The organism is Streptomyces sp. NPDC001868 (assembly GCF_040297125.1).
GTDB lineage: Bacteria > Actinomycetota > Actinomycetes > Streptomycetales > Streptomycetaceae > Streptomyces.
Window position 1 is genome coordinate 1 of record NZ_JBEOYO010000025.1, and the last position, 115,343, is coordinate 115,343.

At 71.6% G+C, this 115,343-nt stretch carries 97 protein-coding genes and 1 tRNA gene (1 of these 98 running past the window's edge); 55 read left to right on the top strand and 43 right to left on the bottom strand.

Annotated features, from left to right (window positions below; translation table 11 throughout):
* Positions 1 to 161: 161 nt before the first annotated feature.
* Complete coding sequence (locus tag ABT147_RS26570) at positions 162 to 647, bottom strand: ribose-5-phosphate isomerase (protein ID WP_351410471.1); 486 nt, start codon at positions 645 to 647, stop codon at positions 162 to 164.
* A 277-nt stretch (positions 648 to 924) separates the two neighbouring features.
* Here ABT147_RS26570 and ABT147_RS26575 point away from each other — a divergent pair, with 277 nt between their 5' ends.
* Complete coding sequence (locus ABT147_RS26575) at positions 925 to 2,382, top strand: amino acid permease (protein ID WP_351410473.1); 1,458 nt, start codon at positions 925 to 927, stop codon at positions 2,380 to 2,382.
* An 81-nt stretch (positions 2,383 to 2,463) separates the two neighbouring features.
* Here ABT147_RS26575 and ABT147_RS26580 read toward each other — a convergent pair whose 3' ends face one another.
* Entirely contained in the window at positions 2,464 to 4,263 is a 1,800-nt protein-coding gene (locus tag ABT147_RS26580) for a serine/threonine-protein kinase (protein WP_351410475.1), read from the bottom strand.
* A gap of 250 nt (positions 4,264 to 4,513) precedes the next feature.
* On the opposite strand from ABT147_RS26580, the gene ABT147_RS26585 reads away from it, so the two are divergent.
* The gene (locus tag ABT147_RS26585; RefSeq protein WP_351410477.1) at positions 4,514 to 5,299 is read left to right on the top strand and encodes a cell wall protein; all 786 of its coding nucleotides are present in this window, start codon (positions 4,514 to 4,516) and stop codon (positions 5,297 to 5,299) included.
* A 182-nt stretch (positions 5,300 to 5,481) separates the two neighbouring features.
* On the opposite strand, the gene ABT147_RS26590 is transcribed toward ABT147_RS26585, so the two are convergent.
* Entirely contained in the window at positions 5,482 to 6,066 is a 585-nt protein-coding gene (locus tag ABT147_RS26590) for a biotin transporter BioY (RefSeq protein WP_351410479.1), read from the bottom strand.
* Positions 6,067 to 6,519: 453 nt separating this feature from the next.
* Between ABT147_RS26590 and ABT147_RS26595 the strand changes: the two genes are divergently transcribed.
* From ABT147_RS26595 to ABT147_RS26635, 9 genes are all read left to right on the top strand, one after another.
* Positions 6,520 to 7,782, top strand: a complete 1,263-nt coding sequence (locus ABT147_RS26595) for an ROK family protein (RefSeq protein WP_502983164.1) — start codon at positions 6,520 to 6,522, stop codon at positions 7,780 to 7,782.
* A gap of 252 nt (positions 7,783 to 8,034) precedes the next feature.
* Entirely contained in the window at positions 8,035 to 9,099 is a 1,065-nt protein-coding gene (locus ABT147_RS26600; protein ID WP_351410483.1) for an ABC transporter substrate-binding protein, read from the top strand.
* Positions 9,100 to 9,185: 86 nt separating this feature from the next.
* Positions 9,186 to 10,031, top strand: a complete 846-nt coding sequence (locus ABT147_RS26605) for an ABC transporter permease (RefSeq protein ID WP_351410679.1) — start codon at positions 9,186 to 9,188, stop codon at positions 10,029 to 10,031.
* Positions 10,007 to 10,807, top strand: a complete 801-nt coding sequence (locus ABT147_RS26610) for an ABC transporter ATP-binding protein (RefSeq protein ID WP_351410485.1) — start codon at positions 10,007 to 10,009, stop codon at positions 10,805 to 10,807. The genes ABT147_RS26605 and ABT147_RS26610 overlap by 25 nt, the downstream gene beginning before the upstream one ends.
* A 41-nt stretch (positions 10,808 to 10,848) precedes the next feature.
* The gene (locus tag ABT147_RS26615; RefSeq protein ID WP_351410487.1) at positions 10,849 to 12,213 is read left to right on the top strand and encodes an LLM class flavin-dependent oxidoreductase; all 1,365 of its coding nucleotides are present in this window, start codon (positions 10,849 to 10,851) and stop codon (positions 12,211 to 12,213) included.
* Between the two features lie 11 nt (positions 12,214 to 12,224).
* Complete coding sequence (locus tag ABT147_RS26620) at positions 12,225 to 13,163, top strand: TauD/TfdA dioxygenase family protein (RefSeq protein WP_351410489.1); 939 nt, start codon at positions 12,225 to 12,227, stop codon at positions 13,161 to 13,163.
* 113 nt (positions 13,164 to 13,276) lie between these two features.
* Positions 13,277 to 14,671, top strand: coding sequence for an amino acid permease (locus ABT147_RS26625; RefSeq protein ID WP_351410491.1), 1,395 nt, complete (start codon positions 13,277 to 13,279; stop codon positions 14,669 to 14,671).
* Between the two features lie 150 nt (positions 14,672 to 14,821).
* A complete protein-coding gene (locus tag ABT147_RS26630; protein ID WP_351410681.1) occupies positions 14,822 to 15,463 on the top strand; it encodes a superoxide dismutase in 642 nt (213 codons plus the stop codon).
* A 254-nt stretch (positions 15,464 to 15,717) separates the two neighbouring features.
* The gene (locus ABT147_RS26635) at positions 15,718 to 15,936 is read left to right on the top strand and encodes an SH3 domain-containing protein (protein ID WP_351410493.1); all 219 of its coding nucleotides are present in this window, start codon (positions 15,718 to 15,720) and stop codon (positions 15,934 to 15,936) included.
* A 9-nt stretch (positions 15,937 to 15,945) separates the two neighbouring features.
* Here ABT147_RS26635 and ABT147_RS26640 read toward each other — a convergent pair whose 3' ends face one another.
* Positions 15,946 to 16,599 (bottom strand): mycothiol-dependent nitroreductase Rv2466c family protein, encoded by a 654-nt coding sequence (locus ABT147_RS26640; RefSeq protein ID WP_351410495.1) that lies wholly within the window; start codon positions 16,597 to 16,599, stop codon positions 15,946 to 15,948.
* Between the two features lie 161 nt (positions 16,600 to 16,760).
* On the opposite strand from ABT147_RS26640, the gene pepN (ABT147_RS26645) reads away from it, so the two are divergent.
* From pepN (ABT147_RS26645) to ABT147_RS26655, 3 genes are all read left to right on the top strand, one after another.
* Positions 16,761 to 19,346 carry an aminopeptidase N gene (gene pepN / locus ABT147_RS26645; RefSeq protein WP_351410497.1) on the top strand — a complete coding sequence of 862 codons (2,586 nt, stop codon included), beginning with the start codon at positions 16,761 to 16,763 and terminating at the stop codon, positions 19,344 to 19,346.
* 426 nt (positions 19,347 to 19,772) lie between these two features.
* Positions 19,773 to 20,834, top strand: coding sequence for a hypothetical protein (locus ABT147_RS26650; RefSeq protein ID WP_351410499.1), 1,062 nt, complete (start codon positions 19,773 to 19,775; stop codon positions 20,832 to 20,834).
* Positions 20,835 to 21,017: 183 nt separating this feature from the next.
* Positions 21,018 to 21,473: a hypothetical protein gene (locus ABT147_RS26655; protein WP_351410501.1), complete on the top strand. Its 456-nt coding sequence runs from the start codon at positions 21,018 to 21,020 to the stop codon at positions 21,471 to 21,473.
* A gap of 85 nt (positions 21,474 to 21,558) precedes the next feature.
* Here the strand turns inward: ABT147_RS26655 and ABT147_RS26660 are convergent, their stop codons facing one another.
* From ABT147_RS26660 to ABT147_RS26670, 3 genes are all read right to left on the bottom strand, one after another.
* On the bottom strand, positions 21,559 to 22,734 hold the full coding sequence (locus ABT147_RS26660) for a serine hydrolase domain-containing protein (protein ID WP_351410503.1): 1,176 nt from the start codon (positions 22,732 to 22,734) through the stop codon (positions 21,559 to 21,561).
* A 113-nt stretch (positions 22,735 to 22,847) separates the two neighbouring features.
* Positions 22,848 to 24,629, bottom strand: coding sequence for a TIGR03767 family metallophosphoesterase (locus ABT147_RS26665; RefSeq protein ID WP_351410505.1), 1,782 nt, complete (start codon positions 24,627 to 24,629; stop codon positions 22,848 to 22,850).
* Positions 24,630 to 24,957: 328 nt separating this feature from the next.
* Positions 24,958 to 25,419 (bottom strand): NUDIX hydrolase, encoded by a 462-nt coding sequence (locus ABT147_RS26670; protein WP_351410507.1) that lies wholly within the window; start codon positions 25,417 to 25,419, stop codon positions 24,958 to 24,960.
* Between the two features lie 230 nt (positions 25,420 to 25,649).
* Here ABT147_RS26670 and ABT147_RS26675 point away from each other — a divergent pair, with 230 nt between their 5' ends.
* On the top strand, positions 25,650 to 28,958 hold the full coding sequence (locus tag ABT147_RS26675) for a S8 family serine peptidase (protein ID WP_351410509.1): 3,309 nt from the start codon (positions 25,650 to 25,652) through the stop codon (positions 28,956 to 28,958).
* Between the two features lie 84 nt (positions 28,959 to 29,042).
* Here the strand turns inward: ABT147_RS26675 and ABT147_RS26680 are convergent, their stop codons facing one another.
* Both ABT147_RS26680 and ABT147_RS26685 read right to left on the bottom strand, forming a co-directional pair.
* Complete coding sequence (locus tag ABT147_RS26680; protein WP_351410511.1) at positions 29,043 to 30,383, bottom strand: hypothetical protein; 1,341 nt, start codon at positions 30,381 to 30,383, stop codon at positions 29,043 to 29,045.
* Position 30,384: 1 nt separating this feature from the next.
* The gene (locus ABT147_RS26685; RefSeq protein ID WP_351410513.1) at positions 30,385 to 30,918 is read right to left on the bottom strand and encodes a sigma-70 family RNA polymerase sigma factor; all 534 of its coding nucleotides are present in this window, start codon (positions 30,916 to 30,918) and stop codon (positions 30,385 to 30,387) included.
* Between the two features lie 357 nt (positions 30,919 to 31,275).
* Here ABT147_RS26685 and ABT147_RS26690 point away from each other — a divergent pair, with 357 nt between their 5' ends.
* Positions 31,276 to 32,295: an aspartate-semialdehyde dehydrogenase gene (locus ABT147_RS26690; protein ID WP_351410515.1), complete on the top strand. Its 1,020-nt coding sequence runs from the start codon at positions 31,276 to 31,278 to the stop codon at positions 32,293 to 32,295.
* A gap of 58 nt (positions 32,296 to 32,353) precedes the next feature.
* Here the strand turns inward: ABT147_RS26690 and ABT147_RS26695 are convergent, their stop codons facing one another.
* Positions 32,354 to 32,854: a DUF1203 domain-containing protein gene (locus ABT147_RS26695; protein ID WP_351410517.1), complete on the bottom strand. Its 501-nt coding sequence runs from the start codon at positions 32,852 to 32,854 to the stop codon at positions 32,354 to 32,356.
* A gap of 113 nt (positions 32,855 to 32,967) precedes the next feature.
* On the opposite strand from ABT147_RS26695, the gene pepN (ABT147_RS26700) reads away from it, so the two are divergent.
* Positions 32,968 to 35,547, top strand: a complete 2,580-nt coding sequence (gene pepN / locus ABT147_RS26700; protein ID WP_351410519.1) for an aminopeptidase N — start codon at positions 32,968 to 32,970, stop codon at positions 35,545 to 35,547.
* A gap of 88 nt (positions 35,548 to 35,635) precedes the next feature.
* Positions 35,636 to 36,523 (top strand): DUF1963 domain-containing protein, encoded by an 888-nt coding sequence (locus ABT147_RS26705; protein WP_351410521.1) that lies wholly within the window; start codon positions 35,636 to 35,638, stop codon positions 36,521 to 36,523.
* Here ABT147_RS26705 and ABT147_RS26710 read toward each other — a convergent pair.
* Positions 36,428 to 37,447: an EamA family transporter gene (locus tag ABT147_RS26710; protein ID WP_351410523.1), complete on the bottom strand. Its 1,020-nt coding sequence runs from the start codon at positions 37,445 to 37,447 to the stop codon at positions 36,428 to 36,430. The genes ABT147_RS26705 and ABT147_RS26710 overlap by 96 nt on opposite strands.
* A gap of 137 nt (positions 37,448 to 37,584) precedes the next feature.
* Between ABT147_RS26710 and ABT147_RS26715 the strand changes: the two genes are divergently transcribed.
* Positions 37,585 to 38,103 (top strand): MarR family winged helix-turn-helix transcriptional regulator, encoded by a 519-nt coding sequence (locus ABT147_RS26715; RefSeq protein ID WP_351410525.1) that lies wholly within the window; start codon positions 37,585 to 37,587, stop codon positions 38,101 to 38,103.
* Positions 38,104 to 38,188: 85 nt separating this feature from the next.
* Here the strand turns inward: ABT147_RS26715 and ABT147_RS26720 are convergent, their stop codons facing one another.
* The 3 genes from ABT147_RS26720 to ABT147_RS26730 all read right to left on the bottom strand — a co-directional run bounded on the left by ABT147_RS26720 (position 38,189) and on the right by ABT147_RS26730 (position 41,073).
* A complete protein-coding gene (locus tag ABT147_RS26720) occupies positions 38,189 to 38,446 on the bottom strand; it encodes a hypothetical protein (RefSeq protein ID WP_351410527.1) in 258 nt (85 codons plus the stop codon).
* Positions 38,447 to 38,736: 290 nt separating this feature from the next.
* Entirely contained in the window at positions 38,737 to 40,806 is a 2,070-nt protein-coding gene (gene malQ / locus ABT147_RS26725; protein WP_351410529.1) for a 4-alpha-glucanotransferase, read from the bottom strand.
* Positions 40,807 to 40,836: 30 nt separating this feature from the next.
* The gene (locus ABT147_RS26730) at positions 40,837 to 41,073 is read right to left on the bottom strand and encodes a hypothetical protein (protein ID WP_351410531.1); all 237 of its coding nucleotides are present in this window, start codon (positions 41,071 to 41,073) and stop codon (positions 40,837 to 40,839) included.
* A gap of 269 nt (positions 41,074 to 41,342) precedes the next feature.
* On the opposite strand from ABT147_RS26730, the gene ABT147_RS26735 reads away from it, so the two are divergent.
* From ABT147_RS26735 to ABT147_RS26745, 3 genes are read left to right on the top strand one after another with little or no spacing between them, the layout of a single operon-like run.
* The gene (locus ABT147_RS26735) at positions 41,343 to 41,876 is read left to right on the top strand and encodes a PadR family transcriptional regulator (RefSeq protein WP_351410533.1); all 534 of its coding nucleotides are present in this window, start codon (positions 41,343 to 41,345) and stop codon (positions 41,874 to 41,876) included.
* Complete coding sequence (locus ABT147_RS26740; RefSeq protein ID WP_351410535.1) at positions 41,873 to 42,586, top strand: ABC transporter ATP-binding protein; 714 nt, start codon at positions 41,873 to 41,875, stop codon at positions 42,584 to 42,586. Before ABT147_RS26735 ends, ABT147_RS26740 begins: the two co-directional genes overlap by 4 nt.
* A complete protein-coding gene (locus ABT147_RS26745) occupies positions 42,583 to 43,944 on the top strand; it encodes an ABC transporter permease (RefSeq protein WP_351410536.1) in 1,362 nt (453 codons plus the stop codon). Before ABT147_RS26740 ends, ABT147_RS26745 begins: the two co-directional genes overlap by 4 nt.
* Before the next feature lie 116 nt (positions 43,945 to 44,060).
* On the opposite strand, the gene ABT147_RS26750 is transcribed toward ABT147_RS26745, so the two are convergent.
* Positions 44,061 to 45,164, bottom strand: a complete 1,104-nt coding sequence (locus ABT147_RS26750) for a mechanosensitive ion channel family protein (RefSeq protein WP_351410538.1) — start codon at positions 45,162 to 45,164, stop codon at positions 44,061 to 44,063.
* Between the two features lie 315 nt (positions 45,165 to 45,479).
* Between ABT147_RS26750 and ABT147_RS26755 the strand changes: the two genes are divergently transcribed.
* The 15 genes from ABT147_RS26755 to ABT147_RS26825 all read left to right on the top strand — a co-directional run bounded on the left by ABT147_RS26755 (position 45,480) and on the right by ABT147_RS26825 (position 65,806).
* The gene (locus tag ABT147_RS26755; protein ID WP_086753161.1) at positions 45,480 to 46,016 is read left to right on the top strand and encodes an HNH endonuclease; all 537 of its coding nucleotides are present in this window, start codon (positions 45,480 to 45,482) and stop codon (positions 46,014 to 46,016) included.
* A 198-nt stretch (positions 46,017 to 46,214) separates the two neighbouring features.
* Complete coding sequence (locus tag ABT147_RS26760; RefSeq protein WP_351410540.1) at positions 46,215 to 47,051, top strand: hypothetical protein; 837 nt, start codon at positions 46,215 to 46,217, stop codon at positions 47,049 to 47,051.
* 180 nt (positions 47,052 to 47,231) lie between these two features.
* Positions 47,232 to 48,464: an ROK family transcriptional regulator gene (locus tag ABT147_RS26765; RefSeq protein WP_351410542.1), complete on the top strand. Its 1,233-nt coding sequence runs from the start codon at positions 47,232 to 47,234 to the stop codon at positions 48,462 to 48,464.
* 122 nt (positions 48,465 to 48,586) lie between these two features.
* Positions 48,587 to 49,924 carry an ABC transporter substrate-binding protein gene (locus tag ABT147_RS26770; RefSeq protein ID WP_351410544.1) on the top strand — a complete coding sequence of 446 codons (1,338 nt, stop codon included), beginning with the start codon at positions 48,587 to 48,589 and terminating at the stop codon, positions 49,922 to 49,924.
* A 34-nt stretch (positions 49,925 to 49,958) separates the two neighbouring features.
* Positions 49,959 to 50,900, top strand: a complete 942-nt coding sequence (locus tag ABT147_RS26775; protein ID WP_502983166.1) for a carbohydrate ABC transporter permease — start codon at positions 49,959 to 49,961, stop codon at positions 50,898 to 50,900.
* Entirely contained in the window at positions 50,900 to 51,799 is a 900-nt protein-coding gene (locus ABT147_RS26780; protein ID WP_351410548.1) for a carbohydrate ABC transporter permease, read from the top strand. The genes ABT147_RS26775 and ABT147_RS26780 overlap by 1 nt, the downstream gene beginning before the upstream one ends.
* Before the next feature lie 7 nt (positions 51,800 to 51,806).
* Positions 51,807 to 53,072, top strand: coding sequence for a 6-phospho-beta-glucosidase (locus ABT147_RS26785; protein WP_351410550.1), 1,266 nt, complete (start codon positions 51,807 to 51,809; stop codon positions 53,070 to 53,072).
* 74 nt (positions 53,073 to 53,146) lie between these two features.
* A complete protein-coding gene (locus ABT147_RS26790; protein ID WP_351410683.1) occupies positions 53,147 to 54,103 on the top strand; it encodes an N-acetylglucosamine kinase in 957 nt (318 codons plus the stop codon).
* Positions 54,104 to 54,380: 277 nt separating this feature from the next.
* The gene (locus ABT147_RS26795) at positions 54,381 to 55,862 is read left to right on the top strand and encodes a GlnX family signal transduction membrane protein (protein ID WP_351410552.1); all 1,482 of its coding nucleotides are present in this window, start codon (positions 54,381 to 54,383) and stop codon (positions 55,860 to 55,862) included.
* 35 nt (positions 55,863 to 55,897) lie between these two features.
* Complete coding sequence (locus ABT147_RS26800; protein WP_351410554.1) at positions 55,898 to 56,935, top strand: glutamate ABC transporter substrate-binding protein; 1,038 nt, start codon at positions 55,898 to 55,900, stop codon at positions 56,933 to 56,935.
* A 66-nt stretch (positions 56,936 to 57,001) separates the two neighbouring features.
* Positions 57,002 to 58,327 (top strand): hypothetical protein, encoded by a 1,326-nt coding sequence (locus tag ABT147_RS26805; RefSeq protein WP_351410556.1) that lies wholly within the window; start codon positions 57,002 to 57,004, stop codon positions 58,325 to 58,327.
* On the top strand, positions 58,324 to 60,990 hold the full coding sequence (locus ABT147_RS26810; protein ID WP_351410557.1) for a serine/threonine-protein kinase: 2,667 nt from the start codon (positions 58,324 to 58,326) through the stop codon (positions 60,988 to 60,990). The genes ABT147_RS26805 and ABT147_RS26810 overlap by 4 nt, the downstream gene beginning before the upstream one ends.
* Entirely contained in the window at positions 60,991 to 62,310 is a 1,320-nt protein-coding gene (locus ABT147_RS26815) for a protein phosphatase 2C domain-containing protein (protein ID WP_351410559.1), read from the top strand.
* Between the two features lie 154 nt (positions 62,311 to 62,464).
* Positions 62,465 to 63,811: a vWA domain-containing protein gene (locus tag ABT147_RS26820; protein ID WP_351410561.1), complete on the top strand. Its 1,347-nt coding sequence runs from the start codon at positions 62,465 to 62,467 to the stop codon at positions 63,809 to 63,811.
* 147 nt (positions 63,812 to 63,958) lie between these two features.
* A complete protein-coding gene (locus ABT147_RS26825) occupies positions 63,959 to 65,806 on the top strand; it encodes an FHA domain-containing protein (protein WP_351410563.1) in 1,848 nt (615 codons plus the stop codon).
* Positions 65,807 to 65,983: 177 nt separating this feature from the next.
* Here the strand turns inward: ABT147_RS26825 and ABT147_RS26830 are convergent, their stop codons facing one another.
* On the bottom strand, positions 65,984 to 66,964 hold the full coding sequence (locus ABT147_RS26830) for a methyltransferase domain-containing protein (RefSeq protein ID WP_351410565.1): 981 nt from the start codon (positions 66,962 to 66,964) through the stop codon (positions 65,984 to 65,986).
* An 86-nt stretch (positions 66,965 to 67,050) separates the two neighbouring features.
* Here ABT147_RS26830 and ABT147_RS26835 point away from each other — a divergent pair, with 86 nt between their 5' ends.
* Entirely contained in the window at positions 67,051 to 67,464 is a 414-nt protein-coding gene (locus tag ABT147_RS26835; protein WP_351410567.1) for a globin, read from the top strand.
* Between the two features lie 88 nt (positions 67,465 to 67,552).
* On the opposite strand, the gene ABT147_RS26840 is transcribed toward ABT147_RS26835, so the two are convergent.
* The 7 genes from ABT147_RS26840 to ABT147_RS26870 form a co-directional block, all read right to left on the bottom strand.
* Positions 67,553 to 68,248: a DUF8185 domain-containing protein gene (locus ABT147_RS26840; RefSeq protein ID WP_351410569.1), complete on the bottom strand. Its 696-nt coding sequence runs from the start codon at positions 68,246 to 68,248 to the stop codon at positions 67,553 to 67,555.
* The gene (locus ABT147_RS26845; protein ID WP_351410571.1) at positions 68,245 to 68,655 is read right to left on the bottom strand and encodes an acyl-CoA thioesterase; all 411 of its coding nucleotides are present in this window, start codon (positions 68,653 to 68,655) and stop codon (positions 68,245 to 68,247) included. Before ABT147_RS26845 ends, ABT147_RS26840 begins: the two co-directional genes overlap by 4 nt.
* Positions 68,656 to 68,661: 6 nt before the next feature.
* Positions 68,662 to 70,326, bottom strand: coding sequence for an energy-dependent translational throttle protein EttA (gene ettA, locus ABT147_RS26850; protein WP_351410573.1), 1,665 nt, complete (start codon positions 70,324 to 70,326; stop codon positions 68,662 to 68,664).
* Positions 70,327 to 70,609: 283 nt separating this feature from the next.
* Positions 70,610 to 72,043: a Cys-Gln thioester bond-forming surface protein gene (locus ABT147_RS26855; RefSeq protein ID WP_351410575.1), complete on the bottom strand. Its 1,434-nt coding sequence runs from the start codon at positions 72,041 to 72,043 to the stop codon at positions 70,610 to 70,612.
* 282 nt (positions 72,044 to 72,325) lie between these two features.
* Positions 72,326 to 72,817, bottom strand: a complete 492-nt coding sequence (locus ABT147_RS26860) for a single-stranded DNA-binding protein (RefSeq protein ID WP_351410577.1) — start codon at positions 72,815 to 72,817, stop codon at positions 72,326 to 72,328.
* Between the two features lie 307 nt (positions 72,818 to 73,124).
* The gene (locus tag ABT147_RS26865) at positions 73,125 to 75,260 is read right to left on the bottom strand and encodes a YfjP family GTPase (protein WP_502983165.1); all 2,136 of its coding nucleotides are present in this window, start codon (positions 75,258 to 75,260) and stop codon (positions 73,125 to 73,127) included.
* Positions 75,257 to 76,888: a dynamin family protein gene (locus ABT147_RS26870; RefSeq protein WP_351410582.1), complete on the bottom strand. Its 1,632-nt coding sequence runs from the start codon at positions 76,886 to 76,888 to the stop codon at positions 75,257 to 75,259. Before ABT147_RS26870 ends, ABT147_RS26865 begins: the two co-directional genes overlap by 4 nt.
* Before the next feature lie 310 nt (positions 76,889 to 77,198).
* Here ABT147_RS26870 and ABT147_RS26875 point away from each other — a divergent pair.
* Positions 77,199 to 77,271, top strand: a tRNA-Arg gene (locus ABT147_RS26875).
* Between the two features lie 216 nt (positions 77,272 to 77,487).
* Here the strand turns inward: ABT147_RS26875 and ABT147_RS26880 are convergent.
* The gene (locus ABT147_RS26880; RefSeq protein ID WP_351410584.1) at positions 77,488 to 78,339 is read right to left on the bottom strand and encodes an aquaporin; all 852 of its coding nucleotides are present in this window, start codon (positions 78,337 to 78,339) and stop codon (positions 77,488 to 77,490) included.
* Between the two features lie 52 nt (positions 78,340 to 78,391).
* On the bottom strand, positions 78,392 to 78,706 hold the full coding sequence (locus ABT147_RS26885; protein WP_351410586.1) for an ArsR/SmtB family transcription factor: 315 nt from the start codon (positions 78,704 to 78,706) through the stop codon (positions 78,392 to 78,394).
* 82 nt (positions 78,707 to 78,788) lie between these two features.
* Here ABT147_RS26885 and ABT147_RS26890 point away from each other — a divergent pair, with 82 nt between their 5' ends.
* From ABT147_RS26890 to ABT147_RS26900, 3 genes are all read left to right on the top strand, one after another.
* A complete protein-coding gene (locus ABT147_RS26890; protein WP_351410589.1) occupies positions 78,789 to 79,202 on the top strand; it encodes an arsenate reductase ArsC in 414 nt (137 codons plus the stop codon).
* Between the two features lie 217 nt (positions 79,203 to 79,419).
* Positions 79,420 to 80,388, top strand: coding sequence for a D-2-hydroxyacid dehydrogenase family protein (locus ABT147_RS26895; RefSeq protein WP_351410591.1), 969 nt, complete (start codon positions 79,420 to 79,422; stop codon positions 80,386 to 80,388).
* Between the two features lie 198 nt (positions 80,389 to 80,586).
* Positions 80,587 to 80,883: a chaplin gene (locus ABT147_RS26900; RefSeq protein ID WP_351410593.1), complete on the top strand. Its 297-nt coding sequence runs from the start codon at positions 80,587 to 80,589 to the stop codon at positions 80,881 to 80,883.
* 123 nt (positions 80,884 to 81,006) lie between these two features.
* Here the strand turns inward: ABT147_RS26900 and ABT147_RS26905 are convergent, their stop codons facing one another.
* The 8 genes from ABT147_RS26905 to chpG form a co-directional block, all read right to left on the bottom strand.
* Entirely contained in the window at positions 81,007 to 81,873 is an 867-nt protein-coding gene (locus ABT147_RS26905; protein WP_351410595.1) for a tyrosinase family protein, read from the bottom strand.
* Positions 81,857 to 82,315, bottom strand: coding sequence for a tyrosinase family oxidase copper chaperone (locus ABT147_RS26910; RefSeq protein WP_351410597.1), 459 nt, complete (start codon positions 82,313 to 82,315; stop codon positions 81,857 to 81,859). Before ABT147_RS26910 ends, ABT147_RS26905 begins: the two co-directional genes overlap by 17 nt.
* Before the next feature lie 90 nt (positions 82,316 to 82,405).
* On the bottom strand, positions 82,406 to 82,912 hold the full coding sequence (locus tag ABT147_RS26915; protein WP_351410599.1) for a hypothetical protein: 507 nt from the start codon (positions 82,910 to 82,912) through the stop codon (positions 82,406 to 82,408).
* Positions 82,913 to 83,157: 245 nt separating this feature from the next.
* Entirely contained in the window at positions 83,158 to 83,763 is a 606-nt protein-coding gene (locus tag ABT147_RS26920) for a vitamin K epoxide reductase family protein (RefSeq protein ID WP_351410600.1), read from the bottom strand.
* Complete coding sequence (locus ABT147_RS26925) at positions 83,763 to 84,260, bottom strand: DUF5949 family protein (protein WP_351410602.1); 498 nt, start codon at positions 84,258 to 84,260, stop codon at positions 83,763 to 83,765. Before ABT147_RS26925 ends, ABT147_RS26920 begins: the two co-directional genes overlap by 1 nt.
* A 242-nt stretch (positions 84,261 to 84,502) precedes the next feature.
* Positions 84,503 to 84,793, bottom strand: a complete 291-nt coding sequence (locus ABT147_RS26930) for a hypothetical protein (RefSeq protein WP_351410605.1) — start codon at positions 84,791 to 84,793, stop codon at positions 84,503 to 84,505.
* A 168-nt stretch (positions 84,794 to 84,961) separates the two neighbouring features.
* A complete protein-coding gene (locus tag ABT147_RS26935) occupies positions 84,962 to 85,897 on the bottom strand; it encodes a hypothetical protein (RefSeq protein ID WP_351410607.1) in 936 nt (311 codons plus the stop codon).
* Positions 85,898 to 86,076: 179 nt separating this feature from the next.
* Complete coding sequence (gene chpG / locus ABT147_RS26940) at positions 86,077 to 86,316, bottom strand: chaplin ChpG (protein ID WP_351410609.1); 240 nt, start codon at positions 86,314 to 86,316, stop codon at positions 86,077 to 86,079.
* A 299-nt stretch (positions 86,317 to 86,615) separates the two neighbouring features.
* On the opposite strand from chpG, the gene ABT147_RS26945 reads away from it, so the two are divergent.
* The 9 genes from ABT147_RS26945 to ABT147_RS26985 are packed head-to-tail and all read left to right on the top strand — an operon-like array spanning position 86,616 to position 97,175.
* A complete protein-coding gene (locus ABT147_RS26945; RefSeq protein ID WP_351410611.1) occupies positions 86,616 to 87,743 on the top strand; it encodes a DUF3344 domain-containing protein in 1,128 nt (375 codons plus the stop codon).
* A 39-nt stretch (positions 87,744 to 87,782) separates the two neighbouring features.
* On the top strand, positions 87,783 to 88,955 hold the full coding sequence (locus ABT147_RS26950; RefSeq protein WP_351410614.1) for a glycosyltransferase: 1,173 nt from the start codon (positions 87,783 to 87,785) through the stop codon (positions 88,953 to 88,955).
* Positions 88,952 to 90,424 (top strand): exopolysaccharide biosynthesis polyprenyl glycosylphosphotransferase, encoded by a 1,473-nt coding sequence (locus ABT147_RS26955; protein WP_351410616.1) that lies wholly within the window; start codon positions 88,952 to 88,954, stop codon positions 90,422 to 90,424. The genes ABT147_RS26950 and ABT147_RS26955 overlap by 4 nt, the downstream gene beginning before the upstream one ends.
* The gene (locus tag ABT147_RS26960; protein ID WP_502983167.1) at positions 90,421 to 91,773 is read left to right on the top strand and encodes an O-antigen ligase family protein; all 1,353 of its coding nucleotides are present in this window, start codon (positions 90,421 to 90,423) and stop codon (positions 91,771 to 91,773) included. The genes ABT147_RS26955 and ABT147_RS26960 overlap by 4 nt, the downstream gene beginning before the upstream one ends.
* A complete protein-coding gene (gene murJ, locus ABT147_RS26965) occupies positions 91,770 to 93,482 on the top strand; it encodes a murein biosynthesis integral membrane protein MurJ (protein ID WP_351410619.1) in 1,713 nt (570 codons plus the stop codon). Before ABT147_RS26960 ends, murJ begins: the two co-directional genes overlap by 4 nt.
* 40 nt (positions 93,483 to 93,522) lie before the next feature.
* Positions 93,523 to 94,215 (top strand): polysaccharide deacetylase family protein, encoded by a 693-nt coding sequence (locus tag ABT147_RS26970; protein WP_351410685.1) that lies wholly within the window; start codon positions 93,523 to 93,525, stop codon positions 94,213 to 94,215.
* Positions 94,216 to 94,222: 7 nt separating this feature from the next.
* Positions 94,223 to 95,371 (top strand): glycosyltransferase, encoded by a 1,149-nt coding sequence (locus tag ABT147_RS26975; RefSeq protein WP_351410621.1) that lies wholly within the window; start codon positions 94,223 to 94,225, stop codon positions 95,369 to 95,371.
* 20 nt (positions 95,372 to 95,391) lie between these two features.
* Positions 95,392 to 96,039, top strand: a complete 648-nt coding sequence (locus tag ABT147_RS26980; RefSeq protein WP_351410623.1) for a YveK family protein — start codon at positions 95,392 to 95,394, stop codon at positions 96,037 to 96,039.
* 14 nt (positions 96,040 to 96,053) lie between these two features.
* The gene (locus ABT147_RS26985; RefSeq protein ID WP_351410687.1) at positions 96,054 to 97,175 is read left to right on the top strand and encodes a GNAT family N-acetyltransferase; all 1,122 of its coding nucleotides are present in this window, start codon (positions 96,054 to 96,056) and stop codon (positions 97,173 to 97,175) included.
* A gap of 22 nt (positions 97,176 to 97,197) precedes the next feature.
* Here the strand turns inward: ABT147_RS26985 and ABT147_RS26990 are convergent, their stop codons facing one another.
* On the bottom strand, positions 97,198 to 98,616 hold the full coding sequence (locus ABT147_RS26990; RefSeq protein ID WP_351410626.1) for a glycoside hydrolase family 26 protein: 1,419 nt from the start codon (positions 98,614 to 98,616) through the stop codon (positions 97,198 to 97,200).
* A gap of 179 nt (positions 98,617 to 98,795) precedes the next feature.
* On the opposite strand from ABT147_RS26990, the gene ABT147_RS26995 reads away from it, so the two are divergent.
* Both ABT147_RS26995 and ABT147_RS27000 read left to right on the top strand, forming a co-directional pair.
* On the top strand, positions 98,796 to 100,109 hold the full coding sequence (locus ABT147_RS26995; RefSeq protein ID WP_502983168.1) for a carboxylate--amine ligase: 1,314 nt from the start codon (positions 98,796 to 98,798) through the stop codon (positions 100,107 to 100,109).
* On the top strand, positions 100,109 to 101,368 hold the full coding sequence (locus tag ABT147_RS27000; protein ID WP_351410630.1) for an NAD(P)-binding domain-containing protein: 1,260 nt from the start codon (positions 100,109 to 100,111) through the stop codon (positions 101,366 to 101,368). The genes ABT147_RS26995 and ABT147_RS27000 overlap by 1 nt, the downstream gene beginning before the upstream one ends.
* Before the next feature lie 49 nt (positions 101,369 to 101,417).
* On the opposite strand, the gene ABT147_RS27005 is transcribed toward ABT147_RS27000, so the two are convergent.
* From ABT147_RS27005 to ABT147_RS27015, 3 genes are all read right to left on the bottom strand, one after another.
* Positions 101,418 to 102,452: a chaplin gene (locus ABT147_RS27005; RefSeq protein ID WP_351410633.1), complete on the bottom strand. Its 1,035-nt coding sequence runs from the start codon at positions 102,450 to 102,452 to the stop codon at positions 101,418 to 101,420.
* A gap of 110 nt (positions 102,453 to 102,562) precedes the next feature.
* On the bottom strand, positions 102,563 to 102,820 hold the full coding sequence (locus ABT147_RS27010) for a chaplin (RefSeq protein WP_351410635.1): 258 nt from the start codon (positions 102,818 to 102,820) through the stop codon (positions 102,563 to 102,565).
* 255 nt (positions 102,821 to 103,075) lie between these two features.
* On the bottom strand, positions 103,076 to 103,495 hold the full coding sequence (locus ABT147_RS27015) for a rodlin (RefSeq protein ID WP_351410637.1): 420 nt from the start codon (positions 103,493 to 103,495) through the stop codon (positions 103,076 to 103,078).
* Between the two features lie 255 nt (positions 103,496 to 103,750).
* On the opposite strand from ABT147_RS27015, the gene ABT147_RS27020 reads away from it, so the two are divergent.
* Together ABT147_RS27020 and ABT147_RS27025 are read left to right on the top strand one after the other, a co-directional pair.
* On the top strand, positions 103,751 to 104,152 hold the full coding sequence (locus ABT147_RS27020) for a rodlin (RefSeq protein ID WP_351410640.1): 402 nt from the start codon (positions 103,751 to 103,753) through the stop codon (positions 104,150 to 104,152).
* Between the two features lie 177 nt (positions 104,153 to 104,329).
* The gene (locus ABT147_RS27025) at positions 104,330 to 104,740 is read left to right on the top strand and encodes a rodlin (protein ID WP_351410642.1); all 411 of its coding nucleotides are present in this window, start codon (positions 104,330 to 104,332) and stop codon (positions 104,738 to 104,740) included.
* An 84-nt stretch (positions 104,741 to 104,824) separates the two neighbouring features.
* Here the strand turns inward: ABT147_RS27025 and ABT147_RS27030 are convergent, their stop codons facing one another.
* The 6 genes from ABT147_RS27030 to iolD form a co-directional block, all read right to left on the bottom strand.
* The gene (locus ABT147_RS27030; RefSeq protein WP_351410644.1) at positions 104,825 to 106,750 is read right to left on the bottom strand and encodes an AMP-dependent synthetase/ligase; all 1,926 of its coding nucleotides are present in this window, start codon (positions 106,748 to 106,750) and stop codon (positions 104,825 to 104,827) included.
* Between the two features lie 130 nt (positions 106,751 to 106,880).
* Positions 106,881 to 108,479 carry a vWA domain-containing protein gene (locus tag ABT147_RS27035; protein WP_351410646.1) on the bottom strand — a complete coding sequence of 533 codons (1,599 nt, stop codon included), beginning with the start codon at positions 108,477 to 108,479 and terminating at the stop codon, positions 106,881 to 106,883.
* Positions 108,480 to 108,638: 159 nt separating this feature from the next.
* Complete coding sequence (locus ABT147_RS27040; protein ID WP_351410647.1) at positions 108,639 to 109,544, bottom strand: ABC transporter permease; 906 nt, start codon at positions 109,542 to 109,544, stop codon at positions 108,639 to 108,641.
* The gene (locus tag ABT147_RS27045; protein ID WP_351410649.1) at positions 109,541 to 112,198 is read right to left on the bottom strand and encodes an alpha/beta fold hydrolase; all 2,658 of its coding nucleotides are present in this window, start codon (positions 112,196 to 112,198) and stop codon (positions 109,541 to 109,543) included. Before ABT147_RS27045 ends, ABT147_RS27040 begins: the two co-directional genes overlap by 4 nt.
* Positions 112,199 to 112,622: 424 nt before the next feature.
* Positions 112,623 to 114,125 carry a CoA-acylating methylmalonate-semialdehyde dehydrogenase gene (mmsA, locus tag ABT147_RS27050; protein ID WP_351410651.1) on the bottom strand — a complete coding sequence of 501 codons (1,503 nt, stop codon included), beginning with the start codon at positions 114,123 to 114,125 and terminating at the stop codon, positions 112,623 to 112,625.
* 16 nt (positions 114,126 to 114,141) lie between these two features.
* Positions 114,142 to 115,343, bottom strand: the 3' portion of a protein-coding gene (gene iolD, locus ABT147_RS27055) for a 3D-(3,5/4)-trihydroxycyclohexane-1,2-dione acylhydrolase (decyclizing) (protein WP_351410652.1). Its footprint extends 709 nt past the window's final position; only the last 1,202 of its 1,911 coding nucleotides appear in the window; the start codon falls outside the window, past its right edge — the gene reads right to left on this strand; the stop codon is at positions 114,142 to 114,144.

Below are 115,343 nucleotides of genomic sequence, written 5' to 3' on the forward strand. Positions count from 1 at the left end.
AGTTCCCCGCGCCCCTAAAGGCAACGGCCCCTGCGGGCCGTTGAAAAAGCACGGGGCGCAGCCCCTGCTTTTTCAGGGGCGCGGGGAACTGCGCGAGCAACCCCACCGGACCCGCACTCGCCCTCCGAGCCCAGTGTCCCGAGCTCGTGGGCGGCCCGTACCTACGGCTGGGGGTGGTGGGCCGGGATGGGCGGGAGGTCGCCGGTGGTCTCGTAGGACGCCAGCATCTCGATGCGGCGGATGTGGCGGTCGTCGCCGGAGAACGGGGTGTTGAGGAAGGTCTCGACGAACTTGGTCGCGTCTTCCTGGGAGTGCATGCGCGCGCCGACGGCGACGACGTTGGCGTCGTTGTGCTCGCGCCCCAGCGCGGCGGTCTCGGCGCTCCACGCGAGGGCGGCACGAACGCCGGCCACCTTGTTCGCGGCGATCTGCTCCCCGTTGCCCGAACCGCCGATGACGACGCCGAGGGACCCGGGGTCCCCGGCCGTGCGCTCCGCCGCGCGGAGGCAGAACGGCGGGTAGTCGTCCTGGGCGTCGTAGATGTGGGGCCCGCAGTCGACGGGCTCGTGGCCGGCGGCCGTCAGCCACTCCACGAGGTGGTTTTTGAGTTCGTATCCGGCGTGATCCGAGCCGAGGTAGACGCGCATGGTCCGAGTGTGACACGCGCGTTTCGGCGCGGCACGACGGGGTGCGGGCCCATGAAACCGTGAGCTACACCACGGAACCTCAAGTAAACCTCAAGTAACGATCTGGATTCAAAGGTTCAGGAATCCTTTCGCCTCCGATTCACTGGACCGATCTTTACAGCGGCCCACACCGCCCTCGGCTGTCGACTCTCGTTTCCCGCTCTTACGAGAGTCGATCGGGGGATCGCTGGGCAGACGCACGAAAGTCCCCATCACGGCGCAAAGGAAACCTCCCCCCATGACCTCGCAGCCGACTCTGCCGCCCCAGGCAGACCCCCAAGGCTCCTCCTCACCCCCCTCCCCCGGTCTGCACGCCGGCCTCAAGAACCGTCATCTGTCGATGATCGCGATCGGCGGTGTGATCGGGGCCGGTCTGTTCGTCGGATCCAGCTCCGGCATCCGGACCGCCGGTCCCGGCATCCTCCTGTCGTACGCGCTCGTCGGCACGATGGTGGTGCTGGTGATGCGGATGCTCGGTGAGATGTCCGCCGCCAATCCGACGTCGGGTTCGTTCTCGGCCCATGCCGACCGCGCGCTCGGGCGCTGGGCCGGGTTCTCGATCGGCTGGCTGTACTGGTTCTTCTGGGTCGTCGTGCTCGCGGTCGAGGCCACCGCGGGCGCGGTGATCCTGGAGGGCTGGATCCCGGCCGTACCGCAGTGGGGCTGGGCGCTGATCGTGATGGTCGTCCTGACCGCCACGAACCTGGTGTCGGTCGGCTCCTACGGTGAGTTCGAGTTCTGGTTCGCCGGGATCAAGGTCGTCGCCATCGCCGCGTTCATCGTGGTGGGCGGCTTGGCCGTCTTCGGGCTGCTGCCTGGGGCCGACACCGAGAAGGCCGGGCTGGCGAATCTCACCGACCACGGCGGCTTCCTGCCCAACGGGGCCGGCGCGATCCTCATCGGTGTGCTCCTGGTCGTCTTCTCCTTCATGGGCAGCGAGATCGCCACGCTGGCCGCCGGCGAGACGGAGGACCCGCAGAAGGCCGTCACCAAGTCCACCAACAGCATCATCTGGCGGATCGGCGTCTTCTACCTCGGCTCGATCTTCGTCGTCGTCACGCTGCTGCCGTGGAACGACCCGTCGATCAAGGAGAAGGGCTCCTACGTCGCCGCCCTGGACTCCCTCGGGATCGCGCACGCCGGGCAGATCATGAACTTCATCGTGCTGACCTCGGTGCTGTCCTGTCTGAACTCCGGTCTGTACACGGCCTCCCGGATGGCGTTCTCGCTGGGTGAGCGCGGGGACGCGCCGCGCGCGTTCGGCCGTACGAACAGCCGGGGTGTGCCGATGACCGCGATCCTCGCGTCGGTCGTCTTCGGGTTCGTCGCCGTCATCTTCAACTACTTCTTCCCCGAGGGTGTCTTCCTCTTCCTGGTCAACTCCTCCGGCGCGGTCGCCCTGTTCGTGTGGCTCGTCATCTGCTTCTCGCAGCTGCGCATGCGGCGGATCATCGAGCGGGAGTCGCCGGAGAAGCTCGTCGTGAAGATGTGGCTGTACCCGTATCTGACGTGGGCGACCATCGGGTTGATCCTCTTCGTCCTCGGCTACATGCTCACCGACACCGAGCACGGCAACCGCCAGATCCTGCTGCTGTCGCTGCTGGTCGCGGCGGTCGTCGTCGGTATCGCGATCGTCAAGGAGAAGGTCAGCGGACGGCGGGCCGCCGCTGCCGAGGTCTCCGACAAGGTGGGCTGAGCAGAGGTCCGGGAATCCGGGGTCCGGTGGCGGTTCGTCCGCCGCCGGGCCCCGTTTCGTCGTTCGGGGGCGTGCGGGGGCTCACAGGGGGGTGAAGGTCTTTTCGACCTTCTCGTAGATCGGCAGGGCCCGGTCCTCGATGTCGGGGTGGTACCAGGTGGTGAGCTGGTAGGACTTGCCTCCGCTGTCGAAGCCCAGGGAGCGGACGTGCCAGGGCAGTTCCTGGGCGATGACGGTGTACTCCCACACGACGGCGGGCCCGCCCCGGAACTCGGTCTCCTCCAGACGGATCCGTTCGTATCCCGGTCCCTCGCTGGTGCTCTCCTCCTTCTTCCGCCACTGGGCCAGGAGGTCGCCGCGTGCGAGGGAGGCCTTGCCGACGATCTCCTGCCGGGCGTCGGGCGAGGTGTAGTGCACCTCGGCGCCCGCGTGCACCTCGCGCGAGAACCCCTCCGGCGGCACCCACGCGAACACACCGGCCTCGGTACGGGCGCCGGGCGGCAGCTCGGGCGGGCGGGAGGTGCCTGCGACGGTGGGGGTCGGGGTGGGGGTGGGGGAGGTTGCGGAGGATCCCTTGTCGTTCTTCGCGGACTTGTCGTCGGGCGAGCCGTCCATCGTCGGTACGACGACTGCGGCGACGGCGGCGGTTACGGCGACGGTGGCGGCCGCGATGAGGGCGAGGCGGCGCTTGTGGGGATGGGGGGTCTTGGGGAGCTTGGGGGGCTCGGAGCTGGGGCCGAGCCTGGGCCGGGTGGGTAGTTCGCTGCTGTCGGGGAGCGCCGCCGGGCGTTGCGAGGCGTCGGGAGGAGAGGGCTGGGCGGGTTCGCGATCGAGGGGATTGAGGGGATCGAGGGGGTCGGGGGCCCGTTCCGGCTCGGGCTTCAGCTGCGGCGCCGGGTCCGGCCCCGGGTCCGGTCGGTTCCGTACCGTCGGTGTCGGTGTCGGTGTCGGTGTCGGTGTCGGCCTCAGTATCGGCGTCGGCGTCGGTCGTGCCGGAGCGATGTCCTCGGCGGGCTTCCCGGGCCGTTCGGGCTCCGGGGGTGCTTCCTCGGGTTTCGGGGTGGTCCCGGGCGGTGCCTCGTCCGACCCGGGCTCCTCGTCCTCGCCCGAAGGCCTCGGCTCCGCCGTACCCGTGGCGATGGCGTGGAGCGCTTCGGCGAGTTGCGGCAGGCCGGGGCGGGATTCGGGCTGTTTCCTCAGGAGGGCGGCGAGGACGTCCTGGAGGGCGCCCGCGGCTGCGGGGAGTTCGGGTTCCTCGTAGAGGACGGCGTGGAGGGTGGCGAGGGTGGTGGAGCGGGAGAAGGGGGAGCGACCGCCGAGGGCGGCGCAGAGGGTGGCGCCCAGGGACCAGAGGTCGGAGGGCGGGCCCTGGGGGCGGCCGGAGACGCGCTCGGGGGCCATGTAGTCGGGGGAGCCGACGAGCATGCCGGCCATGGTGAGAGCCTCGGCGTCCTGGATGGCGGCGATACCGAAGTCGGTGAGGACGGCGCGGTGGGCGCCCGTGCGCTTGACGAGGACGTTGGCCGGTTTGATGTCGCGGTGCAGAACGCCTTGCGCGTGCACCTGGCCGAGCGCGTCGACGAGTTCGAGGCCGATCCGGGCCGTGGCGCGCACGTCGAGGGGGCCGTCCTCCGCCACGAGGCGTTCCAGGGAGCGGCCGTCGACGAGTTCCATGACGATCCAGAGGCGTTCGCCCGCGTCGACCACGTCATAGATGCGGACGACGTTGGGGTGGTCGATACGGGCCGTGGCCCGGGCCTCCCGCAGGGTTCGCTCGCGTCGGGTGCGGCTGTCCTCCGGGTCGAGGCCGTCGATACGCATTTCCTTGACGGCGACCTGCCGGTCGAGCATTTCGTCGGCGGCCCGCCACACCCGGCCCATTCCGCCTTGGCCGATGCTTTCGACCAGTCGATATCGGTCGGCCACCATAAGACCCGGAACACCGCCCCGCGTTATTTCCGGCACCCCCGTGCCCCCTTTCAACAACTGACCGCACATGCCACAGAAGAACCAAAAAGTCGCGCATTGGTCACACTTCGTGCCGCACCAGCATAGTGCTGAGAAATCTTGTGGTACCTCTTCATAAGCCGTGAATTCAGGCACGGCCAGGGGGACGCAAGGGGGATGGAACATGAGTTCTCATCGTAGGGCTGTCATCGCCGGATCGCTGCTCACCGCGTCGTTCACGTCGGTGATGATCCTCGGCTTCACGGCGTCGGCGGACGACGAGGGGCGATTGAGCAATCATGGCGGAAAGACCGTGGACGCGGCACCGGCGGGGGTGAAGCTCTCGACGTTGCTGTCCAAGGAGATCAAAGTCGACAACAAGTCCGGGGAAACGGATATCACCGGTGTCGTGAAGAACGAGGGCGACAAGGCGAGCGGCGAAATTCGATTGCTCGTGGTCGGTTTCGACGGCATGACGGTCAAGAACGTCGAGGGCTGTTCGGCGATCCCCGAAGGGGATCTTCCCGACGGCGCGAACAGCGGTTTCGCGTGCGCGATCGACGATCTGGCGGCCGGGAAGTCGAAGACCTTCGCGATCGACGCCATGTACGACCTGAGCGAGCGGGGCAGGATCTGTCTGCCGGTGCAGAACGCCGACGGGTCGAAGACCTACTGGCAGCAGGGGCCGGTTCCGTTCGGTACGACCAACCAGTCGCCCAACGAGCCCGCCACGCCCCTGCTGCTCGGCACCGACAACAGCCCGGTCACCCCCGGCGGCGGTGACGGCGACAGCGGTGACGGTGGCAGCAGCGGTGGCAATGGCGGCGGGAAGGGCGAGGCGCCGGACGAGCTGCCCCAGACCGGCCCGGCCGACCGTGTCCTGCCGCTCGGCGCGGCCGGCGCCGCGCTCATCTCGGCCGGTGCGGCGGGCCTTTGGTGGAACCAGCGGCGGGCCCGGCAGGAGTCCTGACCCGGCGCGTCGACCTCGCGTTCGGCACCCGGGGTCCTGGCGAGGGGTCGGGGCGAGGGGCCGTACGACGCCGGAACGCGGAAGAGGTTCGCCGTGGTGCGGTCGGAGCCGACCCGGCGAACCTCTTCTCAGGGGGCGCTACTTCCGCAGCGGCGCCCGCTCAGCGGGGCTGAGCCGTGGTGTCACTTGTCCAGCAGCTTCCATGCCGTCGGCAGCAGGCCCATGGCCAGGGCGGCCTTGATGGCGTCGCCGATCAGGAAGGGGGTGAGGCCGAGCGCGACGGCGGAGGTGAGGCTGATGCCGGCGGTGGCCGCGAGGTAGGGGACGCCGACGGCGTAGATGATGGCCTCGCCGACGAGCATCGTGCCCGCCATGCGCAGCGTGGAGCGGTCGCCGCCGCGGCGGGCCAGGGCGCCCACGGCGGCGACGGCCAGGATCATGCCGAGGATGTAGCCGAAGGAGACACCGAATCCGGAGGTGCCGTTGGCGAACCACGGCAGACCGGCGACACCGGCCAGCGCGTACAGGGCGAGCGAGGCGACGCCGCGGCTCGCGCCGAGGGTGGTGCCGACGAGCAGCGCGGCGAAGGTCTGGCCGGTGACCGGGACCGGGGAGCCCGGCACGGGCACTGCGATCTGGGCGGCGAGCCCGGTCAGCGCGGCGCCGCCGACCACGAGCGCGAGGTCGCGGACGCGGGCGCCGGAGAAGGGCAGGAGGTCGGCGAGGACCTCGCCGGGGCGGGCTGACGTGGCGGCGGCGGTGCTCATGTTCGGGCTCACTCCGGCGGGTGACGGCGGCGGGGACACGGTGACGCTATCCCAGGCCCCGGACGCCGGACACCGTCAGCGCTCGACAAAGGGGGTCGCAACGACTTGGTGGGCTTCATACAAAGGATGCGGGTTACACGCGGTGCGGCGTGACACCGGTCACTGAGGTGGCGTGGCTTAGGTCATGACGGGGCGTCGGATCGGATCTGTAGGGTTTCACCAATCGGGTCGGTGCGGTGGACAGGTGCCGTCTCGCCCGTCGGTCGCCGTCTGGGCAGCGGTGGACCGTTTTGCTAGCTTCGAGCGCATGGTTGCTCAGGCCCGGAACTTCTCGTCGCGTCGCTACGTCGACCTGCGACGCGTGGGCACGGCCACCTGTCGCCGTCCCGGGTGAGGCGGCTCCGGCACGCCTCGCCTCGTCGAGACGGCGCAGTGTCGGACCCGTTCCCGAGGATGATCGCCATGCCCCATGCCCCGGCAGCACCCACCCTTTACACCCCTGCCCCCGCCCCTCCCCCTTCTCTCTCCCCCGTGCCCCGCGTCGCCGACAGCGACCGGCGGCGGACCAGCGCCAGTGTGGTGCTGCGGTCCGTGCTGGAGCACGGGCCCGTGGCGCGCAGCATCATCGCCCGGGTGACCGGGCTGTCGCCGGCGTCGGTGACCGACTACTGCGCCCGGTTCGCGGGACTGGGTCTCATCCGTGAGGCCGAACCGCCCCGGCGGTCCAAGGGGGCGGGCCGCCCGCATGTGCCCCTCGACCTGGACGACTCGCGGTTCGTGGTGGGCGGGGTGCATGTGGCCGTGCCGTACACCACGGTCGCGCTGCTCGATCTGCGGGGACGGGTCGTCGTGGAGCGGCGGTTGAAGCACGGCTCCACCGACCCGGAGCCGGTCCTGACGCGGGCCGCCGACGAACTTCTGGCCCTGCTGGACGCGGCGCCGGACTGCCGTCCCCTGGCCGTCGGCTTCGCGGCCGGCGGCTGGGTGGACCGGGAGACCGGCACCGTCGTCGAGCATCCCCTGCTGGGCTGGCGCGAGGTGCCGGTGCGGGAGATCCTCGGTGCCCGGACCGGGCTGCCGGTCCATGTGGACGGGCACGCGCGGGCGTTGGTGGGCGCCGAGCAGCTGTTCGGGCGGGCCCGGGGCAGCCGGAGTGTGCTGCATCTGTTCGTCGGCAATGTGGTCGACGCGGCCTTCGCGACCAACGACGAGGTGCACCACGGGCCCCGCTCACAGGCCGGAGCCATCGCCCATCTGCCGTTGCCCGGCGGTACGGAGCCCTGCGCGTGCGGGCGGATCGGCTGCCTCCAGGCCGAGTTGAGCGAGCGGACGCTGTGCCGACGAGCGCGGGCGGCCGGGGTCATCGACGGGGTGAACCCGATGCGGGTGCTGGACGCGGCGGCGGGCGGCGACGCGAGGGCCGTACGGCTGCTGGTGGAGCGGGCGCGGATGGTGGGGCGGGCGGCGGAGTTGCTGCTCGATGTGCTGAACCCGGAGACCGTGGTCGTCACCGAGATCGGGGTCATCGGCCGGGAGGACTGCCTCGCCGCGTTGCACGAGGCCGTCGGGGCGGAGCGGGCGGCGGCCGTGGGGCCGACGAGCTTCCCCGACTCCGTGCTGGCCACGGCCGGCGGGGCGGTGGCCCTGGACGTGCTCTACCGGGATCCGCTGGGGGCCGTGGAGCGACTCGGCCTCGTCTCGGCCGAGGCGAGTTAATTCAGAAACTCCGAATGTTGACAGGCATTACCGAAGACCGGGAACATCGTATTCATGCTGCTCACGAGTTGTCGCACCCTCTGTTGCTGACACGTTGACGTTCCGGAGCCCCTCTCGCGCTCCGGCCGACGCGGCACTTCTTCCTGCGTTAACACTCACGCAGGACACACGCATTCTGCTTTCGCGGATTTCCGCGGCGCGCTCCTCCGTGCGTCTTCTCACCGTTTTCGTCATTCCTCTGGGGGCTCTCCCATGTCTTCTTCCGCCGCGCCCGGTTTCGACCGGCGACTCTTCCTCACCTCTCTCCTCGGCGTCACGGCCGCGGCGGCCGGTCTGAGCGGCTGCGCCGACAGCAGCGCGGCGACCGCCCGCACGGCCGCGGACGCGCCGCTGCCCACCAAGGTCTCCCCCGGTGCGAGCCTGAAGATCGCCTCCTTCCAGAATCAGCAGGAGTTGCAGCTCAAGCTCGCGAAACTCGACGATCTGCCTTTCAAGGTGAGCAGTTGGGCGAACATCGGCGCCGGACCCGATGTCATCAACGCCTTCCGGGCGGGTTCCCTGGACGTCGCCAACAACGCGGGAATCCCGCCGATCCAGGCGCATTACCAGGGATACGACGCGAGGATCGTCGCGATCAACGTCACCCGCAAGCCGAACTATCTCTTCGCCACGAAACCCGGCAGCGACATCGCCTCGGTCGAGGATTTCCGGGGCAAGAAGCTCGCCTTCTCCCAGGGGCAGGCGCAGGGCGTCGTCCTGCTGCGGGCGTTGAAGGAGGCGGGGCTCGCGTACGACGACGCGGAGCTGGTGCCGCTGACCAGCAACCAGTTCCTGACGGCCCTGCAGTCGGGCCAGGTGGACGTGGCTCCGCTCGCCAACCAGCAGGCGCCCGCCTATCTGCAGCAGTACGAGGCCAAGGGCGCCCGCACGATCCCCACCGACGTGGTGGACCTGCTCAACCTGCTGTGGGCGCCGGCCTCCGTGCTGGGCGACTCGAAGAAGGTGGCCGCCGTCGCCGCGTACATCCCGCACTGGGCGAAGGGCGCGGTCTGGCAGTACGAGAACCCGGACATCTGGAACGAGGAGTTCTACGTGAAGACCCAGAACCTGACGCTCGCCCAGGCCGAGTCGATCACCGAGCTCGCCAACAAGCCGCTGTTCCCGCCGAGCTGGGACGAGGCGATCAAGTGGGAGCAGGAGACCGCGGATCTGCTGGCGGAAGGCGGCTTCGTGAAGAAGTTCGACGTCGACACGCTGTTCGACCGGCGGTTCGAGGGGATCGCGGCGAAGGCCGTGCCCGCGGAGTACCGGAAGTGAGCGCCGTGACCACGAGCGCCGCGACCACGGGTGCCGGGACCAAGGATGCCTCCACCACGAGTGCCACCCCGGCCGCCACGACCGACATCGGCACCGCCGGCGATGCCACCACCGGCGCTGTAGGCACGGTCGAGGAGACCGCCCAGGTCCGCAGGCGCCGGCGCCTCTCCCCCGGCAAGCGGCTGCCCGCCTCCCGGCTCGTCGGGCCCGTGCTGTTCCTCGCCCTGTGGGCCGGTGCCTCCGCCGCCGGGCAGCTCGACCCGGCGGCGATCCCGGCGCCGTGGACGGTGCTGGACGCGGGGGTGCGGCTGTGGACCGCGGGGACACTGCCGACGGACATCGTCACCTCGTTGCAGCGGGCCGGACTCGGGTTCGCGATCGGGCTGACCGCCGGTATCACGCTCGCCCTGGCCTCCGGGCTCAGCCGGGTCGGCGAGGCGCTGATCGACGGGACCGTGCAGCTCAACCGGGCGATCCCGACGCTGGGTCTGATCCCGCTGTTCATCCTCTGGCTGGGCATCGGCGAGACCTTCAAGATCGCGATCATCGCCATCGTCGTCTACATCCCGATCTACCTCAACACGCATGCCGCGCTGGCCGGCATCGACAGCCGTTTCGTCGAACTCGCCGAGGTCCAGGGCCTGTCGAGGTTCCAGTTCGTCCGGCAGATCGTCGTTCCCGGCGCGCTGCCCGGCTTCTTCGTGGGCCTGCGGCTCGGGGTCACCGGCTCCTGGCTGGGCCTCGTCGTGCTGGAGCAGATCAACGCCACCAACGGACTCGGCTACATGATGTTCCAGGCCACGAACTACGGCCAGAGCGACGTCATCCTCGTCGGACTGGTTGTGTACGGCATCTTCGGCCTGGTCTCCGACAGCGCGGTCCGTCTCATCGAACGGAGGGTGCTGTCATGGCGACGCACACTGAGCAGCTGATCCACGCCGAGGTGCCGTCCACCACCGAGGGGCCGACCACCGCCGGGCAGCCGTCGGCCACGGACTCCCGGCCCGCCGTACAACTGCGGGATCTCACCCGGTCGTTCGACGGGCGCAAGGTCCTCGACGGCATCGACCTCGACATCCCCGCCGGGCAGTTCGTCGCCCTGCTCGGGCACAGCGGCTCCGGCAAGAGCACGCTGCTGCGGGCAGTCGCCGGGCTCGACCACGAGGTGGTGGGCAGCGGCCGGCTCACCGCCCCGGCCCGGGTGTCCGTCGTCTTCCAGGACTCCCGACTGCTGCCCTGGCGCCGGGTCCTCGACAACGTACTGCTCGGCACCGAGGGCAGGGAGGCCGCAGAGAGGGGCCGCGAGGCGCTCGCCGAGGTGGGCCTGAAGGGCCGGGAGCGCGCCTGGCCGAACGAGCTGTCCGGCGGCGAGGCCCAGCGCGCGGCCCTGGCCCGCTCCCTCGTCCGCGACCCCGAACTGCTGCTGGCCGACGAGCCGTTCGGCGCCCTGGACGCGCTCACCCGGATCAGGATGCACACCCTGCTCCGGCAGCTGTGGGAGCGCCACCGGCCCTCCGTCCTGCTCGTCACCCACGACGTCGACGAGGCGATCGTGCTCGCCGACCGGGTCCTCGTGCTCGAAGAGGGGCGCATCGGTCTCGACCTGACCATCGACCGCCCGCATCCGCGCTCGTACCGGGACCCTCTGCTGGGCGAGTACCGCGAACGGCTGCTGGCCGCGCTCGGCGTGACGGAGGACCACCAGTGACCAGCCACGGAGAACCCCCAGTGACCCGGGAGAACAGACACGTGCCCGCTCGACAGCTCCACCTCAACGCCTTCCTGATGAACACCGGTCACCACGAGGCCTCGTGGCGGCTGCCGGAGTCCGACCCGTACGCGCACGTCGAGCTGGACCACTACGTGCGGCTGGCCCGGATCGCGGAACGCGGCACCTTCGACTCGCTGTTCCTGGCCGACGGGCCGCAGCTGTGGGGCAGTGTGGGCCAGCGCCCGGCGGGCGCCCTGGAGCCGCTCACCCTGCTGACCGCGCTGGCGACGGCCACCGAGCACATCGGTCTGATCGCCACCGCCTCCACGTCCTACAACTCCCCCTACAACCTGGCCCGCAAGTTCGCCTCGCTCGACATCATCAGCGGCGGCCGGGCCGGCTGGAACATCGTCACCACCGCCGGGGCCGAGGCCGCCCGCAACTTCGGCCTGGACGCCGAGCCCGCGCACGCCCAGCGGTACGCGCGGGCCGCCGAGTTCCTCGACGTGGCCCTGAAGCTCTGGGACAGCTGGGAGGACGACGCGATCGTCGCCGACAAGGAGTCCGGTGTCTGGGGCGACGACAGGAAGATCCACCCGCCCCGGCACAAGGGGACGTACTTCAGCGTCGAGGGTCCCCTCAACGTCCCGCGTACGCCCCAGGGTTACCCGTTGCTCGTGCAGGCGGGGTCCAGCGAGGACGGCAAGACGTTCGCGGCCCGGTACGCGGAGGCCGTGTTCACCGCGCAGCAGACCATCGAGGACGCGCAGGCCTTCTACGCCGACCTCAAGGCCCGTACAGTCGCGGCCGGCCGGGACCCCGAGCACATCAAGGTGCTGCCCGGAATCGTGCCCGTACTCGGGTCGACGGAGGCCGAGGCGCGGGCCGCCGAGCGGGTCCTGGAGGACCACATCGTGTACACGCACGGGGTGGGCAATCTGGAGCGGCTGCTGCAACTGGATCCGGGCAGCCTGGAGTTGGATGCCCAGCTGCCAGCCGACCTCCCGCCCGAGAGTGCCATCGAGGGCGCCAAGAGCCGCTACACGCTCGTCGTCGAGCTGGCCCGGCGCGACCGGCTCACCGTGCGCGAGCTGATCGGGCGGCTGGGCGGCGGGCGCGGGCATCTGACCTTCGCCGGTACGCCCGAGCAGGTCGCCGACAAGATCGAGGCCTGGTTCACACGGGGTGCCGCCGACGGCTTCAACATCATGCCCGCGGTGCTGCCGTCCGGCCTCGACGCCTTCGTCGACCATGTCGTCCCGATCCTGCGCGCCCGCGGTCTGCTCCGCGAGGAGTACGGCCCGCGCCGGACCCTGCGGGAGCGGTACGGCCTGCCGCGCCCCGCGAACCAGCACGTCGGCCCGGCCACCCCCGCGGCCTCACCCGCACCCGCCCTCGTCTGAAAGGACCGCCCATGTCCATCGAGATCCAGAAGGTCACCGCCAACATCGGCGCCCGAGTCTCCGGCGTCGACGTCTCCAGGCCCCTCGACGAGGAGACGGTCGCCGCGCTCCGTGAGGCGCTCAACGTCCACAAGGCGCTCGTCCTCGACGACGTGAACCTCGACGACGCGTCCCACCAGGCCTTCGTCCGTCACTTCGGCGACATCACCACCGCCCATCCGACGGTGGCCGCCGTCGAGGGCGCCGCGAACATCCTGCCCGTGGACAGCGAGCGGGGGCGGGCCAACCACTGGCACACCGACGTCACGTTCGTCCTCAACCCGCCGCAGGCCACCACGCTGCGCAGCATCACGATCCCGCCGTACGGCGGCGAGACCCTGATCGCCAACTCGGCGGCGGCCTACCGGGACCTGCCCGAGCCGCTGCGGCGGCTGGCCGACGGTCTGTGGGCCGAGCACACCAACGACTACGACTACGCGGTGCCCGACGAGGAGATCGACGCGGAGAAGGCCGAACAGCGCGCCCGGTTCACCTCGATCAAGTACCGCACGGTCCACCCGGTGGTCCGCGTCCACCCGCTGACCGGTGAACGCGGGCTGTTCATCGGCGGGTTCGCGCAGCGGATCGTGGGCCTGTCGCTCGGCGAGTCCCGCAAGATCCTCGATCTGCTCCAGTCGTACGTGACCCGGCCGGAGAACGTGCTGCGCCACCGCTGGTCGGAGAACCAGCTCGTCGTCTTCGACAACCGCATCACCCAGCACTACGCCATCGACAACTACGACGGGCTGCCTCGCCGGCTGCACCGGGTCACCGTCGCCGGTGACGTGCCGGTGGGCATCGAGGGCAAGGAGAGCCACTCCATCGAGGGGGACGCCTCGCACTACACGTCCGTGGCCGCACAGCCCGCGCCCGTGGCCGGGCGGGAGGAGCTCGCCTCCGTAGCCGCGTAGGCACAATCGGTGCCGGGCGTGTCCGGATAGCGGACAGCCCCTCCACTCGCGTGGAGGGGCTGTCCAGACTGGCGGCGTTTTTGCCCATCTCACGCATTGGACGAGCCGCGCCCATGCCCCGCACCACCGTCAAGGCTCCCGAGGCTCCACAGGAGCCCGACGCCTCCCTGTCCCACGGCCTCAAGCAGCGCCACCTGTCGATGATCGCGCTCGGCGGGGTGATCGGCGCGGGCCTCTTCGTCGGGTCCGGGGCGGGTATCGCCGCCGCCGGGCCGTCGATCGTCGTCGCGTACGCCCTCTCCGGGCTCCTCGTCATGCTGGTGATGCGGATGCTCGGCGAGATGTCCGCCGCGTACCCCTCCTCGGGCTCCTTCTCCGCGCACGCCGAGCGCGCGATCGGCCCCTGGGCCGGGTTCGCGGCCGGCTGGTCGTTCTGGGTGCTGCTCTGCACGGCCGTGGGACTGGAGGGCATCGGTGCCGCGAAGATCGTGACGGGGTGGCTGCCCGGGACGCCCGAGTGGCTCTGGGTGGCGCTCTTCATGCTGGTGTTCCTCGGCACGAACCTCGCCGCCGTGCAGAACTTCGGCGAGTTCGAGTTCTGGTTCGCCGCGCTGAAGGTCGGCGCGATCTCCCTGTTCCTGGTGCTGGGCGTCCTGGCCGTCGCCGGTCTCCTGCCCGGCACGGACGCGCCCGGCCTCGCGAACCTCACCGGCGAGGGCGGCTTTCTGCCCCACGGCACGGACGGCCTGGTCATCGGCCTCCTGGCCTCGGTCTTCGCATACGGCGGTCTGGAGACGGTGACGATCGCGGCGGCCGAGTCCGAGAACCCCGTCAAGGGGGTCGCCACGGCCGTCCGTACGGCGATGTGGCGTATCGCCGTCTTCTACATCGGCTCCATGGCGGTCATCGTCACCCTCGTCCCCTGGGACGCGAAGGCGGTCGTCGAGAAGGGCCCGTACGTCGCCGCCCTCGACCAGTTGGGCATCCCGGGCGCCGGGCAGCTGATGAACGTGGTCGTGCTGGTGGCCCTGCTGAGCGCGATGAACGCCAACGTCTACGGTGCCTCGCGTATCGCCTACTCCCTGGTGGAGCGCGGCCAGGGCCCGAAGGTGATCGGCCGGGTGTCGGGCGGGGTGCCCCGGATCGCGGTCCTGGCCTCCAGCGTCTTCGGCTTCCTCTGTGTGCTGCTCAGCTACTGGCGCCCCGACGACGTCTTCCCCTGGCTCCTGAACATGATCGGCGCGGTCATCCTCGTCGTCTGGGCCTTCATCGCCGTCTCCCAGCTCGTCCTGCGCCGCCGTATCGAACGCGAGGCGCCGGAGAGGCTCGTGATCCGGATGTGGGCGTTCCCGTGGCTGACCTGGGTGGCGCTCGCGGGGATGGCCGCCGTCCTGGTCCTGATGGCCCGGGAGCCGGGCACGCGCACGCAGTTGTACTGGACGGGCGGGATGACGCTGTTCCTGGCGGCGGTCGGCTACGCCCGGCAGCGGGTGCGCGCTCCACGCTGACACCCTTTGACCACTACAGGGCCCTCGCGCGGAGGACGGACGGTCGGTTCGCGCGAGGGCCCTTTCGCGTGCCCAGGCACGCCCCTACAGTCTCTTGCTGCTAGCGTGCACTTGCAAGTACTTTGCAATAAGAGGTCGGAGGGGACCCCCATACCCATCTACACGCTTCCCGAACTGCCGTACGACTACGCCGCGCTCGCGCCCGTGATCAGCCCCGAGATCATCGAGCTGCACCACGACAAGCACCACGCGGCCTACGTCAAAGGCGCCAACGACACGCTCGACCAGCTCGCGGAGGCGCGCGACAAGGAGACATGGGGCGCGATCAACGGCCTGGAGAAGAACCTGGCCTTCCATCTCTCCGGCCACATCCTGCACTCGATCTACTGGCAGAACATGACCGGTGACGGCGGCGGCGAGCCGCTGGCCGCGGACGGTGTGGGCGACCTGGCGGACGCGATCACCGAGTCGTTCGGCTCGTTCGCCGCGTTCAAGGCCCAGCTGACCAAGGCGTCGGCGACGACACAGGGCTCCGGCTGGGGCGTGCTGGCGTACGAGCCGCTGAGCGGGCGCCTGATCGTCGAGCAGGTCTACGACCACCAGGGCAACGTCGGCCAGGGCTCCACCCCGATCCTCGTGTTCGACGCCTGGGAGCACGCCTTCTACCTCCAGTACAAGAACCAGAAGGTCGACTTCATCGACGCCATGTGGGCCGTCGTCAACTGGCAGGACGTGGCCCGCCGTTACGAGGCCGCCCGGTCCCGCGCGGACGTGCTGCTGCTCACCCCCTGAGCCAGGCCCCCACCGAGATGCCCTGCTCGTGATCGTCTTCTCAACCTTCACCGGGCAGGCGGAAAAAGGGAGAACCCCCGCGAGGACGTGACTCGCGGGGGTTCTCGCCGTGCCGGGCCGCCTCCCGCTCTCCGGGGCTGCCGGAAAACGCCACCGGCGGGACGCGTTCCGGTCTGTCGGTTTCCCGGGCTTTCGCCCTATGCTCCCGTTTTCCGACCGGATCGCCGATCCGGCCGACCGGCCCGGGAGGTCGTATGTCGACGAGCTACAAGCACTGCCCGCCCTGCGGAGGAAGCAAGCCCCTGCCGTTCCACGAGGCCGACAAGGAGGTGCGGCGGCATCTCGAGTCCCTGGGTAAGAACCCCGCCGGCTGGTGGCGTTGCGCCAACCACGGTGAGAAGGGCCGCTGCCTGTTCGTCCAGCCGTGGGGCAACCAGAGCGAGGGGTTCAGCCTCCCCGAGTCCTTCCGGTGACCCCGGCGATCAGACCAGGTTGCTGAAGTCCGGTCCCTGGGTACGGGTGCGCTTGATCTCGTAGAAGCCGGGGACCGAGGCGACGAGGAGGGTGCCGTCCCAGAGCTTCGCGGCCTCCTCGCCCTGGGGGGCGGGGGTGACGACGGGGCCGAAGAAGGCGATCTGCTCGCCGTCGGCGCCGGGGACGGCGATGACGGGGGTGCCGACGTCCTGGCCGACCTTGTCGATGCCCTCCTTGTGGGAGGCGCGCAGCTCGGCCTCGTACGGGGTGGAGTCCCAGTGGTCCATGAGGGACTCGGGCAGACCGACGTCCTTCAGGGAGGCGGCGACGACGTCCTTCTCGATGCCCTGGCCCTGGTTGTGCACGCGCGTGCCCATCGCGGTGTAGAGGTCGCCGAGCACCTCGGCGCCGTGCTCCTGCTGCGCGGCTATGACGACCCGGACCGGGCCCCAGGCCTTGGTCTCCAGCAGCTCGCGGTACTCCTCGGGCAGCTCGTCGATCTTGGGCTCGTTCAGTACCGCGAGGCTCATCACATGCCAGCGGACCTCGATGTCCCGGACCTTCTCCACTTCCAGGACCCAGCGCGAGGTCATCCACGCCCAGGGGCACAGCGGGTCGAACCAGAAGTCGACCGGGGTCTTGCCGGAGGTCTGCTCGGACATGGTTCTCCTCGGAAAACAGGCGTTGGGGCAGTCGTCTCAGCTGGCAACACCGACGGCCCGGCGTCGCATTCCCGACTGCCCGCCGTCGGGCGCGCATGGCAGGATCGGGCCTGTCCGCATACTGAACACCGCCTGAACATCGCCCCGAGGGAGTGCCGCCCGTGCCCGGTGAGAATCTGTCCCGTGACGAGGCCCAGGAGCGGGCCGCACTGCTGTCCGTCGACGGCTACGAGGTCTCCCTCGACCTGCGGTCCGCCGTCGGCGACTTCGGTGGCCCCGGCGGCGAGCCGCGCACCTTCCGGTCGGTGACGACGATCCGCTTCCGCTGCGCCGACCCGGGCGCCGGCAGCTTCGCCGATCTGATCGCGCCGAGTGTGACGGCCGTCTCCCTCAACGGCAAGGACCTCGACCCGAGCGAGGTCTTCGACGGCTCCCGGATCGCCCTCGACGACCTGGCCGCCGACAACGAGCTGGTGGTCGACGCCCAGTGCGCCTACTCCCGGACCGGCGAGGGCATGCACCGCTTCGTCGACCCCGAGGACGGCGAGGTCTACCTCTACACCCAGTACGAGCCGGCCGACTCCCGGCGGGTCTTCGCCAACTTCGAGCAGCCGGACCTCAAGGCCCCCTTCCGCTTCGAGGTGCGGGCGCCGGAGGGGTGGGTCGTGTGGAGCAACGGGGTTGGTGAACACACGGACGGGGTGTGGCGGTTCGCCGAGACGAAGCCGATCTCGACGTACATCACGGCGGTCGTCGCGGGCCCGTACCACTATGTGACGGACTCCTACGAGCGGACCTTCGAGGACGGTACGCGGCTGGAGATCCCCCTCGGCGCGATGTGCCGCAAGGGTCTCGCCCCCTACTTCGACTCCGACGACGTCTTCGAGATCACCAAGCAGGGCCTGGACTTCTTCCACGACCATTTCGACTACCCGTACCCGTTCGGGAAGTACGACCAGGCGTTCGTGCCCGAGTACAACCTCGGCGCGATGGAGAACCCGGGGCTGGTCACCTTCCGTGAGGAGTTCATCTTCCGGGGCAGGGTCACGCGGGCGTCGTACGAGCGGCGGGCGAACGTCGTCCTGCACGAGATGGCACACATGTGGTTCGGCGACCTGGTGACCATGGTGTGGTGGGACGACCTGTGGCTGAAGGAGTCCTTCGCCGACTTCATGGGCACCTTCTCGATGGTGGAGGCCACCCGCTTCGACAGCGGCTGGGTCACCTTCGCCAACAACCGCAAGTCCTGGGCGTACCGCGCCGACCAGCTGCCCTCCACCCATCCCGTCACGGCCGACATCCGTGACCTGGAGGACGCGAAGCTCAACTTCGACGGCATCACCTACGCCAAGGGCGCCTCGGTGCTCAAGCAGCTGATGGCGTACGTGGGGCGCGAGGCCTTCCTGGAGGGCGCCCGGCGCTACTTCAAGCGGAACGCGTACGGCAACACGCGGCTCGGCGATCTGCTGTCGGTCCTGGAGGAGACCAGCGGGCGGGACATGGCTTCCTGGTCGCGGGCGTGGCTCCAGACGGCGGGGGTCAACTCCCTTACTCCACAGGTGCTTCTGGACCCCGAGGGCCGGATCGACGAGCTGGCGGTGGTGCAGGAGGCCGCCGAGTCGCACCCCGAGCTGCGGCCGCACCGGGTGGCGATCGGCCTGTACCGGAGGGCGGACGGGGGCGCGTTGGAGCGGTACGCGCGGGCCGAGGTGGATGTCGACGGGCCGCGTACGGTCGTGGGTGAGCTGGCCGGGGCCGAGGCGCCCGAGCTGGTGCTGGTCAACGACGACGACCTGACGTACTGCAAGATCCGGTTCGACGCGGGGTCCCTGGACACGCTGCGGGCCGGGCTCGGGGATGTCACCGACCCGCTGGCGCGGGCGCTGTGCTGGTCGGCGCTGTGGAACCTGACCCGGGACGCGCTGCTGCCGGCGCGGGACTTCGTCGGCCTCGTGCTGCGGTTCGCGGGGCGGGAGTCCGACATCGGGGTGCTCCAGATGCTGCACGCGTGGGCCAACTCCGCGCTCACGCACTACGCGGCGCCCGAGTGGCGGGCGACCGGGGGCCGGCTGCTGGCGGAGGGGGCCCTGCGGGAGCTGCGGGCGGCCGAGGCGGGCAGCCAGCACCAGCTGACGTGGGCCCGGTTCTTCGCCTCGGTGGCGTCCGGTGAGGGTGATCTGGCGGTGCTGCGGGGGCTGTTGGACGGGACCGAGAAGGTCGACGGGCTGGAGGTCGACCAGGAGCTGCGGTGGGCCCTCCTGGAGCCGCTGGCGACGTACGGGGCCGCCGACGAGGGAGTGCTGGCCGCCGAGTTGGCGCGGGACGACACGGCTTCCGGGAAGCGGCATCAGGTGCGGTGCCTGGCGGCGCGGCCCTCGGCCGCGGTCAAGGCGCAGGCGTGGGCGTCGGTGGTGGAGTCGGACACGCTGTCCAACGCGCTGGTCGAGGCGACCATCGCGGGGTTCGCGCGGCCGTCCCAGCGGGAGTTGACGGCGCCGTACGCCATCAAGTACTTCGAGGTGATCGAGCGGGTGTGGGCCGAGCGGTCCATCCAGATCGGGATGGATGTGGTGCGGGGGCTGTTCCCGTCGCTGCAGGATTCGCCGGGGACGCTGGAGGCGACGGACGCGTGGCTGGCCGCGCACGAGTCGGCGGCGCCGGCGTTGCGGAGGCTGGTGGTCGAGGCCCGGGACGATCTGGCTCGGGGGTTGCGGGGGCAGGAGTGTGACCTCGCCGCGCAGAGGTAAGTGCCGCTGAACTCTTGTGGGTTGCGCACCCGGCGGCTGCCGCTTGGCTGGGGCCGGGTGCGCTCACCGGCGCTTGCCGGGTGCCGCCTGCGCCCACCCTCCCCCACTCTCGGCTTCGCTCGAGCGGGAGGTGCCCCCATCGCCCCAGCGGCACGACTGCCCGCAGCCAAGGGGGAGGTGGGGATCCAACCACGGCCGACCCGCAGGCGCCGTACGACGCACGCCCCCCGAGCTCCTGGGCGAAGCCCCACCCCGGTTCGGGGTTACCGAATTCGGGTAATCGGAACCGTAACCTTTTTCGGACCCCGTGCGGACCAGCGGGTATCGGCAGTCGAACGCACGTACTTTAGTGTGGTCTTGTCCGGATTTGTCGACGGGCTTGTAACAGCGGTTCATGGACGGCCCCGGAGCGGGAACCTCCGGGTCATGACCCACAACACCCCGCTCTCCCCCCGCCCCCTCCGTCGCCTCTCGGACGTCACGCGCCGGGTGCTGACGGCCGCGCAGCTGCGCGCGCAGGGTGTCACCACCGCCGAGACGAACGAGCAGTGCCGGCCCGGTGGCCCCTGGCAGCAGATCCTGCCGGGTGTGTTCCTGCTGCACCCAGGCCCGCCCACCTCCGAGGAGCGGCTGCACGCGGTGCTGTCGTACGCGGCCCGCTCCCCGTTCCGCGAGACGGCAGCCGGGGCGGCAGGCGTGCCGGCCCAGCCGAACGCGGACGAGCCCCGCCCGGCGCCCCGCTACCCGGACGCGGTGATCACGGGCCTGGCCGCCCTGACGCTGCACGGCTTCTCGTCCGCTCCCCCGCTCCCCTCACTGGACACGATCGACGTCCTGGTCCCGCGCATGCGCCGGCTGCGGACCGTGGGCTGCGCGCGGATCGTCCGCACCCCGGCCCTGCCGACCCCGTCGTATGTGACCGGTCTGCCCGTCGCCCCCGTGCCGCGCGCCCTCGCCGACGCGGTCGCGGAACTCTCCGACGCGGCCGTCGTACGCCGGCTGCTGACGGAGGCGGTACGCGGCGGCCACACCGAACCGGCCGCCGTCGTACGGGAGTTGACGCAGGCCCGGCTGCTGAACCGGCCGCATGTCGTCGACGCGGTGGAGTCGCTGCTCGCCGAGGGGCGGGCCATCGCGGAGGACCACCTGTACCGGATGGTCCGCGAGCACGCCCTGCCCGACCCGGTGTGGAACGTCGACCTCCGCCTCCCCGGCGGCCCGCACCTCGGCGGTCTCGACGCGTACTGGCCGGAGCAGGCCGTCGCGGTCGAGCTGGACACCCGGGCCCCGCGCCAGGAGGACGACGCGCTGTGGTCCGAGTACGCCCGTAAGCGGGAGATGCTGGAGCGGCTCGGCATCACCGTCGTCCACATCACCCCCAGGAAGCTGCGCGACTCCCTGGAGCAGCAGGCGACCGTGGTCCGCACCGCCCTGATGGCGTCGTGCGACCGGGATCCGGCGGCGTACGTGGTGGTACTTCCCCGGTAATCCGGGTAACTCGGGGCCATCAGGAGGGGAGAGGAAGGGCCGCCGCCCGTTCGGCGGCCCTTCCTCATGCGTACAGGAGGAATTCATCTACCAGGGTGCCGGGTGGGCCGGGTAGAGTCCCCGATCACCCGCCGGTCGATCATGTGCGCGGTGGGACTGTTGTCCGAGTCATCAGGGGGAAGCATGAAGAGGCAGGCGTTCGGATCCGTCGTCAGAGGCGGGCTCGCGGTGGGGGCGGCCTTCGGGATGGTGCTGCTGGCCGACGGGACGGCGATGGCGGCCGACCGGTGGGTGTACTGGACCGAGGGCAACGACGACATCGAGATCGACCTCCACCGCGACGGCACCTTCCGCGGCTACGGCGTCTTCAACGCCGACCCGCACGGTCTCGTCAACCCGGTCCCCGGGGACGCGTTCCAGGCGTGCGACAAGTACGCCGACGGCAAGGGGATCGAGATCCAGCGGAAGTTCGAGGGCGGCTCCTGGCAGACCATGGCCACCACTCGGGGCATGAACGCGCCCCACTGCTCCCTCTGGGAGACCGACAACATGCCGGAGGAGACCTTCCTGGGCGTCCGCGTCTGCATCGTCGAGGGCACGCACCGGACGTGCTCGGACGACAGGTGGACCTGGGCCTGAGCCACCGCCGGGGCCCGGCCCACCTGTGGCCGGGCCCCTCCCGCCGTCGCCCGTCACCTCCTCGGTCGGCCGCGGCCGGTTCTGCCTACTTCGCGCAGAACTCCGCTTCCATGATCGGCAGGCTGTCGCCGTTCCAGTCGCTGTTGAAGTTGTAGGTGAAGGTGTGGCGGCCGTCGGCGGTGGTGGCGGTCTCGGAGGAGGAGCCGTGGATGCCGCCGCTGTGGCCCCAGAGCCGGACGCCGCAGGAGAGCTCGTAGGTGATGAGGCCGAGGCCGTAGCCGCCGCGTTCGCCGTCGAGGGGGATGACGTCCTTCATCTCCGCGAGCTGCTTCTTCGGGAGGAGCTTGCCGCGCAGGAGGGCCGAGTAGAAGCGGTTGAGGTCGTCGGGGTCGGAGACCATCGCGCCCGCCGCGCCGGCCGCCGAGGGGTTGAACTCCGTGACGTCGTACGTCCTGCCGTCCGTGGTCTCCGCGAGCTTGGAGTAGGCGCGGCTGTGCGGCTTCGGGAGGGTGGGGTCGGTGCCGGGGACCCTGGTGTCGGTCAGGCCGAGGGGCTTGATGACGCGGGCGCGGATCTCGTGGGCGTACGAGTTGCCGGTGGCCTTCTCAATCACCAGGCCGGCGAGCACGTAGTTGGTGTTGGAGTAGCTCCAGTCGGTGCCCGGGGCGAAGGCGGGTTCGTGCTTCATGGCGATGCCGACCAGTTCGCGCGGGCTCCAGGTGCGGTAGCGGTTCTTGTGGAAGCCGTCGGCGAGGAAGACGTCCTTCACGAACCGCTCGTCCGAGGTGTACTCGGCGATTCCGCTGGTGTGGTTGAGGAGCTGGCGGAGTGTCACCTCGCGGCCGTCGTGACCCTTGCCGCGCACCACGCCCGGCAGCCACTTCTCCACCTTGTCGTCCAGCGACAGCCGGCCCTCCGCCTCCAGTTGCAGCAGCACGGTGGAGACGAAGGTCTTGGTGATGCTGCCGACGCGGAAGTGGTCGCGGGCGGAGCGCGGTGCGCCCGTCCTCAGGTCGCCGACGCCCGAGGTCGCCTTCCAGACGCCGTGTTCGTCCTTGGCCTGGGCGGCGATGCCGATGACACCGTCCCGCACATTGGCGTCCATAGCCTTCTGGGTGGCGCGATGGTCGTCTCTCGCCGGGGCCCCGGCCGGTACGGCCGCCACCGCCGGGGCGGCCAGCGCCACCGCGGCGGCCACGGCGGTCGCCGCCAGCAGAGCGGTACGGGTCGGGCGGATCGTGCGGGTCGTGCGTGCTGACATGTCGGTCTCCCCCTTCGCCCGACATTCTCGGCGACTCCGAGAACGGCCGGTCGGGGAAGGGGACACCGGCGGTACGCGCCAGGGTTGAGCGGTGTACGGCAGTTGAGCTGTTTTCAGCCCTTTCGAAGGACGAGTTCCGTGTTGCGGTCGCCGGGGGTGCCGGTGAGTGTGTCGCGGCGGCCGGGGGCGTTGTAGGAGAGCTCGCGGTACAGGGCGGCGAGGCCGGTCTGCGAGAGGTCCGTGAAGTTCGTGGCGTGCGGGGCGGCGGATTCGATCAGAGTGGTGAAGAGGGAGATCGTGCCGTCCTTGTTGTCCACCAGCTCGATGACCCGGGCGAGTTGGGGGAAGTCGATGTGGGAGGCGGTCGAGATCTCCCAGAACGAGCCGCCGCCCGACGACGAGTGCGGGGTGATGCGGTTGCGGTGGCTGTGGCCGTTCACCCAGGCCAGCACGTTCCGGTGGCGGCCGAGCAGGGACAGCACCTCGTCGCCGCCGTGGCGGGCCTCGGTGGGGCGGGCGGGGTCCTTGCGGAGGTTCCGCATCGACTTGCTGGTGTGGTGGCTGAAGACGACCGCGTACGAACCGTCCTTGGCCGCCTCCTTCAGCGTACGGTCCAGCCACTTGAGCTGGGCCGTGCCGAGCGAGCCCTCGTAGTGGCCGCCGGGGTCGGTGGAGTCGAGGCTGATACCGATGACGTCGTCGGCGATACGGAAGGCGTAGTACTGGGTGCGGGCGTCCAGGTTGGCCTTCGAGTAGCCGTGACCGACCGGGCCGGGGCCCGTGTGGGCCGGGTCCAGGTGGGCCTTCAGGTACTCCTGCGGGGTGAAGGGGGCGCGGTTCTCGTCCGGGGTGACCGAGCGCATCTTCTTCGCCTGGGCCTTGAGGATGGCCTTCCACTCGGCGCCCCGGGGGTCGCCGCCGCTCTTGACGTTGTCCCAGATGGCCTTCCCGACCTTCTCGTCCAGCGTCATCAGCTTCTTACCGCCGACCGCGAAGTCGGCGAAGTAGGAGTCGCCGGGGGCGTAGCAGCCGCCGGGGAGGGAGTCGTGGTTGCCGACCGTGGAGTACCAGGGGACGTTCAGGCCGGGGCTGTTGACCTCGCGGATGGCGGCGGCCAGGAAGCCGTTCAGGTGCGGGAAGCCGAGCTGCTTGTCGGCGTCGCGGAGGGCGGCGTCCGGCTGCCAGTAGAGCTTGAGGCCGCTGTTCTGGACGCCCTCGTAGCGGCGCGGGTCACCGGAGTTGGGGGTGACGCGGCCACCGCTCATCACCTTCAGGAACCAGTCCAGTTCCGTCTTGGAGTTGTTGTCGGTGTTGTCGCCGGTCGTCATGACGAAGTGGAGCGGGGAGCCGGTCACCGGGGCGCCACGCAGCGCGTTCACCCGCTCGACGAGCGAGACCGCGCCGGCCACGGACAGCGCCTCCTGCGGGCGCCAGGCGCTGGCGGTCTGGGCGCGCAGGTACTCGTAGCGCAGCGGGTGCTGGACGTCCACGACGTGCAGGTCGGTGAACTGCACGAACGACGCCAGTGCCGTACGGCGCTTCTCCCGGCCGGACTTGGGGGTCGCCAGGTCACCGCGGACGACCCGCGCCCAGGCCGGGCCGGCGCCGAGACGGCGGTAGCCGGAGGAGTTGCGGGGGGCGGCGACCGAGGAGAGGGTCGTGCCCCGGGTGTAGGGCGCGAGGGGCGCGGCCGGGGCCTCTCTGTTGGAGAGGTTGGCGAGGGGGACCTCGGTGGCCGCGGCCCGGTCGGCGGCGGAGGCTGCCGCGTGGGCGTCGGCCTCCGGCCGCAGGGCGAAGCCGGCCCCCGCGGCGAGGCCGACCGCGCCGGTGGCGGCGAGGAAGGCCCGGCGGTCAGGGTTGGTGGCGGCGGCAGCGACTGAGCGTATGCGCGACATGGCGCGGTCTCCCCGAGTGCGAACGCGTCGGAAGTGGTCGCGGGGGCCTCCGGCCGGGTTGCGGCCGATGGTGTTTCCCGCTCGTACTTGATGCTTGGCAGCCGGGGTGGCCTGGACGTTAACGAGGCGGCAACGGGCGGCGCCGATCACCGTACGTGGATCTTCGGGCACGGTGTGCGTCCACTGGGGGTTCCCGAATGTGAGCGAGAGCGAGGGGAAGCGGTCACTCCTTGTTCATCTGCGGGGGTAGGGCACCTATTCGCCGTGGGGTGGGGAGAGTTGGGTGAGCGCGGGTGCGTCGTGGCTTGTCGCGCAGTTCCCCGCGTCCCTAGTGGGGCGCCGGCGGTTTCAGGTGGCCGTTCTCGGGGCGTTCCCGCCACAGGCGTAGGGCCGCGTCCACCAGGTCCACCCGCTCCAGGGTCGGGATCTCCTCCAGGGGGTGCCAGGCGGCCAGGTCCGTGGAGCCGTCCGTTTCGGGGCGGAGGTCGCCGCCGGTGATGCGGGCCTCGTAGACGATGCGGAGCGCCTGGAAGTCGAGGCGGGTGCCGAGGCGGCGAGGGTGGTGGCGGCGCTTGGTGTCGATGCCGAGGAGGACGGTGGGGTCGACGGTGTAGCCGGTCTCCTCGGCGGCCTCGCGGACGACCGTGTCGTACGGGTCCTCGCCGTGCTCCATGCCGCCGCCGGGCAGGGTCCACTTCCTGTCGCCCTCGGGCGAGACCCAGCGGGCCAGCAGCAGATGTCCCTCGCGGACGCACACGGCGTAGGCCGCCACCCTCAACTCCTCGCGCATGACCAGACGTTAGCCAAAATGTCCGCTCCTGCGCGGTCGGCGGCGACAGCATCGGTGGCGGGTTTACGCCATGACACAATTCCGCCTCGGTCAACACTCCCCAAACATGTGTCACTTCGGTAAGGCTGAGCGATCATCCGGGACCGCATAACGGACCGGACCGATCCGAACCCGCCGCTCGGATCATCAATGCTCGTTCTCACCTGAATTCCTCACCTACAGGGACGCTGATGACCCTCACCCCCCATCCCGGCCCCCGGCCGGGTGCGAGACGCGTGGCGCGCATAGCCGTGGCCGCGGGACTCGTCGCCGCGCTCTCCGCGGCCGGACCGATACCCATGGCCTTCTCGGCGGACGATCCGTCCAGCGCCGTCCCGGCCGACGGCGGCGTCAAGTCCGCGCACGACAAGCTCGGTTCGAGCGACGCCGATCTGCTTGCCGAGGCCAAGGCCGACGGCGACAAGAACGTCACGATGATGATCGCCACCACGCCCGGCAAGACCGAACAGGTCGCCGAGCAGCTGGACGCGGTCAAGGGCGGCTCCGTGGGCCGTACCTACGACAAGCTCGGCTACGTCCGCGCCACGGTCCCGACCAAGAGCGCCGACTCCGCCATCTCGGCCGCCGCGAAGCTCTCCTCCGTGCAGGGCATCGACCTGCGCCAGGAGATCGTCCTCGACGACCCGTCGCCGGTCTCGGCCAAGGACACGAAGTCGCAGGCCACGACGGCGAAGACGTACCCGGCGCCGGGCAAGAACACCCCCGCCGAGAACCCGTACAACCCGTCCTTCGAGACGGGCGCCGTCGACTTCGTGAAGCAGAACCCGAAGGCGGACGGCCGGGGCATCACCATCGGCGTCCTGGACTCCGGAGTCGACCTCGGGCACCCCGCGCTGCAGAAGACCTCCACCGGCGAGCGCAAGATCGTCGACTGGGTGACGTCCACCGACCCGATCGTCGACGGCGACGGCAGCTGGCGCCCGATGACGAACTCGGTCGCCGGGCCCACCTTCACCTACGGCGGCCGGACCTGGACCGCGCCCGCGGGCTCGTACTCCGTCAACCTCTTCCGTGAGTCGATCACGGCGGCCGGTGACGCGGCGGGCGACGTGAACCGCGACGGCGACACCACCGACGCGTGGGGCGTGCTCTACGACGCGGCGGCCGGCACGGTCACCGTCGACGTGAACCAGAACTTCGACTTCACCGACGACCAGCCGATGAAGCCGTACAAGGACGGGTACCAGATCGGCTACTTCGGTACCGACGACCCGTCGACCGAGGTCGCCGAGCGCCAGCCGTTCGTCGTCGAGTACCGCAAGGACGTCCCGATGGACCCCTACGGGGGCGACTGGGTCGGCAAGAAGGCCGACTTCGTCAACATCGGTCTCATCTCCAGCGAGCACGGCACCCACGTCGCCGGCATCACCGCCGCGAAGGGCCTGTTCGGCGGGAAGATGAACGGCGCCGCGCCCGGTGCGCAGATCGTCTCCTCCCGCGCCTGCGAGTTCGGCCCCGGCTGCACCAACGTGGCGCTCACCGAGGGCATGATCGACCTCGTCGTCAACCGTGGCGTCGACATCGTCAACATGTCCATCGGCGGCCTCCCGGCGCTGAACGACGGCAACAACGCGCGCGCCGAGCTCTACACGCGCCTCATCGACACCTACGGTGTCCAGCTGGTCATCTCGGCCGGCAACTCCGGCCCGGGTGCCAACACGATCGGCGACCCCGGCCTGGCCGACAAGGTGATCTCGGTCGGCGCGTCCATCTCCAAGGAGACCTGGGCGTCCAACTACGGCTCGCAGGTCGCCAAGGACTACCAGCTGTTCAACTTCTCCTCGCGCGGCCCGCGTGAGGACGGCGGCTTCACGCCGACCCTGGTGGCGCCGGGTGCCGCGGTCAACACCGCGCAGACCTGGCTGCCGGGCTTCATCGCCCCCGAGGCGGGCTACACGCTCCCGGCCGGCTACCAGATGCTCAACGGCACCTCGATGGCCTCCCCGCAGGCGGCCGGCGCCTCCGCGCTGCTGCTCAGCGCCGCGAAGCAGAAGGGCATCGACCTGACGCCCCTGAAGCTGCGCACCGCGCTGAACTCGACCGCCGACCACATCAGCGGCGTCCAGGCGTACGCCGAGGGCGCGGGCCTGATGAACATCGTCGACGCGTGGAAGTCGATCAAGAAGGGCGCGACCGCGCACGAGTACTCGGTCAAGGCCCCCGTCGACACGGCGATCGACTTCGCGCTGAAGACGCCGGGCTTCGGCACCGGCATCTACGACCGTGAGGGCGGCCTCAAGGTCGGTCAGAAGAAGACGTACGAGGTGACCATCACCCGTACCTCCGGCGCGGACAAGGCCATCCGCCACGAGCTGCACCTGGAGAACAACCGGGACGACACGTTCCGGATCGTCGGCGACGACGAGATCTCCCTGCCGCTGAACAAGCCAGTCACCGTGAAGATCGCCGCCAAGCCGGAGAACTCCGGCATCAGCAGCGCGATCCTGGAGATCGACGACCCGAAGACCGTCGGCATCGACCGGCAGGTCCTCAACACGGTGGTCGCGTCCACGCCGCTGAAGTACACCCACTCGGCGTCGGGCACGGTCCAGCGCAACTCCTTCAAGTCGTACTTCATCACCGTCCCCGAGGGCGCCAAGACCCTCGAGGTCGCGATCAGCGGGCTGAAGGACAAGAGCCAGACCCGGTTCATCGCCAACCACCCGTACGGCCTGGCGGTCGAGAGCACCAGCTCGCTGACCTGCTACAGCAACTATCAGGACGGCGGGGGCTGCAAGCCGGACGTGCGCTCGTACGCCAACCCGCAGCCCGGTGTCTGGGAGATCGAGGTCGAGTCGCGCCGTACGTCGCCGCTGCTCGACAACCCCTACAAGCTGAACTTCGCGGTCTACGGCGCCAGCTTCGACCCGGAGGTCGTCACCGTCCCCGAGGCCAAGGTCGGCACCCCGACCGCCGCCACCTGGAAGGTGACCAACGCTCTCGCCCCCGTCGACGGCAAGCTGGCGGGCGGCCCGCTGGGCTCGGCCAAGACCGACCGGCCGACCATCGCCACCGGTGTCACCCAGACCACCACGGTCGAGGTGCCCGCGGGCGCCGAGTCCCTGGACGTCACCATCGGCAACACGGCGGACACGGGCGCCGACCTGGACCTGTACGTCTACGACGCCGCGGGCACCGAGGTCGGCAGCTCCGCGGACGGCGACTCCGAGGAGTCCGTCTCCGTCCCGAAGCCGGCCGCCGGTACGTACACCATCGAGGTCGTGGGCTACGCGGTTCCGGCCGGGTCGACCGCGTACGACTACCGCGACGTGTTCTTCTCCTCCGCCCTCGGCGAGGTGAAGGTCGCGGACACCGCCGTCAAGCTCGGCACGGGCGGCTCGACGACCGTCTCCGGTGATGTCGTCGCCGCCGCCGAGGCGCCGGCCGGCCGGGAGTTCTTCGGCCAGGTCCAGCTGGTGAACGCGCGCGGCACGGTCGCGGGCACCGGCAGCGTGCGGATCGAGAAGGTCACGCCGTAGTGCGCCAGTAGGTGCGCGTGAGGCGTGTGTGAGGGGCGGGTGTCCGGGTGGGCACCCGCCCCTTCGGCGTTCGGCCGGAGGGGGTCAGTCGCACCCCAGCCGCTCGGAGTCCGGCAGCGCCTCCTCGATCCAGGCCCGGTCGCGGGCGATCTCGGCCTCCTTCGTGGTCCAGATGTCCGGCTCCGCGCTGTCGTGCGGGATGCCGACGAGGACGTGGTCGCCCTTCTTCAGCCGGGGGTCGACGTCGTGGTCCATGGGGAACACGATCCGCTTCTCTCCCTGGTCCGGCTTGATCCAGCGGTCCACGTCGACCGTGATCCGGTCCCGCCCGGCACCGGTCACGGGTGCGACCTCGGTGACCGTCCCCTCGACGATGAGGCGGGAGCAGGCGACGTATCCCTCCCGGCTGAGCGAGCCGGAGTCGTCGCCCCCGCCGCCGACCTCCTTGTCGGCCGCCCCGTCGGAGGCGGCACCCGAGTCGGACTTCGTCGCGCTCGCCCCGCCGTCGGCCTGGACGACGACCCAGCCCACGCCGAGGACCACGGAGGCGGCCGCCGCGGCGGCGAGGGTGCCGAAGGTGATCCTCAGGGCGCGCCGGGCTCGGGAGGGCCGCGGCAGCAGGGGCCTCACCGACGCGACGGGGGCCGGCGCGGGCCCGGGCAGGTGCCCGGAATCCGTCTCGGCACCGGCCGCGTCCCCCGGCCGCGCGGCCACGGGTCGCCCCGGCGGAGCCCCGGCCACGGCGTCCCCGTCGGGCACCGCCAGCGCCTCACCGATCAGCCCCAGCTGCTCCCTCAACAACGCGACATCGGCGACCGCCGCGTCCCGCGAGGCCATGAACTCGGCATCCCGCAGAGCCTCTTCGGGCAACGGCTCGTCGAGCAGGGCGGCCATCAGCGCGTCCATGCCGGCGTAGGTGGGACCGTCGTGCGCGTGGTCGTCGTGCGGGTGGTCGTCGTGCGGGTGGTCGTCGTAGGCGGGGCCTGCGTTCCGGCCGCCCCCGTGGGCGAGGCCGTCGCGCTCGGAGCCGTCGACACCGAGACGAAGACGATCGGACGCGGCCTCGCCACGCCCGGCGCCCCCACGTCGTACGACACCACTGCGCCCGGCGTCCCCGCGACCGGCACCGCCGTGCTCGGCGTCCCGGTGCCCGGCACCGCCGTGCTCGGCGTCCCCATGCGCGCCGTCCCCATGCTCGGCGCCACTACGCGCGGCGTCCTCGCGCTCGGCGCTACTACGCGCGCCGTCCCCATGCGCACCACCTCCGCGCGCGCCGTCCCCGTGCGGGGCACCGCTGGGTTCGGTGTCCCCGAGCGCACCGTCCCCGCGCTCGGCGCCCCCGTGCGGGGCACCACTGTGCTCGGCGCCCCCGTCCGCGATGTCCTCGTGCTCGGCGTCGCGCCTGCTGTCGTCCCGGGCGGTCATGTCACACCACCTCGTCCTCGTGCAGGCGGGTGCGCAGAGCGCGGACCGCCGAGTGGAGCCTGCTCTTGACCGTGCCCTCGGGGATGCCGAGCTCGTCGGCGATCCCGCGGACCGGCAGGTCGGCGTAGAAGCGCAGGACGAGGACCTGGCGCAGGGCGTCGGGCAGCTCGTCCAGGCCTCGGGCGACGGCGAGCGAGAGCACGCTGGATTCCTCGCCGGAGGGGTGCGCGACCGGCTGGCGCAGTGAGGCCAGGCGCTCGCCGAGGCGCTCCTGGCGGCGCTTGGCGCGGTGCCAGTCCATCGCCAGGTTGGAGGCGACCACCGCCGCCCACGCGGACACGTCCCGCGGTGCCTCACGGCCGCTCGCGGCCCGCTCCAGCAGCCGCAGCCGTACCTGCTGTACCCCGTCCAGCAGGTCCGACTGCGGCACACCGCCGAGCGCGAGCACGGCCCGCACCCGCCGCTCCTGGGCCTCGTCCAGTGGGTCGTCCGCCTCCTGGACGTCCTCGACGTGGCGCGCCTTTCTGCGCAGCACAGTCCCCCCTCCCCTCCCGCGTTTCCCCTACGACGCCGACACGGGCCGAAACGTTCGAAGGGTTCGGCACGACTTTCCCGGCGACACGCAGAGGCGTACGTCACACCTTCGCGTGCACCCGGGTGCCGTGGGCAGGGTCGAGGCAGCACAGCTTGCGGTACGGGGCCGCCACAGGACGAATTTCTCCAGCTCAGCCGGGGTGACGGCCAAAGAAGCGGCTCCGGTGCCGGGGGCGGTCGCGTCTCGCCGTCCGGGCGTTCCGGTCAAAGGATTGGACAGGCGGACCCGGCCTGACCGCATGATGGAAACGCCTCGGCCATGCCGCAGACACACACAAGCCACGTAAAGGGAGTCGCCGTGAGGGTCGGAATCGTCGGAGCCACCGGTCAGGTCGGCACGGTCATGCGCAGGATCCTCAAGGACCGAGACTTCCCGACGCGCGAGCTGCGCCTGTTCGCGTCCGCGCGCTCGGCCGGTTCGGTCATCGACGGGGTGACGGTCGAGGACGCGGCGACCGCCGACTACTCCGGCCTGGACATCGTCCTGTTCTCGGCGGGCGGCGCGACCTCCCGGGCGCTGGCCGAGAAGGTGGCGTCCCAGGGCGCGGTCGTGATCGACAACTCCTCCGCGTGGCGCCGTGACCCCGAGGTACCGCTCGTGGTCTCCGAGGTGAACCCGCACGCGATCACCGACCGCCCCAAGGGCATCATCGCCAACCCGAACTGCACGACGATGGCCGCGATGCCGGTCCTGCGTCCGCTGCACGACGAGGCGGGCCTCGAAGCGCTGGTCGTCGCCACCTACCAGGCGGTCTCCGGCTCCGGTCTCGCGGGCGTCGCGGAGCTGCACGGCCAGGTCCAGAAGGTCGGGGGCGACGCGGACAAGCTGACGCACGACGGCTCGGCGGTCGACTTCCCCGAGCCCGGCGTCTACAAGCGGCCCATCGCCTTCAACGTGATCCCGCTCGCCGGTTCGATCGTCGACGACGGCCTGCACGAGACGGACGAGGAGCAGAAGCTCCGCCACGAGTCCCGCAAGATCCTGGAGATCCCCGGGCTCAAGGTCTCCGGCACCTGTGTCCGCGTCCCGGTCTTCTCCGGCCACTCCCTCCAGGTCAACGCCCGCTTCGCGCGTCCGATCTCGGTGGAGCGCGCAACGGAGCTGCTGGCCGGCGCCCCGGGTGTCGCCCTCTCCGACATCCCGACCCCCCTCCAGGCCGCCGGCCAGGACCCCTCCTTCGTCGGCCGCATCCGCGCCGACGAGACCGTGGACAACGGCCTCGCCCTCTTCGTCTCCAACGACAACCTCCGCAAGGGCGCCGCGCTGAACGCGGTGCAGATCGCGGAGCTGGTGGCGGCGGAGCTGAGCGAGAAGTAGGCACGGGGTACGGACGGACGGGGCGGTCACTCCGCGAGGGGTGGCCGCCCCGTCGGCGTCACGGCCGTCGCACCTCGTACAGGAAACAGCCGTACTCGACGGCCCGGACATGCACGAGCGCGACGTCGGGGTCCGCGAAGGCCTCGGCGAAGGCGGCGTCGAAGCCCTCGGGTCCCTCGGGCTCCTCGACCAGCCGTCCGCCGAGAATGCGTCCGTCGGCGGAGTAGCGGCGAACCGTCCGGTGGGCGTTGCCGAACGGGTGACCGTCACCGACCGGACCCGGGCACGTCTCGGCATGGACGAAGACGGGCCCCTGCTCGTCGTACGCCCCCGGATCGGCGCCCGCCCGCGCCGCCCAGCGCCGGAGGGGCGCGTAGGACACCAGGACGATCCGCTCCCCGGGTTCACCGTGCCGCAGACAACAGCGCAGCGGCGCGCCGCCCTCGTCGTCCGTGAACGGCTCGCGCGAGCGCCCCGAGTCGTCGGCCGAGCGGAGTTCCGTCAGCGCCTGCGGGTCGATGGGGCGCGGGATGTACGTGGTTGTCGTGAGCGTGGTCATGTGCCCCAGGCTCGCGCGCGCACGGCCTGGTCACCGGCGGGAAACGGACATCGCGTTCCCCGCCGGTCCCGTGGAAGGATGGCGCAACCCACACATACCGAGGAGATGACCGCGTGCCTGGCACAAACCTGACCCGCGACGAGGCTCAGCAGCGGGCGGCGCTGCTCAGCGTCGACTCGTACGAGATCGATCTCGACCTCTCCGGCGCGCAGGAGGGCGGCACCTACCGGTCCGTGACCACGGTGCGCTTCGACGTCGCGGAGAACGGCGCCGCGTCCTTCATCGACCTGGTGGCCCCGGCCGTCCACGAGGTGACCCTCAACGGCGACGCGCTGGACCCGGCGGAGGTCTTCAAGGACTCCCGGATCTCGCTGCCCGGCCTGCTGGAGGGCCGCAACATCCTGCGGGTCGTCGCCGACGCCGCGTACACCAACACCGGTGAGGGCCTGCACCGGTTCGTCGACCCGGTCGACGACCAGGCGTATCTGTACACCCAGTTCGAGGTCCCGGACGCCCGTCGCGTCTTCGCGAGCTTCGAGCAGCCGGACCTGAAGGCCACCTTCCAGTTCACCGTGAAGGCGCCGACCGGCTGGACCGTCATCTCCAACTCGCCGACGCCGGAGCCCAAGGACGACGTCTGGGTCTTCGAGCCGACGCCCCGGATCTCGACGTACATCACGGCGCTCATCGTCGGCCCGTACCACTCCGTGCACAGCGTGTACGAGAAGGACGGGCAGAGCGTGCCGCTCGGCATCTACTGCAGGCCCTCCCTCGCCGAACACCTGGACTCCGACGCGATCTTCGAGGTCACCCGGCAGGGCTTCGACTGGTTCCAGGAGAAGTTCGACTACGCGTACCCGTTCAAGAAGTACGACCAGCTGTTCGTACCGGAGTTCAACGCGGGCGCGATGGAGAACGCGGGCGCGGTGACCATCCGCGACCAGTACGTGTTCCGCTCGAAGGTGACGGACGCCGCGTACGAGGTCCGGGCCGAGACCATCCTCCACGAGCTGGCCCACATGTGGTTCGGCGACCTGGTGACGATGGAGTGGTGGAACGACCTGTGGCTGAACGAGTCGTTCGCCACCTACACGTCCATCGCCTGCCAGGCCGACGCGCCCGGTTCCCGGTGGCCGCACTCCTGGACCACGTTCGCCAACTCCATGAAGACCTGGGCGTACCGGCAGGACCAGCTGCCGTCCACGCACCCGATCATGGCGGAGATCAACGACCTGGACGACGTGCTCGTCAACTTCGACGGCATCACGTACGCGAAGGGGGCGAGCGTGTTGAAGCAGCTCGTCGCGTACGTCGGCCAGGACGAGTTCTTCCGGGGCGTGCAGGCGTACTTCAAGGCGCACGCGTACGGCAACACGCGTCTGTCCGATCTGCTGGGCTCCCTGGAGGAGACCTCGGGCCGCGATCTGAAGTCGTGGTCGAAGGCGTGGCTGGAGACCGCGGGCATCAACGTCCTGCGCCCGGAGATCGAGACGGACGGGGAGGGCGTCATCACGGCCTTCGCGATCCGTCAGGAGGCCCCGGCGCTGCCCACGGGCGCGAAGGGCGAGCCGACGCTCCGTCCGCACCGCATCGCGGTCGGCCTGTACGAGCTGGACGAGGCCGGCGGCAAGCTGGTCCGTGACGAGCGGATCGAGCTGGACGTCGACGGCGAACTGACCGCCGTACCGCAGCTGGTGGGCAGGCGCCGCCCGGCCGTGGTCCTCCTCAACGACGACGACCTGTCGTACGCGAAGGTCCGCCTGGACGAGCAGTCCCTCGCGTTCGTCACCGAGCACCTCGGCGACTTCGAGGCCTCCCTCCCCCGCGCGCTGTGCTGGGCCTCGGCCTGGGACATGACGCGTGACGCGGAGCTCGCGACCCGCGACTACCTGTCCCTCGTCCTGTCGGGCATCGGCAAGGAGTCGGACATCGGTGTCGTGCAGTCCCTGCACCGCCAGGTGAAGCTGGCGATCGAGCTGTACGCCGACCCGACGGCCCGTGAGGCGCTGCTGACCCGCTGGACGGACGCCACGCTCGCGCATCTGCGCGCGGCGGAGGCCGCCTCCGACCACCAGCTGGCCTGGGCGCGCGCGTTCGCCGCGACCGCCCGCACCCCCGAGCAGCTGGACCTCCTGGAGGCCCTGCTGGAGGGCACGCAGACGATCGAGGGCCTGGCCGTCGACACCGAGCTGCGCTGGTCCTTCGTCCAGCGGCTCGCGGCGGTGGGCCGTTACGACGAGGCGGAGATCGCCGGCGAGTACGAGCGGGACAAGACGGCCGCCGGTGAGCGGCACGCGGCCACGGCCCGTGCCTCCCGCCCGACCGCCGAGGCCAAGGCGGAGGCCTGGTCCCAGGTCATCGAGTCGGACAAGCTGCCCAACGCCCTTCAGGAAGCGGTCATCGGCGGTTTCGTCCAGACCGGCCAGCGTGACCTCCTCGCCCCGTACACCGACAAGTACTTCGAGGTGGTCAAGGGCATCTGGGAGGCCCGTTCCCACGAGATCGCCCAGCAGATCGCGATCGGCCTCTACCCGACGGTCCAGGTCTCGGCCGAGACCCTGCACAAGACGGACACCTGGCTGGCGACCGCCGAGCCCAACGCGGCCCTCCGCCGCCTGGTCTCGGAGTCCCGCTCGGGCGTGGAACGCGCCCTCAAGGCACAGGCCGCGGACGCGGCGGCGACCTCGGCGTAGCCGGGAGCGGTGGTACGACGACGGGGGCGCCCGGTGACATCACCGGGCGCCCCCGTCGTTGTCAGTGGCAGGCCTGATCATGTCCGGTATGACCGACGACCGACACGCCCCGTATGTCCGAGACCTCTACTCCCGGCTTGCCGTCGATCTGCTCCCCGCCGAACTCGCCGAGCGCTGGACCGCCCTGGTACGCCCGTGCGCCAGGCTCCGCCGGGCGGCGGAGGGCGAGCCGGTCGCGGCCACGCTCGGCGGGGAGCCGGAGCTGCCGGCCGGGGCCGACTGGCCCGAGCATCCGGGGCACGGCCCCCTGTCCTTCGTCGCGTCGGTGCGGTGCGCGGCGCTTCCGCGCGAGGGGCTGGGGGAGGGGTTCCCTCCCGACGGGACGCTGCTCTTCTTCGCCGTCGACTTCTCCGTCGACTCGTCCGTCGACTCGTCCGTCGGCTCCTCCTTCGAGGGGCGAGGCGGGGCCCACGTGTTGTACGTCCCGGCCGGCACTCCGACCTTCCCGGTGGCCGCACCCCAGGAGTTGACGCCGTCCCCGCGCACGGACCTCACCGCGCCCCCGGAAGAGAGCGCGCCCGATCTGTGGCTGCCCCGGGCCAGGCAAGCCCTGCTCGGGGAGGGCGAGCTGTGGCCGCACCCCCGCCGGATCCCCAGTGAACTCCGACCGTTCCACCGGGCCTTCGGACGCCTGCGTACCCGGGTCGGCCATCAGATAGGCGGCCACGCCCTCCCCGTCCAGGGGCCGGTGGAGTACGAGATCGCGGGAGCGGAGCTCGGTGAGGGCCTCCCCTGGGGCGATCCGCTCCTCGACCGCGAAGCCGAACGGTGGGTGCTGCTGGCCCAGTTCGACGGGGCCGGTGACGGTGCCGGGGAGCTGTCATGGGGTGGCGCGGGCACGCTGTACTGGTTCATCAGGCCCGAGGACCTCACCGCCCACCGCTTCGGCGGGGCGCGGCTCGTCGTGCAGTGCTAGCCGGCCGGGCGTCGGCCCGGTCGGGCGCGGCCGGAGCTGGCCCAGGATCGTCGCGCCGAAGGCGATGGTCATGCCGAGGAGTTGGAGGGGGGTGAGGGCCTGGCCGAGGGCCGCCCAGCCGACGATCGCCGCCGTGAGGGGGGAGAGGGGGCCGAGGAAGGTGACCTGGGTGGCGGAGAGGCGGCCGATACCTCGGATCCAGAGCCAGTAGGAGACGGCCGTGTTGGCGAGGGCGAGGTAGAGGTAGCCGCCGATCGCTCGGGTGTCCAGGGGCGGGGGTGCGCCCTCGACGAGGAGGGCGAGCGGGGCGATCAGGAGGCCGCCCGCGGTCAGTTGCCATCCGGCGAGGGCGAGCGGGCCGACACCGGCCGGGCGGCCCCAGCGCTTGGTGAGGACCGTGCCGGTGGACATGGAGGCGGTGGAGGCGAGCGCCGCGAACAGGCCGACCGGGTCCAGCGCGCCCGCCGCCTTCAGGACGACCAGGCTGACGCCGAGGGCCGCGGCGATTCCGGTGAGCAGGGTGCGTACGGTCGGCCGCTCCCCCAGCAGCACGGTCGCCAGGCCCGCGACGAACAGCGGGCCGACCGAGCCGACCACCGCCGCCATACCGCCCGGCAGCCGGTACGCGGAGAGGAAGAGGAGCGGGAAGAAGGCGCCGATGTTCAGCGCGCCCAGCGCCGCGGCCTTCCACCACCAGACCCCGCGCGGCAGCCTGCGCGAGATCGCCAGAAGCAGCAGCCCCGCCGGGAGCGCGCGCACCAGGCCCGTGAACAGGGGGCGGTCGGCCGGCAGGAACTCCGTCGTGACGGCGTAGGTGGTGCCCCAGGAGATGGGGGCGATCGCGGTCAGGGCTATGAGGGAGAGACGGCTCGCTGTGTGCATGGTGTTCGCGGTGTTCGGGGCGGGCGCGGTGTGCGCGGTCATGGGACGCGTCCTTCGCGGCGGGAGGGTCTGCTCGATCAGCGTGATTCATTAGCTTGCTTGTAATTAGCTTAGCGCTAAGCAACTTTCCGTCAAGCCACTTTCTTGCGGCCGACCCATCGGCGTCCGATACTCGGCGTATGAACGCGCGCCCCGAGCCCGACCAGCCCCTCCGCGACCCCGTCGACGCGATCATCGAGCAGTGGGCGGTCGCACGGCCCGACCTCGACACCACCGCGATGGAGGTGTTCGGCCGCGTCAACCGGCTCTCACGGGCGCTCGGCGACCGGATGGAGAAGACGTACGCGCGGTTCGGTGTCTCGCGCGGCGAGTTCGACGTGCTCGCGACCCTGCGGCGGTCCGGCGAGCCGTACACCCTCTCTCCCCGTCAGCTCTCCGCCACCCTGATGCTCACCACCGGCGGTATGACCGGCCGCCTCGACAAGCTCGAACGCGCGAACCTCCTGCGGCGCTCCCCCGACCCGCACGACCGCCGGGGCCTCCAGGTCACCCTCACCGACGAGGGCCTGCGCCTGATCGACGACGCCCTCGTCGCGGGGCTCGCCGTCCAGACCGAGGCGCTCTCCCATCTGAACGACGAACAGGCCGGCCAACTGGCCGGCCTGCTGAGGATGCTGGTGGTGGGAACGGGGTCATGAGGACGCGTCGAGGGCACCCTCCGCACTGGTGTGCGGAGGGTGCCCTCGTCGGAAAGCGTCGGGAAGGGTGGGGCGGCCGGGGCCGTCAGGCCTTCGCCTTGGCCCTGGCCTTCGGCTGACGGTCCGTCGACCTGTCCAGGACCATCACCAGGCCGGCGATCACCGCGAACAGCGCGAGCGGTGCCACGACGAAGAGGCCGAGCGTCTCGATCACGCTGAGGCCGGGGCCCGGGTCGTCGCCGTCGTCGGGCGTCACCGCGAGCGCGGGGGACGACATGAGCAGCATCATCAGCGTCGTACCGGCAGCCAGGGCGCCGGCGCGCAGGGCGTTCTTCTTGTCCACGCGCTAAAGGTAACGAACGTGGGTGAGCTGCGCGCGACCGGGGGCGCCTAATAGCTCGGGGGCGCGGTTCGTCGGCGAGCGCGGGCCCGGTGGGGCTTCTCGCGCAGTTCCCCGCGCCCCTCAAGATTCAGGCCCCTGCGGGCCTGAAAGACCAAGGCCCCGCCGGCCTGAAAAGCGACGGGGCTGCGGGTTGGAAAAGCACGGGGCGCAGCCCCTGCTTTTCAGGGGCGCGGGGAACTGCGCGACCAGCCACAACCCACCCGCACCCGCCAACGAACCGCACCCCCCCCTCACGCGCCCCGAAGCACATCCACCAGCGCATGCAGCCGAGGTGACGCCGCCAAGTCCTCCAGCGTCGCCGGGCGCCCCGCCGCGTCGGCGATCGGCAGGCGCCAGTTCGGATACTGATCCCACGTGCCGGGAAGGTTCTGCGGCCGCCGGTCACCGAGCGCGTCGGGAAGCCACAGGCCGACCATCCGCGCCGGCGTGCGGAGCAGAAAGCGGTGGAGGGCCTGGATCCGGTCCTCCTCGGAGGTGGTGGAGATCCCCCCGCCGGCCCCGTTCAGCAGCCCCAGCCGGGCGAGCAGGGCCAGCCACTCCCCCGCGTCGGCCGCGGCCTCGGCCCGCTCCTCCTCCAGGGAGCGGGTGAGCAGCCCCAGCCCGTGCCGGAGGTCGACGTGGTCGCAGGTCAGCCGGGAGGCGGTCGGCGGCAGGTCGTGGGTGGTGGCGGTGGCGAGACAGTTCGCGCGCCAGCGTTCGGGCGGGAGGGGGCGGCCCGTGCCCTCCCAGTCGCGCTCGAACCAGAGGACGGACGTGCCCAGCACACCGCGCGCGTCGAGGGCCTCACGGACGCCGGGTTCGACGGTCCCCAGGTCCTCACCGATCACCAGGGCGCCCGCCCGGGACGCCTCCAGGACCAGGATCGCGAGCATGGCGTCGGCGTCGTAGCGGACGTACGTGCCCTCCGTCGGGGCCTGCCCCTGCGGGACCCACCAGAGGCGGAACAGACCCATGACGTGGTCGATGCGGAGGGCGCCCGCGTGGCGCAGGAGGGCGCGCAGGAGGCGGCGGTAGGGGGCGTATCCGGACTCGGCGAGGCGGTCGGGGCGCCAGGGCGGCAGGCCCCAGTCCTGGCCCCGGGAGTTGAAGGCGTCGGGGGGCGCCCCGATCGACATGCCGGCCGCGAAGTACTCCTGTTGCGCCCAGGCGTCGGCCCCGTCGGGGTGGACGCCGACCGCCAGGTCGTGCACCAGGCCGATCGGCATGCCCGCGTCGCGTGCGGAGCGCTGCGCGGTGCCGAGCTGGGCGTCGGTCAGCCAGGCCAGGCGGGTGTGGAAGTCGACGCGGTCCATCAGCTCGCCCCGGGCGCGGGCCGTCGCGGCGGAGCGGGGGTCGCGCAGGCCCGTCGGCCAGCGCCGCCAGTCGGAGCCGTAGACCTCGGCGAGCGCGCACCAGGTGGCGTGGTCCTCCAGCGCCTCGCCCTCCTCGGCGAGGTAGTCCCAGTACGCGGCCCGTCGCCCGGGGCCGAGCGGCACGGCACGCACCAGCTCCAGGGCCTCGCGCTTGAGGTCCCACACCGCGTCCCGGTCGATCAGCTCGCCCTTGGCCAGGACGGACTCCCGCAGGCGCGCGGACCGTTCCAGCAGGGCGCCCAGGCGGTCGCGGTCGTCGGGGGACGAGGAGGCGTACGCGTACTCCTGGATGTCCTCGACGCGCAGATGGACCGGGTCGGGGTAGCGGCGGGAGGACGGGCGGTACGGGGAGGGGTCGGTGGGGGCGCCGGGGACCGACGCGTGCAGCGGGTTGACCTGGACGAATCCGGCGCCGAGGGCGCGGCCCGCCCAGGCGGTGAGTTCGGCGAGGTCACCGAGGTCGCCCATGCCCCAGCTGCGGCGCGAGAGGAGGGAGTAGAGCTGGACGAGGAGGCCGTAGGTGCGGCCGGGCGGGGCGGGGAGCCGGGCCGGGGCCACGACGAGGTGGGCCTCGGCGGTGCGGCCGTCGGGGGCGGTGGCGCGCAGGGCGTGCACGCCCGGAGGGAGTTGCTCGACGCCGGCGCGGAGTTCGCCCTGTTCGGTCTCGACGCGCAGCCGGGTGCCGTCCGGCAGGGCGGCCAGCGCGGCGGGGGGCTCGCCGTCGGCCCAGTGGACCACGGTCGGCGGCAACAGCCGTTCGCTCAGCTGCCGTTCACGTGCCGTGAGGGCGGCGGTCACGGCCTCGGGGGTGCTCGCGTCGACGTCCAGCGCGGCGAGGGCGGCCACGACCGCGCCGTCCGAGGCCGCGACCGTACGGTCCGGGGAGGGGCTGTAGGAGGTGGCGACGCCGTGCAGTGCGGCGAGCCGGGCCAGCGGGGTGCCCGGCATCGGGCTCGTACCCCCTGGATCTTCGTGCATCTAGACCCCCGCTGCGGCGCCGTGGGACGTGGGTTCGCTGGTCAGAGGGGCCGCGTCGGTGAGGGGCGGCTCGCTGGTGAGGGGTTCGGCGTCGGGGAGCGGGGGCTCGCTGGTGAGGGGGACGTCGGCGCAGGGGCCCTCGGCGCTGAAGACGCAGTAGGCGGGTTCGTGGAGCTCGTAGGGCTCCGCGGTGCGTTTGGAGCGGGCCGGGGTCGGAAGGTGAGCCGGTGCGGCCACGGGGGCCTCCTTGTCGTCGTACGGCGATGGGGTGCGGGTCCGGGGTACTCCAGCCCTACCCCGTGGGCGCCGTGGCAGACGTGAGTGGGCGGACATCGTGGTGTTGCTCACTCCTGTGTCCACGGCGGGACGGCCGTTTCGAAGGCCGATTCGAAGGCCGATTCGACGGCGGCTCCGAAGGCGGCTCCGAGGGTGGCTTCACGGAAGGTTCCAAAGCTGTCCCGCGCTCTCTATTCACTCAGTACATATACTCAGTGCATACTGAGGGCATGAGCACCCGTCACATCCTGTTGGGGCTGCTCGCCGGTGGGCCGAGCCATGGCTACGACCTCAAGCGACGGCACGACGAACGCTTCCCGCAGGCCCGCCCGCTGGCCTACGGGCAGGTCTACACGACCCTGCAGCGGCTGGTCCGCGACGGGCTCGCCGAGGTCGACGGCACCGAGGCGGACAGCGGTCCGGAGCGGACGATGTACCGCTCGACGGACGAGGGGGCGAGCGAACTGGCCAAGTGGGCCGGGGAGATCACGCCACCCGCGCCGTTCGTGACGAACGAGATCTTCGCCAAGCTCGTCGTCTCCATCCTCGCCGGCGGCGACCCGGCCGCCTACCTGCGGGCGCAGCGCACCGCGCACATGACCCGGATGCGGGAGCTGACGGCCGTGAAGACCACGCCGGGAGCCGATCTGGCGACCGTGCTCGCGGCGGACTACGCCCTCAACCACCTCGACGCCGATCTCCGCTGGATGAACACCACCGCGGCCCGGCTGACCACCCTGACCGCGGAGGTCGACGCAGTATGAACAACACGAACGCCGGCTCCCTGCCGCTGCTCGCGGCCCGAGGGCTCGTCAAGGAGCACGGCAGGACGTGGGCGCTGCGCGGCGCCTCGGTGGAGCTGCGGGAGGGGGAGATCCTCGCCGTCACGGGGCCCAGCGGCAGCGGCAAGTCCACGTTGCTGCACTGTCTCGCGGGGATCGTCCGGCCGGACGAGGGCTCGGTGTCGTACGCAGGGAAGCGGCTCGACCAGCTGCCCGAGAAGGAGCTGAGCGAGCTGCGCCGCACGGACTTCGGGATCGTCTTCCAGTTCGGACAGCTGATACCCGAGCTGACGGCCGTCGACAATGTCGCGCTGCCGCTGCTGCTCGCCGGCATGGCCCGCAAGGAGGCCCGGGAGCGGGCCGGTGAGTGGCTGGAGCGGTTCGGCGTACGGGGGCAGGAGGAGCAGCGGCCCGGTGAGATGAGCGGCGGCCAGGCGCAGCGGGTGTCGCTGGCGCGGGCGCTGGTGACCGCGCCGAAGGCGGTGTTCGCGGACGAGCCGACCGGGGCGCTGGACTCGCTGGCGAGCGAGCAGGTGATGGCGGCGCTGACGCACGCGGCCCGGGAGTCCGGTACGGCGGTGCTGCTGATCACGCACGACGCGCAGACCGCGGCGTACGCGGACCGCGAGGTCATGCTCAAGGACGGGGTCGTGGTGTCCGGGGCCGACGCCACGCTGGAGGTGTCCCGGTGAGGACGCTGACCAACGATCTCCGCCTCGCCCTCCTGCTGACCCGGGGCTCCGACCGGCGGGAGTGGTGGCGGATCGCGCTGACGGGGCTCGGGGCCGCCCTGGCGACGGCGTTCGGCCTGGCGGCGGGCGTACTGGCCTCGCTGTCGGGCCGCTACCAGGTGGACATGGCCGCCGGTCTGCTGGACAGCCCCGGTCAACGCTCCGGGGTGATCGTCACCCTGCTGCTCCTGCTGGTCCCGGTGCTCGGGTTCCTCGGCCAGTGCACCCGGGTCGGCGCCGTCCACCGGGACCGGCGCCTGGCCGGGCTGCGGCTGGCCGGCGCGTCGGCGGGCCAGGTGCGCAGGATCGCGGCGCTGGAGACGGGGCTCGCCTGTCTGGCCGGCTCGCTGGTCACGGCGGTCGCCTTCGTGGTGTTCCTGCTGAGCGAGTGGCAGCGTCCCACCGCGGTGGCCTGGATCGTGATCGCGCTGGTGGCGCTGGGCGTGCCGGTGCTGGGCGCGGTGACGAGCGTGCTGGCGCTGCGCCGCGTGGTGGCCTCACCGCTGGGCTGGGTGCGCCGGGTGACGCCGGGCACGGGCCGGGGGCCGGCGTGGGTGTTCCTGGGGGCGGTGGCGCTGCTGATGCTCGTGGCGCTCCTGGCCGTCGCCAACACCACTCGGGACATGCCCGACTACGCGTCCGGCCAGGCTCCGCTCACCTTCTGCGGCGCGCTGCTCGCGGTGGGGGCGGGCGCGGTGCTGCTGTCCGGCGCGGTCTCGAAGCTCACCGGGCGACTGCTCGCCGCGCGGGCCCAGAGCCCGGCGGTCCTGATCGCCGCCGAGCGGCTGCGCGACGACCCGTGGGCGGCGGCCCGCACCCACGCGGCCGTCATCATGGGGGCCGTGGTCGGCAGCGGTTACATCGGCGTACGGCAGGCGCTGCTCGCGGTGATCAACGGTCCGGAGCACCTGGCCGAGAAGGACGACTTCTACATCACCGGTCTGAACTTCACCGCCGCCGCCATCCTCGTCGGCTTCGCCGTCACCCTGTTCGCGCTGGCCGTCGGCACCGCCGAGTCGCTCGCCACCCGTCGCCGGGGGCTGGCCGCGCAGGTCGCCGCGGGGGTGCCGTACGAGGTGCTGGGCCGGGCCCTGCTCCTGGAGACCGCCCTGCCGCTGGCGCCGTCGGTGCTGGTGGCCGGGGCCGGGGGCTCGGCCATCGCCTTCACCTACAGCACGGTCATGGGCGACACCTCGGTCCTGCCGTTCGGGGCGCTGCTGGTGCCCGTCGCGGTGTACGGCGCCTGTCTGCTGGCGGCGGCCACATCGCTGCCGCTGCTGCGGCGGACGGTCCGGCCCGCGGAGCTGCGGTACGCGTAACGGTCGCGGGCCCGTGGCCCCACGACCGCCGGGCCCCGCGGCCCAGGAGACACGGGGGTGTTCCTGGGCCTCGGGGTGCGCGCCTGCGGGCTGCTTCGGTGCGCTGTTTCGTCGCGCTACTTCGGCACACCCGACGGCGCGATCGGCGTGGCCCGTTCCGACTGCGGGGACGTGCTGGACGCGTAGGCCGACGGGGGTGCCATGCCGGCCGTCGGGTCGGCGTCCGGGTTGTCGGCCGCGAGGGCAGGGGCCCCGCCGACGATGGGGATGTCGGCGGCGTCGAAGGCCTTCTTGATGCGCCAGCGCAGCTCGCGCTCGACGGTGAGGGCCTTGCCGGGCATGGTCTTGGCGGTGACACGGACGACCATCGAGTCCAGGAGCACGTCGTCGAGGCCGAGGACCTCGATGGGGCCCCAGAGGAGCTCGTTCCAGGGGTCCTCCTTGCTCATCGCCTCGCCGACCTCCAGGAGGGTGCGGCGGACCTTGTCGAGGTCCTCGTCGTAACGGACGGTGACGTCGACGCCGGCCGTGGCCCAGCCCTGGGAGAGGTTGCCGATGCGCTTGACCTCGCCGTTGCGGACGTACCAGATCTCGCCGTTGTCGCCCCGCAGCTTGGTGACGCGCAGGCCGACCTCGATGACCTCGCCGGAGGCGACGCCCGCGTCGACGGTGTCGCCGACGCCGTACTGGTCCTCCAGGATCATGAAGACGCCGGAGAGGAAGTCCGTGACCAGGTTCCGGGCGCCGAAACCGATGGCGACACCCGCGACACCGGCGGAGGCCAGCAGCGGGGCGAGATTGATCTCGAAGGTGGCGAGGACCATCAGGGCGGCGGTGCCCAGGATGAGGAAGGACGCCACCGAACGCAGGACCGAGCCGATGGCCTGGGAGCGCTGGCGGCGGCGCTCGACGTTGACCAGCAGCCCGCCGAGGGTGCCGCCCTCCACGCCCGGGACGGAGCGGTTCATCCGGTCTATGAGCTTGGTGATCGCCCGCCGGACGAACACTCTCAGCACCGCCGCTATCACCACGATCAGCAGGACGCGGAGACCGATGGCCAGCCATGTGGACCAGTTCTCCTCCACCCAGCTGGCGGCGTTGGTCGCGCTCTCCTGGGCGTCCTCCAGCGACGGCACGGCCGGTGTCGTCGACGTCTCCGAGGGGGACGGCGACGGCGCGGCGGCGGCCAGTAGGAGGGGCAGGGAAGAAACGGACGACACGGCGGGTACCTCCAGATGCGATATCTGCCCTCCGGTACGGCGGTCAAGATCCGTCGGGTCACGGAAAGGTCACCGGACGGGCAGGCCCACCACACTAACGGGGCATTGTGTGGAGGTCGCCGCCATGTTCGAGGGAGACAGGGCGCTCACCAGGGAGTGAAGGGCGCACGCAGCGGGGGATGAATCAACGTGTGGTCGAAAACACTCCCAGCCCGTTACCGGGACATGGTGGCGCTTCCACCAGGCATGAGGGGAGACTGACTACGGATCGTCCACGGCGCGAGCCACGCGCCGCCGGCGTACAAGGAGGCATCCGTGCCGCACGTCCTGGTCCTCAACGCGTCGTACGAGCCGCTCGGTGTCGTACCGCTCCGCCGCGCGCTCGTCCTCGTCCTGGAGAACAAGGCGGTCTCCCTGGAAGAATCCGGCGCCTATCTGCACAGCGCGACCGTCACAGTCCCCGCACCCAGCGTGGTCCGGCTCAAGCGATTCGTCCGGGTTCCCTATCGGGGGCCCGTTCCTCTGACCCGTCGGGCGCTGTTCGCCCGTGACGGGGGCCGGTGCATGTACTGCGGTGGCGTCGCAACCAGCGTCGACCACGTCATCCCGCGCAGTCGCGGGGGCAAACACGTCTGGGACAACGTCGTCGCGTCGTGCCGCCGCTGCAACCATGTCAAGGCCGACCGCCATCTCGTCGAGATCGGCTGGCGGCTCCGTCACAAACCCGCTCCACCCACCGGGCTGGCCTGGCGCATCATCGGCACCGGGCATAGGGACCCGCGCTGGCTGCCCTACCTGCAGCCGTTCGGCGCGGACGACGCGTTGGCCCGGATCGACGGCATCTCCGCCTGACGGTCCGGGTTTTTGCATGCCCGGGTGCCCCTCGGAGGGGCACCCGGAACATCCACATCCGGTTGACCTGCGGATTCGTTACCGTCTTCACAGGTACCCCGCGTTCCCCTCGCACATGTGATCGCCTAGTGTCACCCCAACGGTGGGCCCTTGTTCTGGAGCGCAACGCCCAGGGGCCCGCTTCGAATGTGGGGACTCATGCGCAAGCTCGCCATAGGTGCCGCCGTGTCCGGCGCCCTGGCTCTCACCGGTCTGGCCGCGCCCGCCGCGCTGGCCGACTCGCCGGACCTGACCTTCGGCGCCATCACGGTCAACAACGGCAAGCCGATCGTGGTCGGCACCAGGGCCGCCGTGACCGTGCCGGTCACGTTCAGCTACACCCGGCCGGCCGACTTCAAGATCGACTACACGAACAACGCCCTGGGCGTCGCCCTCTACCGGGGCCGGCTCGCGGAGCCCGACAACGCCATCGAGGGCTCCTCCAAGAAGCCCTCCTGCACCACCACGGCGACGACCGACACCACGGTGACCGAGTCCTGCTCGACGAAGCTCACCGTCGATCCCCGGATGTACCTCTTCGAGGGCGCGGACGCCACCACCTGGAAGGCCGCCGCCGTCTACTTCGAGGTGGCCGAGGACAGCGACGACTCCGACGACCACATCGGCATGCACCTCGGGAGCGACATCTGGGGCAACCTCGGCACCGCCAAGCTCCAGCGGCTCGCCAAGGCCACCGTCAACGCCACCCCCGAGCCGGCGGTCAAGGGCAAGAGCCTGACCGTCAAGGGCACGCTGACCCGCGCGGACTGGAACACCGGCAAGTACGCGGGCTACAAGGGCCAGAAGGCGACCCTCCAGTTCAAGGCCAAGGGCGCCACCGCCTACACGGACGTGAAGACGGTGACCTCCGGCACGGCCGGCGCCCTGTCCACCACCGTGAAGGCGTCGAAGGACGGCTCCTACCGGTACAGGTTCGCGGGTACGACCACCACCGCGGCCGTGACGTCCGCGGCGGACTTCGTCGACGTGAAGTGACATGAGGTAACGCCTCTCCCGAGGCAACGTCTCTCCCGCATTGCGGGCACCGCCCCCAGGTAACGACTCCGTTGCCCGGGGGCGGTTTTTGTTGGCCGGATATTGACGCTCACCTGGTCTAGTCCTATCGTCCTGGCATCCGACAGGAAACTTTCCTAACAGTTGGGCAGGTGGCGGACCATGGCAGGAACCCCCCGCGTACTGCGCGCCATGAACGACCGCGCCGCACTCGATCTGCTGCTGGAGCACGGCCCGCTCTCCCGGACGCGCCTCGGCAAGCTGACGGGACTGTCCAAGCCGACCGCCTCCCAGCTCCTGGCCCGCCTCGAAGCCGCCGGACTCGTGATCGCCACGGGCACCGGCACGGACGGGTCCGCCGCCGGCGGCAGCGGCTCGGGCGCGGGCCGACCCGGCCCCAACGCCCAGCTCTACGCGGTCGACCCGACCGCCGCGTACGCCGCCGGCCTCGACGTCACCCCCGAACGCGTCCTGGCCGCCGTCGCCGACATCACCGGCCGCACGGTCGGCGAGCACGCCGTCCCCACCCCCGGACGACGCCCCGCCGAACCCGTCGTCCAGCAGGTCACCGCCGCCCTCGACGGGGCGGTCAAGGCCGCCGGACTCGTCCGGGCCGATGTGCGCCGGCTGGTCATCGGCACCCCGGGCGCCTTCGACCCGGGCACCGGGCGGCTGCGGTACGCCTCGCACCTGCCCGGCTGGCACTCCCCCACCCTCCTCGGCGAACTCGCCGCCGCGCTGCCGATGCCGGTGGAGTACGAGAACGACGTGAACCTCGCCGCCGTCGCCGAACAGCGGCTGGGCGCGGCCAGGGGCCACGACGACTTCGTACTGCTGTGGAACGAGGGCGGTCTCGGCGCCGCGGTCGTCCTGGGCGGACGGCTGCACCGGGGGTTCACCGGGGGCGCCGGCGAGGTCGGGTTCCTGCCCGTTCCCGGTGTACCGCTGGTCCGCCAGGTCACCAAGGCGAACAGCGGCGGCTTCCAGGAGCTCGCCGGTTCGCAGGTCATTCCCCGGCTCGCCCGTGAGCTGGGGATCACTCCGGTGCCGGAGGGGCCGTACGCGGAGGTCGCGGCGGCGCTCGTCGCCCGGGCCGCCGCCGACCCCGACTCCGGGTCCCACCGACAACTTCTGGCCACGTACGCCACCGGACTCGCCACGGGTATCGCCTCGCTCGTGGCCGTGCTCGACCCCGAGGTCGTCGTCCTCAGCGGTACGGCGCTGACCGCCGGCGGTGAGCCGCTGCGGGGGCTCGTCGAGGCCGAGCTGGCGGAGCTGGCGGCTTCCCGGCCGCGGCTCGTGCTCGGTGACGTACGTGAACACCCTGTGCTGCGGGGGGCGTTGGAGAGTGCGCTCGCCGCGACGCGTGACGAAGTCTTCGACACCTCGCGCTGATCGATCGTTCAGAAGCTGCCGGCCGTCTGTGGCTGGTCGCGCAGTTCCCCGCGCCCCTGGGGTTTCCCGGGCGCGCCCCCTTCCTCCCAGATCACCCCTTCCCTCCCTCAGGAGACCCCGTGATGTCCGGAATATCCAAGAAAGCCGCCATCGCTCTCGCCCTCACCGCCTCCCTCTCCCTGCTCACCACCGCCTGTACCGGGCAGGCCGACAGCACCGCCTCCGACGACCCGAACGCCAAGACGACGATCACCTTCTGGCACGGGTGGAGCGCGCCCGGCGAGGTGAAGGCGATCCAGGCGAACGTGGACCGGTTCGAGAAGGAGCACCCGAACATCACGGTGAAGGTCGTCGGGAACATCAACGACGACAAGCTCAACCAGGCGCTGCGGGCGGGCGGTTCGAACGGGCCGGACGTGGTGTCGTCGTTCACGACGTCGAACATCGGCAAGTTCTGTTCGTCGGGGGCGTTCGCCGATCTGAAGCCGTTCATCGAGAAGTCGAAGCTCGACCTCGACAAGATCATCCCGAAGCCGATGCTGGACTACACGCAGTTCGAGGGCACCCGGTGCGCGCTGCCGCTGCTGGGTGACGCGTACGGGCTGTACTACAACAAGGACGCGTTCGAGAAGGCGGGCATCAAGGCGCCGCCGAAGACGTGGTCGGAGTTCGCGAAGGTCGCGAAGAAGCTCACCAAGACCAAGGGCGACAGCTACTCGCAGCTCGGGTTCATGCCGAACTACCACGGCTACGAGACGGTCGTGGACCACTACATGTCGCAGTGGGACCACGAGTACTTCAACGCCGAGGGCAAGTCGAACATCTCCGAGGACCCGGCGTTCGCGGAGATGTTCACGTACCAGAAGAGCCTGGTGGACTCGCTCGGCGGCTTCGCGAAGCTGGAGAAGTACCGGAACACCTTCGGTGACGAGTGGGGCGCCAAGCACCCGTTCCAGACCGGTCAGGTGGCCATGCAGCTGGACGGCGAGTGGCGGCTCGGGATGGCGAAGGACGCCGGGACCGACTTCGAGATCGGCACCGCGCCGATGCCCGTGGCCGACGACGAGGTCGACGAGTACGGCAAGGGCTTCCTCTCCGGCACGATCATCGGGATCGCCCCGCAGAGCGAGAAGCAGAACGCGGCCTGGGAGCTGGTGAAGTACCTGACGACCGACACCGAGGCCGTCGTCTCCTTCGCCAACGCCATCCACAACGTGCCGTCCACGTTCGCGGCCCTGAAGTCGCCCGACCTGAAGGTGGACGAGGGCTTCCAGACCTTCCTGGACATCGCCCAGAACAAGCACTCGAACACCCCGCCGGCCTCCATCAACGGCTCCACCTACCAGACGACGCTCCAGGACTTCGGCTACCAGTACGAGTCCGGCAAGGTGACGGACCTGCGGAAGGGCCTGGAGAAGACCGCCGCACAGATCGACACCGACATCGCCCAGGCGAAGTAGCGGTATCCGTCCGATGTCCACGCACTCCCTGCGCGTGTCCAGTGGCACGCTCCGTTCGAAGCGCCGCCGGTCGGCGCTTCGGACGGTGGCCTTCCTGTCACCCTGGCTGATCGGGTTCGGCGTCTTCTTCGCCTATCCGCTGGTGTCCACCGTGTACTTCTCGCTGATGAAGTACGACGGCTTCGGTACCCCGGTCTTCCGCGGCCTGGGCAACTGGTCCTACGTCTTCGACGACTACCCGATGTTCTGGCCGGCCCTGCGCAACACCCTCTGGCTGGTGCTGGTGATGGTGACCTGCCGGGTGCTGTTCGGGCTCGGCGTGGGTCTGCTCATCACCAAGATCAAGACGGGTACGGGTGTCTTCCGCACCCTCTTCTACCTGCCCTATCTGGCCCCGCCGGTCGCCGCGACCCTCGCCTTCGTCTTCCTCCTCAACCCCGGTACCGGGCCGGTCAACGCGATCCTGGGCGACCTGGGCCTGCCGACGCCCGGCTGGTTCACCGACCCCACCTGGTCCAAGCCGGCGCTCACCGCGCTCGCGCTGTGGGGCGTGGGCGACCTGATGGTCATCTTCATGGCCGCGCTGCTCGACGTACCCAAGGAGCAGTACGAGGCCGCCGAGTTGGACGGGGCGTCGGCCTGGCAGCGGTTCCGGTTCGTGACACTGCCGACCATCTCGCCGATCGTGATGTTCGCCGTGGTCACGGGCGTGATCCAGACCATGCAGTACTACACGCAGCCCCTGGTGGCCGGGAAGGTCGCCTCCGGCATCATCGGCGGCTCCGGCCAGCAGTTCGAGCCGGGCTACCCGGACAAGTCGACGCTGACCCTGCCCCAGCTCGTCTACAACCTCGGCTTCCAGCGCTTCGACTACGGCTCCGCCTGTGTGGTCGCCCTCGTGCTGTTCGCCCTGTCGATGGTGTTCACCGCGCTGCTGATGCGGCGCCGGGGCGGACTGATCGGAGCGGGTGACTGATGACCCAAGTACTCGACGCCCCCAACAGGACCGTGGCGCCGGCCGCCGCCCCGGCGAGCGAGCGCACCGCCCGCCGCCGGGCCCTCCTTGAGTGGATCGGCGTCCACTCCCTGGGCGTGGCCGCCGCGCTCTTCTTCACCCTGCCCTTCGTCTTCGTCGTGCTGACCTCGCTGATGAGCGACCAGCAGGCGCTCACCCGCGATCTCGTCCCGGACACCTGGGAGTGGAGCAACTACCGTCAGGTCCTCGACACTCCCGGCTTCCTGACCTGGTGGAAGAACACCCTGATCTACGCGGGACTGGGGACGGTCCTCACCGTCGTCTCGTCCGTCCCCGTGGCGTACGCGCTCGCCAAGTTCCGCTTCCGGGGCCGTAATCTGGCGCTGATACTGGTCATCTCGATGATGATGCTGCCGCCGCAGGTCGTCGTGATCCCGATGTACCTGTTCTGGGCCAAGCAGATGGACCTGTCGGGCTCGCTGTGGCCGCTGATCATCCCGATGGCGTTCGGGGACGCGTTCTCGATCTTCCTCCTCCGGCAGTTCCTGACGACCATCCCGAACGAGTATCTGGACGCGGCCCGGGTCGACGGCTGCGGCGAACTGCGCACCCTGCTGCGGGTCGTCCTGCCGATGGCGAAGCCCGGCATCGCGGCCGTCGCGCTCTTCCAGTTCTTCTACGCCTGGAACGACTACTTCGGCCCGCAGATCTACGCCTCCGAGAACCCCGCCGCCTGGACACTGAGTTACGGCCTGGAGTCCTTCAAGGGCGCGCACCACACCGACTGGAATCTGACCATGGCCGCGACCGTGCTGGTCATGGCCCCCGTGATCCTCGTGTTCTTCTTCGCGCAGAAGGCGTTCGTCGAAGGCGTCACCCTGACCGGAGTAAAGGGTTGATACAGCTATGAAGCTCACCGTGGTCGGCGGAGGCTCGACCTACACACCCGAACTCGTCGACGGGTTCGCCCGGCTCAGGGACACCCTCCCGATCGAGGAGCTGGTGCTCGTCGACCCGGCCGCCGACCGGCTGGAGCTGGTCGGGGGCCTGGCCCGCCGGATCTTCGCCCGTCAGGGGCACCCCGGCCGGATCGTCACCACCGGCGACCTGGACGCGGGTGTCGAGGGCGCCGACGCGGTCCTCCTCCAGCTCCGGATCGGCGGCCAGGCCGCCCGGGAGCAGGACGAGACCTGGCCGCTGGAGTGCGGCTGCGTCGGGCAGGAGACGACCGGCGCGGGCGGCCTGGCCAAGGCGCTGCGCACGGTCCCGGTGGTCCTGGACATCGCCGAACGGGTCCGCCGTACGAACCCGGACGCCTGGATCATCGACTTCACCAACCCGGTGGGGATCGTGACCCGCGCCCTGCTCCAGGCCGGCCACAAGGCGGTCGGTCTGTGCAACGTGGCGATCGGGCTGCAGCGGAAGTTCGCCGCGCATCTCGGCGTGACCCCGGCCGAGGTCCACCTGAACCACGTGGGCCTCAACCACCTCACCTGGGAGACCGGCGTACGGCTCGGCGGCCCCGCGGGCGAGGACGTCCTGCCGAAGCTGCTGGCCGACCACGGCGACACCATCGCCGCCGACCTGCGCCTGCCCCGCCCCGTCCTGGACCGCCTCGGCGTCGTCCCCTCCTACTACCTGCGCTACTACTACGCCCACGACGAGGTCGTACGCGAACTGGGCACGAAACCGTCCCGGGCCGCCGAAGTGGCCGCGATGGAACGGCAGTTGCTGGAGATGTACGCCGACCCGGCGCTCGACGAGAAGCCCGCGCTGCTCGCCAAGCGCGGCGGGGCCTTCTACTCGGAGGCCGCCGTCGACCTGGCCGCGTCGCTGCTGGGCGACGGGGGCAGCCCGTACCAGGTGGTGAACACCTACAACCACGGCACCCTGCCCTTCCTCCCCGCCGACGCGGTGATCGAGGTGCAGGCCGCCGTCAGCGGGCAGGGCGCGGCGCCGCTTCCGGTGGAGTCCGTGGACCCGCTGTACGCGGGCCTGATGGCGAACGTGACGGCGTACGAGGACCTGGCCCTGGACGCGGCCCTGCGCGGCGGCCGGGACCGGGTGTTCCGGGCACTGCTCTCCCATCCCCTGGTCGGACAGTACGAGTACGCCGAGGCCCTCACCGACCGGCTGATCGCACACAACCGGGAGCACCTCGCGTGGGCGTGAGCGACGGCGTGAACGACAACGCGCGCGCCGGGTCGGCCGACGGCGTGCGCGGGCGTGACGGCGGGCGTGGGAGCGTGCTCGCCGTCGACGCGGGCAACAGCAAGACCGATGTCGCCGTGATCGCGCCGGACGGGGAGGTGCTGGGCGCGGCGCGCGGCGGCGGGTTCCAGCCGCCGACGGTCGGGGTGACCACTGCGGTCGACGGCCTCGCGGAGGTCGTCCGGCAGGCCTTCGCCGAGGCCGGGGTCGGCTCGGTCGACCATGTCTCGGCGTGTCTCGCCAACGCCGACTTCCCCGTGGAGGAGGAGCGGCTGGCGGCGGCGTTGCGCACGCGCGCGTGGGGCACGTCCGTCGAGGTCCGCAACGACACGTTCGCGATCCTGCGGGCGGGCGTGGCCGAACCCCGGGGCGTGGCCGTGGTGTGCGGTGCCGGCGTGAACTGCGTCGGCATGCGCCCCGACGGCCGCACCGCCCGTTTCCCGGCGCTCGGCCGTATCTCCGGGGACTGGGGCGGCGGTTGGGGCCTCGCCGAGGAGGCGATGTGGCACGCGTCGCGCGCGGAGGACGGCCGGGGCGGACCCACGGCGCTCGTCGACACCCTGCCCGCGCACTTCGGCCTGGACTCCGTGTACGCGCTCGTCGAGGCCCTGCACCTGGAGCACATCCCGGCGATCCGCCGCCATGAACTGACCCCGGTCCTCTTCGCCACGGCGACCGCCGGCGACCCGGTGGCCCGCTCGCTGGTGGACCGTATGGCCGAGGAGGTGGTGGCCATGGCGACGGTGGCCCTGACCCGCCTGGACCTCCTCGGGGAGGAGACCCCCGTCCTCCTCGGCGGCGGTGTCCTCGCCGCCCGGCATCCCCTGCTCGACGCCCGGATCCGCGAGTCGCTGGCGGCCGCCGCGCCCAAGGCCGTCCCCCAAGTGGTCACGGCCGCCCCGGTGCTGGGCGCCGCTCTGCTCGGACTGGACCGGGTGAGCGCGCCGAGGGCCGTGCACGCGCGCGTGCGGGCGCACTACGAAGGAGGGTGACCGACGGCCCGCGCCACCCCTCGATTCTCCCCCTCGAACGCGTTCGAACCCCCAGGGAACCGAACCCGACCGAACCGCGTATTCATGGGCAGGGGGTGGTGCGGGAAGCCTTGTGCTGCGCCGGAATTCGACAAGCACAGCACGTACGGACACGATCGGGGAACAAGATCGAGTCAAGGTCTGTGCGATGTCAGTCCCGACGGCGATACTTGCGGCCGTGCACCTCTGTCCGTGCGTGCGGGCGGAAGTGATGGACGGATGACCAGGGGGAGGTCAGGTGACATTGACGCCGGAGGGCAGCCCGGCACCGACGGCACCGCCCGCGGGCCCGGGCCCAGGCCCCGCCGTGCCGCCGCAGGCCGCGCACGCGCCCAGGTCGCCCCTGCCGCCCCCGGCCCCGGACGGCGGCCCGCCCCGCCGGACGGCGTTCGCGGAGGGCGTCGACCAACTGCGCGCCGCCGCGACGACCGAGCCGGGCCGGCTGCGCATCATCGGTGCCCTCCTCGCCCTCCTGGTCGTCGCGTTCGGCTCCGTCACGGCCTGGCAGATGAACGACCGCGCCGCCGCCGCCGATGACGTCCTGCACGGCAGCCAGCCCCTCAGCTCCGCCGCGGCCGACATCTACAGCTCCCTCGCCGACGCCAACACCGCGGCCTCCAGCGGCTTCCTCGCGGGCGGGCAGGAGACGGAGAAGTCCCGCGAGAAGTACGAGCAGGAGATCAAGGAGGCCGCCGACAACCTGGCGATCGCCGCCTCCGCCTCGGAACCCGGCTCGGAGTCGGAGAAGCTCGTCTCCGAACTGAACGCCCTGCTGCCCGAGTACAAGGGCCTCGTCGAACGCGCCCGCGCCAACAACCGGCTGGGCTACCCCCTGGGCGGCGCGTATCTGCGCTACGCGAACGACAAGATGCAGAACGGCATGCTGCTCAAGGCCAAGAAGGTCTACGACAACGAGAACGAGCGGCTCCGTGACGACTACGCGGACGCCACCTCGTACCCCTGGGCCGCGATCGGTCTCGGCGTCGTCGCCATCGGCGGCCTGGTCTGGGCGCAGCGCCGCAACTACCGGCGCACCAACCGGGTGCTGAACCACGGCCTGGTCGCGGCGACGGCCGCCTCCACGATCGTCCTGCTGTGGCTGACCGCAGGCCACACCATGGCCCGTTCCGGGCTGAACGACTCCTACGACAACGGCGTACGGTCACTGACCGTGCTGAACGACGCGCGCATCGCCTCCCTCACCGCCCGGGGCAACGAGAACCTGACGTTGATCAGCCGGGGTGCGGAGACCGAGAAGAACGCGAAGGGCGACGTCGTGGACAAGTTCGACCTTCAGTTCGACGCCAGTATGGCCACGCTCAAGCAGCGGCTGGCCGACGCCGAGAACCTCGCCGACGACGACAGCGGTGAGAAGCCCCTGAAGGCCGCGGGCGCCGGCATGAAGGAGTGGCTGGACCGGCACGGCAGCGCCCGCGCCGCCGACGACCAGGGCGACTACCAGTGCGCCCTGGACCAGGTGATCGGCGGCAAGTCCACCCCCGCCTGCGAGAACGGCGACAAGCCGACCGGCGAGTGCTTCGAAGAGGTCGACAGAAACCTCGACACCGCGAGCGAGTACGAGAAGAACGAGTTCAGACTGGCGGCGCGGGGCGGCCGCGACGCGATGCTCGGCCTCCCCGTGGGCGCCGCCGTGCTGGCCGTGCTGGGCGCGGCGGGCGCGGTGCTCGGCATCGGGCGCAGGCTTTCGGAGTACCGGTGACGGCGGCGGGAGGAGACCCGGTGGAAGGAGGAGCGATGAATGCGGTACGACGCCTGCGGGCCGGTCTCCGGGGCTGGGGCGGCGTGGGCGCGATGGCGGTCCTCTGCGCCCTGACGCTGGTCTTCGCCCTGGTGCTGCCGGTCAAGGGCACCCGCGGCGACGGCACGACGGCCACCGGCGGCCAGGGGGTGGCCCGGGGCACGCAGGCCCGGGCCGACGAGTGCGACACCATGAAGGACCCGGAGAACAAGAGCCTGCGCCCCTCCTCCGACGAGTCCGGCGCGACGATCGCCAGGATCAAGAAGAACGACTACATCACGGTCGGCGTCGACCAGAACAGCTTCCGCTGGGGCTACCGCGACCCGAACAGCACCACCGCGGGCGCCGAGTTGGAGGGTTTCGACATCGACCTGGCGCACCGCATCGCCGAGGAGATACTCGGCGCCCCGGACAAGGTGCGCTTCAAGGCGATTCCCACCAGCCGGCGCATCCCCGCCCTCCAGGACGGGGAGGTCGACATGGTGGTCCGCACGATGACGATCAGCTGCGAGCGTATGAAGGACGTCGCCTTCTCCCAGCCGTACTTCAGGACCGGCCAGCAGGTCCTGGCCCCCCGGTCGTCGACGATCAAGGGCTATGACAAGACCCTGGCCGACAAGAAGATCTGCTCGGCCAGCGGCTCCACGGCCTTCGACACCCTGAGCGCCGACCAGAAGTCGGGCAAGCTGCCCGCCTCCGCCGACATCACGTCCGTCAACCCGCCCAATCAACTCGACTGCCTGGTAAGGCTCCAGCTCGGCGAGGTCGACGCGGTCGTCACCGACGGCGCGCTCGCCGCGAGCCAGGCGGCACAGGATCCCACGGTGCGGCTGACGGGCGAGCCGTTCACCACCGAGTACTACGGCGTGGCAATGAACAGGGACGCGAAGGATCTGGTACGCCGGGTCAACCAGGTGCTGGTGGACTATCTCAAGGACGGCTGGCAGACCTCGTACGACACCTGGCTGTCCGGGACACTCGGCCGCGACTCGGCGAACTCCCGGCCGCCTTCCCCCCAGCAGTACAGCGACTGACGCACAGGACCGACATACCAGGACCGCATTCAACTGACGGACACCGACAGCAGCGAGAGGTGATCGATGGGCGTCGCGGGATCCACCGGGCCGGTGATGGACCGGGACGAGGTGGACCGTGCGCTCGCGCGGCTCGGCGCGGAGCACGAGGCCATCGAGACCTCGCTGCTCGCCCTGCAGGACCACGCGGGCCGCAGGCTGCTGGAAGGCGCCGAACTGACCGGCGTCACCAAGGAGCGCTGGACGTCCGCGGACGCGTCGATCACGCTCCTGTGGGCGTACTTCGACGCGTACGCGGACGCGCTGCGCTCCGCCCGCGAGATCCGCTCGCGGCGCCGCTGGTCCAGCCGTGAGGACCTGGTGGAGCTGACCGAACTGCTGCGCGGCGAGGCCGTCACGGTCGCCGGCAGCGCCACGGCGATGGCGAACGCGCCGACGCTGCAGGGCGGAAGCCGCCTCAGCGAGCAGTTCTCCCTGGTCACCCTCGTGGACCGGATGAACGACCTGTACGCGTCCTCGCTGGACATGGTCGTGGCCGCCGACGCGGTGTGGTCCGCGCTGCCCGCCCGGATCGATCTACTGGCCGCCGAGCTCCAACGCGTCCGCCAGCTCGCGCACTCCGTCGGCGTACGCCCCGGCGAGCACCCGGCCGGCGACGACCTGGAGCGGATCACCCGCACCCTGACCCGGCTCCGTGAGCAGGTCATCTCCGACCCGCTGGCCTTCTGGGTGCCCGCGCCGGGCAGTTCGGCCCCCGGCGGCGGCCGCCCGGACACCACGACGTACGACCGCGAGGCGCGCGCCCTGGAGGACGTACGGCGGGAGATCGACGCCGTGCTGACGGTCCGCCAGGACGCCGAGTCACGGCTGGTGAAGCTGCGGGACGTGCTCAGCCGCGCGGACCGTACGCTCGCCGAGGCGCGCAGCGCGCGCGGTGAGGTACTGGCGAAGATCGCCGCGACCGAGGTGCCCGTGGTGAGCGGCCCGCCGACGGTGCTGCAGGAGCAGTTGGCGATGGCGGCGGAGTACCGCAGACACGCGCAGTGGCACCGGCTGTCCCCGCTCCTGGAGTCCCTGGAGCAGAAGGCGGACGACGAACTGCTGCGCGCCCGTGAGTCGTTGACGGCGGTCACCGCGCCGCTGGCGGTCCGCGCGGAGCTGCGCGGCCGGCTCGACGCGTACAAGGCGAAGGTCGCCCGGCACGGCTTCGCGGAGGACTCGCTGCTGGTCGAGCGGTACGACGCGGCGCGCCGCATGCTGTGGAGCGCCCCCTGCGACCTGCGGGTGGCGGAGATGGCGGTGCTGCGCTACCAGCACGCGGCGGCCGAACTGCTGAGCGGCTCGGTGCCCGCCCCGCGCGCGCCCCAGGACCGGCGGGAGGAGGAATCGTGAGTCAGACGGAGGAAGGCCCGACGGGCGAGAGCCGGACGGGCGAGGACCCGACGGGCGAAGAGGCTCCGCGGCAGTCGTGTCAGCGGCCCGGCTGCTCGGGATCGTACGAGGACGTGGGCGGCGGCGAGCTGTACTGCGACGAGTGCGGTCTGGCGCCGGTCGTCTCGGCGAGCGGCATGGTCAACTCCCCGCCCACCGGCATCACCGGCGGCGGCCGGGGCTCGCGCGGCTCCGGTTCCGGCAGTTCGCGCTCCTCGCGGACGTCCGCGCGCTCCTCGCAGTCCCGGCGCTCGGTCTCGGGCCGGCTCTCGCGCGCCCTGTCGGGCAGGTCGACGGGCCGCTCTGTGTCGGTGCGCAGCTCCGGCAAGACCGCCGGCTCCTCGGGGCGGGCCCGGCTCGGCGTCGGTCTCGTCCAGGTCCCGGACGTGCCGCGCCCGGACCCGCGCTCGATGGTGCTGGAGACCGCCGAGGTGCCCGAGCGGAAGCGGTTCTGCTCGCGCTCCGACTGCGGGGCCCCGGTGGGCCGGGCGCGCGGTGAGCGGCCGGGGCGCACGGAGGGCTTCTGCACCAAGTGCGGCCACCCGTACTCGTTCGTGCCGAAGCTGCACTCGGGCGACATCGTGCGCGGCCAGTACGAGGTCGTGGGCTGTCTCGCGCACGGCGGTCTGGGCTGGATCTATCTGGCCATCGACCGGGCGGTGTCGGACCGTTGGGTGGTCCTGAAGGGTCTGCTCGACACCGGCGACCAGGACGCGATGGCCGCCGCGATCTCCGAGCGCCGCTTCCTCGCCGAGATCGAGCACTCCAACATCGTCCGCATCTACAACTTCGTCGAGCACCTCGACCAGCGCACCGGCTCGCTGGACGGGTACATCGTCATGGAGTACGTCGGCGGCAAGTCGCTGAAGGAGATCGCCAACGGCCGCCGCACGCCGGACGGCCGCCGCGACCCACTGCCGGTCGAACAGGCGTGCGCGTACGGCATCGAGGCCCTGGAGGCGCTCGGCCACCTGCACAGCCGCAACCTGCTGTACTGCGACTTCAAGGTCGACAACGCCATCCAGACCGAGGACCAGCTCAAGCTGATCGACATGGGCGCGGTCCGCAGGATGGACGACGACGAGTCGGCCATCTACGGCACGGTCGGCTACCAGGCGCCCGAAGTCGCGGACGTGGGCCCGTCGGTGGCCTCCGACCTGTACACGGTCGCCCGGACGCTCGCGGTCCTCACCTTCGACTTCCAGGGCTACACGAACGTCTTCGTGGACTCCCTGCCCGACCCCGACAACATCGAGGTCTTCCGCCAGTACGAGTCCTTCTACCGCCTGCTGGTCCGTGCCACCGACCCCGACCCGGCCCGCCGGTTCGCCTCCGCGCAGGAGATGTCGGAGCAGCTGACGGGTGTGCTGCGGGAGGTCGTCTCCCTCCAGACGGGCCGGGCACGTCCCGCCCTGTCGACGATCTTCGGGCCCGAGGTGAAGGTCACGGACACGGAGTTGTTCGCGACGCTGGACGGGGAGGTGTCCCGGCTGGGGACGCGCCGCGACAGGACGACAGCCAAGAACGGTCGTTCGCCTTCCGGTACGCCCCCGCTGCTGACCGGTGGCGTGCCCGCCCCCGTACGGCTCACCAAGCAGCTCGACACCGCCGCCGCGGCGCTCGCGCTGCCCGTCCCGCGTGTGGACCCGGGGGATCCGAACGCCGGGTTCCTGGCGGGGCTCATCACCTCCGCGCCCACCGAGCTGATCACGGCACTGCACTCGGCCCCCAGCGGCTCGCTGGAGCTGCGGCTGCGGGAACTGCGGGCCCGGCTGGAGATGGGCGAGTTCACCATCGCGCTGGCCACCCTGGACGCCCTGGAGCGGGACCACCCCGACGACTGGCGGGTGGTCTGGTACCGGGGCGTGGCCGCGCTCGCCACCGGCGACCACGAGAACGCCGCGCTGTCCTTCGACGCGATCTACGACGCCTTCCCGGGCGAGCCCGCCCCCAAGCTGGCCCTCGGTCTGTGCGCCGAGGTGCTCGGGCAGCTGGACAACGCCGCCGAGTACTACCGCCTGGTGTGGACGACCGACCCCAGCTTCGTCAGCACCGCGTTCGGGCTCGCCCGGGTGCGGCTGACCGCCGGGGACCGGCAGAACGCCGTGCACACCCTGGAGTCCGTACCGGAGGCGTCCATCCACTACACCGCCGCCCGGGTCGCCGCCGTACGGGCCCGGCTCAGACACCGTACGGAGGCGACGCTCGGGTCCCCCGGAACCGCGTCGCCCGGAACCGTTCCGCCCGGAACCGTTCCGCCCGGAACCGTTCCGTCCGGATCCGTGCCGTCCGGGACCGCGCCGGACGCGCCGTTCCTGGACGATCTGACCGCGGCCGCCGGGCAGGTCGAGGCGCTCGGCGGGTACGGTCTGGACGCGGTGCGCCGTGAGCAGTTGTCCACAGAGGTCCTTGGCTGCGCCCTGGACTGGGTACTCTCCGGTGGCCAGGGTGCCGCGCCCCCGGCCGGCGATCGGGTGCTGCTCGGCAGCGCGCTGGACGAGCGCGGCCTCCGCTTCGGACTGGAGCGGTCGTACCGCACACTGGCCCGGCTCGCCCAAGGCGGCGAGGAGAGGATCGACCTGGTGGAACGTGCCAACCGTTACCGCCCCCGGACGTGGGTGTAGTTGATGTCGCAGATGCCCCAGCCGACCGCGCTGACGAAGTGCCCGATCTGCGAGTGGCCCCTCGCTTCGGACGACCGCTTCTGCGGTGCGTGCGGCCATGACCTCTCGGCGGTCCCCGCACCGCCGGAGGACCAGCCGACCGTCACCCTGAACGGGACGGCGGGCGACCCGCCCGGCGTGGCCGCGCCCGTGGACTGGCCCCTCGCCACCGAGCCCGCCTCCGACCCGCCCCCGCCGCTGGTCCGGCCCACCGACATCCCGGGCACCGACTCCGGCGGCGGCGACCTGCCCGGTCCGGGACGGGGCGTGCGGTTCGACCGGCACCCCGAGCCCGACGAGTACCCGCTGGCCGCGCCCCAGCCGCCGGACCCGCGCACCGCCGACGTGGCCACCCCGCCGGCCGGCACCAAGGTGTGCGTGGCCTGCCGCGCGGGCCATGTCGACCGGGACGGCTACTGCGAGAACTGCGGGCACGCCCAGCCCCGGGAACGCGACCACATGGAGCTGGAGCTGGGCGCGGTCGCCGCGGTCAGCGACCGCGGCCTGCGCCACCACCGCAACGAGGACTCGTTCGCGATCTCCTCGACCGCGCTGCCCGACGGCTCCCCGGCGGTCGTGGCGATCGTCTGCGACGGGGTGTCCTCCGCGACCCGCCCCGACGACGCCTCGCTCGCCGCCGCCCGCGCCGCGAACGGGACGCTCCTCGACTCCCTGCCGCGCGGCACCCACCCGCAGCAGGCGATGCACGACGCGATCGTCGCCGCCGCGGGCGCGGTCAACGCCCTCGCGGAGGAGCCGGAGACGGCCCAGGAGCACGCCCCGCACCAGAACGCGCCGGCGTGCACCATCGTCGGCTCCGTCGTCACCCCTAGCCTGCTCGTCGTCGGCTGGGTCGGCGACAGCCGCGCCTACTGGGTCCCGGTGGACCGGAGCGCACCCCCGGCCCGCCTCACCGAGGACGACTCGTGGGCGGCACAGATGGTGTCGGCGGGACTGATGAGCGAGGCCGAGGCCTACGCCGACGAGCGCGCCCACGCGATCACCGGCTGGCTCGGCGCGGACGCGTACGAACTGGAGCCGCACACCGCTTCCTTCAAGCCGGACCGGCCGGGTGTAGTGGTGGTGTGCACCGACGGACTGTGGAACTACGCGGAGGCCGCCGAGGAGATGGCCGAGGCCGTGCCCCTGGACGCGGACCGGCGACCGCTGCACTGCGCGCAGGTTCTGGTCGGCCGGGCCCTCGACGGAGGTGGCCACGACAACGTAACAGTGGCCGTCCTGCCGTTCCCGGCCCCTCCTCAGGGGGCAGGATCGGCCTGAGGGTGCTCGCGGGCGGGATGTTCGCGGGCGCCGGGGGCGGCCGGACGGGAAGGGCCGACGGACCGGAGGGGACCGGTCCGGGTAGGGGCACGACAGTCATCACCCCACGTGCTGTGGGGCTACCAGTGGGGCTGCTAGGGGGATCTGAGTAGGCATGGCCAATTTCTCGAAGTCGAACGTGCCGCAGTTCTCGGTCGAGGTGTACCAGAACGAGTACCTGCCCGAGGGCGGCCGCGAGGTCAACGCCATCGTCACGGTCAGCGCGACCGGCGGCGGCACCATCGGCAGCGCGGTCGCCGCGCCGCACCTCTACTCGCCCGGCCAGGGCCCGTCCGCCGCCGTGGCACTCATGGTCGACTGCTCGGGGTCGATGGACTACCCGCCGACCAAGATGCGCAACGCCCGGGACGCCACGGCCGCCGCGATCGACACCCTGCGCGACGGCGTCCACTTCGCGGTGATCGACGGCACCCATGTGGCCCGGGAGGTCTACCCCGGCGGGGGCCGGCTCGCGGTCGCCGACTCCACCACCCGGGACCAGGCCAAGCAGGCGCTGCGCCGGCTCAGCGCGGGCGGCGGCACCGCCATCGGCACCTGGCTGAAGCTCGCGGACCGGCTGCTCGCCTCGGCGGACGTCGCCATCCGCCACGGCATCCTGCTCACCGACGGCCGCAACGAGCACGAGTCCCCCGAGGACCTGAAGGCAGCGCTGGACGCCTGTGCCGGACGGTTCACGTGTGACGCGCGTGGAGTGGGCACCGACTGGGAGGTGAAGGAGGTCACAGGGATCGCCTCCGCGCTGCTCGGCACCGCCGACATCGTCGCCGACCCGGCCGCCCTGTCCGCCGACTTCACACAGATGATGGAGGCGGCCATGGGCAAGGAGGTCGCGGACGTCGCGCTGCGGCTGTGGACCCCGGTCGGCACGCAGATCAAGTTCGTGAAGCAAGTGGCGCCCACGGTCGAGCAGTTGACCGACCGTCGCACCGAGGCCGGACCGCGCGCCGGGGACTACCCGACCGGCTCGTGGGGGGACGAGTCCCGTGACTACCACGTGTGCGTCGAGGTCCCGTCCGCGGACCTCGGCCAGGAGATGCTGGCCGCCCGTGTCTCCCTCGTCATACCGCAGCCCGACGGCACGGCGCAGAACCTCGGCGCCCAGGGTCTGGTGAAGGCGGTGTGGACCGACGACATGGTCGCGTCCACGTCGATCAACCCCCAGGTCGCGCACTACACGGGTCAGGCCGAACTGGCACAAGTCATCCAACAGGGTCTCGATGCCCGTAAATCCGGCGATTTCGACGGAGCGACGGCCAAGCTGGGACGGGCCGTTCAGCTCGCCAGCGCGTCGGGGAACGCGGATACTGCGAAACTGCTTGCGAAGGTGGTGGACGTGGTCGACGCGGCGACCGGTACTGTGCGACTGAAGGCGAAGGTCACGGAGGCCGACGAGATGACTCTCGAGACACGGTCGACAAAGACTGTTCGTGTAAAGAAGTAGCTGGACGCAAGCAAGAGACAACCGGAAACACCGCTGCACATCGGCCTGGCTCCCCCACCCGGGGATCCGGACAGAACCGGCCACACCGGCCCGTCGCGGCCACAGCACCCGGCCGAAGGGCCGGAAAGGAGAGGGGGAAGCGCCGACATGCCGACCTGCCCGAACGGACACCAGTCGGGTTCCGACGACTGGTGCGAGGTCTGCGGTCACCGTATGGCCGGTGCCGTACCCCCGCCGCCACCACCGCCGCCCCCGGGCGCCGGTTACGGATACCCGCCGCCCGGCTCCCCTCCCCCGCCTCCCGGCGGAGGCGGCCCCGGTGGACCTGGGGGTCCCGGTGGACCCGGTGGACGCCCGCACCTCGCCGCCGAGCCGGAACTCTGCCCGCAGTGCCGCACGCCCCGCGAGGGCGGCGCGCCCTTCTGCGAGGAGTGCCGGTGGAACTTCCTGACCAACACCGCGACGACGTACACCCCGGCCGCACCCCGGCCGTCGGCGCCCGGACCCGGCGCGGGTCCCGGGGGTCCCGGTCCCGGAGGTCCCGGTCCCGGCGGCCCCGGTCAGGGCGGCCCTGGCCCCGGTCCTGGTCCCGGCGGCGGGAACCCGGCGCTCCGGTTCCAGCAGCAGCCGCCGCCTCCGCCCTCCTTCGGCGGCGGTGACGCGTACGACTACCAGAGCTCCCGCCCCTCGCAGGTGAACCGTCCCGCCGAGCCGATCCCGTCGGGTCCGCCGTTCGGCGGGGAACCGTCGGGTCCGGGCGGGCCCGGGGGTCCGGGCGGAAACGGCGGGTTCGGTGGGCCTGGTGGCCCCGGGGGCCCTGGTGGGCCCGGTGGACAGGGCGGACGCGGCGGCCATGGCGGTCAGGGCCCCGGTGGGCCCGGCCGTCAGGGTGGGCCCGGTGGTCCGGGTGGCCCGTCGGGGCCGGGGGGTTCCTCCGGCTTCGGTGGCGGGCCTTCGGGGCAGCCCGGGCAGCAGCAGCCCGGTCCGGGGCAGTCCGGTCAGCCCGGTCAGCCCGGCCCGTCCGCGTTCGGCGGGGATCCTTCGCGTCCCGGGCCCTCGGGCTTCGGTGGCGACCCGTCACGACCGGTTCCGCCGCCGCCCGGTCCCACACCGGGTGGACCTGGTGGACCTGGTGGTCCCGGCGGGTCCGGCTTCTTCGGCGGCCCCGGGCCTGGTGGTCCGGGTGGACAGGGGCCCGGCGGCGGTCAAGGTCCCGGTGGCGGTCAGGGCCCCGGTGGGGGGCAAGGCCCCGGCGGGGCACCGCAGGCGTTCCAGCAGGCGGGGCCGTCGGCTCCGCCCGCCTTCCCGCAGGAGACCCGGCGACCGCAGCCCGGGGGTCCTGGCGGCCCCGGTGGTCCGGGTGGTCCCGGTCCCGGTGGTCAGGGTCCCGGTGGCGGCCCGTCCTTCGGTGGTGACGACGACTGGGTGATCTCCCCGCCGTCGACCGGTCCCGGCGGCCCCGGTGGTCACGGCGGCGGACCTGCCGGCCCCGGTGGTCCCGGCGGTGCGGGTGCTCGCCCGGGCGGCTACGGCTACCCGCAGCCCGGTGCCACCCAGGCACCGCCCGGTCCCGCGTACCAGCAGGCGCCGACGACCTGGAGCGCGACCATCGGCCCGGACCGCGACTACTTCATGGCGATGATGCAGCGCTCGGGCCCCGAGGCGGCGGGCCTGAACCTGCCCGCGTACTCCCCGGAGCAGCGGCGCGCCCTCACCGGCAACCAGATCACCATCGGGCGCCGCCGCCACTCCACCGGCGACACCCCCGACATCGATCTCTCGGTGCCGCCGGAGGACCCGGGCGTCTCCCACCAGCACGCGGTGCTGGTGCAGCAGCCCGACGGCAGCTGGGCGGTCGTCGACCAGAACTCCACGAACGGAACCACGGTCAACGGTTCCGAGGACCCCATCCAGCCCTTCGTCCCGATCCCCCTCCAGGACGGGGACCGGGTCCACGTGGGCGCGTGGACGACGATCACGATCCGCCGGGGCTGACCCGCCCGCACCAGCGCGACACTCGGGGCCGACTGAACGACTTCAGTCGGCCCCGAGCCAATTGAGCGACCCGGGGGCCCACCGGCGACGGGAGAACCCAGCGCTCAGCTCGCAGCCCCAGGGCCCCAGCTCCCGGTCCCAGGCCCCTGCTCCCCGATCGGTCCCCGATCCCTCCGGTCATGGCAGCGCCCAGGCGTACGGCCCCTCCGGGTCGTCCAGCCAGGCCCAGGCCCGGTCGCCGCGGACCGTGATGCCGTAGCGCTCACGGGACGGCATGCCCTCGCGCTGCCACAGGGCGAGGGCCTCGTGCGGGTCGAGGCTGCCCGCCGTCAGGGCCAGCAGGAACCGGAAGAGCTCGTGGTCCCTGGCCCGGCTCGGCAGCCCCCCGAGATGCGGATGCGCCGCCTCCGGCTCACTGCCCCCGCGCAGGGGCACGAAGTACGCCGACGTGTGCAGGAAGCGCCCCTCGGCGTGCTCGGCGTCCTCGACCCGGAGCCGTACCAGCCCCGTGGCCAGCGGCGTCAGGATGCGCGCGCCGGGGTTGCACTGGGCGAGCCAGGCGCGCGGGATCGAGTGCAGCGTGCAGGTCGCGATGATCCGGTCGTACGGCGCCCGCTCAGGCACTCCGCGGGCCCCGTCCCCGGTGACGACGGTCGGGTGGTACCCGGCGGCGTCCAGATGCCTGCGCGCCGCCTCCGTGATGTCGGCGTCCAGATCGACGGTCGTGACCGCCTCGTCCCCCAGCCGGTACGCGAGCAGAGCGGCGTTGTAACCGGTCCCGGCGCCGATCTCCAGCACCCGGTCGCCGTCGGCCACCTCCAACTCGGCCAGCATCTTCGCCATCAGCGACGGCTGGCTGCTGGAGGAGATCAGCTCCCCGTCGCGCACCCGTGTGGCGAGCGGGGCGTCGGCGTACGCGCCCCGCACCCAGCGGTGACGCCGCCGCGGGGCCCGCTCCTCGCCCCACAGCCGCTCGAAGCCGATCGCGGAGCTCACGTAGTAGTACGGCACGAAGAGATGCCGGGGAACGCTCTCGAAGGCCTTCCGCCACTCCGGGTCGGCGTCCCACGCCCCGCTCGCCTCGATCTCGCGCACCAGCGCCGACCGGGCCTCGGCGGCGAGGCGTTCCAGATCCTGGTCCACAGCGTGCGTGCCCATACCTCCACTGTGCGGCCGGACGCCTCCAGAGGCGAGCACCGTGGACGGTCCTAGGCCTCAAGTCCTCCGTCGCCGCGTCTGAGACCATGGATGACGTGAAAGAGATTCGGCGCGGCACGCTTCAGGAGCAGACCTTCTACGAGCAGGTCGGCGGCGAGGAGACCTTCCGGCGCCTCGTGCGCCGTTTCTACGAGGGTGTCGCCGGGGATCCGATCCTGCGGCCCATGTATCCCGAGGAGGATCTGGGCCCGGCCGAGGACCGCTTCGCGCTGTTCCTGATGCAGTACTGGGGCGGCCCCACCACCTACAGCGAGAACCGGGGCCACCCCCGGCTCCGGATGCGCCACGCCCCCTTCACCGTGGACCGCGCCGCCCACGACGCCTGGCTGAAGCACATGCGCGACGCCGTCGACGAGCTGGGCCTCTCCGAGGAACACGAGCACACGCTGTGGAACTACCTCACCTACGCGGCGGCCTCGATGGTGAACGCCCCGGGCTGAGCGGCCTCGGGGCCGGACACCGCCACCGGATGATCGCCCCCTGGTGATCGCCCCCTCGCCGGCGAGGGGCGGCACGCGGAGGACAGGCTCAGCGGACGCTGACGCCCAGCATCCCGAGTCCCGAGTCCCGCCGTACGGCGATCGACCCGTACGGGGTGCGCAGCCTGAGCCACGCGCCCGACGAGAACAGCACCGGCGACGTCTCCTCCGGCGGGCCCGCCGTCCGCGCGGGGCGGAGGAAGCCGAGCGACTGGGCCGCGTGCACGGCCCGCACCGGCAGTTGGGTGTTCCCGACCGTCCGGGACCAGATCTCCCGCCCGATCCGGTCGAGTTCGGCCCGCGTACGCCCCTCGGGCGCCAACTCCTCGGTACGGGACCGGAATTCGCGTACCGCCGCCGAGACCATCGCCCGCAACGCGTCCGGCGCGGGCAGCCCCGCCTCCGGCCGCCAGCCGCCGCGCGGGGGAAGGACTCCGGCCCACGGCGGCCCGGTCACCGCCTTCGGGACGAGCGCCGTGCCCGCGGGCTCGTCGATGGACTCCAGGAGTTCACCGGCCGACACGGTCACGTCGAGCGTGGCGTCGAGCCCGTCCTCGTACGGCTTGGCGAGGCGTACGGCCCGGATCGCCAGGACCTCGAAGGACGGTGGCCGGCCGAAGACGGCCAGCGCGGTGCCGGACGCCTGGAGGCGTACCGCGGCTCCACGGTCGTAGTGGAGCAGCCGGGCGAGGAAGGCCGCGAGATCCGCCGCCTCCCCCTCGTCGGCGAGGTGGAGCACCGTCATGCGGCGACGGCCTCCTCCTCGTCGTCTCTGTACTCCTCCAGGAACTCGCGTTCCTCGGCGGTGATCCGGCGGGGCCGCTGCGTCGCGAAGTCGAACGGCACTATCACCGTCGAGGCCCGGACATAGACCTGCTCGGGGTCCTTGACCTCATAGGTGATCGTGAACGACGCCGCCCTTATCTCCGTGATCCACAACTCGATGTCCACCGGCTTGTGCCGGTGCACCAGCTGCCGCTTGTAGTCGATCTCATGGCGTGCCACCACGGACCCCTGCTTGAAGTCCTTCTCCGGGCGGAACAGGAAGTCGATACGGGCTTCCTCCAGGTAGCGGAGGAAGACCACGTTGTTGACGTGGCCGTACGCGTCCATGTCCGCCCAGCGCAGTGGGCAGCGGTAGATGTGCCGCAAGATCGATCAGCCCCGGGTCAGCTTCTTGTAGGTGGCGCGGTGCGGACGGGCGGCGTCGGCTCCGAGTCGCTCGATCTTGTTCTTCTCGTACGACTCGAAGTTGCCCTCGAACCAGAACCACTTGGACTCGCCCTCGTAGGCGAGGATGTGCGTCGCCACCCGGTCCAGGAACCACCGGTCGTGGGAGACGACCACGGCGCAGCCCGGGAACTCCAGGAGCGCGTTCTCCAGCGACGACAGGGTCTCGACGTCGAGGTCGTTGGTCGGCTCGTCGAGGAGCAGCAGGTTGCCGCCGAGCTTGAGGGTGAGCGCCAGGTTGAGGCGGTTGCGCTCACCGCCGGAGAGCACCCCGGCCGGCTTCTGCTGGTCCGGGCCCTTGAAGCCGAACGCGGAGACATAGGCGCGGGAGGGCATCTCGACCTGGCCGACGTTGATGTAGTCCAGCTCGTCGGAGACGACGGCCCACAGCGTCTTCTTGGGGTCGATGTTCTCGCGGCTCTGGTCGACGTAGGAGATCTTGACGGTGTCGCCGACCTTGATCGAACCGGAGTCGGGCTGCTCCAGACCCTGGATCATCTTGAAGAGGGTCGTCTTGCCGGCGCCGTTCGGGCCGATGATGCCCACGATGCCGTTGCGCGGGAGCGTGAAGGAGAGGTCGTCGATCAGGACCTTCTCGCCGAAGGCCTTGCTGAGGTTGTTGACCTCGACGACCACACTGCCCAGACGCGGGCCCGGCGGGATCTGGATCTCCTCGAAGTCCAGCTTCCGCATCTTGTCGGCCTCGGCCGCCATCTCCTCGTAGCGGGCCAGACGCGCCTTGGACTTGGCCTGCCGTCCCTTGGCGTTGGAGCGGACCCACTCCAGCTCTTCCTTGAGCCGCTTGGCGCGCTTGGCGTCCTTCTGGCCCTCGACCTTGAGACGGGTCTGCTTGGTCTCCAGGTACGTGGAGTAGTTGCCCTCGTAGCCGATCGCGCGGCCGCGGTCGAGCTCCAGGATCCAGCCCGCGACGTTGTCGAGGAAGTACCGGTCGTGGGTGACGGCGACGACGGTGCCGGGGTACTTGGCGAGGTGCTGCTCCAGCCACTGCACGGACTCGGCGTCCAGGTGGTTGGTGGGCTCGTCGAGGAGCAGCAGGTCGGGGGCTTCGAGCAGCAGCTTGCACAGCGCGACGCGGCGGCGCTCACCACCGGACAGGTTGGTGACGGGCCAGTCGCCGGGCGGGCAGCCGAGCGCGTCCATGGCCTGCTCCAGCTGGGTGTCCAGGTCCCACGCGTTCGCGTGGTCCAGGTCCTCCTGGAGCTTGCCCATCTCGTCCATGAGGGCTTCCGAGTAGTCGGTCGCCATGAGCTCCGCGACCTCGTTGAAGCGCCTGAGCTTGCCCATGATCTCGGCCGCGCCGTCCTGGACGTTCTGCAGGACCGTCTTGGACTCGTCCAGCGGCGGCTCCTGCAGGAGCATCCCGACGGTGTAGCCGGGCGACAGGAACGCGTCGCCGTTGGAGGGCTGTTCGAGACCCGCCATGATCTTGAGAACGGTGGACTTTCCGGCACCGTTCGGACCGACCACACCGATCTTCGCGCCGGGCAGGAAGCTCAGCGTGACGTCGTCAAGGATCACCTTGTCGCCGTGCGCCTTGCGTGTCTTGCGCATCGTGTAGATGTACTCAGCCAAGAGAAACCGTCCGGCAACTTGAAATCTGGCAGTGGGCAGTACCACCCATCTTGCCGCACGGCCAGCCCTCGACGGAAACCGGATGGTGAGGCCCCCGGCCGAACGGCACGGCCCCGGCGCCTTGGGGGCGTACCGGGGCCGCGTCGCACGCACGTGTCACCGCGCGGTCACTCACTGTCGAGTTGCCAAGGAGCTCTTCCGCCTGCCGAATCCTCGTCAGGGGGTCCGTCCCTCGTCAGAGGTTCGGTTCGTCAAAGGTTCCGTTCGTCAGGGGCTCGGTTCGTCAGGGATTCCGCTTGCGGAGGAGGACCATCACCGCGCCGCCGATCACGACCAGGCCGATGGCGAGGCCGCCGATCACCGGGGTGGCGCCGGAGCTGCCGGTCTCGGCGAGGTCCGTCCCGGAGTCGGCGACCGCGTTGCCGCCCACCGTCGCCGGGCTCGGCTCGCTCAGTGTCTGGACCGACTCCCCGCCCGCGCCGGCCTCGGTCTCCGTCCGGCAGTCGAGCACGCCCCGGAACTGCTTCGCGAAGCCGTTCGGCCCCTCGATCGTGAAGTCGTACGCCTGGTCCTCCTGCAAGGGGATCGTCACCGTGCGGGTCTCGCCCGCCTCGATGGTGTACGTGATCCCCATCAGCTCGAAGGTGAAGGGCTGGTCGCCCTGGTTGGCGGCCGTGATGTCCAGGCCGCCCTCGGCGCAGTTCTTCTCGGCCGACAGTGCGGGTATCGCGCCCTCCCCTGCCCAGTGCGCGGTGGCCGTCGCGGAGACCGTGGACTCGCTGGAGCCCGCGAGGATCTGGGTCTGACTGCGGGTCTCGGAGGCGAAGGCACGGCCGACCGGCACGGTCGTCGAGGCCTGCACGGTCACCTCGGCCGTACCGTCCGCCGCGTCCTCGGGCACGTCGAAGTACAGCTCGCCGCCGTCCTCGGCCGAGGTCACGGCCTCGCCGTCCGCGTCGACGATCTTCACGCCGTCCGCCGTCCCGTCCGAGGGCGGGGTCACGGTCACACCGTCCGCGTTGGTGTGCACGGTGACCGGGCCGAGCCGCTCGCCCGGCCGGCCGGAGACCGCCGACGGGTCGAGGGTCAGGGAGGCGGCCGGCTCCGCGAGGTTCCGCGCGCTCTTCTCCAGGTAGTCCGCGAGCCTCTCCGCCTCCGGATCCTGGGCCGTCACGTCGGCCCCGTCCGAGTACCGCCAGATCGCCACCTGTGTACCGGTCGCCGCGTCCTGCTCGGTGAGGCCCTTGGCCCCGGCCTTGCCGGCGAGCGCCGCGAGGTCGTTCACCTGCGGGTAGGAGTTCTGCAGGATCCAGCGGATCCTGCCCGCGTCCTTGTTGTCCCCCAGCGAGGTGCCGCTCCAGGGGGTCTCCTGGTACTTGGCGTCCTTCTGTGTCGGGTTCTGGACGTCGACGCAGTAGGTCCGCAGAGTGCCGCCGCCGTCGACGAACATCTCGAACAGCCCTGCGGGGAGCTGCTGTTCCTGGCCGTCTTCGGTCCGGAGCACGGCCGTCCCGTACGTCTTGAGGCCGCCTATGGTCGCGGTCGCTCCGCCCGAGGTCTGCGCCGGCTCGTCGGCGGCGGCCGGGGCCGCGGTGACGATCGCACCCGCGACGACGAGTCCGGACGCGAGGGACACGGCGGCGAGGCGGGCCGCGCCTCGTCTGCGCGCGGCCCGTCCGGACCACCCGGAGAACGACGTCGAGAACGAAGAAACCACAGAATTTCCCTTCGAGCAGGACCCGTTGACGTGGGGGGTTGTGGTCCCACCAGCAGAATCAGAAGCCCCGTGAGCTATGCCCGGCATCCTAGGGATGCGGCGCACCGCACTTCCCAGTCGTATCGTCGGACAACCGATCCGAATCGGAATCGTTATCGCTTGCACAGCTCGCGAACAGCGCTTATCGACAAGTCGATCAGGCACACACTCGGACTCTTCACATCGCATTCGCCGATAAGCCACGACTCGATCGACCACGACTTGATCCATCATCAGCTGAGGTCACGTCACTCCGGCGGGCTCCGGCTGGCGTTCGGCCGTGGTATCGAGCCGACTCCCGGGCTGCGGCGTCTCCCAGTTCGGCTCAGGCTCCGGCTGCGAGTGCGACTGCGACTGCGTCACCGCCGATGCCTCTCCCCTGGGCGTCCGTCGGAACGCCGATGTGCCCCGCGACAGATCGTGGCCGATGGCGACCGCGTCGACGTCCGCCGAGACCCGGCTCTGCCCGTCCCGCTGTTCGGTGCGCACCTTCAACCGCCCCTGCACCACCACCGGATCGCCCAGCGCCACGGACGACGCCACGTTCGCGGCGAGGGTGCGCCGCGCCCACACCGTGAAGAAGTTGGTGTGCCCGTCGGTCCACTCGTTCTTCTCCCGGTCCCAGTACCGCGAGGTCACCGCCAGCCGGAACCGGGCCGACGAACCCGTCGACAACTCCCGGCAGACCGGCTGGGTCGCCACGTTCCCCACCACGCACACCAATGTCTCGTTCATCTCGCGAACCCCTCCTTCACGTCGGCACCGACGCCGGCGCCGACCGGACACGCGTACGGGCCCGTCCCGTACGGCTGCAGCGTCCGTCGTGCGGCGGTGCTGTGATCGCCGCGTGTTCAGACTGCCGCCGCCGGGCCGAGCCCGCTGAGCCCTGTGCACTACCCGCCGGTTGTGGACAACTCCGTCACCCGACGGGGTGAACCGTCCCTACGAGAGCCGCCTCTCACCCCACCGCCGGCACCTCTCCCACCACCGACCACCGACCACAGCCCGCAGCCCGCAGCCCGCAGCCCGCTGACGCAACGCCTCAACCCACCGGCGCCGTCCCCAGCACCCGCCCGTACTGCTCCCGCACCTCCCGGTACCGCAACAGCTCGGCGGCCACCGGATCCAGCACCCGCGCCCGGCCGCACCCGGCTGCCGCCTCCCGCAGCCGCCGTTCCGCCTCGTGGCCGTACCGCCGTGCCGGACCACGTGCGGCCAGGCGGCAGCCCCACTCGACGGCCGGCCCACCGACGATGCCGATCACCATCAGCAGTACCGGCACCCCGAGATTCGGTGCCATGAAGCCGATGATCTGCCCCAACAGCCACAGCCCCCCGATGACTTGGAGCAGGGTCATGGACGCCTGCGCGAGCACCGCGGCGGGCCACCAGCCTGGGCGCGGCGGCCGCCCCGCCGGCGCCCCGACCCGCATCGCCAGCTCGTCCAGCGCCTCGGGCAGCCCCTGCGCCCCGCGTACCGCCGCCTCGCGCACCGCCTGGGCCCAGGGCGCGGGCAACCCCGTCGCGGCGCGCTCCGACAACGTCCGTACGGCGTGTTCGACTCGCTGTCGGGCGGTGGCCTCCTCGTCCACGGGCGCCGACAGGGCGAGCCGCCCCGTCGGCGGTTCGCTCCGGTCCTGGTACCACCGCCACAGCCGTAGCCAGGGCGTACCGCACGCGCGGCCCGCATGGCGCAGCCAGACGCGCTCGGCGGCCTCGCCCGCGGCGGTGGCGCCGACGGCGTCCGCGAGCCGCGCGGCGAACTCGTCCCGGGCCTGCTCGCTGAGCCCCGCGCGCCGCTGGGTGGCGTACACCGGCCACAGCCGCGCGGCAGCCGCGTCCAGGTCGGCGCGGACCCGGCGTGCGGGCGCGCCCCGCTCGGCCACGAACTGCTCCAGCGCGTCGCGCAGCTCCCCCACCCCGTCTCCGGTGAGCGCGGACAGCGCGAGCACGGTGGCGCCCGGTTCGCCATGCTCCCCGAGCGCGATCCCGTCCTCGTCGAGCAGGCGCCGCAGATCGTCGAGCACCTGGTGGGCGGCCTCCCCGGGGAGCCGGTCCACCTGGTTGAGGACGACGAACATGACCTCCGCGTGACCGGCCAGGGGCCGCAGATAGCGCTCGTGGAGCATGGCGTCGGCGTACTTCTCCGGGTCGACGACCCAGATGACCGCGTCCACCAGCGCCAGGATCCGGTCGACCTGCTCCCGGTGCTGGACCGCCGCCGAGTCGTGGTCGGGCAGATCCACCAGCACGAGACCGCGCAACTGGGCCTCCGCCTCCGGGCTCTGCAACGGCCGCCGCCGCAGCCGTCCCGGAATGCCCAGCCGGTCGATGAGGCTCGCCGCGCCGTCGCTCCAGCTGCACGCGATGGGCGCGGCCGTGGTGGGCCGGCGTACGCCCGTCTCCGAGATCGCCACGCCCGCGAGCGCGTTGAACAGCGTCGACTTGCCGCTGCCGGTGGCGCCCGCGATGGCGACGACCGTGTGCTGCCCCGAGAGCCTGCGCCGCGCCGCCGCCTCGTCCAGCACCCGTCCGGCCTCCGCCAGCGTGGTGCTGTCCAGCCGCGTACGGGACTGCCCCACCAGCTCCCGCAGCGCGTCGAGCCGTGACCTCAGACGCCCGTCGTACGCGAGCGGCGTGACCGACTGCGCGACCGCGGCCCTGGTCTCCCCCGTCGGAACGCGCTCGGCGACGGTCGCGTCGGTGACACGCCGGGCGATGAGCCCGTCGTCCCAGGGGTCACCGGCTTCCGTACGCCCGGACGAATCGCCGGACGAATCGCCGTGCGCGGCGGCGGACGTGCCGCTGCCGGAACGGTCGGGCACGCGCGCGTGGACGTCGTTCCCGACCTTCGGGCGCTGCTCACGGCTCGGGCGGGCGGATGGCCCGGCGTTCCGGTCCCGCGCTCCGACCGCTCCGACCGCTCCGACCTCTTCAACCGCTCCGGCCTTCTCAGGACGCCTGCCCTCGGCACTCTCCGACGGACCTGCGTCCCGGCTCCTCGAACGCGCGTCCCCGGCCGCTCCGGAAGCGCCCCCAACGCCCCCTACGCCCCTCGTTGTGTCGCCCTTCTCGTTGCCCTTGTCGTTGTCCGTGTCGTTGTCCTTCTCGTCGCCCTTCTCGGGGACGTCGTCTCCGGTCTGATCCGTGTGGTCAGTGACGGCGGTCACGGCGGTCACCTCTCCTTCTGCAGTACGGACAGGGCGGCGATGAGTTCGGCCTGTGGTTCGGGGTGTACGTCGAGTGCGTCGAGCGGGGCGAGGCAGCGGTCGCGCTCGGCGTCGAGGGCCCGGTCGAGGTATTCGGTGAGCAGCCGTCCGCCCCGGTCGCGCAGCCGCAGCGCGCCGTGCGCCCCGATCCGTTCGGCGAGCCCCTCCCCCGCCGTACGGGCCCGTCGGCCGCCCAGCAGGGCCGTGGCGCCCAGGGCGGCCACCACCTCCACGTCGGGCGCGACGCTCCGGTCGAGGTCGCGCACCTCTTCCTCGGCGTACTCCTCCAGGACGCGCCGCCAGCGTCGTACGGTCATCCCGATCCGATGCTCGACGCCCTCCCGCGTGGCGTCACGCTCCGTCAGCCCTGCGGCCACGGCGGCGGGTTCGCGGCGCCAGGCCTCGCCGATGCGCTCTTCGGCGGCGGTGACGGCGCACAGCAGCAGGGTGCCGAGGCTTTCGACGAGGGCGTCGAGCAGTTCGCCCGCGGTGCAGTCGAGCGGATAGCTGCGCCACCGCTTGAGGGCGTCGCCCGCGAGTACGGCCCCCGACTGCAGACGTGCCTTCACGCGCGCGTGCTCGCTGTCGTACGCCGTGTCGACGGCGGCGGTGAGCCGGAGGGCGGCGGAGTACTGCTGGGCCGCCGCGCTCGCCAGCTCGGGCATCCGGGACCTCAGCGAGTCGAGGACGCCGTGCGCGGTGCGGGCGGCGGCATCGTGCCGGGCTCCCGGATCGGTCGCCTGCTGGACGAGCCAGGCCCGCAGCGGGGCGACGGCGGTGCCCGGCAGCAGCCCGCCGCCCCAGGCGGACTCGGGCAGTTCGGGCACGGTGAACCGGGGTACGTCGCCGAGCCCGGCCTTGGTCAGCAGCGCCCCGTACTGCCGGGAGACCTCGGACACCACCTGGTGAGGCACCCGGTCGAGCACGGTGACCAGGGTCGCCCGGTGTTCCTTCGCGGACCGCAGCAGATGCCAGGGCACGGCGTCGGCGTAGCGGGAGGCCGTGGTGACCATCACCCAGATGTCGGCGGCGCAGATGAGTTCGGCGGCGAGGACGCGGTTGTGGGCGTCCAGGGAGTCGATGTCGGGCGCGTCGAGGAGGGCGATACCGGGGGGAAGGCTGTCGGCGGTCTCGATGCGCAGGACGCGCTCGCCGTCCTGGCCGTCGTCCCCGCCCGGCGGGAACGACGCGTCACCCGGATCCTGGCCGGGCTCCTGCTGAGGCACCCACGCGCGGGTGAGGTTGGGCAGCACGCGCATGCCGCTGAACCAGTGGTGATCCTCGGGATGGCAGATCAGCACGGGCGTACGGGTCGTCGGCCGCAGCACACCGGCCTCGCTGACCCTCCGCCCCACCAGGGAGTTGACGAGAGTGGACTTGCCGGCTCCGGTCGACCCCCCGACCACGGCGAGCAAGGGTGCTTCGGGTTGCCGCAACCGGGGCACCAAGTAGTCGTCGAGTTGCGCGAGCAGTTCGTCGCGGTTGGCACGCGCGCGCGGGGCCCCTGCCAGGGGCAGCGGGAAGCGCGCGGCGGCGACACGGTCGCGCAGGGTGGAGAGCGCGTCGAGCAACTGAGGCCGTACGTCCAAGGTCACCACATGCGAAGAATGCCCAACTTTGTGGACATTCTGAAGCATATAAGCACGTCTGCGCGCCGACAGGACACACGGGACGGAGGGGACGAGAGGGGCGCAGGCATAACGAGTGCACAACACCCGAGGCCCGAGACGCCAAAAGAGGTGCACGATTCGTACCTGCCTGCGATTATCAGGACCGCTTCACCGAACCTCCACATTGAGCCACGGAGGCGAAGCAACAGGGACAAGGACTCGGGAGCCCTATCCTTGTCCCCGGCAACGTCACGGATCAGCCCACACCCGGGCACCAAGACAGAGGCCACCACACCCGGCCCCCGTAGCTCAGTGGATAGAGCAGGCGCCTTCTAAGCGCTTGGCCGCAGGTTCGAGTCCTGCCGGGGGCGCCCACTCTCCACCCTCCCTCGGGAGGGTTTTTTCACGCCAAGCACGACCCCACCCCCACCCACCGGCCCCTGGTCACCCCCGGCTATCACCAGCCACCAGACCGTGACCATCCGCACGGGCCCACGACACCCCGCAAAGAAGGCCGGAAATCTTTCCGCCAGCCAGCCACGAGACACCACACGCAAACCCGGCGCCGGCCTCCCGCAGTACGACGCTCATTGGTCCCGTACGGCGGCGGAAGTGGTCGTGGAAGCGACGCAACAGTTGACCGGCGGAGTCGGTCCCGAGGAGTGACGGGCCGGAGCACGGAAGATGACGGCCACCAGACCCAACCCGATCGCCCCGCCCACCAGTTGGGCCCCCACGAACCCGGGCACCGATCCCGGTGCGATTCCTGTGAAGGTGTCGGTGAAGGCTCGGCCCACTGTCACCGACGGGTTCGCGAAGGAGGTGGAGGAGGTGAACCAGTACGCCGAACCGATGTACGACGCCACCGCCACCGGCGCGAACCGCAGCCGGTCGGTGCGGGCGAGGCCGAAGATCAGCAGAACCAGGCCGGCCGTGGCGACCGCCTCGGCCAGCAGCAGATGACCCGCCGAACGCTCGTGCGTGGACCACTTCACCAGGGGTTCCGCGAACATCGCGTCCGCCAGGACGGCCCCGGCGATCGCCCCGACGGTCTGAGCGGAGACGTACGCGGCCACCTCCCCACCCGTGACGCCTGTGGTGTCTGCGACGTCCGTGACCTCTGTGTCTCCCTCACTCCCGCGCCGCCGCCCCGTCCACCACTCGGCCAACGTCACGACCGGGTTGAAGTGCGCACCGGAGACCGGCCCGAGCAGGGCGATGAGCACCCCCAGCCCGAACACGGTGGCGAGGGAATTCGCCAGCAACTGCACCCCGACGTCACGCGTCAGAGCCGTGGCCTGGATGCCGGACCCGACGACCACCGTGACGAGTGCCGCCGTACCGACGAACTCGGCGGCGACACGCGCCCCCAACGGCGTACGCGCGGACACGGCCGCGGCGGCGACCGGAACGGCGGTCTCGCCGGGTTTCCCCTCCATGGCGACCAACAGAACTCCTCGACATCGGCCGGCGGCGCCGGTCAGGAACAGGTCAGGAACAGGACCGCTTCACGTCGTTCTCGGCAGTGAGCCGCGCGGTCTCCGCCAGTTCGGCGAAACCGCCCGCGAGAGAGGCGAGAACCGCCGGCCTGAGCCGGTAGTACGTCCACCGCCCGCACGGCTCCGTCTCCACGATCCCGGCCTCGCGCAGCACCTTCAGATGGTTGGAGAGGTTGGTCTGCTTCGCACCGGTCTCCTCCACCAGGTGAGTCGTACAGAGCGTCTCGTGCGCGAGCAGGGTGACGATCCGCAGGCGGAGCGGATCGGCAAAGACCCGGAGCAGATCAGTGTCGACTGACGTCAGCATGCGCTGATACTGTCACATCATCTCAGACTGATGCGAGCCGCTGCCTCGCGCGACGGATGCCAGCAAAGGAAGCCCGCCACCCATGACCACCTCCCCCCTCCCTTCCGTGCTCTTCGTCTGTGTCCACAACGCGGGCCGCTCCCAGATGGCCGCCGGCTTCCTCAGTCACCTCGCGGGCGACCGGATCGAGGTCCGTTCGGCCGGCTCGCTCCCCGCCGACCAGGTCAACCCGGCCGCGGTCGAGGCCATGCGGGAGGTCGGGGTCGACATCGCCGATGCCACGCCCAAGGTGCTCACCACCGAAGCCGTCCAGGCCTCCGACTACGTCATCACCATGGGCTGCGGCGACGCCTGCCCGATCTTCCCCGGCAAGAAGTACCTCGACTGGGAGTTGGAGGACCCGGCCGGCCAGGGCGTCGACGCGGTCCGTCCCATCCGCGACCGGATCAGGACCCGTATCGAGGCCCTGATCGCGGAAATCGACGCCAGGCCCTGACCACGGGGTCGCAGCCGAGCTCTGACCACGGGGTCGCTGCCGAACTCTGACCACGGGGTCGCAGCCAGGCCCTGACCTCGGGGTCGGTGCCAGGCCCTCATCGCGAGATCGCCGCCAGGCCCCGATCGCGGAGATCGGCACTGGGTAGAGTCCGGTCAGACTCGCGCACCCGGCTCCGGAAGCACGCACCCGAGGGCCCGACCGGAAGGCATCCGCCATGCGACGACCGCGACTTCGCTGTGCCGTGCTCGACGACCACCAGTCCGTCGCGACCGAGATCGCCGACTGGTCCCCCGTCGCCGACGACGTCGAAGTCGTCGCCTTCACGGAGCACTTCGCGGACGAGGACACCCTCGCGGCGGCCCTCGCCGAGTACGACATCGTCGTCACCCTGCGCGAACGCGTCCCCTTCCCCGCCTCGCTCCTCACCCGCCTGCCCCGCCTGAAGCTGCTGATCGCCTCCGGCATGCGGAACTCGGTGATCGACTACGCGGCGGCCGAGGCGCACGGCGTGACGGTGTGCGGTACGGCCAGTTCCACCACCCCGCCCGTCGAGCTGACCTGGGCGCTGCTGCTCGGCCTCGCCCGAGGCCTGGTCACGGAGAACAACGCGCTGCGCGAGGGCGGCCCCTGGCAGAGCACGGTCGGCGTGGACCTGCACGGCGCCCGGCTAGGACTGCTCGGCCTCGGCAAGATCGGCAGCCGGGTCGCCCGGGTCGGCCTCGCCTTCGGCATGCATGTGACGGCGTGGAGCCAGAACCTCACCAAGGAGTACGCCGACGAGGTGGGCGTCCACCTGGCCGCGTCCAAGGAGGAGTTGCTCGCGGAGAGCGACTTCGTCTCCGTCCATCTCGCCCTGAGCGACCGCACCCGGGGCCTCCTCGGCGCCCCCGAACTCGCCCTCCTCAAGCCGACCGCCCACCTGATCAACACCTCCCGCGCGGCCATCGTCGACCAGGACGCCCTGCTCACCGCCCTGCGCGAAGGGCGCCTCGCCGGAGCCGGCGTCGACGTCTTCGACGTCGAGCCCCTCCCCGCCGACCACCCGATGCGCTCGGCCCCCCGCCTCCTCGCCACCCCGCACCTCGGCTATGTCTCCCGGGCCAACTACGCCACGTACTACGGCCAGGCGGTCGAGAACATCCAGGCGTACCTGGCGGGCTCCCCCGTACGCCTCCTCGGCTGAGGACGGGACCTCACCGCCTCCTCCTCCTCCCTCCGCCCCCCACCCCCGATCGGACGACTCCCGTACGACCCGGCCCACACTCCCGTTCGGAATGGGTGATCCCCCGATGAACGCCGTGTCCCCCGGTGCGCGGGCGCGTTGAAGGGGCGTGCGGCCATGAAGAGGGGGTCGTGCTCACCGATCAAGAAGGAGAACGTGATGTCTCGCATCGCGAAGGCAGCCGTCGTCACGCTCGGCACCTCGGCCGTCGTGCTCGGCGGCGGCGGTCTGGCCGCGGCGGACGCGGGCGCCGAGGCCAAGGCCATCGGCTCCCCGGGTGTCCTGTCGGGCAACGTCGTCCAGGTTCCCGTCAACGTGCCGATCAACCTGTGCGGGAACACGATCGACGTCGTCGGCCTGCTGAACCCGGCCTTCGGCAACGTCTGCGTCAACAAGAGCGACGACAAGCACAAGGGCAACCCCGGCAGCCCCGGCCCGTCCGGCTACGGCCACTGACGGGGCCGACAGCCCCGAGCGACACAGCAGCGACACGGCAGTGACAAGAAGCCCCCGACGGTGTCCCACCGTCGGGGGCTTCGCGCCGCTCTCGTTCCCTCGGCTTCCCTCAGTCTCCGCCGGTCACGCGTACCGGTACACGTGCCCGATCTCCTCCAGCTCCCCCGGAGTCACGTTCCAGGGCGGCATCCGCTCGTCGCGGGCGACGATCCGCCCCCGCTGCGCGTCGCCCCTCGCCGGCGGCCGGGCCGGCAGATAGCGCGCGCCCCGGTGGCGTCCCTGCCAGCGCGTCCACTGCAGGTCGACGAAGGCGTGGTGCAGCCAGAAGACGGGGTCGTTGACGGAGGCACCGCCGACCATGTGCCCGCCGACCCACCGGTGCACACGATTGTGGTTGAGCCATGAGCCGTTGCCGGTCCCCTGGCCCCACCCTTCGAGCCGGTTGCGGAAGCCCCCGCGGGTGACCGAGTTCCAGGGGGCCTTGTCGTAGACCGGCTCGGCGAGGGCGGCGTCCAGGTCACGGGCGGTGGGCAGCGCGACGGGGTTGCGGGGGTAGCCGAAGTCCCGGGTGAGGTACTCCACGTCCGTGAGCCCCTCCGTGATGGCCCATCTGCCGGCCCCGTACGCGAACGGGCCGGTCATCACCCGCAGGTCGGAGCGCCGTCCGTTGCCGCCGAGCAGATCGGCGGTCCAGGGCGCCGACGTGGTCGTACGGTCCCGGGTCCAGTCCCAGTACGGCACGGACACCGAGTCGTCGATCCGGCGCAGCGCCTTCTCCAGCTCCAGCACGAACCGGCGGTGCCAGGGCAGGAAGGAGGGCGCCATGTGGGCCGTACGCAGCCCGCCGTCGCCGTCCGAGACGTAGTGGTCGATGTGCATCCGCACGAACTCGTCGTACTCGCCGCGCTGTTTGAGCTCCAGCAGCGCGCCGACGAACCGCCGCCGCTCCGTGCTCGTGAGCGTGCTGACGTCCTTACGTGTGTAGGCCATGGCCGACCGCTCCCTCCGCCACGTCCCGCAGCCGCAGACGCCGGCCGGCGCCCAGTTCCTCGACGGCGGCGCGGGTCGCCTCCAGAGCCGTCGGGTACGAGCGGTAGTGGTCGATCATGCTCAGATACGTACCGTCCGCGCGGCGCATGAGGTGCAGCGGGCGGTCGTCGACGGTGACGTCCCACTCGCCGGGGCCAGGCGTCCGGGCGCCCAGGTAGGCCGCCTGGTCCCTGTCGGCCCTGACACCCCGGATACGGCGGCCCCGGTACGTCTCGTCGAAGTCGGCCTCCTCGGACCGCGCCGACCGGCGGGGCCACGCGGCGGCGACGACCGGGGCCGCGGCCAGGGCGACGGCCGACACGCCCAGGGCGCGCAGCGCGTTACGGCGCGTTCTGCTTCGTCCACCGGCGGGGTCCACCGTCACTCTGCTGACGAACAACACTCTCTCCTCGTCGTGTTCGGTAGCGGTGACCCCCGGACGGCCGGGCCCGGGCTCGCACGGCCCGGGCCTCGTCTCCGTGTCGCCGCGGGCTCAGACGAGCCCGAGGTTCGCGGTCGGCGCCGTCCGCAGCAGCGGGGTGAGGACGGCCACCTGGGGGTCCTTCAGGCTGGGCAGGCCCAGCGCGTCGGGGTTGGGCGCGGTCAGTGGGGTGTCCACGTTCAGCCCGGGGGTCAGGGTCCGCAGGTCGGCGGCGGGGGCCTCGACGCCGAGCCGCTCGAAGCCCTCCCCGACGATCCGGGGCAGCGGGGTCTCGGCCTGCAGCCCCGGCAGCGCGGCTCCGAGCGGCACCTGCGGCAGGGCGCTCGCGGGCAGCAGACGGCCCTCGACATACCTCGGCCCTTCGGGGGCGCCCGGCGTGAGCAGCGGCAACTCCCCCGCCAGCCTGGGCATCTTCACGTTCAGGGAGTGCTGCACGCCTTCGAGCGGTACGGGGACGGGGACCGTCTCTGCCGCGACGGCGGGGGCGGCGGAGGCGCCCATCGCGGCCGCCACACCGGTGACGACGGCGGCAAGGGTTCCTCGTGTGGTCGGCTTCATCTCGGTACGGTCCCTTTCAGGAATGGGCGGATCCACAATCGGCGATCGCGGGAGTCAGCCGCATCGACCGAATCGACGGATACGGATGGGGATGCGGAATCGACGGTGCGCGAGCCGTGATCCGGGGCTCGACGTCCGTACCGGGTCAACGATCCGGAGATCTCCCTGAGCACGAGATTCGCCCGACTGCCGCATTAGTCCGAGAGGCCTACCGGCCCATTACCTCATTTCCCCTTATCCATTGGTCAGCTTGTCCAGAAGTCCCACCAGCGGGTCAGGATGAGCATGCCGATCACTCCGAGGTGCACCACCGGAAGCACCCAGGTGAATTCGTCGAGAAAGCCGCGCAGCCCGGCCGGTGCGGGCAGGAAGTCGTTACGGATGTTGAACGAGGTCAGGTACCAGAACAGGACGATCGTGGCGATCCAGGCCAGACAGCACCACAGGCACAGCGAGTTGATCCGGTACAGCGACTCGAACTGCAGCCAGGTCACGAAGCCGAGCCCGAACAGCGCGCCCGCCTCGAAGGTCAGCCAGTACCAGCGTGGGAAGGCGGCCCCGGCCAGCAGGCTCGCGCCGACGCAGATCACCATGCCGTAGGCCACCAGCCCGAGCATCGGGTTGGGGAAGCCGAAGGCCGATGCCTGGTCGCTCTTCATGATGTTGCCGCAGGAGACCACGGGGTTGAGGCTGCACCCGGGGGTGAAGTTCGGGTCCTCCAGCAGCTTGAACTTGTCGAGCGTGATGACCCAGGAGGCGAGCAGACCTGCGGCACCGGTGACCAGCAGCAGGATCGCGAAGGCACGGCCGCCGCCGGCCGTACGGACCGGCGGCCCCGCCTGGGCGGCCATCAGACGCGCAGGCTGCGGGCCGGCAGGAGGACGTGCGCCGCGCTGGACAGCGTCTCGGTGTCGCCCGCGAAGGCGGCGAGGGCCTCGGGCTCGACGGGCAGACCGGGCCGGGCCTCGGGCCAGGGGCGGGTCGCGAAGACGAGGTGGGCGAAGCCGCGTTCGCCGACGGCGGCGAGCCACTCCGGCGGGGCCGGGCACTGGGCGTTGAGCTGCGGCATGGTGACGACGGCCTGGCCCGCCTCGACGAGCAGGGTGACCGGCAGACTGGGGTGGGCGGAGCCGTCGACGACCCTCTCGCCGATGGGCAGACCGAGGCTCGTCAGCAGATCCGCCACGGCGGCCGTGGAGCCCTCCGGGCCGTTCCGGCCGTCGCCCAGGGTGTAGGCGAGCAGATAGGGCATGTCCCCGTCGGGGGCTTCACCGCTCCACGCCATGACGACGAGCGTGCCGAGGTCGGCGGGGCGGAAAGGGCGGGTTTCAGCGGAAGTTGAAGTCACCGCGGAACCCTATCCACGCCCGCCAAACGACTCTGCCGCCTTTTCACCCGACCGGGCGACACACTACGGCCGACCACACGAACGAGGGACCGGACTCGAACACCATGGAATTCACTCTCCGGAGGGAACGAGGAACGGAATTCCCTTTCCCCGGACTCCACGTACTCCGGGGGACCGGAGAACGAGCGGGGCCGGTTCCGCGTCTTCGCGGAACCGGCCCTGTGGGGCTGCGCAAGGAATCGTCAGCCCTGGAGGGGCAGACCGCCGAGAAGCTTGCTGGGGCCGCCGGGGGAGTTGAGAGCCTTGGTCGCGCCGCTCACCGTGTGGAGCACGGAGTCCTTGTTCTCCGTGTCGAGCGCGTTCGACTGCTGCTGCAGCGGCGCGGGCTCGATGGGCCCCTTGAAGAGCGTGTTCACCGCGCCGTTGAGGCTGGTGGGCGTGACGTCCGCGGGGTCGTAGGCAAAAGCCGGCGCGGCGACACCGGCGATGGCCATGGACCCTGCGACGACAGCGGCGGCCTTCAGCGACTTCATCGTGTTCCTCTCCTCGGATACTGGAAGCACTGCGCCGTGTCCAACGAGCCCTCGGGCCGACGGAAACCCCGTACCGGACATGTCATATCTGACGCCGAACGACAGGTCATACGAAAGAGCCGTCGGACCGACCCTGACGGCGGTCGGTCCGACGGCTCTTTCCGGTTCCTACCGCGCGGGCAGGGCGACCGGCGGCCGCGCGGGCAGCGCGTCCGCGGCGGGTGTCGCCGGCAGTTCCGCCGCCGGAAGCTCCACCGCCGGAAGCTCCGCCGCCGGCGGCTGCACCGGCGGCAGGCCGGCCGGGGCGGGCAGGCCGCTGCCCAGGAGCGTGGCCGCGACCAGCTTGACCAGGCCGGCCACCACACCGGTGACGGCGGGCGGCACCTGGGCGAGATCGCCGGCGGTGGCCGCCTTGAGCAGCGCGTCGACCGCCTTCTGCAGGGCGGTGAGGGCGTCGGCCACCGGGTCGGCCATGAGCTTGCCGACCGGCCGCGCGAGGCCCCGGTCGAACGCCGGCAGCGTGACGGCCTGCTGCGGAGCGGGCGGAACCGAGGGCGCCGCCGGGACCGAGGGCCGAGCCGGAGCCGAGGGCGCCGCCGGAACGGACGGGACCGCCGGCGCCGAGGGCACCGCCGGCACCATGGGCGTGGTCGCGGCGGGCGGGGTGACGGGCAGGGCCGGCGCGGGCGGGGCGACGGGCACCGCGGGCGCGGCCGGGTCGACCGGCAGGGCGACGGGCGGGACGGCCGGCGAGACAGCCGGCGGCGCGACCGGCGAGGTCTCCGGCGCCTCCGCCTTGGCCTTGGCGATGGCGTCCCGCACGGCCTTGCCCAGCTCGGCCGCCTGTTCGGCGGAGAGCTGACCGTTGTCCGCCTTGAGCACGGCGTCGAGCAGATCGGTCACCGGCTTCAGTACGCCGCTGAGGTCGCCGAGACCCTTCAGCTGCGTCAGGAGCGCGTCCGCGCCGGGGACGGGCGCCGCCGACCGGGCGCGGTCACGCGTCGGCTCGGCGTCGGCCGCCAGGGCGACGGGGCCGGTGACGCCGAGCAGGAGCGTGGCGCAGAGTGCGGAGACCGCGAGACGCCGTGCGGGCAGAACACGCATGGATGTTCCTTTCCATCGGTGCGAGGAATCGTTCTTTCACCGTGAAATCGGTGATCGCCGTCTGCAACCGAGGGACCCCATTCGGGGCAACACGAACCGGCCGCCCTCCCACAGGGGAAGGCGGCCGGTTCGTCTGGCTAACGCGCGAACGTCAGTGCGGGGACGTCAGTCCTCGAACGTCAGTCGTTGAAGCACTTGTTGCCGAAGGCAGGGTTCAGCAGACCGATGATGTTGATGGTGTTACCGCACACGTTGACCGGCACGTGAACCGGAACCTGCACGACGTTGCCCGACAGCACGCCCGGGGAGTGAGCGGCGAAGCCCTTCGCCTCGCTGTCGGCGGTGGCGACGCCGGCGGTGCCCGCCACGGCCGCGGCAGCAACGGAGGTCAGGGCCAGGCCCTTCGCGATACGCGACATGGAGAGGTGCTCCTTGGAGTTGATGCAAAAGACACTCGGGCGGGGATGCCCGGCGCTGGATCAACGCGCGGCATGCACCGGGGGTTGTGCCTCCAAAGGAGTGATCTCACAGACCGCTCGCTTCACCATTCCGACACAGTTGGCGCGTTCCGTAGATAAGTACGCATAGCGGGCTAGAGTTGCGCACCTCCCCAGGTCGCCGCGGCCTTTATCAGATCCGCAGTTATTCGGCCCTTCGAGGGCCCGCGACTTTTCCCCGACAAGCACCCGAACGAGCTCCCGAAAGGGCACCGCCGGTCATGCGAATTCACCCGGGTCCTCTGCTGCGCCGCGCGATGGTGGGCTGCTGCGCCCTCGCCGCCCTCTGGGGGCCCGGCGCTCCCGCGACGGCCGCGCCCCCCGCCCCCTCCCCCGAGGCCGAACGCCTGGCCTTCGGCGAGCGCTACCGCGCGCTGCGGCACGGCGGGATCGTCCGCGCGGCGAACTCCTCCATCACCTGCCGTACGACGGTGCCGGTCGCCCGGGCCACGGCGCCGGGGCGGGCGGCGCCGTCGTGCGCCGACGCGCGCGCGGGGCGTACAGGTGCCGTGAACGACGAGTTCGACATGTTCTACATCGACGTCGACCAGGACCCGAACACCTACAACTCCAGCCGGGGCGAGGTACGGCTGCCGCCGGGCGCGCGGGTGACGTACGCGCGGCTGTACTGGGGCGGGAATCTGCGGGTGGGTGAGCAGAAGCCGCCGAAGGACAACGGGCGGGTTCTGATCGCGGAGCCCGGCGGCGCCTACAAGGAGCTGCTCGCGGATTCGGTGGTGGGACACCGGGTGGCGCGGGGCGCGGACGCGTTCCAGGCCTCGGCGGACGTCACGGAGCTGGTGCGGTCCAGCGGTTCGGGGCTCTACACGGTGGCACAGGTCAATGTGGCCATGGGCCGTTCGGCGGCCGGGGCGTGGGGCGGCTGGACGCTGATGGTGGCGTACGAGAACCCGGCGGAGCCGCTGCGGCATCTGGTGATGGCGGACGGGTTCGACGCGCTCACGACGGGTGGGGAACAGCTGATCCGGCTGCGGGGCACGGCCTTCCCCAAGGGCGCGCGGGGCACCGTGGGTCTGGTCGCCTACAACGGGGACCGCGGGCGCACCGGTGATTCGCTCACCGTTTCGACGGGTGACGGTGCGGCCACCGCCCTGGCGGACGCGGCCAACCCCCATGACGACGTCCTGAATTCGACGATCAGCCAGCCAGGGGCGGTTGTCGCGGGGCGTACGCCGGCGTACGCGAACACCCTCGGATACGACTCGGATGTTCTCGAACTGGGCGACGAAATCCGCCATGGGGGTGACCAGTTGGCCTTCCGCCTCGTTTCGCAGCGGGACGCGGCTTGGGTCGGAGCGTTCTTCGTCGCCGTCGACGCCAAGCCGTGACGCGCGCCGCCCGGCGCCGCCTCTGAGCAAGGAACCCGCATGCAACTCTCACCATCCGACCCTCCGTCGCGGGTCCTGCACGTCACCCAGCCGGTCGACGGCGGTGTGGCCCGTGTCGTGACGGACCTGGTGCGGGCCCAGCTCGCCGAGGGCCTGCACATCACGGTGGCCTGCCCCGACGGCCCGCTCGCCCCCGGCCTGCGCTCGCTCGGCGCGGACGTACGGCACTGGGTGGCCACCCGGTCGCCGGGGCCCGCGCTCGTGTCGGAGGTGCGCCGGCTGCGGCGGATCCTCGACGACGTACGGCCCGACCTGGTGCACGCGCACAGCGCGAAGGCCGGGCTGGCGGGCCGGCTCGCGGTGCGGGGGCGCGTTCCGACGGTGTTCCAGCCGCACGCCTGGTCGTTCGAGGCGGTGGGCGGCGCCATGGCGGCGCTGGCGCTCGGATGGGAGCGAACGGGGGCGCGTTGGGCCTCCCGGGTGGTGTGCGTCAGCGAGGCCGAGCGGGTCACCGGGGAGCGGGCCGGGGTACGGGCGCGCTGGACGGTGATCCCGAACGGCGTCGACGCCGGGCGCTTCCACCCCGCCGCCGTGGACGCCGTACGCGCCGGGATCCCGCTGCTCGCCGGGGTCGATCCCGCCGCGCCGCTGGTGGTGTGCGTGGGGCGGCTGTGCCGGCAGAAGGGGCAGGACGTGCTCCTCACGGCGTGGGACGCGGTGCTGCGGCGGGTGCCGGGGGCGCGTCTGGTGCTGGTCGGGGACGGGCCGGAGGGCGAGCGGCTGCGGGCCCTGGCGCCCGAGGGTGTGCTGTTCGCCGGGGGTGTCGCGGACGCGGTGCCCTGGTACCAGGCCGCCGATCTGGTCGTCCTGCCGTCGCGGTGGGAGGGCATGGCGCTGGCGCCGCTGGAGGCCATGGCGTGCGGGCGGCCGGTCGTGCTCACCGACGTGGACGGGGCCCGCGAGAGTCTGCCGCCCGGGCAGGAGCCGGTGCCCGTCGAGGATCCCGCCGCGCTCGCCAGGGCCGTCGCCCGACTGCTGCTCGATCCGCTGCTGCGCGAGTCGCTCGGCCACCAGGGCCGCCATCACGTAACGACCACGCACGACGTGCGGCACACGAACGAGGCCGTCGCGGGCGTGTACCGCGAACTGCTCGGCGGTGCGGACGGCCGGCGCGGGAAAGCCACCGAGTGCAGGGAGTCCATCCACACGTGACCGCGGAACGCACGGAAAGTACCGTCCCCTCCTCTCCCTCCTCTGCCTCCTCCGGTGGACAGCAACGCGAGTTCGGCGGCTCGTCCGTCTCGGTGGCCCCGCCGCGCGAGACCGTCGGCGGTCTGACCCTCAGGGCCGAGCGGCGCCCCGTCGCGCGGCCTCCCTCAGGGCTGCCGCTGCTCGCCGTCGACGGTGGCGCGGCCCTGCTCGCGGTGCTGGCGCTCACCGGTGACACGACTCCCGGGCGGCCGCTGATGGCCGCCGTCCTGGCCCTGGCCGTGGCGTGGCTCAACACCCGGGCGCGCCTCTACCGCCCGCCCGCCGTGCCCGCCGTGCTCGACGAACTGCCCGCCGTGTGCGGGCGGATCGTGCTCGGCTGGTGCGTGCTAGGCGCCGGGGTGGCCGCGCACGCCCCCGAGCACGCGCTCGCCGCCCACGAGCTGGCCCTCGGCTGCGCCCTGCAGTCGGCGGCGGCCTGTGTCGGCCGGGGCACGGTGCACTGGAACCGGCGCCGGGCGCTCGTCCGGCGGCCCGGCGCGGCCTTGGTGGTGGGCCCGGCGGCGACCGCGCAGCGCGTGGCCGCCGCGTTCCTGCGCCACCCGGGGTGCGGCATCCGGCCCGTCGGGGTGGTCGCCGACCAGGCGGCCGGGACCGAGGGTCTGCCGGTGCTGACCACCGCCGAGGAGGTGCGGCGGGCGGCCGTCCAGAACGGCGTCCAGGCCGTGCTCGTCGTCGGCTCCCGCACCGAACGCGCCCCGCTGCTGCGGACGTTGGAGGACGGTGGCTGCGCCCTGTGGGAGGTGGACGCCGAGTCCCCCTCGTACGACCGGGACGGCTCGACCGAGCTGCTCGCCGGGTTCGGCTGCCGTCGGCTGGAGTTGACGAAGCGTCAGGAAGTCTTCGGCAAGCGGCTGTTGGACGTGACCGTGTCCGGGACGCTGCTGCTGATGGTGAGCCCGCTGCTGCTGGTGTGCGCCGTGGTGCTGCGGATGAGCGACGGGCCCGGGGTGGTGTTCCGGCAGGAGCGGATCGGACGGGACGGGCTGCCGTTCACGCTGCTGAAGTTCCGCACCCACCGCCCGGCCGACGCGCACGAGGCGGCGACCCGGTGGAGCGTGGCGAACGAGCAGGAGATGGGCTGGTTCTGCCGCTTCCTGCGGCGCAGTTCGCTGGACGAGCTGCTCCAGCTGTGGAACGTGCTGCGCGGCGACATGAGCCTGGTCGGCCCGCGCCCCGAACGGCCCTACTTCGTGGCCAAGTTCGGGCAGACCTACCCGGGTTACGCGGCCCGGCACCGGATGCGGACCGGCATCACCGGGCTGGCGCAGGTCACCGGGTTGCGCGGCGACACCTCCATCGAGGACCGGGCCCGCTTCGACAACGCCTACATCGACAACTGTTCGCTGTGGCAGGACTTCTGCATCCTGGTGCGCACGGCCGCCGCGCTCGTCCGCCCGACGGGGAGCTGACCGTGACGTCTCCGCGCGCTGCGGCGCCCCTTCTGTCCGTCCTGCCCGTGGTCGCCGTGGTCGCCGCGCTCGCGCTGCCGGTCACCCAGGGCGCCGAGGGCGGCGCGACCCCGGCCGACGCCGTCTCCGGGCTGCTGGTGCTGTGGTGCGCCGTACGGCTGCTGCGGGACCGGCGGCGCCCCCTGACCCGTACGGCGGCGGTGGTCCTCGGGCTGCCGGTGTGCGGGCTGGCGCTGGCGGCGGCCGGGGCGGGTGACCCCGGGGAGGGGATCGCCGGGCTCGGCCGGTACCTCCAGATCTTCGTGCTGGTGCCGATGGCGGTACTGCTCTGTGTCCGGAGCCGGTCGGACCTCCGGGTGGTGGCCTGGTCGTTCGTGGGGCTCGCGCTGTGGCAGGGCGCCGTCGGGGTGCACCAGTTCGCGACCGGGACCGGGGCCAGTTACGCCGGCCGGGACATCCGGGCCGTGGGCACCTTCGGGGCCGGGGACGTCATGGGGATGTCGACCGTGGTGTCGTTCGGGCTGGTGTGCGCGGTCGGTCTCGCGCTGGCGCCCGCGACGGCGAGGCAGCGGGTCTGGGCGATCGTCAGCTCGGTGCTGCTCGTGCTGCCGCTCGCGGTGTCGTTCAGCCGGGGCGCGTGGATCGCCACGGCCGTGGCGTGCGGGATCCAGGTGGTGCTGGCCGGGCTGCGGCGGGCGGTGGTGGTCTTCGCGGCCGTCGCCGCCGCGGGTGTGGTGCTGGTCGGCGGGCTCGGCATCGGGTCCTCGATGATCCAGGACCGGATCAGCAGCATCACCCAGGTCACCGACGCGCCGGACCAGTCGGTCACCGACCGGTACACGATGTGGGCCGCCGCCGCCGGCATGTGGCGCGCGCAGCCGCTGACCGGCGTCGGGCTGAAGGGCTTCCCCGAGCACCGCGACGGCCACGCCTCGCTGGCGCTCTCCGCCGGCAGCGACATCGGCGGCGCGGGGACGACGTACCAGAAGCAGTCCCTGCTCTCGCCGCACAACATGTATCTGCTGGTCCTGAGCGAGCAGGGGCTGATCGGGCTGCTGACGCTCGCGGGGAGCTGGCTGGCGCTGGCGGTGTGCGGGGTGCGGGGGCTGGTGCGGGCCCGGCGGGAGAGCGGAACCGGCGGGCTCGACTGCGGGCTCGTCGCCTGTGGGCTGGTGGCCTGGGTGCTGGTGGACTTCGTGTACGCGGACATCGGCGGGCCGACGACCGTGCTGACGGCCGTGTGCTTCGGGCTGGTGGCGTGGTGGGCGCTGGCGGACCGGACCGCCACGGGTGCCGATCCGGTCGGGGCCGCCGCGGTCCGCGTACCGGAGGGGGCCGGGACGCGATGACGATGACGCCTCCCGGGACACCTTCCCCGTCACCGCCTCAGACGCCTCCCCCTTCGCAGCCGCCGCCCGCCGCGCCGGGAGCCGCCCCCGAGGCCGACCCGGTGGTGCCCGGCGCGCGGGCCGCCGAGCTGTCGGAGGTCGCGCCCCCCACGGGGCGGTTCCTCGCGAAGGCGACGCTCGTCACGGCGGCGCTCACGGCGGCCGCCGCGCTGCTGGGGCTCGGCCGGGACCAGGCGCTGTCGTACCTCTTCGGGGCCGGCAGCGAGACGGACGCCTTCCTGGTGGCCTGGACGGTGCCGGAGTTCGCGGCGACGCTGCTGATCGAGGACGGCATGGCGTTCGTGCTGGTGCCCGCGTTCAGCGTGGCCGTGGCCCGCCGCGCCCGGGGCGGCGCGGGCGATCCGGTCCGCTCCCTGGTCGCCTCGACGCTGCCCCGGCTGACACTGGCCTTCGCGGCGACCGCCGTCCTGCTCATCCTCGGCGCGCCCTATCTCGTCGAGGCCCTCGCCCCCGGGCTGCCCAACCCCCGGCTGGCCGTCGACTGCACCCGGCTGACCGGCACCTGTGTCCTCACCTTCGGCCTCGCCGGCTACTGCAGCGCGGCCCTGCGCGCGCATCGCCGTTTCATGGCCCCCGCGGCGATCTACGTGGCGTACAACGTCGGGATCATCACGGCGATGTTCGTGCTGGGCGGGCGCTGGGGCGTGCGGGCGGCCGCCGTGGGGGTCGCGGTGGGCGGCGTGCTGATGGTCCTCACCCAACTCCCGGCCCTGCTGCGTCAGTTGCGCCGAAAGGAGCGCGCTCCGCAGGAGCCGGCGAGCCTGGAGGACGCGGACCCGGCCCGCCCCGTCGAGCTCACCCTCATCGCCACCGTCCTGCTCTTCGCGCTCTGCCGTCAGTCCCAGGTCCTCATCGAGCGCTTCCTCGGCTCGACGCTGCCCGCCGGGGCCATCTCGCATCTCAACTACGCGCAGAAGGTGGCCCAGATCCCGATGACGTTCTCGCTGATGCTGTGCACCGTCACCCTCCCGGTGGTGGCTCAGGCGATGGCGGAGGGCGACACCGAGCGGGCCCGCAGCCGGGTGGAGAAGGATCTGGCGCTGGTGTCGTGCATCGTGCTGCTCGGCGCGGCGGCGATCTTCGCGTGCGGGCCGCAGATGATCGAACTGCTCTTCCAGCGCGGCGCGTTCACCGCGCGGGACACCGCCGCGACCGCTTCGGTGATGCGGGTGTACGCCCTCGGGCTGCTCGGTCACGCCCTGGTGAGCGCGCTGGTCCGCTCGTACTTCTCGGCGGGGCGGCCCACCTGGTACCCGCTGGCCGCGATGGCCGCCGGGATCGTCGCGACCTCGTGGATCGGCGCGGCCTGCGTCGACTCCTGGGGCGTCCTCGGCATCGCCGCCGCCAACGCCATCGGGATCACCCTCACCGCCCTGCTCCTGCTGTACGGCATGGGCGGCCGGGCGGTGCCGATCCATGTCCGGCAGGTCGTGACCGAGATGAGCCGGCCGGTCCGGGCGGCCGTGGTCGCGGGCGCGGTGGGGATGTACTGCGCCGACCGGATCGACTCGCCCGTCCTCGGCCTCGCCGTCGGCGGCGCGGTCGTCGCCTTCGTCTTCGTCCTGCTGGCCTCGGCCATGGGCGCCTCCGGCGTCACCCCCGCACTCCGTTCCGTCACACGAAGGCTGCCCTATGCCCGTTTCCGCTGACCCCAGACCGACGACCGCCGCGGCCCCCCTCTGGGTGGCCATGTACCACTCGGTGGGCGACTGCTCCGACGACCCGTACCGCATCACCGTCTCGCCCGACCGCCTCGACGCCCAGCTCGGCTGGCTGCGGCGGCGCGGGCTGCGCGGGGTCGGCATGGCCGAGCTGCTGGCCGCCCGTGCCCGGGGCGAGGGCCGGGACCTGGTGGGGCTGACCTTCGACGACGGATACGCCGACTTCGTGGACACCGCGCTGCCGCTGCTGCGGGCGCACGGCTGCGGGGCCACGCTCTTCGTGCTGCCCGGGCGGCTCGGCGGCGAGAACGCCTGGGACCCGCTGGGCCCGCGCAAGCCGCTCCTCGACAAGCAGGGCATCCGGGTGGCCGCCGGGACGGAGGGCATCGAGGTCGGCTCGCACGGGCTGACCCATGTCGACCTCACTCAGGCCGACGACGAGACCCTGCGCGCCGAGACCGCCGACAGCAGAGCACTGCTCTCGGAGTTGACCGGTGCTCCCGTCCAGGGCTTCTGCTACCCGTACGGCACCCTCGACCAGCGGGCCGCCGACGCCGTCCGGGACGCCGGGTACGCCTACGCCTGCGCCATCGACCCGGGCCCGCTGAACGGCCCGTACGCGCTGCCCCGGGTGCACATCGGCGAGGAGGACACGGCCCTGCGGCTGCTGCTGAAGCGGAAGCTGCACCGGCTGCGCCGACGTCCCGTCGAAGGGGTCTGAGGCCGACGTGAAGGCGTTGCACATCATCACGGGCCTCGGCGTCGGCGGCGCGGAGCAGCAACTGCGGTTGCTGCTGCGCCATCTGCCGGTCGACTGCGACGTGGTGACGCTGACCAACCCCGGCCCGGTCGCCGACGGTCTCACCGCCGACGGGATCCGGGTCACCCATCTCGGCATGGGCGGCAACCGCGACCTCGCCGCGCTCCCCCGCCTGGTGCGGCTGATCCGCAGGGGCGGCTACGACCTCGTCCACACCCATCTCTACCGGGCCTGCGTCTACGGCCGGATCGCCGCCCGGCTGGCGGGGGTCCGCGCGGTCGTCGCCACCGAGCACTCGCTCGGTGACTCCCAGATGGAGGGCAGGAAGCTCTCCGCCGGAGTGCGCGCCCTGTATCTCGCCAGCGAACGCCTGGGCCGGTCCACGGTCGCCGTCTCACCGACCGTCGCCGACCGGCTGAAGCGCTGGGGGGTGCCGGGCCCCCGTATCGAGGTCGTCCCCAACGGCATCGACCTCGACGGATTCCGCTTCGACCCGGACCTGCGGGAGCGGACCCGGCGGCGGCTCGGGCTGCCGGAGGACGCGTATGTCGTCGGGGGCGTCGGGCGGCTCGCGGCGAGCAAGCGGTTCGATGTGCTGATCCGCGCGCTGGCCCAACTGCCGGACGACTGCTGGCTGTTGATCGTCGGCGGTGGCCCGGAGGAGAGCGTGCTGCGGCGGGCCGCCCAGCGGGCCCAGGTCGCCGACCGGGTGCTGCTCACCGGGGAGCGGCCGGCCGCGGGCGCCCCCGGCGCCGACCTGCCCTCCCTGATGAACGCCATGGACGTGCTCGCCTCGCCCAGCGCCGAGGAGGCCTTCGGGCTCGCGGTGGTGGAGGCGATGGCGTCCGGGCTGCCCGTGCTCTATGTCTCCTGCCCGGCGATCGAGGACCTGCCGCCGGACGCGACCGCCGGCGCACGCCGCGTCCAAGGGGGCGCGGAGTCGTTCGTACGCGCCCTGCTGGATGTCCGCGCGCAGGGCCCGTGCTCCCGTGCCGTCCCCGCCGCCGCCCAGCACTACTGCATCACCCGCAGCGCCGCCCAGCTCATGGACGTGTACGCGGCCGCCGTCTCCAGCACGCCCTCGCCAACCCCGTCCCTGGGAGTGAGTTCCGTATGACCGACCGTACGCCCGATCGTATGACCGACGGCCCCCAGCGTGGGCCCGCCCCCCTCGCCCGCACCCGGTCCCTGCCCCCCTGGTCCCTGCTCGCCGCCGGCGCGCTGTTCGGCGGGCTGGCCGGGGGCGCGTACGGCGTGGTGAAGGCGCCCGTCTACACCGCCACCAGCTATGTCGTCGCCGTGCCCGCGGCCGAGGGGTCGGACACCCAAACGGCGCTCGGCTTCGCGCAGGCCTACGGGCGGGTGGCCACGCAGGTCGCGGTGCTCGGGGACGCGCAGGTGTGGGCCGGGGTGCCGGTGGCCACACTGAAGGAGAGCGTGCGGACGGCGACCTCGCCGGACGCGCCGATGGTCGCCGTGTCCGCCACCTCCTCGCGGCCGGACCTCGCCGCCGACATGGCCAACGCCGTCTCGCGGGCGCTGACCCGGCACGCCAACGACTCCGCGAGGTCGACGCGCGTCGAGCTGCAGCAGTTCGCGCGCGCGACCAGGCCGACCGAGGCGTCCTCGGCGTCGCCGAAGGTGACCGGTCTGGTGGGCGCCGCGGCCGGCGGACTGCTCGGCGGGCTCGCCCTGCTGGTCCGGCCCCGACGCGCCCCCGAGGCCACGCCCGCGGCCTCCGTGCCCGGTCCCGCTCTCGCCGCCGACGCCCACGGACAGCTGTGACCAGCACGCTGCACATGGGGGCGAGCACCACCCTGCGCGCCGAACTCTGCACCGACGAGGGCGAGTTCGGCGAGCTGGCCGAGGCCTGGGACCGCCTGTACCGGCGGTGCGGCGCGGCCACCCCGTTCCAGAACCACGCCTGGCTGCACTCCTGGTGGCTGTCGTACGGCACCCCCGGCAGGCTCAGGCTGGTCCTGGTCCGCGACGGCGCCGAGCTGCGCGCGGTCGCCCCGCTGATGCTCGTGAGGCGTCCGCTGCCCGCCCTCGTCCCGCTCGGCTGCCCGATCTCCGACTTCGCGGATGTGATCGTCGACGACGAGTACGCCGAACAGGCGTCGGCCGCGCTCGCCGAGGGACTGTCGGCCGCCGCCCGGACCGCGCTGATCGACTTCCGCGAGGTACGGCCGGGCGCCGCCGTCGAACGAATCTACGACTACTGGCGGGGCCCACGCCGCAAGGTGGCCGACTCCGTCTGTCTGGAGCTGCCCGCGCAGCCCATGGACGAGCTGCTCAAGCGGCTGCCCAACTCCCGGGCCCAGCGGGTGCGCGCCAAGCTCCGCAAGCTCGGCGACCTCGGCATCGAGCCGCGTGCGGTACGCGCCGACGAGGTGGACTCGGCGCTGCGGACCATGCTGGATCTGCACCGGCTGCAGTGGCAGGACCGCAAGGTGACCACCGAACACATGCGGCCCCGCTTCTCCGAGCATCTGGCCCGCTCGGTCGGGCCGATGGTCCGCTCGGGAGACGCCGTGGTGACCGAGTTCCGGCTGGGCGACGACGTCCTGGCCGTCGACGTCACCCTGCTGTCGCGCCGCCTGGCGGGCGGCTACCTCTACGGCGCCCATCCGCGCCTGCGCGAACGCAAGGCGGATGTCGCCACCATGCTGCTCAACGCCTGCGCCGCACAGGTCGGCTCCGGCGCCCACCAGGTGCTGAGCCTGCTGCGGGGCGCCGAGCCGTACAAGCTGCGCTGGCGCCCGGACACCGTCGTCAACCAGCGGTTGCTGCTCGCTCGCCGCCGCACCGCCCCCCTGTTGTCAGCGGTCGTCTGCGACGCGGCGGCCCGCTGCCGGGGCAAGGAACTGGTCCGCCGCTGGCGAGCCCGGAAGGAACGCGATGGCGGCGGCGGGCGATGAGCGGCCCGCCGCCGGCTCGGGATCACCGGTAGCGCGTCCACCAGTCCGTGCGGATGCAGAGCTTCCCGCCGATCCAGTACTCCACCCAGTCGCCCAGTTCCAGCGGCGAGCAGTTCGGCGGACGTACGGGCGTGGTGGGAGCCGGCTTCGGCGTCGGCTCGGGCGTGGGGGCCGGCTTCGGCGTCGGGGTGGGCGTGGGGGTCGGCTTCGGGGTGGCGGTCGTGTCGCGGCCGAAGAGCATCGACCGGTACACCTGCGCCGCCTTCGGGTTGCTCGCACACTGCCAGACGCCGTGCGGGCAGTAGTCCGTGAGCGTGTTGTAGAGCGGCTTGTGCTCGTCCATCCAGGCGAGCATGCGCCGCATGTACTCCGGGTTGTCACCGTTGCGGAAAAGTCCCCATTCCGCATATGAGATGGGCTTCTTGTGCGCCTTCGCGAAATCGACGTGTGCCTGCAGGCCGTACGGCTCCTTCACCTGCTCGTCGAAGGTGATTCCGCGCGGCTGGTCGTAGGAGTCCATGCCGATGATGTCGACCGTGTCGTCCCCCGGATAACACTCCGTCCAGGGCACGGCGTCCCGGCCTCTGTTCGGGGTCCAGTCGAACTTGAATTTCTGGCCCGGCACCGCGCGCATCGTGGTGACGATCCTGTTCCAGTACTTCTTCCAGCTCTCCGGGTCGGGCCCGCAGCGATGGGTGTACGTGATGCCGTTCATCTCCCAGCCGAGCACGAGCACCGTGTCCGGGATCTTCAACTCGACGAGCCGCTCCGCGAGTCGGCGGTAGTGGTGGTCGAACTCGCCGGCGGCGGCGCGGCGCAGCAGCGCGCGGACCTCCCGGTCGGAGACGCCCTCCTCGTTGCGCTCCATCATGGGCACGTTGAGGACGAACATCCGATCGTCCTCGTCCCGCCGCCACTCCGCCCAGGAGTCCAGGAAGCCGGGCAGGCCCTCGATGTTGGACCAGCGGTCACCCGGCAGGTAGGTGTGCGCCACCCGCAGGTCGGAGCCGCCCAGCCAGTCGCTCAGCTCGGCGATCCGGGCGACGCCCCGGGGCCCGTAGTGCAGATAGGCGCCGATGGCCGGCAACTGCTCGGGGTCCTTCGGGGTCTCGGAGGGAGTGGCCGGCACGGGCGGGGTGCCCGGCGGCGGGACGGACGCGCTCGGCGTGGCCGGTGCCGTGGGCACGGCCGGGACGGGCGTCTGGGCGACCGGAGCCGGGGTCACGACGGCGGGTGCCGCCGGAACCGCGGGTGTGGCCGGAGCCGCCGGGACGGCCGGAACGGCGGGTGCCGGTGGGTCGCTCACCCGGGTCACCACCGCGCCCACGGCGTACACCGGGACCGACGCGAGGGCGAACGTCGTGACCACGCCGGCCGCGACGAGCGCCAGCCGTCTGTTGCGGGGCCTCCTGTGCCGGGGCCGCCGCTGTTGTGGAGCCATGTCCGCTCCCCTCTCCGCTTTCTTCACTTCACTGCTTTCCGCCGCCGATTTCCACCTACTGACAATCAGTCATACGAATATGAATTCCGCCAACTGGGGCTCCGGCCTTCGGGTGCCCGAATCGCCCGCACGGGTGACCCGACGTCAAAGAAATGTGCGAGGACCCTGAAGAAATGAACGTGTCGCCGCTCGACACCCGCGTTCCGGCCGTTCTGCTGCGGACGGACCGCAATCCCTTCCACCACGGAACCCTGGGAGCCGTACGGTCCTTGGGCCGTGCCGGGGTGGAGGTGCATCTGGTCGCCGACTGCGCGGGAAGTCCCGTAGGCAGCTCGCGGTTCCTCCGCGCGACGCACACCCCGCCCCGCCTCGGCGCCCGCCTGGACGAGTTCGCCGCCGTCCTGCGCCGGGTGGCGGACCGGGTCGGCCGTCCGGCCGTCCTGGTCGCCCTGGACGACGCGAGCGCCGTGGCCACCGCCCGGCTGCGTGAGGAACTGACGGACGGTTACCTGCTGCCGGACGGGCCCGCCGGCCTCGCCGAGCAGGTGGCCGACAAGGCGGAACTGGCCGCGCTGTGCGGGCGCCTGGGCCTCCCGCACCCGGCGACGGCACTTCCCGGCAGCCCGGCCCAGGCGGCGGCAGCGGCCCGGGAACTGGGCCTGCCGGTGGTCGCCAAGTGGAGCCGCCCCTGGCTGCTGCCCGCCGACGCGGGGCTGCGCAGCACCACGGTGGTGCGCTCGGCCGGGGAGGCGGCGGCGCTGTACCGGCGCTCGGAACAGGCGGGCAGCCGGCTGCTCCTCCAGGCGTTCCTGCCACCGGGGCTCGACCGCGACTGGTTCTTCCACGGGTACGCCGACCGCGCCGGGGTCGTGCGCGGCGGCGGCCCCGGCCGCAAGCTGGCCGCCTGGCCGCCCGGCGCGGGCCTGACCAGCGTCGGCCGCTGGACCCCCAACCCGGAGGTCCAGGCCCTCTCCGAGCGGGTCACCGGCGCGCTCGGCTACCGGGGCGTGTTCGACCTCGACTTCCGCCGCGACGGCCCCACCGGCGCGTACCACCTGCTCGACTTCAATCCGCGCCCCGGCGCCCAGTTCCGGCTCTTCACGGACACCGCCGACATCGACGTCGTACGCGCCCTGCATCTGGACCTGACGGGCCGCCGGGTCCCGGACGGCTCCCCCGTGCCGGGCCGTACCTTCGTCGTGGAGAACTACGCGCCGCTCACCGCGCTGCGCCCCCCGCTCCTGCCGTACCCGCCGTCCCGCCCGGGCGCGCGCGAGCTGGCCTGGTACGCGCGGGACGACCGCGCCCCCGGACTCGCGCTGTGGTCGCTGTGGCCCCGCCACGCGCTCGGCCGACTGCTGGCACCCCGCGCATCGCTCCCCGACCGGCACCACCAAGCCCCCGACGACGACCGAACCGACGGCCGAATCGAAGACCGAGCCCAGGACCGAGCCGACAACCGCGCCGCGAACGAGAGAGCGAGCAGCCCGTGATGTACGACCTGCTGGTGGTGGGCGCCGGCCCGTACGGCCTGTCCATCGCGTCCCACGCCGCGGCCGCCGGGCTCAGCCTGCGCGTCCTGGGCCGTCCCATGGCGTCCTGGCGCGACCACATGCCGCCCGGCATGTTCCTCAAGTCCGAGCCCTGGGCCTCCAACCTCTCCGACCCCGAAGGGCGTTGGCGGCTGGACGCGTACTGCGCCGAGCGCGGCTTCGAGGCCCGTCACGGCCGGCCGATCCCGGTCGGCACGTTCGCCTCCTACGGCCTGTGGTTCGCCCGGAACGCCCTCCCGCCCGTCGACGAACGGACAGTGACGAGCCTTCAGCGGTGCTGCGGCGGCTTCGAGGCGGTCCTGAACGACGGCGAGGTGGTCCGCGCCCGCACAGTGGCCCTCGCCGTCGGTGTCGTCCCCTTCGTCGAAGTCCCGCCCGTCCTGCGCGAGTTGTCCCCCGTCCACGTCTCCCACAGCAGCCACCACCGCGACCTCGGCCGCTTCCGGGGCCGGGACGTCACCGTGATCGGCGGCGGCCAGGCGGCCCTGGAGACGGCCGCCCTCCTCGCCGAACAGGGCACGCGCGTCCGGGTGTTGGCCCGCTCCGGCCATCTCCGCTGGAACGACGTCCCGCCCCCTCTGGAGCGCCCCCTGTGGGACTCGGCCCGCTCCCCCCACAGCGGCCTCGGCTGCGGCTGGCGCAACTGGTTCTACGCGGAGCGGCCCGGCTGGTACCGCCGGCTGCCCGAGGCGAGACGGGTGCGGGTCGCGGCCGAGGCGCTGGGGCCCGCGGGCGCCTGGTGGGTACGCGACCGCGTCGAACCTGCCGTCGAGGTCCTGCTCGGCCAGGAGGTCGCGGTGGCGTACGAGACGGGCGGCGCCGTCCGACTGGAGACGGTGGGCCGCGGCGGTGAGCTGACCTCTCTGGACACCGAACACGTCATCGCGGCCACGGGGTTCCGGGCCACCTGCGAGCGGCTGGACCTGCTGGCGCGTGACGTACGCGCGGATCTGCTGCCGCTCGCCGACGGCTCGCCCTCGGTCGGGCGGGACTTCGAGTCCTCGGTCCCCGGCCTGTTCCTCGCGGGCCTCACCACCGCCGCCGGCTTCGGCCCCGCGATGCGTTTCGTGTACGGCGCGACGTTCACGGCGCCCGTCCTCGTCCGAGGGGTACGGCGGCGGCTGCGCTCGGGGGTGCCCGGCGGGCGGATCCCGGTGCCGGGGGCGCGGGCCGACCTGGCCTCCGCCGCCGGGTCCTGACGGGCTCGGGTGCCGGACGGCGGACCGCCCGTCCGGCACCCGAAGCGCTTCACCGACCGGACGCGGCCCGGCCCCGCCGGTACAGAATCCCCCCACCCGCGATCAACGCGAAGCTCGCGGCCCCGGCGGCGAGCAACGCCTCACGGTCACTGCCGGTCTCGGGGAGGCTGGGGGGCTGGTGCGTCGGGGGGTGGTCGGTGGGGGGCTGGTGCGTGGGGGGCAGGTCGGTGGGGGGCTTGTCCACCGGAGGCTTGTCGACCGGAGGCTTGTCGACCGGAGGCTTGTCCACCGGGGGCTTGTCCGTGGGCGGCTTGTCGGTCGGGGGCTTGTCCGTGGGCGGCTTGTCGGTCGGAGGCTTGTCCGTGGGCGGCTTATCCACCGGCGGCTTGTCGACCGGAGGCTTGTCCATCGGGGGCTTGTCCACTGGCGGCTTGTCCACCGGGGGCTTGTCGACCGGAGGCTTGTCCGTCGGCGGCTTCGTCGGCGGCTGCTGTGGCGGCTCGGTGGGCGGGGTGTCGCCGTAGCCGCCTTCGGTGTCCTCGGGGGTGTCCGGGGAGTCGCCGTAGCCGCTCGGGGAGTCGTCGTGGCCGCTCTGCGCGCCGTCGTGGTTCCCCTGGTCGCCGTCGCCCCAGGGGTTCGTGTACTCCGCGTACCCGTCATACCCGTCGTACCCGTCGTGCTCGTCGTTCTCCTCGCGCGGTGCGCCGTGTCCCGTGTACTCCTCGTACGCCGCCTCCCAGGAGTCCTCGGGGTCCGTCGCCGGGGCGGCCGAGTACTCGGGCTCCGCGACCGGGGTGGCGTGGCGCTTCGGGGCGCTCTGCGGGCTCTCGGCGGCGTGGTCGCCGGTGTTGCCGCACTTGTTGCCGAGGGACGGGTTGGCCGCGGCGACGACGTCGACGGTGTTGCCGCAGACGTTGACCGGAACGGTGACCGGCACCTCGACCGCGTTGCCCGATGCGACGCCGGGTGAGTTCGAGGCGGCACCGTGCACGCCCGTGTCCGCGAGTACCGGCGTGCCGTAGAGGGACAGCAGGCCCGTCGTCGCGGCGGCCACGACCATTCTCTTGCGCAGGGGCTGTCGCATCTCGTTCTCTTCCTGCTCGAAGAAGTGGGAAAAGCCGGCCTTGGCGCCGCTGAGGACTCTCCAAGGCCGGCTGAGGCACAGCCGAACGGCTGGTGCGAGGCGCTACGACGTCAGTCGTTGACGCACAGGTTGCCGGCTGCCGGGTTGAGCAGCCCGATGATGTTGATGGAGTTACCGCACACGTTGATCGGGATGTGGACAGGAACCTGCACCACGTTGCCCGAGAGGACACCCGGGGACCCGATGGCGACACCCTTGGCCTCCGCGTCGGCGACGGCCGGGGTGGCCAGACCCACGGCCATGATCACGCCGGCGACGACAGCAGCGCTCTTCTTGAGCTTCACGTCATTTCCCTTCTCTGCGGCCATGCCTCAATTGACGGCCGAAACCGAGCGAGCACAGCATGAACGGCTCGCATCATGACCTGCAGGCTGTGAAACGAGGAATAGACGCCGGAAGAAACTCAGGAACGCGGGGAGCGGGGTAATTCACTCGATCGCCTCGCGAAATTATCGGACAGTCGAATCGTCGACCACCCGAATGGCCCTGACCGAGGACAGCGGAAGGGCTCGGGCCGCCCGCACGTACCCGTGCGGATGGCCCGAGCCGCTTCTCGATTTCGATCAGTCCTTCTTTTCGCCGTTGCCGTTGCCGTTGCCGTTGTCCGAGAGGATCGGGATGTCGGACAGGATGTGCGACAGCGGCTCGTCGCCCTTGGCCTGGGTGGAGTTCTCGGTGCACTGCTGGTTCTGCGGCGCCGAAAGGATCGGGATGTCCTGAAGGGCGACCCCGAGGAGCCCGATGCCACCGACGTTGGCCTTGAGCGGCAGACCGACGCAGGGCTTGTTGAGCGAACCCTGGACCAGCGAGAGCTGCGGGCTCATGTCGCCCTTGGTCACGGAGTTGCCGAACGCCTGGCTGGCACCGTTGCCGCTGAAAGACGTCGTCCCACCGTCGTCGGCGAGCGCCTGGGGCGCGGCGGCGGCCGCGAGGCCGGTGATGGAAGCGGCGACCGTAACCGCGGCCATTGCCTTCTTGAGCATTTCGCGTTCCTTTCCTGGCGGAACCCGCGGGTCCCTGACGCTGGCAGCAACGGCGGCACGCCCGCACCGGTTTCGGAGCATCACCCGTTCGGCCCGCTCGCACCGGCGAATTCCAGCGGATCGAAAACGCTCCGCGCGCCCCGCTCTCACTCCTCCGAATGGGCCGACGGAGTGAATCAGAGCAACCGGTAAGTCCGGGAGAAGTTGTCCATGGCGCTCCGGTGGAAACGGGGTTTTTCCAGAAGGGAATCGCAAGTGATCAAGAAGCTCATGGCCGTGACGACGATCGCCGCCTCCGTCGTCGGAGCCTCGGCCGCCGCCGCGCCCCAGGCGCTCGCCGACGACGCGGGCACCACGACGTTCAGCGGTAACGATGCCGACCAGGTGTACGGCAATTCGGCGACATACGGCAACATGAGCCCGCAGATGGCCTTGATCCAGGGCTCGTTCAACAAGCCCTGTATCGCTCTGCCGGCCAAGCTCAACGTCGGCGGGATCCTCGGGCTCGCCGCCCAGGACATCCCGATCCTGTCCGCGCCGCAGAACCAGCAGTGCACCGAGAACTCCACCCAGGCCAAGGGTGATGAGCCGCTGTCGCACATCCTGTCCGACATCCCGATCCTCTCGGACAACGGCAACGGCGACAAGAAGAACTGACACCACCGTCGGCACGGGTGGGCATCGACCGCCTCGGCGATACGTGCGCGTAACCCTCAGATGCCCCGATAAGCCGCCTATTGCGCCAATAGATGCAATCAACGCAACTGTTGGCCGGATGCTCTGTTGATCAGGGCGCAACTCCGCAACGGAGTCCGCTTTCCGAAGGGATCGAACATGAACAAGCTGTGGGCTACCGCGGCAGTTGCCGCTTCCATCGCCGGCCTCGCGGCCGCCACCGCCCCCCAGGCGCTCGCCGACGACGGCGGCACCACGTCCTTCAGCGGCAACGGTGCCAGCCAGGCGTTCGGCAACTCCGTGACCAAGGGCGACATGAGCCCGCAGCTCTCGCTGGTCCAGGGTTCACTCAACAAGCCCTGCATCGGTCTGCCGGCCAAGGCCAACATCGGCGGCATCGGACTCATCGGCGTCGCCCTCCAGGACATCCCGATCCTCTCCGCCCCGCAGAACCAGCAGTGCACCGAGAACTCCACCCAGGCCAAGGGCGACGAGCCGCTGTCGCACATCCTGTCCGACATCCCGATCCTCTCGGACAACGGCAACGGCGGCGGCGACAAGAAGAACTGACGCCACCACCGGACAAGCGGAAGCGGGTCGCCGAGTTCATCGGTGGCCCGCTTTTCCGTGTCCCGGGGCGGTGGCGCCCGGCGCTCACTTCTTGGCGTACAGCGACTCGATCGCCGCCGCGTACGCCGCTGTGACCGCGTGGCGTTTGATCTTCATGGAGGGGGTGAGCAGGCCGTTCTCCTCGGTGAACTCGCCTTCCACCAGCTTGAACTCGCGGATGGACTCGGCGCGGGAGACGGCCTGGTTGGCGTAGTCCACGGCCTGTTGGACGTCGGCGCGCATCCGGGGGTCGGTGACGATCTCGGAGAGCGGGGTGTCCGGGGACATGCCGCGGACGTGGAGCCAGTGGGTGACGTCCTCGGGGTCGAGGGTGATGAGGGCGGCGACGAAGGGGCGGTTGTCGCCGACGACGATGCACTGGCCGACCGGGGGGCGGCTGCGCAGCCGGTCCTCCAGGACGGCCGGGGAGACGTTCTTGCCGCCGGAGGTGATGAGGACGTCCTTCTTGCGGCCGGTGATGGTGAGGTAGCCGTCGTCGTCGAGCGCGCCGAGGTCGCCGGTGGCGAACCAGTCGTCGGTGAGGGCGGCGTCGGTGGCGACCGGGTTGTTCCAGTAGGTGCCGAAGACGATGGGGCCCTTGATGAGGACCTCGCCGTCGTCGGCGATACGGACGGCGGTGCCGGGGACGGGCTGGCCGACGGTGCCGGGGCGGGGTTTCAGGGGCGGGACGACGGTGGCGGCCGCGGTGGTCTCGGTGAGGCCGTAGCCCTCGTAGACGATGATCCCGGCGGCGTAGAAGAAGAGGTTGAGGTCGCGGTCGAGGGGGGAGCCGCCGCTGATGGCGTAGCGCATCCGGCCGCCGAGTTCCTTGCGGACGCGGCGGTAGACCAGCAGGTCGTACACGGCCCAGGCGGCGTGGAGGCGGGGGGCCGGACCGGGGCCCCGGTCCAGGAACTTGGCGAGGTGGGCGCGGGCGAAGCGGACGCCGACGCGGTGGGCGCGGTCGAAGGAGGCGCCGCGGCCGATGCGTTCGGCGGTGGCGCGGCCGGTGGCGTGGATCCGCTCGAAGAGGTAGGGGACGCCGACCAGGAAGGTGGGGCGGAACTTCTTGAGCGCGGGCCGCAGTTCGTCGGGCTTGATGCTCGGGCAGTGGCCGATCTCGATGCGGGCCATCAGGCAGGCGATCTGGATCGTGCGTCCGAGGATGTGCGCGAGCGGGAGGAAGAGGAGGGTGGAGGCGACCTGGCCGGTGACCGCCTCGAAGACCGGGTGGAGCAGTTGGACCGTGTTGGCGGCCTCGGCGTGGAGGTTGGCATGGGTCAGGACGCAGCCCTTGGGGCGGCCGGTGGTGCCGGAGGTGTAGCAGATGGTCGCGGCCGTGTCGGGGGTGAGGGCGGCGCGGCGTTTGGTGACCTCGTCGTCGGGGACGCCCCGGCCCAGGTCGGCGAGGTGGGCGAGGGCGTCCCGGTCGATCTGCCAGACGTGCGGGGGCTGGGAGTGGCGGGCGGTGGCGGTGGCGACGGCCGCCGCGTTCTCGGGGGTCTCCGCGACCACGAAGCGGGAGCCCGAGTCACGGACGATCCACTCGATCTGCTCGGGCGAGGACGTGGCGTAGACGGGCACGGACTGGCCGCCGGCCGCCCAGACGGCGAAGTCGAGGACCGTCCACTCGTAGCGGGTGCGGGACATCACCGCGACCCGGCCGCCCGGTTCGAGGCCGGCGGCGATCAACCCCTTGGCGGTGGCGGTGACTTCGCGGGCGAAGGCGGTGGCGGTCACCGGGTGGAAGGTGCCGTGCCGGTCGGCGCGGCGCAGGACCACCGCGTCGGGGGCCTCGGTGGCGTTGACGAAGGGGAGGTCGGCGATGCTGCCGCTCGTCGGGCGGGGCGCGAGGGCCGGCATGCGTGCCTCGCGGACGACACCTCGCGCGTCTGTGACGACCTCGACCCTGACGCGGTCGGTCAGACCGCCGCGCTGTTTCGCCCGGTTCAAGTCCTTGTGTACGCCCATCACGGCTCCCCGAGGCCCCCGACTGCTTCATTACTGACGAGTCAACTTACCGGTGCGTAAGAAATTTTCAATGGTTTTCGGACGACCGGACTACCGCATGACTCCGGGGGCCGGGGGGGGAACGCTCGGGTCACTCGGCGCGTTCGTCGAGCATGCCGTCCGCCGTCCTGATCGCCTCCGCCAGGTCGTACACGTCCTTGTCCTCGCGGTCGCCGGCCAGGTCGTCGGCCCGGTCGCCCAGTTGGCGGAGGGTGGGGCGGGCCGGGAGGTCGGTCCAGCGGCCGTCCCACTGTCGGAGGGAGTCGGCGAAGTAGGCGGCGACGGCGGCCACTTGGAGACCGTACGGCGAGCCCGCCCACAGGTCGCCGTGGAGGGACGACGCCTCCAGGGCGGCCGACTCCTCGTGCGGGGTGCGGGTGTCGGGGTCGAGCCAGCGGACGGTGGCCGTGGCGAGGTGGCCGCCTTCGGTGCCGTCCTTGGTGCGGACGACGTAGAGGGCGGTGACGGTATGGCCGGGGCCGACCTCGCCGCCGTCGACGCGGTCGTCGCGGAAGTCCTCGTCGGCGACCTGCCGGTTGTCGTAGCCGATCAGCCGGAACTCCTCGACGGTCGCCGGGTCGAAGGAGACCTGGGCCTTGGCGTCGCGGGCGGTGAGGTCGACGTGGCGCGGGAGTTCCTCGCAGAAGACCTTCTCGGCCTCCTCCTCGGTGGAGACGTAAGTGGTGTGGCCGTCGCCCTGGTCGGCCAGTTGTTCCATGAGCGCGTCGCCGTAGTCGCTGCCGACGCCCACGCCGAAGAGGGTGATGCCGTGGTCGCGGCGTTCGCTCCCGATGCGTTCGAGGATGGTCTCGGCGTCGGTGGAGCCGGTGTTGGCGAGGGCGTCGGAGAGGAGGACGACCCGGTTGGTCGCGCCCTCGCGCAGGCCGTCGACGGCCGTCTCGTAGCCGGTCTCGACGCCCGCCGCGAGGTTGGTGGAGTCGGTGGGCTCCAGGCCGTCGACGGCCTCGCGGATCTCGCCGCGGTGGTCGTCGAGGCGGGTCATCGGCAGGATCGTCTCGGCCTCGTCGCTGAAGGTGACGATGGCGACGGAGTCGTCGTCGCGCAGCCGGTTCGTCATGGTGCGCAGGGCGTCCTGGGCGAGGTCGAGGCGGCCCGGTTCGGACATGGAGCCCGAGACGTCGATGACGAAGGTGAGGGCGGCCGGCGGGCGCTCGCTGTCGCCCTCGGCGGCGCGGGTGGCGAGGCCGACGCGGACCAGGGACCAGTTCTCGTCGTCGGTGCGGGCGCCGTCGACGGTGACCGAGAAGCCGTCGCCGTCCGGGCGTTCGTAGTCCTGGCGGAAGCTGTTGACGAATTCCTCCGGGCGGACCGTCGACGGGTCGGGCAGGCCGCCGTCGTCCAGGGTGCGGCGGGCGTAGCCGTAGGAGGCGGTGTCGACGTCCAGGGCGAAGGTGGAGAGGTAGTCCGGGGACGGCGCGAAGTCGTCGGAGCCCTCGGTCGGTTGTTCGCCGCGCTGTTCGCCGGTGCTGGTGCCCTCGGGTGCGGGGGCCGGGAAGCCGTCGTCGGGGCGGCTCTTGTCCTGACCCCGGTCGTACGACGACGAGTTGCCGCCGTCGCCGCTCGCACCGCAGCCGGTGAGAAGCAGTGTGCCGGCGGTGCCCAGGGCGAGGAGCGTGGTGCCCAGCCGCCGTCGTGTCGTCGTCCGACCGGTCCTGCGATACGTGTGCATCCGGGCCCCCTAGCCACGTCACCTGTCGCCTTTCCGTGGGCGACTGTTGTGACTGTGACGGCGGAGGGGGCCCGGATGTGCGCCACGGGGTGTTGCGGATGCGTCTCGAAGCGGCCACGGCGGGGGCCCGTCGAGACCGGTGGGTGATCCTCCGTTGACCTAGGAGACGACGTCCTTGCGGCCGAAACCCCGGAAGGCCAGGGCGAACAGGACGAGCGCGTACGTTACCGAGATCGAGACGCCCTGGATCATGTCGGTGTACTCGGGCTGCGGGCGGACGACGTCCAGCCAGGCGTACTGCCAGTGCGTGGGCAGGAAGTGGCGCCAGTCGCCGAGGGCGGTCACCTCGTCGAGGACGCTGCCGACGATGGTGAGGCCGACGGCGCCGCCGACCGCGCCGAGCGGGGCGTCGGTCTTCGTGGAGAGCCAGAACGCCAGGGCGGCGGTGACCAGTTGGGACACGAAGATGTACGCCACGGTGATCGCCAGGGCCTGCGCGGCGGCCCCCGTGGCGATCTCGCCGCCGGTCGGCAGCACCAGTGGGCCCCAGCCGTAGGCGAGCGAGCCGACGATCAGTGCGACGACCGGCAGCAGCACCAGCGCCGCGAGGCTGAGGGTGAGACCGACGACGAGCTTGGACCACAGCAGCCGGGCGCGGGGCACGGGCGCGGCGAGGAGATAGCGCAGGGAGGACCAACTGGCCTCCGAGGCGACCGTGTCGCCGCAGAACAGCGCGACGGGGATGACGAGCAGGAAGCCCGCGGCGGCGAACAGGTTCACCGCGGCGAAGTTCGCGCCGGACGCCGTCGCCGTGTCCATCAGGTTGGTGCGGTTGTTGCCCTCGCCGGGGGTGCCGCCGACCTGGAAGGCGATCAGCAGCACGAGCGGCAGGGCGAACAGGATGCCGAACATGACCATCGTGCGGCGGCGCTTCAGCTGGCGGACCAGCTCGACCCGCAGGGGCAGGGTGCGGCCCGCGCGGTAGCCGTCGGCGACCTCGACGGGCTTCGTGTGCCCGGGGTGTCCGGGCTCTGCGTGCTCGGCACGCTCGGCCAGCGTGCTCATGCGGACTCTCCGATCAGGGTGAGGAAGGCGTCTTCGAGGCGGCGGTGCGGGCCGACCGACTCCACGGGAACCTCCAGCCGTACGAGTTCGGCGACCAGGCGCTGGGCGCTGCCGTCGGCGTCGAGGCGGACCACCAGGCCGCCGTCGGCGCGGACGGCCGAGTCGACGCCGGGCAGGGTGGCGATCTTCTCGACGACCGGCTCGTCCACGGGTGCGGACGTGCCGACCAGCAGCGTGTCGCCGGAGCCGACGATCTGGCTCACGGGGCCCGCCTGGACGAGCTTGCCGTGGTCCATGACGACGAGGTGCGTGCAGGTCTGCTCGACCTCCGCGAGGAGGTGGCTGGAGACGATGACCGTACGGCCGGCCTCCGCGTACCGGATCATGACCTCGCGCATCTCGCGGATCTGTGGCGGGTCGAGCCCGTTGGTCGGCTCGTCGAGGATCAGCAGGTCGGGCAGGCCGAGCATGGCCTGGGCGATGGCCAGGCGCTGGCGCATGCCCTGGGAGTAGGTGCGGACCGCGCGGGCCAGGGCGTCGCCGAGGCCGGCGATCTCCAGGGCCTCGTCCATGTGCGCGTCCTCGGCCGGGCGGCCGGTGGCGGCCCAGTACAGCTCCAGGTTCTCGCGGCCGGACAGGTGCGGGAGGAAGCCCGCGCCCTCGACGAAGGCGCCGACCCGGGAGAGCACCGGGGCGCCGGGCACGATCGCGTGGCCGAAGACGCGGATCTGGCCGCCGTCCGGCTGGATCAGGCCCATCAGCATGCGCAGGGTCGTCGTCTTGCCCGCGCCGTTCGGGCCGAGCAGACCGAGGACCTGGCCCTTCTCGACCTGGAAGGAGAGGTCACGGACGCTGTAGCGGTCGCCGTTCTTGTACTTCTTGCTCAGGTCGGTGATCTGGAGGGGGACCTCGGCGAGCGCCGGGTCGGGGGCCGGGGTGACGATCCGGCGACGGCCGGTGACCAGCAGGATCGCGGCGATCACGGCACCGGCGATCGGCAGGTACCAGACCCAGGCGGGCAGCACGTCCGTACGGTCGACCCGGCCGAGCGGCGTGGGCACCTCCAGGTCGCCCTTGAGGGAGACGGTGTACGTCGCCGGGGTCGCCGGGGAGGCGTAGCCGAGGTCGGTGGAGGCGAGGACCAGGCGCAGGCTGTGGCCGTCGTCGAGCTCGTGGTCGATGGCCGGGAGGGTGAGCTTCACGTCCTGGCCGGCCTTGGCGCCCTCGACGCGCAGCGGCTCGACGAGCTGGGACGGGAGGACCTGTGACCTGCCGTCCGGGCCGACGTCGTACACCTTGGCGAAGAGGACGGCGTCCTCGCTGGTCGACTTCACATGGACGGTCGCCGTGGGCGAGCCGGTGATCTGGAGGTCGTCCGTGACGGGCTTCGACTGGAACGCGGCGAACTGGCCGGGGAAGTCGAGGGAGATGCTGACGCCGAGCGAGGAGAGCTGGGCGAGGCCGCCGCCGGCGCCGAGGCCGGGGAGGGCGGACACGGCGGGCGGGTTGGCGCCGGCCGGGTTCTCGAAGCTCTGCTCGCGGCCGGCGAGGGCGATCTTCGTGGGGTCGCTCTCCAGGCCCGGGTAGGTGTCGTCGGTCGTGCCGCTGAGGCGGGTCTCGCCGTCGCCGGAGCCGGTACCGAGGGTGCGGGTGACGCGGAACGCGGAGCCGGTGTCGGCGCCCTTGTCGTCCTTGAGGTAGCGGTCGAACCAGGAGTTCACCCGGGCCTGGACCCGGCTCGTCTCCATGTCGCCGCCATCGTGGCCGCCGGAGATCCAGTCGACCTCGACGGGCGCGCCGTTGGCCTTGATCGCCTTGGCGGCGGCGTCGGCCTGGCCCAGCGGGAAGAGGGAGTCGGTCTGGCCCTGCATCAGCAGCGTGGGCACCTTGATGCGGTCGCCTACGGCCTCGGGGCTGCGCTCGTCGAGGAGCTTCACGGCCTCCGCGTCGGGCTGTCCGGACTCGGCGACCCGCTGGTACATCTCGCACAGCCGGGCCTCGAACTTGTCGCAGCCGCCGCCGGTGTTGACGAAGAGGCCCGCCCACAGCTTCTTGAACACGCCGTTCGGGAACAGGGCGTCCGAGAGGTTCCAGTACGTGATCGCGGGCGCGATGGCGTCCACGCGGTCGTCGTATCCGGCGGCCAGCAGCGAGATCGCTCCGCCGTACGAGGCACCGGCGAGGCCGAGGCGGGGGTCGCCCTTCTTGTCGAGCCGCACCTCGGGGCGCTCGGCGAGCCAGTCGATCAGCCGGGTGACGTCGGCGACCTCGCCCTTCGGGTCGTTCAGGCCGATCCTGCCGGTCGACTCGCCGAAGCCGCGGGCGGACCAGGTGAGGACCGCGTAGCCGTCGCGGGCGAGGGACTCGGCCTGGGTGCGGACGTCGTCCTTGCTGCCGCCGAAGCCGTGGCCGAGCATGACGGCCGGGCGGCGGCCGTCGCCGCCGGACGTGAAGTACGAGGTGTCGATGCGTACGCCCTCGGCCGTGGTCATGGCCTGGTCGGTGCGCTTCACCGGCGCCGCTTCGTCCGAGGCGGTGGCCGTCCAGGTGCCCGCGCCGGCGAGCACGACGACGGCGGCCGCGGCGGCGATGGCCCGCCGTGGGCTCCGCCGCAGCGCTCCCCGCAGGCGTGGGCCGGGCAGTCGAAGATCCATGCGTCAACGGTACGGGGCGGCGGTGGGGGCCCAGGGCCCCCTCAGGGGGGAAGAGTGGGGCATCCCACGGTCGTACGGGAGGAATTCGGTATACAGCGGGTGCGGTATGCGGGGGGTGGGGGGTGGAGCTGACAGCAACCTGATAAGTCGGGGGTGCCCGGGTGTTTTCTCGCCCCCGCCGCCCCTACCCGTCCCATCCCAGGGGCTGCGCCCCTTCGACCCCCTTCGCGCTTCGCGCGGGGTGGGTGGGTGAGTGCGGGTTCGGTGGGGGCTGGTCGCGCAGTTCCCCGCGCCCCTTGGCGGCGTGGGTCGCGCCCGGAGCCTTTGAAAGGGGCGCGAGCGATCATGACGCACCTGTGCCCGCACAAACGCCTCGACCCCCCGAGCTCTGAGGCGCAGGGGGTCGAAGACCGCGTGGTGGGTCTCAGTGGTTGCGGGGGAAGCCCAGGTCGACCGCTGAGGGGCCGTCGGCCGGGTCGGGCCAGCGGGTGGTGACGACCTTGCCTCGGGTGTAGAAGTGGGTGCCGTCGTTGCCGTAGATGTGGTGGTCGCCGAACAACGAGTCCTTCCAGCCGCCGAAGCTGTGGTAGCCGACGGGGACCGGGATCGGGACGTTGACGCCGACCATGCCGGCCTCGACCTCCAGCTGGAAGCGGCGGGCGGCGCCGCCGTCGCGGGTGAAGATCGCGGTGCCGTTGCCGAAGGGGGAGGCGTTGATGAGGGCGATGCCCTCGTCGTAGGTGTCGACGCGCAGGACGGTCAGGACCGGGCCGAAGATCTCGTCCTGGTATGCCTTCGCCGTGGTCGGGACCTTGTCGAGGAGCGAGATACCGATCCAGTGGCCGTCCTCGTGGCCCTCGACCGTGAAGCCGGTGCCGTCCAGGACGACCTCTGCGCCCTCCGCCGCCGCGCCGGTGACGTACGAGGCCACCTTGTCGCGGTGCACCGCCGTGATCAGCGGGCCCATCTCGGAGGTGGGGTCGTTGCCGGGGCCGATCTTGATCTTCTCGGCGCGCTCGCGGATCTTGTCCACCAGTTCGTCGCCGATGGCGCCTACGGCCACCACCGCCGAGATCGCCATGCAGCGTTCGCCCGCCGAGCCGTAGGCGGCGGAGACGGCGGCGTCGGCCGCCGCGTCCAGGTCGGCGTCGGGGAGGACCAGCATGTGGTTCTTGGCGCCACCGAGGGCCTGGACGCGCTTGTGGTTGGCGGAGGCCGTGGTGTGGATGTAGCGGGCGATCGGGGTCGAGCCGACGAAGGAGATCGCCTTCACGTCCGGGTGCTCCAGGAGGCGGTCCACCGCCACCTTGTCACCGTGGACGACGTTGAAGACGCCGTCGGGGAGGCCGGCCTCGGAGAGGAGTTCGGCGATCTTGATGGAGGCCGAGGGGTCCTTCTCGGACGGCTTCAGGACGAACGTGTTGCCGGTCGCGATGGCGATCGGGAACATCCACATCGGGACCATCGCCGGGAAGTTGAACGGCGTGATGCCCGCGACGACACCGAGCGGCTGGCGGATGGAGGCGACGTCCACGCGGCTGGCGACCTGTGTCGACAGCTCGCCCTTCAGCTGCACGTTGATGCCGCAGGCCAGGTCGACGATCTCCAGGCCGCGCGCGACCTCGCCGAGCGCGTCCGAGTGCACCTTGCCGTGCTCGGCGGTGATCAGCTCCGCGATCGCGTCACGGTTGGCGTCGAGCAGCGCGCGGAAGCGGAAAAGGATCTCCGTGCGCTTGGCCAGCGAGGACTGGCCCCAGGTGACGTAGGCCTCCTTGGCGGTGCGTACCGCCGCGTCGACCTCGTCGACGGTCGCGAAGGCGACCTTGGTGGTGACCGCGCCGGTCGCCGGGTCCGTGACCGGCCCGAACGTACCCGACGCGCCTTCGACGGTCTTGCCGCCGATCCAGTGGTTGACGATCTTCGTCATGCCGAGAAACTCCTTCTCACAGATGGCGGCGTCGGGTTGAGACGTGCCGGTCGTACTCCTCGCGTGCCTTGACCGCCGACGCGCGGGTCGCGGTCTCGGCCACAGGTACATCCCACCAGGCCTGCGCGGGAGGCGGGCCAGACACTGTGTCGGCCGTTTGGGTCTCCACGTAGACACATGTGGGAGTGTCGGCGGCCCGTGCGTCGGCGAGGGCGGCGCGCAGATCGCGGACGCTCCGTGCGCGCAGGACGCGCATGCCGAGACTGGCCGCGTTGGCGGCGAGATCCACGGGCAGCGGGGTGCCCGTGAACGTGCCGTCGTCGGGGTTGCGGTGCCGGTAGGCGGTACCGAACCGCTCACCGCCGACGGTCTCCGAGAGGCCGCCGATGGAGGCGTACCCGTGGTTCTGCACGAGCAGCACCTTGATCGGGATGTTCTCCTGCACGGCCGTGACGATCTCGGTCGGCATCATCAGATACGTGCCGTCGCCGACCAGCGCCCACACCGGGCGCCCGGGAGCGGCCATCCGGACGCCGATCGCGGCCGGTATCTCGTAGCCCATGCAGGAGTAGCCGTACTCCAGGTGGTACTGGTCCCGCGACCGGGCCCGCCACAGTTTGTGCAGGTCACCGGGGAGGGAGCCGGCGGCGTTGATGAGGATGTCGGACTCGTCGACGATCTCGTCGAGGAGGCCGAGGACCTGGGCCTGGGTGGGCCGGGTGTCCGGCTCGTCGGCCTCGTAGCAGGCGTCGACGCGGTGCTCCCAGCGCTGCTTGTCCTCCGCGTACTCGGCGACGTACGCGTCCGTGACCCGGTGCCCGTGCAGGGACAGCGCCTGGGTGATCGCCTCCAGCCCCACGCGGGCGTCCGCGATCAGCGGCAGTCCGGAGAGCTTGTGGCCGTCGTAGGGCGCGATGTTGAGGTTGAGGAAGCGGACGCCGTCGGCGGTGAAGAGGGTGCCGGAGGCGGTGGTGAAGTCGGTGTACCGGGTGCCCACGCCGATCACCAGGTCGGCGGTGCGGGCGAGTTCGTTCGCGGTCGCGGTGCCGGTGTGGCCGATGCCGCCGACGTCCTGGGGGTGGTCGTGGCGGAGGGAGCCCTTGCCGGCCTGGGTGGAGGCGACCGGAACGCCCGTCGCGACGGCGAGTTCGGAGAGCGCCTCCTCCGCGCGGGCGTGGTGGACACCGCCGCCGGCGACGATCAGGGGGCGGCGGGCCT

Coding starts and splice junctions, on each gene's coding strand:
- ABT147_RS26715 (WP_351410525.1), top strand. CDS start 37,585: ATGAACGCGCGCCCCGAGCCCGACCAGCCCCTCCGCGACCCCGTCGAC.
- ABT147_RS26770 (WP_351410544.1), top strand. CDS start 48,587: ATGTCCGGAATATCCAAGAAAGCCGCCATCGCTCTCGCCCTCACCGCC.
- ABT147_RS26785 (WP_351410550.1), top strand. CDS start 51,807: ATGAAGCTCACCGTGGTCGGCGGAGGCTCGACCTACACACCCGAACTC.
- ABT147_RS27035 (WP_351410646.1), bottom strand. CDS start 108,479: ATGCACACGTATCGCAGGACCGGTCGGACGACGACACGACGGCGGCTG.
- malQ (WP_351410529.1), bottom strand. CDS start 40,806: ATGCCGGGCACCCCGCTGGCCCGGCTCGCCGCACTGCACGGCGTCGCC.
- ABT147_RS26835 (WP_351410567.1), top strand. CDS start 67,051: ATGGATGACGTGAAAGAGATTCGGCGCGGCACGCTTCAGGAGCAGACC.
- mmsA (WP_351410651.1), bottom strand. CDS start 114,125: ATGACGAAGATCGTCAACCACTGGATCGGCGGCAAGACCGTCGAAGGC.
- ABT147_RS26980 (WP_351410623.1), top strand. CDS start 95,392: ATGACCGACGGCCCCCAGCGTGGGCCCGCCCCCCTCGCCCGCACCCGG.
- ABT147_RS26885 (WP_351410586.1), bottom strand. CDS start 78,706: ATGCTGACGTCAGTCGACACTGATCTGCTCCGGGTCTTTGCCGATCCG.
- ABT147_RS26600 (WP_351410483.1), top strand. CDS start 8,035: ATGTCTTCTTCCGCCGCGCCCGGTTTCGACCGGCGACTCTTCCTCACC.
- ABT147_RS26635 (WP_351410493.1), top strand. CDS start 15,718: ATGTCGACGAGCTACAAGCACTGCCCGCCCTGCGGAGGAAGCAAGCCC.
- ABT147_RS26610 (WP_351410485.1), top strand. CDS start 10,007: ATGGCGACGCACACTGAGCAGCTGATCCACGCCGAGGTGCCGTCCACC.
- ABT147_RS26655 (WP_351410501.1), top strand. CDS start 21,018: ATGAAGAGGCAGGCGTTCGGATCCGTCGTCAGAGGCGGGCTCGCGGTG.
- ABT147_RS26735 (WP_351410533.1), top strand. CDS start 41,343: ATGAGCACCCGTCACATCCTGTTGGGGCTGCTCGCCGGTGGGCCGAGC.
- murJ (WP_351410619.1), top strand. CDS start 91,770: ATGACGATGACGCCTCCCGGGACACCTTCCCCGTCACCGCCTCAGACG.
- ABT147_RS26890 (WP_351410589.1), top strand. CDS start 78,789: ATGACCACCTCCCCCCTCCCTTCCGTGCTCTTCGTCTGTGTCCACAAC.
- ABT147_RS26680 (WP_351410511.1), bottom strand. CDS start 30,383: ATGACCGCCCGGGACGACAGCAGGCGCGACGCCGAGCACGAGGACATC.
- ABT147_RS26905 (WP_351410595.1), bottom strand. CDS start 81,873: ATGGCCTACACACGTAAGGACGTCAGCACGCTCACGAGCACGGAGCGG.
- ABT147_RS26950 (WP_351410614.1), top strand. CDS start 87,783: ATGCAACTCTCACCATCCGACCCTCCGTCGCGGGTCCTGCACGTCACC.
- ABT147_RS26900 (WP_351410593.1), top strand. CDS start 80,587: ATGTCTCGCATCGCGAAGGCAGCCGTCGTCACGCTCGGCACCTCGGCC.
- ABT147_RS26805 (WP_351410556.1), top strand. CDS start 57,002: ATGGGCGTCGCGGGATCCACCGGGCCGGTGATGGACCGGGACGAGGTG.
- ABT147_RS27045 (WP_351410649.1), bottom strand. CDS start 112,198: ATGGATCTTCGACTGCCCGGCCCACGCCTGCGGGGAGCGCTGCGGCGG.
- ABT147_RS26990 (WP_351410626.1), bottom strand. CDS start 98,616: ATGGCTCCACAACAGCGGCGGCCCCGGCACAGGAGGCCCCGCAACAGA.
- ABT147_RS27015 (WP_351410637.1), bottom strand. CDS start 103,495: ATGCTCAAGAAGGCAATGGCCGCGGTTACGGTCGCCGCTTCCATCACC.
- ABT147_RS26985 (WP_351410687.1), top strand. CDS start 96,054: ATGGGGGCGAGCACCACCCTGCGCGCCGAACTCTGCACCGACGAGGGC.
- ABT147_RS26860 (WP_351410577.1), bottom strand. CDS start 72,817: ATGAACGAGACATTGGTGTGCGTGGTGGGGAACGTGGCGACCCAGCCG.
- ABT147_RS27005 (WP_351410633.1), bottom strand. CDS start 102,452: ATGCGACAGCCCCTGCGCAAGAGAATGGTCGTGGCCGCCGCGACGACG.
- ABT147_RS26625 (WP_351410491.1), top strand. CDS start 13,277: ATGCCCCGCACCACCGTCAAGGCTCCCGAGGCTCCACAGGAGCCCGAC.
- ABT147_RS26650 (WP_351410499.1), top strand. CDS start 19,773: ATGACCCACAACACCCCGCTCTCCCCCCGCCCCCTCCGTCGCCTCTCG.
- ABT147_RS26670 (WP_351410507.1), bottom strand. CDS start 25,419: ATGCGCGAGGAGTTGAGGGTGGCGGCCTACGCCGTGTGCGTCCGCGAG.
- ABT147_RS26825 (WP_351410563.1), top strand. CDS start 63,959: ATGCCGACCTGCCCGAACGGACACCAGTCGGGTTCCGACGACTGGTGC.
- ABT147_RS26935 (WP_351410607.1), bottom strand. CDS start 85,897: ATGCGTGTTCTGCCCGCACGGCGTCTCGCGGTCTCCGCACTCTGCGCC.
- ABT147_RS27025 (WP_351410642.1), top strand. CDS start 104,330: ATGAACAAGCTGTGGGCTACCGCGGCAGTTGCCGCTTCCATCGCCGGC.
- ABT147_RS26695 (WP_351410517.1), bottom strand. CDS start 32,854: ATGACCACGCTCACGACAACCACGTACATCCCGCGCCCCATCGACCCG.
- ABT147_RS26640 (WP_351410495.1), bottom strand. CDS start 16,599: ATGTCCGAGCAGACCTCCGGCAAGACCCCGGTCGACTTCTGGTTCGAC.
- ABT147_RS26665 (WP_351410505.1), bottom strand. CDS start 24,629: ATGTCGCGCATACGCTCAGTCGCTGCCGCCGCCACCAACCCTGACCGC.
- ABT147_RS26880 (WP_351410584.1), bottom strand. CDS start 78,339: ATGGAGGGGAAACCCGGCGAGACCGCCGTTCCGGTCGCCGCCGCGGCC.
- ABT147_RS26660 (WP_351410503.1), bottom strand. CDS start 22,734: ATGTCAGCACGCACGACCCGCACGATCCGCCCGACCCGTACCGCTCTG.
- ABT147_RS26705 (WP_351410521.1), top strand. CDS start 35,636: ATGACCGACGACCGACACGCCCCGTATGTCCGAGACCTCTACTCCCGG.
- ABT147_RS27010 (WP_351410635.1), bottom strand. CDS start 102,820: ATGGCCGCAGAGAAGGGAAATGACGTGAAGCTCAAGAAGAGCGCTGCT.
- ABT147_RS26915 (WP_351410599.1), bottom strand. CDS start 82,912: ATGAAGCCGACCACACGAGGAACCCTTGCCGCCGTCGTCACCGGTGTG.
- ABT147_RS26800 (WP_351410554.1), top strand. CDS start 55,898: ATGAATGCGGTACGACGCCTGCGGGCCGGTCTCCGGGGCTGGGGCGGC.
- ABT147_RS26740 (WP_351410535.1), top strand. CDS start 41,873: ATGAACAACACGAACGCCGGCTCCCTGCCGCTGCTCGCGGCCCGAGGG.
- ABT147_RS27000 (WP_351410630.1), top strand. CDS start 100,109: ATGTACGACCTGCTGGTGGTGGGCGCCGGCCCGTACGGCCTGTCCATC.
- ABT147_RS26620 (WP_351410489.1), top strand. CDS start 12,225: ATGTCCATCGAGATCCAGAAGGTCACCGCCAACATCGGCGCCCGAGTC.
- ABT147_RS26945 (WP_351410611.1), top strand. CDS start 86,616: ATGCGAATTCACCCGGGTCCTCTGCTGCGCCGCGCGATGGTGGGCTGC.
- ABT147_RS26580 (WP_351410475.1), bottom strand. CDS start 4,263: ATGGGCCGGGTGTGGCGGGCCGCCGACGAAATGCTCGACCGGCAGGTC.
- ABT147_RS26780 (WP_351410548.1), top strand. CDS start 50,900: ATGACCCAAGTACTCGACGCCCCCAACAGGACCGTGGCGCCGGCCGCC.
- ABT147_RS26585 (WP_351410477.1), top strand. CDS start 4,514: ATGAGTTCTCATCGTAGGGCTGTCATCGCCGGATCGCTGCTCACCGCG.
- ABT147_RS26595 (WP_502983164.1), top strand. CDS start 6,520: ATGATCGCCATGCCCCATGCCCCGGCAGCACCCACCCTTTACACCCCT.
- ABT147_RS26570 (WP_351410471.1), bottom strand. CDS start 647: ATGCGCGTCTACCTCGGCTCGGATCACGCCGGATACGAACTCAAAAAC.
- ABT147_RS27030 (WP_351410644.1), bottom strand. CDS start 106,750: ATGGGCGTACACAAGGACTTGAACCGGGCGAAACAGCGCGGCGGTCTG.
- ABT147_RS26895 (WP_351410591.1), top strand. CDS start 79,420: ATGCGACGACCGCGACTTCGCTGTGCCGTGCTCGACGACCACCAGTCC.
- ABT147_RS26970 (WP_351410685.1), top strand. CDS start 93,523: ATGTACCACTCGGTGGGCGACTGCTCCGACGACCCGTACCGCATCACC.
- ABT147_RS26820 (WP_351410561.1), top strand. CDS start 62,465: ATGGCCAATTTCTCGAAGTCGAACGTGCCGCAGTTCTCGGTCGAGGTG.
- ABT147_RS26830 (WP_351410565.1), bottom strand. CDS start 66,964: ATGGGCACGCACGCTGTGGACCAGGATCTGGAACGCCTCGCCGCCGAG.
- chpG (WP_351410609.1), bottom strand. CDS start 86,316: ATGTCGCGTATCGCGAAGGGCCTGGCCCTGACCTCCGTTGCTGCCGCG.
- ABT147_RS26920 (WP_351410600.1), bottom strand. CDS start 83,763: ATGGCCGCCCAGGCGGGGCCGCCGGTCCGTACGGCCGGCGGCGGCCGT.
- ABT147_RS26765 (WP_351410542.1), top strand. CDS start 47,232: ATGGCAGGAACCCCCCGCGTACTGCGCGCCATGAACGACCGCGCCGCA.
- ABT147_RS26710 (WP_351410523.1), bottom strand. CDS start 37,447: ATGACCGCGCACACCGCGCCCGCCCCGAACACCGCGAACACCATGCAC.
- ABT147_RS27040 (WP_351410647.1), bottom strand. CDS start 109,544: ATGAGCACGCTGGCCGAGCGTGCCGAGCACGCAGAGCCCGGACACCCC.
- ABT147_RS26760 (WP_351410540.1), top strand. CDS start 46,215: ATGCGCAAGCTCGCCATAGGTGCCGCCGTGTCCGGCGCCCTGGCTCTC.
- ABT147_RS26575 (WP_351410473.1), top strand. CDS start 925: ATGACCTCGCAGCCGACTCTGCCGCCCCAGGCAGACCCCCAAGGCTCC.
- ABT147_RS26840 (WP_351410569.1), bottom strand. CDS start 68,248: ATGACGGTGCTCCACCTCGCCGACGAGGGGGAGGCGGCGGATCTCGCG.
- ABT147_RS26590 (WP_351410479.1), bottom strand. CDS start 6,066: ATGAGCACCGCCGCCGCCACGTCAGCCCGCCCCGGCGAGGTCCTCGCC.
- ABT147_RS26675 (WP_351410509.1), top strand. CDS start 25,650: ATGACCCTCACCCCCCATCCCGGCCCCCGGCCGGGTGCGAGACGCGTG.
- ABT147_RS26930 (WP_351410605.1), bottom strand. CDS start 84,793: ATGAAGTCGCTGAAGGCCGCCGCTGTCGTCGCAGGGTCCATGGCCATC.